The organism is Stenotrophomonas sp. 62841_Sma, assembly GCF_056482945.1.
The window spans coordinates 1993595-2108937 of sequence record NZ_CM151224.1 but is presented as its reverse complement, the minus strand read 5'-3'; the positions used below and the strand labels follow the sequence as shown (position 1 = coordinate 2108937).

Genomic DNA, 115343 nt, shown 5'->3' with positions numbered 1-115343 from the left:
GCTTCCAGGTCGGCCTTCGGGTCTTTGGCGGCAATCTCGGGGCGGGCTTTCACGGGGTCGTTTCCATGCATCAATGTACTAGCGCGTTAGTACATTAGCGCATTCTTGCGCAGTGCGTCAAATCGAGGGTTGAGGGGGCGGCAGGGCTGCTGCCCTGCACCCGCAGAGGCAAGAGCCAGAGCAACGGCAAAAGCTGGTTTCCCGAGGGTTGGCGGGATGGATCCGGTTGAGGGGGGCGCTGCAAGTACGTCCATGTAAGCTCGGTCGCCGCATCCATGCGGCTCACGCCCCCTCAACCGGACCCACCCCGCCTTCGACAGTTGGCCGCGATCTGCTGGATCTCGCTGGGAAACTGATCGGAACCGGCTTTTGTAGAGTCGAGCCATGCTCGACTGCTCCTCCCCACAAACGCAAAACGCCCACCAAGGGGCGGGCGTTCTGCTTTCAAATCAACAACCTGGCCCGACTCAGGGCAGACAGCGCACCTCGGCCTGCAGCGCGCCGCGCCGCAGGCATTCGCCGAACAGGCTGCCCTGCCGGCTCGGCAGGGACTGGATGTTTTCCAACGCCCCCGCACCTGCCGTGCACTTCTGCGAGGCCAAAGCCTGCAGGTCACTCTCCAGCTGCGCTCTGTCGATCACATGGCAACGATCAACCTGCAACCGGTACTGGTCCAGACCGATCCGCGTGCTGTGCAGCGCCGGGTCGCTCTGGCAGCCCGCCAGCAGGAGCACGCACAGCGCCCCTGCGGCGGCCCGCATCACGCCATTGCCTTGGACTGCTCCAGCTCCACCTGCAGGGTGCTGGCCAGCTCGTCGCGGGAGACTTCGAACTGCTGTTCGCGCAGCAGGTCCTTCACTGCCACCACGCCGCGCGCCAGCTCATCCTCACCCGCCAGCACCACGAAGCGGATGCCGGCCTTGGCCGCATACTGGAACTGCTTGCCGATCTTCTTCGGCTCCATCTGCACTTCGGTGTTGATGCCACCGGCACGCAGGCGGCGCGCAATGTCCAGCGACTGCGGCATGCCCTGCTCGTCCATCAGCGCCACCAGCGCCTGCACGCTGCTGGCTTCGATGCCGTCGATCAGGCCGGCCTCGCGCAGCTGCCAGAACAGGCGCGACAGGCCGATGGAGATACCGACGCCCGGCAGCTTCGACTTGCTGTAGTGGCTGGCCAGGTCTTCGTAGCGGCCGCCCGAGCAGATCGAGCCGATCTGCGGGTGGTCGGTCAGCGTGGTCTCGTACACGGTACCGGTGTAGTAATCCAGGCCGCGCGCGATGGAGAAGTTCAGGCAGTACGCGGTCTCCGGCACGCCCAGCGCCTGCACCAGCTGCAGCACTTCGCGCAGTTCGGCCACGCCGGCACGCAGGGTTTCCGACGATTCCGCCGCCGCTTCCAGCGCGGCCAGCTGCGCCAGCGCATCGTCGTGGCCCTTCGAACGCACGGCGACGAAGGCCAGGATCTTCTCGACCTGTTCGGCCGGAATCCCGAAGCCCTCGCCAACCAGCGTCTCGCGCACGTAGTCGGCGCCGCGCTTGTCCAGCTTGTCCACTTCGCGCAGCACCGCCAGCTGGCGTTCGCCTTCGGCCACGCCCAGGCTCTCGAAGTAACCACGCAGCAGATTGCGGTTGTTCAGCTGGATGCTGAAATCACCGATGCGCAGCTCCGAGAACACCGCATGGATGACCGCCAGCACTTCGGCGTCGTAACGCACGCTCAGGCTGTCCTTGCCGATCACATCGATGTCGCACTGGTAGAACTCGCGGAAACGACCGCGCTGGGCTCGCTCGCCGCGGTAGACGCGCTGCATCTGGTAACGGCGGAACGGGAAGGTCAGTTCGTGTTCGTGCTCGGCCACGTAGCGTGCCAGCGGCACGGTCAGGTCGAAGCGCAGCGCCATTTCCGGCAGCGAGCGGTCACCCGATTCGGCCGCGTTCGCCAGCGCGCCGGTGGACTGCACGAAGTACACCTGGCGCTCGGTCTCGCCACCGGACTTGGTCAGCAGCACGTCGGACAGCTCGAACACCGGCGTCTCCACCGGCAGGAACCCGAAGCGCTCGTAGTTGCGGCGGATGACGTCCAGCATGCGCTGGAACGCAATCTGCTCGCGCGGCAGCAGTTCAAGGGTGCCGGGCGGGGTACGGGGCTTGATCACGGGCGGAACTCCTGCTGGAACGGGACGTGGGAGGGGGCGACATTCTAGCGCCCCCGCCACGGGCAGGGTCGAACGGCCGCTTGAAGTATCATAAGGCCCTCCCCGCCCGCGATACGCCCACCGCAACATGTCACGGCCTTCCGGCGCTCCGCCCGCCACCAACGATCCCGCCTCGCCGTCCTGCGCCACGCTGGACTGCCTGCACTGCTCGGTTCGCCACCTTGCGGTGTGCTCGGCGCTGTCGCCCGATGAAGTGCAGGCGCTGGAGCAGGTCACCGTTTCGCAGCAGGTGACGATGGGCAGCACCCTGGCCCGCACCGGCGAGGAACGCCAGCATGTCTATACATTGACCGGCGGCGCACTGCGCCTGGTGCGCACCCTGGCCGACGGCCGCCGCCAGATCAACGGCTTCGTGCTGCCGGGCGACTACCTGGGCCTGAGTGGCAGCGACCACCATCGCTACGACATCGAGGCCATTGCCGACAGCCGCGTCTGCCGCGTCGCGCTGCCACAGATGAAGGCCCTGCGCAGCCGTTTCCCGCACCTGGAGCGCAAGCTGCTGCAGCGCGCCTGCCAGGAGCTGGATGCCGCACAGGATGCCGCGCTGGCACTGGCGCGCCTGCAGCCGGCCGAGAAGCTGGCCGATTTCCTGCTGCGCCTGGCCGCGCGCGAGGCCAAGCTGGGCGGCGACGGCCTGCGCGTATCGCTGCCGATGGGCCGCGGCGATATCGCCGACCATCTGGGCCTGACCATGGAAACGGTCAGCCGTACCTTCACCAAGCTGCGCCAGCAGGGGCTGATCGCCCTGCCCCACCTGAACGTGGTGGAGATCCTCGACGAGGACGGGCTGCGCACGTTGGCCGGTGAAGGATTGATCTGACCGCATCGCGGTCCGTGGGGTTGCCGGCCAGCGGCCTGCACTACCCGAATGCATTTCCCTGGTAGTGCCGGCCGCTGGCCGGCAACCGCGTCCCTCTCCGATCAGCGCAGCAGTACCTCACGCAACGCCGCGTAATCGGCCGCCAATGGCTCGGCGTGCGCCGGCCGCTGCAGCAACGCATCCAGCGCAGGCGGCACCGCCACCGTTTCGCCGATCAGCGGCTCGACCACGGCCTCGAACTTGGCCGGGTGCGCCGTGGCCACCACTGCCCAGTCGCCCTTGGCACCGCGCGCACGCAGGTCCTGCAGCACCTTCACCGCCGTCGCGGCATGCGGGCAGAACAGCTCGCCGCGGCTGGCATGCGCTGCCGCAATCGTCGCGCGGATGGTCACGTCATCCACCGCGAACGCACGGAACGCAGCACGCAGTTCCGCGTCGTCGCCGTGGTAGAGCCAGCGCAGTCGCTCGAAGTTGCTCGGCGCACCCACGTCCATTGCATTGGCCACCGTCGCCACACTGGCCTGCGGCTGGTACTCGCCGCCATTGAAGTACGCCGGCAGCACCGCATTGGCATTGGTGGCCAGCACGATCTGCCCGATCGGCACGCCCAGCGCGCGCGCCAGCACGGCCGCCATCGCATTGCCCAGGTTGCCGGTCGGCACCACCAGATTGAGCCGGCGACGATGCGCCGCGTAGTGGCTCAACGCCGCATGCGCGTAATAGCTCATCTGCGGTAGCAGTCGGCCCAGGCTGATGCTGTTGGCCGAGCTCAACGGCACCTGCGCCTGCAGTTCGCGGTCAGCCAGTGCCTGCTTGACCATCGCCTGGCAATCGTCGAACGCACCCGCCACACGCAGGGCCTGGATGTTGTCGCCGAAACAACCGAGCTGATGCGCCTGGCGCGGAGATACGCGGCCATCCGGATACAGCACCACCACGCGCACGCCCGGCTGGCGATGGAAGGCCGCTGCCACCGCAGCCCCCGTGTCGCCGGAGGTGGCGACGACAATCGTCAGATCGCGGTCCTTGCCGGCCTGCAACTGCGACAGCGTACCGGCCAGGAAGCGCGCGCCGATATCCTTGAACGCCGCCGTTGGCCCATGGAACAGCTCCAGCACATGGTCACCGTCGCCCAGCGGGCGCAGCGGTACCGGAAAGTCGAACGCCTCGCGGCAGATCGATGGCAGTGCAGACTCCAGCGCGTCGCCAGCAAAGAACGGCATCAGCAGATCGGCGGCGGTATCGGCCAGCGTCGCGCCGGCCTGCAGCTCACGTGGCGCCGGCAGCATCTGCGGAACGTACAGCCCACCATCAGGCGCCAATCCGGCGGCAATCGCCGCGCTGAGGCCAACGGCCGGAGACTGGCCGCGGGTCGAAACAAATTGCATGGGTTCGGTATCCAGTAAAGGGGAAGGATTCAGCACAAGCGGGCTCCCGGTGCATCCAGCGGCGACACCCAGGCATCGCTGTCGAAACCGGCGGCGGCAAATGCCGCCTGCACCGGTGCGGCAGCGGTGCGGGCCTGGTCGGCATCCTCGAACCAGGCGAACACGCTGGGTCCGGCACCGGAGATGCCCGCACCCATTGCATGGGCCGACAGCGCCGCATCGCGGGCTGCTTCGAAACCTGCAATCAGGCCGGCCCGCCGTGGTTCGACCAGCACATCGCGCAATCCAGCCCGCACCAGCGCCGCATCACTACGATGGCAACCGCTGAGCACCAGCGCGAGGTTCGCGCTCTGCGCCACGAACTCGCCCAGCGCATAGCTGCCCTGCAGCGCCTGGCGTGCGCGGCGCGTTTCCAGCACCGCGTGCGGATGCACCAACAGGCTGTGCCAGGTAGCCGGCACTGGAATCGGCAGCAGCCGATCGGCCGTGCACAGCGCAAGACCACCCAGCAGCAGCGGCCCCACGTTGTCACCGTGGCGGCCACCACTGGCCACCGCCTCGCCATCCAGCGCAAACGGATACAACGCCTCGCGCGACAGCGGCACATCCAGCAGCGCGTTGGCGGCGACCAGCGCCGCAACACTCGACGCTGCCGAACCGCCCATGCCGGAACCGAACGGAATGCCCTTGTCGATCTCCACCACGAAACCGAAGTCCAGGCCCAGCCCTGCGCGCAGCGACATCAACGCTGCACCCGCAGTGTTTCCAGCCGCATCCAGCGGCAACTCAATGGCACTGCCGCGGATCGCATCGATGCGCACCACGGGCTCATCGATGCGGCGCACGCTCACGGTATCGCCAATGCCGGCAATGGCATGGCCGAGAATATCGAAGCCCACCGCCACGTTGGCCACCGAGGCAGGCGCGAACGCACGTGCGATCACAGGCGCGCTCCTTCACCGGCCGCGACCCGCAGCAGGTCGGCAAACACACCGGCCGCGGTGACTTCCGGGCCGGCGCCCGGCCCCTGCACCACCAGCGGGTTGTCGCAGTAACGGCGGGTACGGAACTGGACCACGTTGTCGGTCAGCCGCAGGTTGGCGAAGGCATGATCGGCCGGCAGTTCCTGCAGGCCGACCGAGGCGCCGTCGGCACCCAGCCGTGCCACATAGCGCAGCACCGCCCCCCGCGCCCGCGCATCCTGCAGGCGTTGCAGCAGGCTGGCGTCGGACTCGCCCAGCCGCGCCATGAAGTCATCCACGCTGCCCTCGCGCAGCAGCGCCGGCACAAGGCTTTCCACTTCAACCTGCTCAAGGCTGAGCGCGTGGCCGGCTTCACGGGCGAGGATCACCAGCTTGCGCGCCACATCCACGCCTGAAAGATCATCGCGCGGGTCCGGCTCGGTGTAGCCCATCGACCGCGCCTGCGCGACCAACTGCGAGAACGGCTGGCTGCCATCGAAACGGTTGAACAGCCAGGCCAGCGTGCCGGAGAAGATGCCTTCAATCGCCAGCACCTCGTCACCGGTATCGACCAGATCGCGCAGCGTGGTGATCACCGGCAGGCCTGCGCCGACCGTGGCCTCGTAGCGGAAGCGCGCGCCACTGGCCGCCGCTGCAGCACGGATGCGCTGGTAACGCGGCAGCGGCCCGGCACCGGCCTGTTTGTTGGGGGTGACCACATGGATGCCGGCCGCCAGCCAGCCCTCATAACGCTCGGCCACCTCAGCACTGCCACTGCAGTCGATCACCACCGCATGCGGCAGGTGGGCGGCCAGCAGGTGCTCGGTGAAACGATCCAGATCGCTGGACTCACCTGCTTCCTGCAAGGCCTCCCGCCAGTCGGCGTGCAGGCCATCCACTTCCAGGCGCATGCGCGAACGCGAGGCCAGCGCGCGCAGGCGCAGATCCACATTGGCCTTGGCCAGCAGCTGCGGGCGTGCGGCAAGCAACTGGTCCAGCAGTGCGGCACCGACGTTGCCCGGCCCGATCACACCGACCGCAAAGGTCTGCGGCGACAGCCAGAAGCCGGCATGTGCAGCGCGCAAGGCACGGGTGGCATCGGCACTGTCCACCGCCACCGAAATGTTGCGTTCGGACGAGCCCTGCGCGATCGCCAGGATGTTCACCTGCGCACGGCCCAGCGCCTCGAACAGACGTGCGGCCACACCGGGCTGGCCGGCCATGCCGTCACCGACCGCGGCCAGCACGCTGAAGCCTTCGCTGACCTGCACGCGCTGCACCTGGCCCACCGACAGCTCATGCGCGAACGCATGCAGCAGCGCTTCGCGGCCACGGCCGGCTTCAGCAGCACGCACCACACAGCAGATCGAATGTTCCGACGACCCCTGCGAGATCATCACCACCGACACCTGCGCCTGGCGCAGGGCGGCGAACACGCGCTCTGCCGTACCCGGCACGCCGATCAGACCGGTGCCTTCCAGGTTCAGCAGGGCCAAGCCGGGGCTCAGGGTCAGGCCCTTCACCGGCCCACGCGGCGAGCGCTCGGCACTGATGCGCTTCCCCGGATGCGCCGGCTGGAACGTATTGCGGATGAAGATCGGCAGGCCAAGGCGGATCGCCGGCGACATCGTCTGCGGGTGCACCACCTTGGCGCCGAAATAAGCCAGCTCGCAGGCCTCGTCGTAGCTCAGCGACTCCAGCTGCACCGCCTCGGGCACCAGCCGCGGGTCGGCCGACAGCACGCCGTCGACATCGGTCCAGATGTGCAGTTCATCGGCGTTGAACAGCGCGGCGAAGATCGCGCCGGAGTAATCGCTGCCGTTGCGGCCGAGCGTGGTGATGCGGTCATGACGGTCACGGGCGACGAAGCCGGTGGCGACCAGGCGTGGCTGCGGATGCTGCAGGCGCCACTTGGCGAGGCGGTCGGCACTGGCTTCCCAGTCGACATCCACGCCCAGTTCGCCATGCCCCACCACCAGTACGTCGCGCGCATCCAGCACTGCACAGTCTGCGCCCAGCGCCTGCAGGTGCGTGCCGAGCAGCTGCGCGGAAAACACTTCACCCAGGCCCTGCACGCGGTCGAGTACTTCGCGTGGCAGCTCGCCGATCACCGCCAACGCCGCCAGCACGTCGGCCAGTTGATCGAAGCGGGCGTCGATCCATTCGACGGTCTCGCCCACCTGCTCGCCCAGCAGCGCCACAGCGGCGCCACGGTGGCGCGCGCGCAGCGCATGCCAGGCCTCGCGCCAGCCTTCATCGCCCTTGGCGGCCAGCTGCGCCAGTTCGATCAACGCGTCGGTGACCCCCTTCATCGCGGAGACGACAGTGACCTGCAGCGATTCGGGGCGGGCCAGCAGCAGGCCGGCAACATGGCGATAGCGTTCGGCATCGGCCACCGAGGTGCCGCCGAACTTGTGCACGACAGTGGACGGCGCAGCCAGATCGGCCGGGGCAACGGGATGGGCGGGGGCGTGGGAAGACATGCAGACCTCGGTAGGAGGCCCCGTCGCATGCAGGTGTCGAGTTTCCCCGCCACCTGGATGGTGCGGGGCCGTGGTTTTCGGGAGTTACACGAAGACGACGGGCCGCACCAGGGCAGTGGTGACGGTGGTGGTGGTAATGGTGGTGGTGGCGACCGGCGCAGTCGAACGGCCCGCGGTGGCGGGGGCGATCAGGCTGGCGTGGGCGGCATCAAGAACCATGACGCACAGAAAACACCGTGCGCCGGGCCGCTGTCAAGTGCTGCGATGCAAAAAATCGTTGCCGCGATCATCGGCCAACGTGCCGGCATTTGGTTGCATCTGAGACCAAGCGGCCATCAGTACGCTTGACGGCCGCATTCAGCCGGCATGTTCGGCGATCGCCCGTGGCGTGCGATGCGCATGCGCGCACAGCATCACGCCGGCCACCAGGAACACGATCGCCAGCGCTTCCAGCAGCGAGGGCCACCGCCGCTGCCAGGCAAAGGCATACAGCAGCGCGAACAGGGTTTCGAACACGATCATCTGCCCGGTCAGGGTCAACGGCAGCAGGCGGCTGGCACGGTTCCAGAACGCATTGCCAAGGATCGAGGCGACCACCGCTACACCCGCACTGATCGCCCAGAAACCACTCCACTGCGTCGCCGTGTGCCCGCCGGCGTGGCCGATGAAGGCCATCGGCACCAACAGCAGAGCCAGGCCGCCGGTGGTGACGCCCGTCAGCAGCGACCAGTCGTGGCTGGACAGGTCCGGTCGGCGCGCCAGCCAGCGGCTGTTGCCGATCGAGTACAACGCCCACGAGAACAGCGCGCCGAATGCGCACAGCAGGCCGATCAGGCGCTGCCGCCACGGGGTTGCCAGATGCTCGGACATCAGTGCTTCCCAGCCAACCAGTGCCACGCCCAGCACGCACAGCCCCAGTGCCGGCAGCAGCTGCTTCAGCGGTACAGCGCCCTGCTCGCGCACACCGACCAGGGTCACCACTACCGGAATCAAGCCGACGATCAAGGACGCCGCCGCACCGCCGGCCCACTGCACCGCCGTCGCCAGCAGCAGGAAATACACCAGGTTCCCGGCCAGGCTCAGCCACAGCAGGCCGATCCACTCGGCGCGGCCGAGCCGTGGCGCCAACCGCTTCCAGCGTGGCAGCAGCAGGGCTACGGCGATCAGGCCGTAGACCAGATAGCGACCGGCGGACAGTTGCAGGGCATTGAACGACTGCAGTACGGCGGGCGCGAGGAAAACCACGCCCCACAGTGCGCCAGCGGCAACGCCATTGGCGATGCCCAGGGCCATCGGGTTGTTGCGCATTCGGGTTCTTCGGGGGAGAGAACAGGCCGCGCAGTGTAAGCGCTGGCCGCTGGGCGCTCTTGACCGAGGCTACTGCCCTCCCGCCTTTGTAGCGTCGAGCCATGCTCGACTGCCGTTCGCGAGGTGGCCGGTGCAGAAGCCGTCGAGCATGGCTCGACGCTACAGTCCGGCGTTCCTGCGCCACGCGGCGGGGGTCTGCCCACACTCACGGCGCAGCGCGCGGGTCAGTGCGCTCTGCTCGGAATAGCCTGCGGCCAGCGCGATATCACTGATCGGCGCCGTGCTGGTGCGCAGCTGGTGCTTGGCCCAGCGCAACCGGCATGTACTGAGCCATGCCTGCGGGCTGAGCCCGAACTCACGCTGGAACAGCGCGTGCAACCGGCTCTCGCTGACCCCGACAGACGCGGCCATGCGCGCCACCGGCCACGCCTGGCCCGGATCGGCCTGCACTGCCGCACACAGTCCCTGCATGCGCGCGCCACTGCCGGCCGGTGCAAACACCTGCAGCAGCTGCGGCAGCAGGGCCGGCATCGGCTGCCCGTCCTGCACGCACGCCAGGCGTTGTCGCAGCGCATGCGGCAGGTGCAGCCAGCGCTGCCGGCACAGATGCTCCTGCGTGCCGTCATCAAGCACGCCGGGAGGACAATCGACGATCACGAAACCGTTCGGGCCGTCGGCCATCTGGTCATGCGCTTCGCCGGCCGCGACGAAAACCCCCTGCAGCAGGTCGAGGCGACCGCCGCGGCCTTCCATCTCGAAGTGCAGTTCGCCCTGCAGCGGCAGCACCCACTGCGCGTAGTCATGGCGGTCCAGGCCGGTGGCCTGGCCGTAGTGCCGCAGGTGGAAGATGGCGCCCATCCGCGCAGTGTGCGCGTGTAACAACGGCCGTGCAAACCGCTGCTATAGTCGATCCGTCATCCAACGCAGGGAGTGCAGGACATGACCCATCGGCAGGTGTCACTGGTGCTCGCCAGCAGCCTCGGCCTGGTGCTCGCAGCTTCGGTCTCCGCACAGGAGCGTACGCCCCCGGCCCCGCACTGCATGGACGCGGTCGGCGTGCAGGAAGTGGAGCAGGCATCACCGCGCTCGATCGCACTGCGCGCCGCCTCCGGACAGGCCTATCGCATCGACTTCAGCGAGGATTGCCCCGGCGTCCGTGGCGCTACCTCGCTGAAGCTGGAAGCACCTGCCGGCTGGGCCTGTGGTCGTCCCAGCGAACGCGTCGTGGTCGACGGCCGCCACTGCGGCATCACCGCGGTCACCCCGCTGCAGGATCGCGACTACGCCAGCGTCGCCCGCGACAGCGACCGCCTGCGCACGGCTACCCTGCCCGCCGTGACCATCCGCGAGCGCAGGGAAATCCGCCGCAGCTTCGGCGGCTCACCGTCGTACTGCTTTGCCACCCGCAACGTGCGTGCCTGGTCATCCGACCCGCAGGGCGTGCTGGTGGAGACCAATCCGCGCCGCAATGGCGGCCACCGCTACTACCGGGTCGAACTCGGCAGCCACTGCCGCCAGCTCGACCGTGCGCCGCAGCTGAGCTTCCACTCGGGCCTGCAGAACGGCCTGATCTGTGGCAATCCCGGCGATCGGATCATGACTGCCGAGTTCGAGACAGACGATCTGCGCGGTGAAAGCATCGCCCCGCTGCCGCAGTACACCCGCGGCAGCTGCGCGATCCAGGCGGTCTACCCGGCCTCCAGCCAGGCGTCGAACTAACCGTCGACGCCGAGGAAGGTGAACGGTGCGCTGGGCACGAACTGGCCCAGTGCATCGCCGGCAAAGGTATTGCGCTGGTCCTTGCCAAGATCGAGCTTGAGCACCTGGCCGCCGAAATCGACCTTGTTCAGATCGACCCAGAAGGTGTTCGGGGTCAACGCCGACTCGAAGAAGTACAGCCGCCGCTTGTGATCAGCCACCGTGCGCCAGCGCGTGGATGAGATGTTCGGCTCACCCGGCGTGGTGATGCCATACGGCACCGACGCATTGCGGATCACGCTGAACACACTGGCCAGGGCCTCCACCGGATCTTCGGCCTTGGGTATGGCGTTGATGTAGAACGAGGCGCGCGCGAAACGATCGGCGGAGCGGTTGGTGCCCGGCAGCATCACCGTGCCACCGATCTGCTGCCAGTAACTGTTGAGGGCCAGCTGCTGCTCGAAGATCGGCGAGTTGGTCATCACCTGATAGCGCCGGTCATGGTGAATCACCTGGCGACCGCCGATGTACTCGACGATGGCGCTGTCGCCGGTGGCATCGGACAGCGACAAGTGCAGCGTCGCCTGGCGGTCTTCGCCCGGCACCTTGTCGGTGACGATCGAGTACGGCTCACGCTTGAGCGCCGCGACCGCCTCGTCCACGGTGGCGAAATTGTCCAGCACATACTGCGCCCACAGCGAGATCGCCAGTCCCGGCTTGTTGCCACGCTGCTGCGGATACTCCGATTCCACCAGCCACAGCAGGTTGGCCACCAGCCCCTTCTCGTTCATGCCATCGGTGGTCGACACGTCGTAGCCGGTGGCCACCACGCTGCCGTAGCGCGCAGTCCAGGCCAGCGATTTCGGACCGGCCAGGCCGGTGCGTGCGATGCCACGCGGCAACACGTAGAGGTTGGTCGCCACATCGACCTTCCAGTCCATCGAGCGCGCAGTGATCACATCGCCGTTGTCGCCCCGATACACCGCACGCGTGCAGGCCAGTGCCGGCGTGATCGCAGATGCCAGCGCCATGGCCAGCATTGCCTTTCCCTTCCACTTCATCCGTGCCATGTCGTTACGCTCCTTTCCCCGTGGTCCGTCGATCTGACCCGATCCATGGTGACACAGGGGTGAAGCCTCAGCGCACGAAGCGATCCTGCAGCCAGAAGCCCACCACCATGGCAGGCACGAACCACAGTGCTTCACGCGATGCGACAGCCAGCCCGGCGATGGCCGGTCCGGGGCAGTAACCAGCCCATCCCCAGCCGATACCGAACAGTGCAGCACCCAGCAGCAGGCGAGCATCGACATCACGTGCACTGGGTAGCTGGAAGCGCAGCGCGAACCACGGCTGCGCGCGTCGCAGTACCCAGCGCTGCCCGACGGCACTGACCAGCAGTGCCGAGCCCAGCACCCACATCAACGTCGGATCAAAATCACCGGCCACATCGAGGAAGCCGAGCACGCGACGCGCGTCGGTCATCCCGGAAAGCGCCAGCCCAGCGCCAAACAGCGCACCCGCCGTAGCGGCGGCCCATACCCCGCGGCTCATGCCAGGCCTCCGCCGTGACGGACCAGGAACGTGGTCAGCATCGCGCAGGCCATGAACACCAGCACTGCCAGCAGCGAGCGCTTCGAGCCGCGGGCCATGCCACAGACGCCATGACCACTGGTACAACCACTCCCCAGGCGCGTGCCGAAGCCCACCAGCAGGCCGGCGCCGATCAACTGCCAGGCGGGCAAGGCATCGCGCAGCAGCACACGTGGCGAGGCCTCGGGCAGCGACTGCCACCACAGCACCAGCCCCGCTGCTGCGAGCAGCCCCAGCAGGAATGCCCAGCGCCAGCCACGCTCGCCTTCCGCTGCGCGCAGGCTGCCCGCAGCGATCCCGCTGATACCCGCCACGCGCCCCACAGTGGCGAGCAGCAACACCGCGGCGGCGCCGATCAGCGCTCCGCCAGCCACCGCAGTCCATGGCAGGTTCATGCCCTGCCCTCTTTCACGCCGCTCATGGGATTGCCCTTTGATTTAGATTTATCTAAATTAGATACTTCTAAACAAAAAGGTCAACCATGGCCCGCACCCCGCTCGACAGCGCCGCCATGGCCGAACACGCCGCCGAGGCTGCAGCCCTGCTCAAAAGCCTGGCCCATCCTGCGCGGCTGCGCGTGCTGTGCCGCCTGGTCGAAGGTGAGGCACCAGTACCGGAACTGCAGGCATTGACCGGCCTCAGCGCATCGGCGCTGTCACAGCATCTGGCGGTGTTGCGCGAACTGGATATCGTCGCGACGCGTCGCGAAGCGCAGGCCATCCACTACCGCGTGATTGAAGGGCCCGCACTGGGCGTGCTGCAGGCGCTGCATGCCGCCTACTGCGGCGGCACTTCGCGTTGACGCTCAGCCGGCGTGCAGGGCGGGCTGCACGACGTTGTCGAGCAGATCCACCGGGGTCGGCGCCGAACGATCACCTTCCAGCGCCCGGCTGAAACCCGACCAGTCGCTGGCCGACAGCTGGCGCAGCAGCGCCGCATCCACCGGCAACGCGCGCATCGACCAGTACGGAAACTGACGCTGGCCCAGGCGGCCGCGCGCCAGCTCGATGATGTCGACATGGCTGCCGGCCTGCAGGATGCGCTCGTACACCGAATCGATACCGTCCGGCGGCCCCTCGATGTACTGCAGGAATCGCCCGCCGTCATGCAGCAGCACACCGGTCACGCCCGCCATCTTGTTGAAGCGGGCGGCATCGTCGACCAGCGCCTGCAACCGTTCAGCGGAAAGATCCGGCAACGCCTGGCTGACGTAGGCGATGGCACGCAGTGGCATGGTGCTTCCTTGACAAGATGTACACCCACGGTAGCAGTTGCGGACGAGTCCGTCTCAGTGCACGTGATTGTTTCCTGAAGAATTCAGTTTGCCGCTGCAGGCAGCCCTTCTGCGCGTCTCGGCAGCAGGGCTTCGAACACCACCTGCCCGGCCTCGTTGCGCGCTGCGATGCGCCCTCCGTGCGCGCGCACGAACTGATCGACGATATACAGGCCCAGCCCCAGGCCCTTGCTCTGGTGGAAGCTGGCCTTGAACGGTTCGAACAGCCGCGGCAGCAGCGCGTCGTCGATCCGGCCGGCATTGCTGACCCGCAGCAGCACGTTGCGCGGATCGCGCCCGTCCACCTCCACCCTCGCCTCGCTGCCATGGGTGAGCGCGTTGCCGACCAGATTGGCGGCAACCTGGCCGAGACGGTCCAGATCGCCCTGCAGCCGCGTATCGCCGTGCATGTCCAGATGGATCCGGTCCGCGCCATGCGCGCTGCCCGCTTCGGCCACCACCGCGCGGGTCACGTCGGCCAGATCGCAGGCACTGGCCTGCAGACGCAGGCCACCGCTGCGGATCCGCGAGAAGTCCAGCAGCTGTTCGACCATGCGTGCCATGCGCAGAGTGCTTGCCTCCAGGTACTGCAGGGTCTGCTGCGCGCCCGCATTGTCCTGCGGGATCTCCAGCGCCAGCTTGTCACTGCACAGCAGGATCGCCGACAGCGGCGTGCGCAGATCGTGGGTCAGCACCGCCGCCATTGTTTCGTTGAGCTTGAGCGCGCGTTCCAGCGCCTCGTTGCGCGCCTTCAGCAGCTGCCGCTGCTGGTACAGCTCAATGAAGACGTTGACCTTGCTCAGGATCACCTGCGGCGCCACCGGCTTGTGCAGGAAATCGACCGCACCGCTCTCGTAGCCCTTGAACACGCGCAGGGGATCATCCGGGGAGGCGGTCAGGAAGATGATCGGCACGTCGCGGCTGCGATGCGAACCGCGCATCAGTTCGGCCAGGGTGAAGCCATCGATCTCCGGCATGTGCACGTCCAGCAGGGCCAGTGCCACCTCGTGCTCGAGCAGCAGCTCCAACGCCTGCGCGCCGGAGCCGGCCAGCAGCAGATTCACGCCTTCGCGCTGCAGCAGCGCCTGCATGGCCACCAGGTTCTGCGGCACGTCATCGACGATCAGCAGGTTGACCGGGGACTGCGACTGCGCAGGGTCCGGTGGCAGCAGGTTCATGCAAACAACTCCTTCAGGCGACGACACATCAGTTCAAGGGGCAGCACGGCATCGGCGCCGGCGTACTGCAGGGCGGAGGCCGGCATCATCGACGCCTCGGCTTCCTCGGGACATTGCAGCCAGGCACGGCCACCGGCACGGCGCACGGCGGCAACGCCCTCGCTTCCATCACTGCTGGCACCGGTCAGCAGCAGGGCCAATACCCGCCTGCCGAACACCGCAGCAGCGGAGTCGAACAGCGGATCGATGGCCGGACGGGAGAACAGCACCGGCGCATCCACCGACAACGCCACTGCCCCCTCGTCCTCCACCAGCAGGTGGTAATCCGGCGGCGCGAACGTCACCGTGCCCGGCCGCAGCGGTTGCTTGTCCTCGGCTTCACGCACCGGCAGCGCGCAGTACGGCGCCAGCACCTCGGCGATGCGGCTGGTGCGGTCACGCGGCAGGTGCAGCACGGCCAGTACCGGCACCTGCAGCGTCGCCGGCAGCGCACCGAGTACCGCCTGCAGGGCCGCCACGCCACCGGCAGACGCGCCGATCACCAGCACGGCAGGACGCGCCGGCAGGGCCATCAGGCCACCTTCCGGTACAGGCGGTGCTCGCGCGAACAGACCTCGAAGGCGTCATGGTGGCATCCGAACTGCAGCGATTCCTTGCTGCCAAGACCGAGGAAGCCCCGGTGCACCAGCGCTTCGCGGAACAGACCGACAGCGCGGTCCTGCAGGTCGCGGTTGAAATAGATCAGCACGTTGCGGCACGACACCAGGTGTACTTCGGAGAACACGGTATCGGTGGCCAGGCTGTGGTCGGCGAACACCACGTTGCGACGCAACTGGCGGTCGAACACCGCGCCGTCGTAGGCCGTGGCGTAGTAGTCGGACAGCGACGCCGTGCCACCGGCCGCCAGGTAGTTGCGGCTGAACTGGGCCATCCGGTCGATGCCATAGGCGCCCGCCTCGGCGGTGGCCAACGCGGCCGGATTGATGTCAGTGGCATAGACGATGCTGCGATCAAGCAGGCCTTCCTCATGCAGGAGGATCGCCAGCGACCACACTTCCTCACCGGTGCTGCAACCGGCCACCCACAGCTTCACCGAGGGATAGGTGCGCAGTACCGGCACCACCTGCTCGCGCAGTTCACGGAAGTACGCGGGATCACGGAACATCTCCGAGACCTGCACGGTGAAGAACTGCATGGCCTGGGCGAACAGCTCCGGCTCGTGCAGCAGCCGGTACTGCAGGTCGACCAGCCGTTCGCACTCATAGCGCTGCATCGCCTGGCGCATGCGCCGGCGCAGCGACGACACCGCATAGCTGCGGAAATCGTAGTGGTAGCGCTGGTACAGCGCCTCCAGAAGGACCTTCAGTTCCAGGTCGAACAATGCCTGTTCGTTCATTGCCGCGAGCACCAGACCCGGCACAGCGACACCAGCTTGTCGACGTCGATGGGCTTGGCGATGTAGTCGTTGGCACCGGCCTGCAGGCAACGCTCGCGGTCATCGGGCATGGCCTTGGCGGTCAGCGCGATGATCGGCAGGTCCTGCAGGTGACGTTGCGCGCGGATCTCGCGCATCGCGGCCAGGCCGTCCTTCTCCGGCATCATGATGTCCATCAGCACCAGGTCGACCTCGCGCTCGGCCAGGCGATCCACCGCTTCCTGGCCGTTGCGCGCGATCTCCAGCGTCACGCCCAGCGGCTCAAGCACGCTGGACAGCGCGAAGATGTTGCGCACGTCATCCTCGGCCAGCAAAACAGTACGGCCATCGAGCACGGTGTCGCGACGGCGGGCCTCGCGCAACAGGCGCTGCTGGTCGGTGGGCAGGCTGGCTTCCACGCTGTGCAGGAACAGGGTGACCTCATCCAGCAGGCGTTCGGGCGAACGCGCGCCCTTGATGATGATGCTCTTCGAATAGCGGCGCAGGCGCTGCTCTTCCTCGCGGCCGAGCGCGCGACCGGTATAGACGATCACCGGCGGGAAGCCGACATCATCATTGCCGGCCATGTGCTCGAGCAGGTCGTAGCCGCTGCCGTCGGGCAGCGACAGGTCCATCACCATGCAGTCGAAGGTGACCGTGCTGAGCTGCTCCAGCGCGCCGGCCAGCGTTCCCACTGCAACGATCTGCAGCTGATCACGGCCCAGCAACAGTTCCAGGTTGTGGCGCAGCTCGCTGTCGTCCTCGACGATCAGCAGGCGCCGCACGTCGCGCTGGCTGGTCTGTTCCAGCTGTTCGATGGCCGTCACCAGCCGCTCGCGCGTGGTCGGCTTGATCGCGAAACCAATCGCACCCAGCTCGCGCGCCACCTGGCTGCGGTCCATCGCCGAAACCACGTGCACCGGGATATGCCGGGTATCGGGGTTGCGCTTCAGGCGCTCCAGCACACTCAGGCCGGACACGTCCGGCAGGCCGATATCGAGCAGGATGCCGTTGGGGCGCAGTTCGCTGGCCAGGGTCAGTGCCTCTTCGGCAGTCCCGGCCACCACGCAGTCGAAGTCCAGTTCATGGGCCAGGGCCACCAGCGCTTCGGCGAAGGTGGCGTCGTCCTCGACGGCCAGGATCAAGCGGCCGGCGCGTTGGCGACGGCCGCGGTCATCGGCCACGCTGGCGGTGACGGGCGCCACGGATGCAACGGTCGGTGCGACAGCGGTGCGCGCAGCGATCGGCGGCGCAGGCTGCGGCGCAGGCGCTGTTGAGGCGGCGGCAGGCACTTCGCCCGGTTCCGAAACCGGCGCGCCCTGCAACGGCAGTTCCAGGATGAAGCAGCTGCCACGACCCGGTTCACTGTCGACCTGGATGCTGCCACCCATGCGCTCGGCCAGATCGCGCGAGATCGACAGGCCCAGGCCGGTGCCACCGTAACGGCGGCGGGTGCTGCCATCGGCCTGGCGGAAGGCTTCGAAGATGACCTGCAGCTGCTCGCGGGCAATGCCGATACCGCTGTCGCAGACCTCGAAACGGATGCGTCCTTGACCGCCCGCACGCACGTGCAGGCTGACCTTGCCATGCTCGGTGAACTTCACCGCATTGGCCAGCAGGTTCTTCAGGATCTGCTGCAGGCGCTGGCTGTCGACCACCAGCTGGCTGGGGGCCAGCGCATCGGCCTCGATCTGCAGGGCCAGGCCCTTCTGGCGCGCCATCGGTTCGAACGTCTCACGCAGGCGCTGCAGTACGCTGCCCGTCACCACCACTTCATCGGCCAGCTCGACGTGGCCGGCCTCGATGCGCGACAGGTCCAGGATGTCATTGATCAGCGCAAGCAGATCGTTGTTGGACGACAGGATCGCGCGCGCATACTTCACCTGTTCTTCGGTGAGCGTGCCGTCCTTGTTGTCGGCCAGCAGCTTGGCCAGGATCAGCGAGCTGTTCAGCGGCGTGCGCAGTTCATGCGACATGTTGGCCAGGAACTCGGACTTGTAGCGCGAGGTGGCGGCCAGTTCGTTGCTGTTGCGCACCAGCTGGCTCTGCGCGACCAGCAGCGCCTGCTTCTGCGCCTCCAGCTCGTGGGTGCGCTCCTCCAGCTGGACGTTGCTCTGTTCCAGCTCGGCCTGCTGCTCTTCCAGATGGGTCTGCGAGTGCTGCAGGCTGCGGCTCTGCTCTTCCAGTTCCTCATTGGCCACGCGCAGCTCTTCCTGCTGGGCCTGCAGTTCCTCACCCTGGCGCTGGGATTCCTCCAGCAGTACCACCAGTTGTGCGCGCAACAGCGAGGCACGCAGCGCCATGCCGATGGTCTCGGCACAGCGCTCCAGCAGCTCGATATCGAGTCGATCCTGTTCGCCGGCGCGGGTGCGTCCCAGTTCAATGATGCCCACCACCGCACCATCGCTGCTGATCGGCGCCAGGATGCGCTCGCGCACCGGCAACCGCCCCAGGCTGGTCTGCAGCTCAAGCACCGCATCATCTCCCCCATGCAGGTGGCGGATGCGTTCGTCCCGTGCCACCTGCCCGGCCACGCCCTCCTGCAATGCCAGCGACGCCGGCATACCGGACGGCAACGCCAGACCGCCGGTCAGCTGCAGTCTTCCCCCTTCCAGACGGTAGACGGCGGCGACGTCGGCCTGCAGCTGGGCCCCCAGGCTGGTTGCCGCCGCCTCGGCGATCTGCTCCGGACCCAGATCACCGCGCAGGCTCATCGCCACCGCGTTCTCGGCCTCCTGCAGCCACAGCGCGCGCATCGCGTCGCGCCGCGCCTGGATGGCGCGGGAGACGATCAGCGCGATCATCAGGAACGCACACCCGCCAATGCTGCGGTTGACGAACGAGAACGCCGAGTTGGAGCTGGCCGGGGCAACGTTGTAGCCGATGATCAACAGGATGCAGGCGACGACGGCCACGATGAACGGCGCACGTGCACTGCGCTGGAACAGCGTGACGCCGACAGCGAGGAAATACGCCAGCCAGACGGCATAGCCCAGCGGAACCACCAGTTCCAACGCAATGGTCGCTGCCAGCAGTACGGCGGAGGTCATCCAGATCCAGCGGTCACGCGTAGTCGCACCAGGACGCATGCAGGTCGGTTCCAGAGCACAAAGGGTGGGTGATGGTACTCCGTGTCGTATTCAGCCGCACAGGACCATTGGCACGTGCCGCGCCTGCACGCACTCTTCACACTGCACTGCCTAGCTTCACGTCCCTCCCAGGGGTAATGCTCATTTCCACGTGGACGCAGCTGCTTCTACGACGTCCGTGCTGACGGACCCTTCCCGCCAACTGCGACTGCTGATCGACAGCGTGCGCGACCATGCGCTGTACCTGCTTGATCCTGATGGCATCGTCTGCAGCTGGAACCCGGGCGCGGAGCGCATCAAGGGCTATTCAGCCGGTGAAGTGGTCGGCACGCACTTTGGCCGTTTCTATCTGGCTGCCGATCGCGAAGCCGGGGAACCGCAGCGCCTGCTCCGCCTCGCAGCGCAGCACGGTCACGTCGCCAGTGAAGGCTGGCGGGTGCGCCGCGATGGCTCGTCTTTCCGTGCCAGCGTGGTCATCGAGCCGGTCGTCGAAGCAGGCGAGCTGCTCGGCTTCGTCAAGATCACCCGCGACATCACCGAGCAGTGGCAGGCACAGCGGCTGCTGCGTGATGCCCAGCGTGCGCTGCGCAATACCCAACAATTCGAGACCGTCGGCCGCCTCAGCCGCGGGCTGTCGCACGAGTTCAACAATCTGTTGACCACCATCGGCAACGCCCTGGACCTGCTGTCCCTGCGCGTGAACGGTGACGATGCACGCGCCGCCGAGCTGCTTGATGCGGCGCAGACCGCGACCGATCGTGGTGCGCTGCTGACCCGCCAGCTGCTGGCCTTCAGCACCGGCCAGACCCTGATCCGCGAACCACTGGAAATCAATGCGCTGATACGGCAGTGGCTGCCGGACCTGCAACGCGCCTGCCCGCCCACGGTGGTGCTGGATGCCCAGCTGGCGCCCGGCCTGCCTGCGATCAACACCGATGCGCTGCAGCTGCAGACGGCGCTGGCCAATCTGGTCGCCAATGCCGCGGATGCTACCCTTGAAGGCGGCCGCATCCTGATCGGCACCGCGCTGGAGCATCGCCTCGATCCGGATGCGGACTCCACGCTGCAACGTGGCTATGTCACCCTCAGCGTCTGCGATGAGGGCCACGGGATGGCGGCCGACATCGCCGAACGGGCGACCGAGCCGTTCTTCACCACCAAGGACATCGGCAAAGGCAGCGGCCTGGGCCTGAGCCAGGTGTTCGGATTTACTACCCAGAGCGGCGGCTTCGTCGACGTGTCCACCACGCCCGGTGTCGGCACCACGGTCAGCCTGCTGCTCCCCGCAATGGAGGACCCTGCCGATGACCGATGACCCGATCCGCGTGTTGATGGTGGAAGACCAGACCGATCTGCGTGAAATGATCGGCCTGGCCCTGCGCGACCTCGGCATCGACGTGGCCACGACCGCCGATGCGCATGAGGCCGCCGCCCTGCTGAAGGGCGAAGCGCGTTTCGACGTGGTGTTCAGTGACGTCAGCATGCCCAACGGCATGTCCGGCATCGAACTGAGCGAGCATGTGGCGCGCGAACAGCCGCAGGCGCGGATGATCCTGTCGTCCGGTTATGCGCGCTCGCAGCTGCCGCCCCTGCCGGAGCAGGTGGAATTCCTGCCCAAGCCGTATCGGCTGCGCCAGTTGGTGCAGTTGTTGAAGCAGGCGTAAGGCACGGTGCCCCGGCAGCAGGGCCCTGCGGTCAACCCGTCATCGCCCCCCGCTGGAACGAAGCCAGCAGCGTAGAGGCTGCCGCTGCCGGCGCCAGCCGACCGCGCGCCAGTGACCAGGTGATGCCGTAGAAGCAGGTCCAGTAGAAGTCCGCGAGCCACACTGCGGTGAAACCAACGTTGAACTCTCCGGCCGCCTGACCACGCAGGAAGAAGGCCTCGAAGCGCTCGCCGATCGGCGCCCAGCGCTCCGGCAGCAGATGCAGGTCACCCTGGCGCTGCTGCTCTTCCATCATCCGCGCGAACAGCAGCGTTACCAGCTCCCAGTCCGCCAGCAGCGTGGCGGTGACCTGCTCCAGCACGTGGCGCGCATCACCGCCCTCATCGAACCAGACCGCCGCCGCTTCCACGCGCTCGAAGCCGGCCGCGAACAGTGCCTCGTCGATCGCCTCCCGGGTGGGCGCAAACCGGTACAGAGTCGCGCGGCTGATACCGGCCCCGCGCGCGAGTTCGCTGAGGGTGCAGCGTGGATGGCTGACCAGGGTGGCCGCCAGCGCGTGGGGCAGGTCGCGGCGGGTGCGTGCTGCAGCAGGTCGCATGAAAGCGCTGAGGTGTGGGTTCGCCCTCACGCTAGCATGAATCACCAATTAATAAACTGAATCACAGATGATTCATTCGGATCACCGATGCGCTAAAACAGGGATGCGTCCGGTGCACCCGGGTCGGTGCACGGCAGGGAACGCGTCACAGGCATCGAAGGAGACAACGCCATGCTGCATCCACTACGCGATATCGCTGTGTTGTTCGACGCCAGCGACACCGGGGACCGCGTTCTCAACATCGCCGCCCATCTGGCGCAGGCACAGCAGGCCCATCTGGTCGCGGTCTCCACCGCCCAGCATCCCACCGACATCGCCAACGGCTTCGCGCGCGGTGCCGGCATCGCCGCCGCGCTCGACCATGAGGCGCGTGCGGATGCCGCCTGCACCGCGCAGCTGATGCAGAACCTGCGTGCCGTGTCCGAGCCGCTGCAGATCAGCACCGAACTGCGCATCGTCTCGGACTATCTGGGCGGCGCCGACCTGGCCCTGCAGTCGCTGTACTGCGACCTGATCATCGCCGGCTATCCGCGTACTCCCGGCGCCCCTTCTGGCTGGCACCCGCTGGGAACGCTGCGCCAGACCGGCGTGCCGATGCTGCTGGTGCCACCGCATTGGCATGGCGACCAGGTCGGCCATCGCATCGTGGTGGCCTGGAATGCCAGCAAGCAGGCACGTCGTGCGGTAGCCGATGCGTTGCCGCTGCTCGCACGTGCGAAAGCGGTGCACCTGCTGATGGTCGACACGCCCAAGGCCGAGGCCACACCTGGCGCCGAGATGGCCCAGCACCTGGCGCGGCACGGCGTCGAAGTAGAGATCCAGGCGATCAGTTCAAGCCAGGGCGGCGTTGCCGCGACCATCCGCCAGCACGTGCTCGATGCCGACGCCGACCTGCTGGTGCTGGGCCCCTACAGCCGCAGCCGGGTGGTCGAGCGTGTGCTCGGCGGGGTCACCGAGGATCTGCTGGCCGAAGTACCGGCGCCCTTGTTCGTGTCGCACTAGTACCGCCCTGCCCTGCCCGGCGATAGCCGGTCAGCGACTGCCCGGTGTGCCGCCGGAAGTAGCGGCACAGGTAGGATGCATCCTCGAAGCACAGTCGCTCGGCGATGCGACCGATCGGCAATTCGCTGTAGGTCAGCAGCGCCTTGATTTCCAGCACCACCTGGCGATCAATCAACGCCTTTGGCGTTTCGTCGAAGCACTCGCGGGTCAGCTGCGAAAGATAGAACGGGGTGATGCACAGCGCGTCGGCATAGGACTGCACGTCGCGCTGGCGCGTGCTGCGCTCACCGACCAGTTCCCAGAAATTCCAGGCCAAGCGCTCGCGTCGGCTGACCTGCGCCACGGCCACACTGCGCGCCGGCAACAGCGTTGCGAATTTGAGGAAGAACGTCTGCAGCAGGTTGCGCAGCATCACGTGACGATAGCGGCCGCCATTGTGCTGTGCATCCATCAACTGCTGCAGCCAGCCCTGCAGCAGCGGCACGTCCAGCGGCGACGGCACGCAGTGGGGCTGATCGTGCAGGAACTTGAACAGTGCATTGGGAAGCACATAGGCCACCTCCGATGCCAGCGCCTTGGGCATCAGGCAGACCACCGCCAGAAAGCCGCGTGAGCGCTGCCGCAGCAGCGCCAGCGTGTCCTCTGCCAGCACCAGCACATCGTGCCGCTGCACCGCTACCTCGCGGAAGTTCAGTGCAAAGCGTGCGCGCCCCGATACGCATACCAGCAGCGCCAGATAAGCGTGGCCGAACGACAACGGGACGCCCTGCCCTTCGGCCAGCGTACTGACCTCCAAGCGCATGGATTCGTCCTGGTCCAGGAGCTGGGGTACGCGATCCATGGGCCGATCCGGCTGTATTCCGGGCCCCAGCATACCCGGGCTCGGCCACCCGTTGTGAAAAGTACCGAAACCATCAAGGTCCCGCTCTGGGCCGATCGCGCCTGGCGACCTAGCCTGTGCACTCTCTTTGTTCCCGTGGAATTGACATGCAGCTGCACACCGAACGCTTGATCCTTCGCCCCTGGCGCGACACCGACGCTGCCGATCTGTACGAGTACGCCCGCGACCCGCGCGTGGGCCCCATCGCCGGCTGGCCGGTGCACACCAGCGTTGAGGAAAGTACCGAAATCATCCGCACCGTCTTCAACCGGCCAGAGGTCTACGCGCTGCAGAGCCGCGAGGACGGCCACGCGATCGGCTGTGTCGGCATCCTGATCGGCACCGACAGCAACTTCGAGATCAGCGATCGAGAGGGTGAGATCGCCTACTGGATCGGCGTTCCGTACTGGGGCCACGGACTGGTGCCCGAAGCGGTGCGCGAAGTGATGCGGCACGCCTTCATGCAACTGGAACTGGACGCACTGTGGTGCGGCTACTTCGCTGACAACCTGCAATCGCTCAGCGCACAGAGCAAATGCGGTTTCCAGCATCACCATACCGAAGTGAACAAGTTCAACAGCTTCCTCGGCGACTACCGCACAGAGCACATCAGCCGCATCACCCGCGAGCAATGGTTTGCCCTGCAGGCCACCTTGCCAGCATGAGCGAAGTTCAGGCCGACGTGCGCTGCATGAACAGAAGTTCCGGCGTCGAGGACGCGTCAACCTGCTGGAAGCCGAGGTCGCGATACAGGGCCACGGCAGCTGCGTTGTCACGATAGACGCGCAACGTGAGGCGCTGCACACCGGCTTCGCGCATGGCCTGTGCACTCAAGGCCTGCATGAGCAGCCGGCCAAGGCCGCGCCCGCGTGCCAGCGGGGAAACAATGATGCGGCCCAGGTGCGCGGTACCGGCGTCGGTCATCCAGTACTGGCCAAAGCCCAGGCACTGGCCCTGCTCGTCAAGCAGCGCCCAGCCCGGCCGCAGCCCGAGTTCGAGCACCTGCGCGAACCGTTCCTGCGGCAAGGGAAACGGCACGCCGGGGCCCGCCCAGCGCTGGGTGGCCTCGGCGGAATCAAGCCAATCGGCAATGGTGGCGTAGTGGGAAGGCAGGACGGCGCAAAGGCTTGGTTTCATGACCCGCATGGTGCGTCATTCGTGGCGGTTAGACACGCTGCATGGCGACACTTGAGTTTTGTCATAGGACAATAAACAATTCCAGGTGTCCAGCCCATTCCCCCTTCGGGAGATCCCATGTTCAAAGGCCTCAGGGCGTTTCCACTGACCCCGCTCTCTGAAGCCGGCATCGACTTTCGTGCGTTTGCCGGACTGGTCGAGCGCCTGGCCGATTCCGATGTTGATTCGATGGGCGTGCTTGGCTCCACTGGCAGCTACGCCTATCTGGAGAAGCACGAGCGCAAGCGCGTGCTGCGCGAAGCACTCGCGCACGCCGGGGGTGTTCCGGTGATCGCCGGCATCGGTGCATTGCGTACCCGCGATGTGCTGGAACTGGCCCTGGACGCCGAGGATGCAGGTGCTGCAGGCCTGCTGCTCGCCCCCGTGTCTTACCAGCCCCTGAAGGACCATGAGGTGCAAGTACTGTTCGAAACAGTATGCGCAGCGGTCCGCACGCCTATCTGCGTCTACGACAATCCGGGCACCACCCACTTTCGCTTCACCGATGCACTGCATGGCCGGATCGCCGCGCTGCCCAACATCGCTTCGATCAAGATTCCGCGCCTTGCTGATGATCCGGTTGAGGCTGCCACACGTGTCGCGGCATTGCGCGCCAGCGTCCCTTCGCATGTGACGCTGGGCGTCAGTGGCGACGCCTCGGCGGTGCGTGGTCTGCTGGCGGGATGTGATGGCTGGTACTCGGTGACAGCAGGGCTGTTCCCAGAGGTTGCGCTGCAGATCGTGCGGGCCGTGGGAAACGGCGATGAGGAGGGTGCGATTGCCCTGTCCGTACGACTGGCGCCGCTGTGGTCGCTGTATGACCGCTTTGGCGGGATTCGCGTCATGGCCTGCGCGGCGGCCCTGCTGGGGTTGTGCGGCGAGGACTGCCTGCCGTTGCCGTTGCAGGGGCTGCATGGTGGCGAGCGCGAGGAGCTGGAGGCGGTGCTGGGTGGGCTGGGGTTGTTGTAGAAGCCCGGAGTGCGGCTGCCATGCGGCTGCAGAAGATGGTGACCCCGGCCCGATTCGAACGGGCGACCTTCCCCTTAGGAGGGGGACGCTCTATCCAGCTGAGCTACGGGGCCATTGGCAGCGGGAAAGGATACCTCGTCTGGCTGAATGGACCAAGCGCGGGGCGTTCTGCAGGGCCCTCGGAGTAGATATGCTGGCCCGCCGCGACCCGTTGTGAACTGGATGTCCGACGTCTGGCGAACCCTCTCCGCCCTCGGCGACAGCCGCTGGCTGCTGCCGATGGCCCTGGCGCTACTGATCACCCTGCCCCGTGCAGACGCACGCCTGAAATGGCGATGGCTGCTGGCCATCGCCGTCACCGCCGGTGTCACGCTTGCTTCAAAGCTGGCCTTCATGGGCTGGGGGATTGGCATCAAGAGCGTGCACTTCACCGGTTTCTCCGGGCATGCCGCAATGTCCAGTGTCGTCTATCCGGTCGTTGGTGTACTGCTTGCCGGCCCCGGCAAGCGCGTACGGGCGATCGGCCTGGTAATCGGCGTGCTGTTGGCCACCGCTATTGCCTGGTCACGAATCCCGCTGCATGCGCACAGCCTCTCGGAGGTAATTGCCGGGCTGGCACTTGGACTGAGCTGCAGCACATGGGCACTGCACGCCGCATCACCCGTCGGTCGTGCCCGTGCGATGGCTGTTGTCGCTGCCGTACTCGCGGGAATGGTCCTACCCCTCGCCTTGCCGGACGTCCATACGCACCGACTCGTCATTGCACTAGCAAAGCTCATCTCCGGCAGGGCTGAGATCTTCCAACACTTCTGAGAATCGCCAGAGCCACTCCACATTTCCTTCACGATCCTTGACAGGGCAAATGAATAGCAGCCAACATAGCGGTGGAAAAATTTCCCTCACGGAGTAGGAGACCCCGTAGATGAAGAAGATGATTGCCGCTCTGGCCCTGCTGGGCCTGTCCTCGCCGGTGTTCGCTCAGGAAGCTCCTGTCGCCGCCGAAACCAGCGCTGAAGTTGCTGGCGCTGAAGCTGCTGGCGCTGCCGCCACCGGCACCCTGACCACCGTCGCCACCGTGGGCCTGGGCGTTGCCGCTGCTGGCGTGCTGTACAGCGTTGCTGCGGACAGCAGCAAGGATGACGCGGGCAACAACAATGGTGGCGGCACCACCAACCCGCCGACCGGCACCACGGGCACCACCGGCACGACCGGCACCACCCGCTGATCGACACGCCGACGTAGCACCCCGCCCTCGCCGGGCGTCAGTTCGGCGAGGGTTTTTTCATGCCCGATCGGGCCAGGAACAGATTTCGATGGACTGCAAGCGTTTCGTAGCCACAATGACGGTGGCACTCACCCTGACCGGCTGCATGTGGGCGCCAGGCCAGCATCTTCGCTCGAGCACCTTCGCTCGCGATGATCAGCCCATTGGCAACGACCAGATCGAACTGATTCCGATCACGCCCAAGCTGATCGCCATGGAGCGCGCAACCCGCGATGTCGCAGCGCTGCCCGCCGCTCTGACCCAGTATCAGCCGGGCCCCTACCGCATCGGTGCCGGCGACATTCTCTACATCACCGTCTGGGATCACCCCGAACTGACCGTGCCGGCAGGCCCGCAGCAGCAGCTGAACGCCGCAGGCCGCCTTGTGCAGTCCGACGGAACGCTCTTCTATCCCTATATCGGCAAGATCACCGCCACAGGCAAGACGCCCGGCGAACTGCGCGAAGAGATCTCCACCAAGCTGGCCCGCTATATCGAAGCGCCGCAGGTGGACGTCTCCATGCTGACCTATGCCAGCCAGCGCGTCTGGGTTACCGGCGCCTCGCGTCAGGCCGCCACTGTTCCGCTGACAGTAACGCCACTGACGATGGGCGACGCCATCAGCCAGGCGGGCCTTGATCCGGCACAGGCCGACCTGTCCGGCATTCGCCTGACACGTGATGGCACCACCTACACCATCGACCTCGACCGACTGGGTCGCAGCGGCGGCGGCGACACCAATGTGTTCCTCAAGTCCGGCGATCACATCTACGTGCCCTATCTCGACCACAAGGAAGTATTCGTGGTCGGCGAAGTCAATCAGCCGGGTGCAATGAACTTCAAGACCGGCGAGATTTCCCTGAGCCAGGCACTTGGCCGTGCGCGCGGCCTGTTGCAGACCACCTCCAACGGCAACGCTGTCTACGTGATCCGCGGTTCGAATGACCTGCAGAGCACTCCGTCGCAGGTGTTCCACCTGGAAGCCAAGTCACCGACCGCATTTGCCGTGGCCAGCCAGTTCGACCTGCAGCCCGGCGATGTCGTGTTTGTCGGTGCCGCTGGCGTGACCCGCTGGAGCCGGTTCGTGAACCAGCTGCTGCCGTTCACCTCCATCATCAGCAACGCCGCCAGCGCGCGCAGCGACCTGGACAAGTAAGGTGGCCCGCACCATGAGCAGGATCGCTCAGGCTGCCACCCGACACGCGAATCGCCAGCGCCCCGTGGCGCTGGCCTTGCTTGTACTCATCGCCGCAACCAGTTGCGGCGTTGTGGGCAAGACCAGCGTCAAGTCGGTGCAGATGGCGCTGCAGGGCAAGCCCAACGTGGAACCCACGGCCACCGAGGTGGCCGCCAATCGATTCCCGCAGATCAAGGTCACCGGTCCAGCGGGTGGCGCCGTTCTGGTACTTGGCAACATCGACTCCGGGCGCCAGGCCTGGTACAGCTCCGAGCGAAGCATCGTCTTTCTTAGGAATGGCATCGTCGTCGGAATCCACGGCAGCAGCCCGGAGCTTCAGGACATGACGCTCGAAGGGGACTCTCCCTTCCACGCGCTGCACCGGATAGCGGATGGCACGACCGTGCAGCGCCGTTACGACGTCATGCCTGATTACCGGTATGGAATGAGCGTCACCGGCACCCTGACCACCCTGGGCAAGGAGAAGGTCCATATCCTGGAGAGCGAGCGCGAGCTGTTGCACGTTCGGGAGCGGCTTCAGGGCGACGGCTGGAAGCGCGACAACCACTACTGGGTCGATCCTGCCAACGGATTCATCTGGAAGAGCATCCAGGCCATCGCACCCGACACCAGCCTTGAAGTTGTCCAGCTCAAGCCCTACTCGCAGGACCTGCAGAACCGATGACACTGCGACCGATCATCCTTGGGCTGGCACTGGCGCTGGCCTGCCATGCGCACGCCTCATCGCCGATCAATGTCGAAGCGGCCGGTCATGTTCGCAATCCCGGCATGCACACGCTTCCCGCCGAGGCCCGCCTCAGCGCAGCCGCACTTGCTGCAGCGCCGGAAGAAGAAGCCTATATGCTGGGCGCCGCCCTTCTTCGGCAACGTGCACTGACGCCACAGACCCGCCTCAAAGCGGGCCTGCTCTTCGATCTTGAAACACTCGCCTCCCAGCAGGATGCTCCGGAGCTTGCCGACGCGGCCGCGCAGCTGGCGCGCGAGCTCGGTGACCTGCCAGTGACCGGGCGCGAACCGCAGCTCCTTGATCCGCGCCGCCTGGAAGCCAGTGCCGCGGAAAATCGACCCGCGCTGGCGGGCGACCGCGTCGTCTATCCCGGCCGACCCGAAACCGTGCAGGTTGTTGGCGCGGTCGTACAGCCGTGCAAGCTGCAGCATCAAGCCACACTCGACGCACGAAGCTACCGCAACGCGTGTGCCTTGCTGCCGGTGGCGAGCCCTGATGATCTCTACGTCATCCAACCCGACGGCAAGGTGCAGCAGCTCGGCGTGGCGCTGTGGAACAGCAGCACGCCCGTGCACCTTGCTCCTGGCGCGGTGATCTACGTGCCGCTGGACACCGCGAAGATCCGCACGATTGCCCCCGATGTCAACGAGGATGCCGCGCGCTTCCTTGCCACCCAGGTGCTGGATGCACCCGGAGTTTCATACTGATGCGCCATCGCTCCATCCCACTGGCACGCGCCAGTGTTGCCCTTCTCAGCCTGGGCGTCAGCGCTGCATTGCACGCACAGACAGCCCCTGCCCCCACCGCCAGCGATTGGGGCGGCGTCGGCCTGCTGCAGACCCCCACCGCACGTATGGCCGACGACGGCGAAGTGAGCTTCACCGCTAGCCACACCTCGCCCTACAGCCGCTACAACGTGGTGATGCAGCCTCTTCCGTGGGTCGAAGGTGCGTTCCGCTATGTTTCGGTCGCAAACCGACGCTATGGCCCCGAATGGCTGAGCGGCAAGCAGAACTACAAGGACAAGTCGATCGACCTCAAGGTCAGGCTGTGGCAGGAAAGCCGATGGGCCCCCGAGGTGTCCGCAGGCTTCCGCGATATCGGTGGTACCGGCCTGTTCTCCAGCGAGTACCTGGTTGCAAGCAAGCGGTTCGGACCGATCGATGCAAGCCTTGGTCTTGCCACCGGCTACATCGGCAATCGAGGAGACTTCTCGAATCCGCTTCGGGTGATCAGCGATCGCTTTGAAGAGCGTCCGCGCGCGCAGGGCACTGGCAACTTCAACAGCAAGGGCATGTTCCGCGGTCCCGTCGGCATCTTCGGCGGCATCGCCTACCAGACACCCTGGGAACCCCTGCAGCTGAAGCTTGAGTATGACGGCAACGACTACAAGCGCGAACCACAGAACAACAATCAGGCTCAAAAGAGCCCGATCAACCTTGGCGCAAGCTATGCCGTGAATCCCAACGTGCAACTGCATCTTGGCTGGGAACGGGGCGACACAGCCATGTTCGGCATTACCTTGCGCGGCAATGTGGCGCGGGCGAAGTCCACACCCAAGCTGCTGGATCCGCCTCCGATTGCGCGAGCATCCGCGGCACCCTCTGCGCAGTCGTTGGGTGACATCGACTGGCCCGCCTTGAGCCGGACCCTGGAAGAGAACGCCGGCCTTCGTGTCACGGGCATCAGCCGACGTGGATCGGAAGTCATCGTCAGCGGTGAACAGCGTCGGTTCTACTACCCCGCGCAGGGTGTTGGCCGTGCGGCGCGCATCCTGGATTCCGAACTGCCATCCGATACCACCTGGTTCACAATCCAGAACACTCGCCTCGGCATCCCTGTCGTGGAGAGCAGCATTGAGCGCAGCGCCTTCAACCGCTACCTCGACAATCGCATCCCACTAAGCGAGCTGGCGGGCCACATCGAGCAGGCAGCGCCTGCGCAGCAGCGCCGCGAGAGCCTGTACACAGCGCCGCTTCAGCGCTTTGACGGCGCGTTCAATATTGGATACCAGCAGCAGCTGGGTGGACCGGATGGCTTCTTCCTGTTCCAGGTCGCAGGCACCTACTCGGCCAATCTTCACTTCACGCGGAACACCTGGCTGAGTGGAACGGTCAGCTACAACGCGTACAACAACTACAACCGCTTCCGCTACGACGCGCCAAGCAACCTGCCCCGGGTCCGCACGAACATCCGTAGGTACCTGACTACGGAAGACCTGACCCTGACCAACCTCCAGTTCACCAGCAATCATCAGCTGGGCAATGATCTGTATGGCTCGGCATACGCCGGCCTGTTCGAGGCCATGTACGGCGGTGTGGGCGGAGAGATCCTCTACCGCCCCCTCAACGAGCGCTGGGCCTTAGGTGCCGAGCTGAACTGGGTGAAGCAGCGCGATTTCGACCAGCGCTTCAGCTTCCGCGACTACAGCACCACCACCGGCCACGCCAGCTTCTATTATCAGTGGGGCGATGAGCACAAGATCACCAGCATGATCAGCGCCGGCCGCTACCTGGCGAAGGACTGGGGCGCCACAATCTCGGTTGCGCGCGCCTTCGACAATGGCGTCAACATGGGCGCATACGCCACCAAGACCGACGTTTCGTCCAAGGACTTTGGCGAAGGCAGTTTCGACAAGGGCATCTTCATTTCGATTCCCTTCGACTTCCTGCTGCCTCGTTCGACTCGCGCCCGTGCGACGTTCGCCTGGAATCCACTATATCGAGACGGTGGCGCGCGATTGAGTCGAAGCTACTCGCTTTACCAATTGACGTCGGAGCGGGACCCGGACTTCTTCTTCGACAATCTCGAAAACATCGCAAAGTAAGCCCATGGAAATCGAGCCATCTCGATTCCACCCAATTGAACAGGCAACATCGAAGTCTGCAAGGAAGAACAACATGCGTGTAGCAATCATCCACGACTGGCTTACAGTCAATGCAGGTGCCGAGAAGGTACTGAAGCAGATGCTACTGCTGTACCCCCAGGCAGAGATATTCACTCTGGTGGACTTCCTCCCTGAGGAAGATCGCTCTTTCCTTGGCAGCCACAAGGTTCACACCAGTTTCATCCAGAAAATGCCACGTGCACGCAAAAGCTATCGGAGTTATCTTCCGCTCATGCCGCTTGCCATCGAGCAGTTTGATCTCAGCGGCTTCGACCTTGTTCTATCAAGCAGCTACGCCGTAGCCAAAGGCGTGCTCACTGGCCCAGATCAAGTCCATGTGTGCTACTGCCACTCCCCGATTCGCTATGCTTGGGACCTTCAGCCGCAGTATCTGCGCGAATCCGGGCTGGACCGGGGCCTGAAGAGTGCCATCGCACGGATCATTCTCTCCTATATTCGCATGTGGGACGTTCGGACCGCCAACGGTGTGGACCATTTCATCGCCAACTCGACGTTCATTGCTCGGCGTATTCGCAAGGTCTACGGGCGCGAATCTGTTGTGATCCCGCCACCAGTTGATATCCCGGAGACTCTCCCCAGCTCTATCCGCCAAGACTACTACGTCACCGCTTCCCGGCTGGTGCCCTACAAGCGCATCGACCTGATCATCGAAGCGTTCAATCAAATGCCTGATCGCAAGCTTGTTGTTATTGGCAGCGGACCGATGCTGGAACAGATGCAGCGGCTCGCCAAGCACAACGTGAGCGTTCTCGGGTACCAGCCCCAGGAAGTGCTCGAGAAGCATCTTGCCGAGGCACGCGCCTTCGTATTTGCGGCTGAAGAGGACTTTGGTATTGCGCCGGTGGAAGCGCAAGCGTTTGGAACGCCGGTGATCGCCTACGGGAAAGGAGGCATCCTCGACAGCGTCAAAGAAGGAGAAACAGGATCTTTCTTTTCCGAGCAATCTTCGTTGTCAATCCAAAACGCCATCAGATCATTCGAGCTGCGCTGCGCACCTTGGAATCACACCCAGATTTCCAAGCACGCCAACAAATTCAGTCCTGATGAGTTCCGCAATAGGCTGGCGAAAGAAGTTCAGCTTGCACACCAGAACCATCAACGACAGAAAAATCATGCCATTGATTAAACGCAGCTGCATAATACTGCACTCGAGCAAAGGGCCTTTCAGTTGAGATCGCGGGCGGACCTCGCACTGCAAAGGATACAAAACGAATCTGACGCCTCAGCTCCTCTCGTAAGCCCCAAAATTCAAGACCGAGAATAATTATTTAGAGGTCCCTACACCAGCCAAGGAGAGGGACCATCTGAGAAACGGCCTCAGGCTTGCAAATCGAACATCCCTGATTTTCGTTGCTTGGATAGGCGCCCAATGTCATTCAACATTGCGACTGTTCGTGACTCATAAGTGTGACGCCTTGCCTCAATCTGACCTCGCTCCTTGGCCACTGAATCATCCATAAGGCTTGCCTCAATCTCGCTGACAAACTCATCCGCACCCGAAGCAAATCTACACACATGTGCAAACTCCCTCAGAGAATCAAGGCGCACACTTACAACGGGCAAGCCAGCAGCAAGATACTCAAAGAACTTCATTGGAAACATGCCAAGAGTGTAGTCATTGAGAATATTGGGCATAATGGCAACATTCATACCCTTGAGATAAGCAGGCAAATCAGCATAAGGCCGCGGCCCTAAGAGGTGCACATTGGGAGCGGTACTGAGCAATTCAGCACAGGTCCAAGGATCACCCTCCCCCACCTTCCCGACAAGTACAATATTCCAGTCAGGGCGGCGCCGGGCGATTCCAACAATTAGTTCAAAATCTATTTTATAAGAACTAATCGCTCCAACAAATCCAATCACCGGCCCTTTGAGCGTCGCAATGTCCGAAGGAACCTGGACACCCGACGAACCCGCTGACGAAAAGTGCACGTAGTCAGCCACATTTGGGTAGTAAATAGTATTTGGATTAATATCGCGACGCCCCTCAAGAAGAGGCTCCGCAGTAACGAATATCACATCCGACTCTCGTACCAGCTCTTTTTCACGTGAATCAATTGCCTCAAACGGCATGCCCGGCTGCGCCTTTACATCATCCACGCAGTGATATACCACCGTCGCGAAACGATCCAAATCCACCAACTGCGTTGTAATTGGATTATAAGTCCAGAGGACGGATGGCTTAAGGCCAACAATACGACTCCAGACCGCGAAAGAGAATCCGAGCAAGGATCTGTTTACCCTCCCAACCACGCTATTTCCATGAAACGGTAGCAGCATGGGCGAAACAACCCATACTCCATCCCTAACCCTTCTGGGCAAGGCGAAGGCCTTTCGGATCCTTCCAATTATCCGTTTCATATCACTTGCAGAAGCAGAAGGCCTTCGGAGACCCACCGAATCAACATACAAGACTCGATATCCAAGCCTACTCAGTTCACATGCAACATGCTGCTTATTGGTCCAGAATGGATTATCCCAATCCGCCGTGGAAAGCAAAATAACATCCCTATTTGTCATAAATCTTCCCCAGCGATCGGCGAATCAAACCAAAAGCAACTGTGCGCGACCGTCTCCAAAGAAGAAGCGCCAGGACCCAATACCCACAGAATACTCCAGCAACACCAAGCTCCCCAACACCTGGATGAGGGAGCGTCATAACTGCTGCCACGTGCCCCCCCCCAATCATGAGCATGGGGAATAGCCATTTCGAGAAATCACCAAGAACACCCAAATTCCAGCAACACATAAAAGTCAAGAGCACCGAGGCTGCCGCGGCCGCGCAACCCAATGCCACTCCACCAATCTTCTTGTAGAGAAGAAAGCTAATTAGAATTTGTACAGCAACCGATATCATCGTAAAAGCCACGACCATACCGTTGCGCATCCGAGCACTCATGGCCTTAACCAGAAAGTAGCTTACAACCTGCGCCCAGAGCCCTACAGACATAGATGAAAGAATAGAAACGGTCGAAGCGGTTGAACTCTCACCAAATTCCCCGTGCTGAAATAGGAGTCGCACAAGCGTCTCTCCGTGCAGCAGCAGAATGAACGAGATCGGAACCGTGACAATCAGAAGTGCTGAAACAACCTTCACAAGCACTGACCTGAACTCAACTGCCGTCATTGACCCCATTGTGGCCAAACCGGCGAGGCCCAAGGGCATCGCAAGAAGAAGCACTCCAGTCTCAGTAATCAACTTTGCATACCCAAGCGCAGCCACGGTTGAGTCAGAGATCAATGAAGCAATCGCGCGCTCCGCCACTACCCCTGCTTGAAGCACGACCGGCAGAAGGAGCAAGGGTCGTATTGCGCGAAGAAATCTAAACATCGAATCAAAGTAGTATTCGCGCCTTAGCATTGAGACAGGGGCCCAGCTCCCAACACAAGCAGCCCGAACACCCAATGCAGAATACAGTGCATAGGAACACAGGAACGCCCACGCAATCAAGGAAAAATCCGAGAAGCACCATGCAAGCGCAATTCCAAGAATCATGCCGACATTCTGTATTGTGGCGCGCATCGAAGCCAACGAGAACTCACCATTGGCCATCGCCAGATATGAAAGCAAATTCCCAGCCACATAAAATGGAACGCCCAACGCAGACACCTTAAGAAGTTCTATCGTTAGGCCCCTGGCCTCCGGACCGAACCCCGGAGCCACTACAGAAACCCAGGATTCCGCCAAAACCAGCAGCATCAACAGAATGCCAAAGGAGATCGGAACCATGATAGAAAGAACTGCCCAGAATAAACCTATAACTCTCTCTCTGCCCTCTCTTTCAATGGAAGAGTATAAAGGCAGAAATCCCGCTGACAGCGCGTTAGCGGCGAAGAACTCTACAGGAACTAGCGTAGCCGTTTGGGATGCACGCGCCGCCGATGCTACCGCACCGGTTCCAAAAGCTGTAGCAAGTAAAATCTCCCTAAGTACTCCCGACAGTTTCCCAATGACAGAGCCTGTTGCGAGCTTCAAGGCCGCGCGTATCATTGCACTTCGCCCTTCGATCTACTGGCACCAGAAAACAAATTCAAATAACTCAGTGCAGCATACTGCAATGAATAGCGCTCCGGCAGCAAGCTAGTACGATCCATTCTTGGTTGAATCACTTTAACAGCTCGTGCAACGCTCGCAGGATCGTGGGGATCCACCTCCTCTATAGCTTCCGACGGCCGCTCTTGCTGGACGACATGACGCGAAACAATACAAGGAAGACCACACGCCAATGCCTCGAGAATATTCATTGGCAAACCCTCGACCCGAACTGTCGTAAACAGCATTACGTCAGCGGCCGAAAGGTAATCCACCATTTCATCTCGCGAAACCGCCCCCGCAAAATGCACAAAGTCCTCCAAACCCAGCTCACGCACCTTGCTCTGAAGACGAACCCGTTCTGGTCCATCACCAACAATGAGGTACCGAACAGAACAATCATCCCTCAAAGCAACGGCAATGCCATCCAGCGCTTGGTAGATCCCCTTCTGCCCGTCTAAGCGCGCCGCTGTAACTACTACCTTCGAGTTCCACCAGCCCATTGACTCTCGAAGACGGAGAGCTCGCTCAGAATCATACCGAAATGTTTCTTCTGAAACCCCATTGCTAATCAGACAAGCCCCTCTTTCTCCACTCAATACGAGTGCAATGGGGAAACGCCCAAATTCAGTTACAACGGCTTGACCGATTGCAACAACAGAAGCATATCGTGGATAATCACGCAAATCTTTGATTAGATTGACTAGATTTTTCAGAGACTTAATCAATTCAATCGCGCGACGAGATCTCCATTTTGAAACCAGCTCGCCAAATGATGTCCCATGCGCCTGCATATGGATGCGTTTCCGAACATCATGCCCCAAATCGAGGAAGGGACTGGCGGCTGAACTGACGCCGAGAATCGCATCAAAGGACAGCAGATATTCCCTGGGGCAGGCATCCAGAAGTCCTCGCCTCCATCGCGCACCGTATCGCCGCCATGCAACACCTTTCATGCCGCGAATTTCTACGCCACTGTCCCAGAATGTATCTGGCCGATCGCTAATCTCCGCAGTGATAATGGCCACCTCGTGACCTAGGCGAGCAAACTCTCTTGCCAAATCCCAGGCAACTGCCTGCATTCCACCAATGGAATGATGAGGCAGAACACGAGTAACGATGAGAAGCCTCACAGAAGCCCCTCATAGAGTCGACCCAATACAGCCGACTGCACTTTCACATTGAACGAATCCTCGACTATCTCGCGAGCTTGAGCAGATACCCTTGAAGCGAAAGCCGGGCTGATAATGTAGTGACACATAGCCTCAGCTATAGCTCCAACATTCCCCTCCTCAACCAAGAGACCATTCACTTCCTGCTTTATAAGCTCTGGAATTCCCGCATGAAAAGTTGAAACTATGGGAGTGCCTGTAGCTGCCGCCTCCATGAGAACGATCGGAAGACCTTCAGTATCACCATTTGCCGCCGTTCTACTTGGCTGACACAGCATTAATGCATTCTCCATCAGCTTTCGGGCTTGCTCTCTAGGGACCCCCCCCAGCAAATCCACATGAGACGAAAGGCCCGACGAATCCACGAGATCCCTTATACGTCTCTCCATCGGTCCCGCACCAACAATTACAAGGCGAACATCAGGGTGCCCACGATGGATCAGGCGAAATGCATTGATGAGGTCTATGCACCCTTTCTTCTCCACCAGCCTTCCTACATGGAGAATGTAATTTCCCGATCGTTCCGCTACGGGCTTATATGCGAAGGCATCGACGTCCACCCCCATGTAGTGCGTTACAACGCGCCCCTCAGGAAAGCCACTTTCAAGAACCATTCTTTCAATATGGCGAGAAACACAGACAAACAGGTTCCCCCTGCGTTTTAGACCAGATTTAAATAGAACGTAGTTAATCCATGCCGGCTTCATCGAGCGCAATAGCTCGGAAGATTTGAGCGTTACATCATAGCCATGAAAGGTCGTCACTAAGGGAACGTCCATTTCTTTAGCCAAGCCTTCGGCATAGACCCCCTCCACGCCGAAGTGTGCATGAATCAACTCTACACTGGCATCACGCAGTGGCTCAATGTATCCCTTACTGGACCTGAGAATCGACTGGCATCCTTTAGAAAAGGCCCCCATTCTCGTATCATCCCAGAGTGCAAACGAATTGACATCCGGATGTGCAGAACGCGTGCGGCCAGTATAAAACGGCGTCCAGCCAGGGACGGAGTCGGCTTGCTCCCTAATGAATGGTTCGGATTGTTTGAAGAGCTCATGCCTAAAGACGGCATACGATTTAGGCTTTTTCATCAAACGTCTCCTAATAACTTTCTAATATGCAGGCAATAATCAAATCCGCACGCGGATGGCATGCGCTCTATTGCCCGCCAACGGCCGCATGATTGCTGCACCCAAGAAAATTGCAGCTACCGAGCTCTCTGCCGGGACTTGCGTAATACCGTAGATGACCATAAAAAAGAGAACAGTGCCCCCACAAGCGAGGAACAACTCTCGACTCGCAAGCGTCAACTTCAAAACTGCTGTAAAGATCATTGCAATCAAAGCAACCCCATAGATTCCACCCACAAAGATCATATAAAGGTAGAGGTTATCGACGAAGGCATACGCAAATCCGCCGCCACCGAGCTGCATTGATGCCCCCAACCCCCCAACCCCGAGGCCAAATAACATGCCAGAATTGGCAATGCCATACTGAATAACTGCCGGCCAGACCACGGTGAACCTATCGTGCAAGCTTGCATATCCCCCGCCCCCAGGGATTGCCGCGCCCTTTGAATACATATAGAACGGCAGTAATAGGCCGACGATCAACCCAGCAACAATGAATGACCCAAGAGCGCGCCTAACCACCCTGCGATTCAAAAGGATCGGAATCGAGGAAATTGCAAATGCGAGTGCAGCTGTCTTCATTGTGCTGAGATAAATGGAAATAAAGACGAACAGCACGATAAGGACGCGCATCAAAGATCGACGCTCCGTGCTGGCCACGAGCAAACCCAAGACTGCGATGAGCAAAGAAGACTCGATAGACGAGCTGGATAAGCCAGCCAAACGCCGAACACCGCCATCAGACCACTCCCGCCCGACCAGCGATGAAATTCCGCCAATTTCGATCGTAAGCCCTTCCCACGGAAAGACAATAAAATAATTTATCAGCTGAAATGTAATTGCCGCACCCAACAGAATCCTGATCTTCCGCAACATCCAGTGACTGAGAACAGACTGATAAAAAATCATCCCAAAAAAGAATGGAAGAAGAACCCAGAACCCCATCATCACCTGCGCAATTCCATTCAGCAGAAGTGAACTAGCAAGGCACAAGAAAATAACCGAGACTACAGCAAGCTGCCCCGTCCGCAACCTAAACAGGGCAAGCGGGACCAGCGCAACAGAAAGAAGAAGGATTTTTGAAGCAAGATGAAAGTATGGCAAACCAACAAGGAAACCGAGATACTTCAGCAATCCCGCACAGGCAGTCGTCCACAAATGGAACAGTACAGCCCACTGAAGAAAATCCCCTTTTTCTGCAACGACCTGAGACGGCAAAAATCTCAATTCCTCGCCATTAGAAATTTCCACTAGCAGATCTCGTTAGTTGCCCCAAAAGGGCGTTCCCCGCGCAGATTGGGCGCCGCGATTAGAAAGCACGCCGCAGCTACATCCAGCAGCGGACTAAAGCAAGTCCCGCCTCACGTCACAGATTTGTACTCGTAGTATCCATAACTGTAGTAACCAGCGGAACGCCGCTGAACGGCGTTAAAGATCGCACCCTTGATGCGTACGTTGTTCTGCTCAAAGCGGCGCTTGGCGAGCGCCAGCTCCTTCGCTTGGTTGAGGCCAAAGCGCGCCACCATCAGGCAGGTACCGGCATGATGGGCAATGATCGCAGCATCGGTAACTGCCAGGATCGGCGGCGTATCGACAATGACCAAGTCGTACTGCGGTGCCAGCTCCTCCAGCAACGTGGTGAAGTTGGCATGCATCAGCAGTTCCGACGGGTTCGGCGGAACGTCACCACGCGCGATGAAGCTCAGATTGTCCAGGCCTGGCAGACTTCGCACCACCTGCGAACGGTCAACCTTGCCGACCAAAAGATCCGACAGACCAGGCGTCTGCGCAGCTCCCAATGCCCTGTGCAGGGTCCCTTTGCGCATGTCGGCGTCGATGATCAGCACACGTTGCCCGGCCTGCGCGATCACCGCCGCGAGGTTGGAAGACACGAATGTCTTGCCGGCGTTGGGGCTCGCACCAGAGATCAACACGATGTTGTTCTTGGCTTCCAGACGCGCGAAGTGAAGGCTGGTACGCAGGCTACGCACCGCTTCGATGGCCAGGTCGGCCGGGTCTTTCACCGCAAGCAGATGCAACTTGCCGTCAGCGCGGAACTTACCGCGCACCGAATCGGTCTGCTGCTGCGTACTAACCGGAATCGAGGCATATACCGGGAGACCCAGCTCTTCGATCTGCGAGGGGTCTTCCACGCCGCGATTGAGCAGTTGCTTCAGCAGTACCAGCGCCACCGACAGGAACGCGCCCAGAACGGTACCGATCAGCACCACCACCGCCTTGCGCGGCTTGACCGGCGTAGTGGCATCGACCTCGGCAGCGTCGACGATACGCACATTGCCAACGGTGCCGGCACGGGCCACGTCCAACTGCTGAGCCTGGTTCAACATACCGGTGTACATCTCATTGCTGACCTGCAGGTCGCGGGTCAGGCGCAGCAGCTCCTGCTGGGCTTCCGGAAGCTGCTTGACCTGGCCCTGGAAGCTGCTCTTACGACCTTCCAGCTCGCCAATCTGGCGCATCAGCGCCTGATAGGCTGGATGGTCACGGGTGAACTTGCGATCCATCTCCGCCTGCTGCAGGCGAAGCTGCTGGATGCTGGTTTCCACGGCCACTTCCTGATCCAGCAGCCCCTTGGTCTGCAGGGTCAGATCCACGGAGTTCGCACGCGTCTGGTAGGCACTCAGCGCCTTCTGCGCCGCATCCACCTGGTTGCGGACATTCGGCAGCTGCTCCTTGACGAAGGTCAGCTGCGCAGAGGCTTCGGCCGAATTGCGCTCGACATTTTGGCGGACGTAAGCCTGCGCCACCTGCTGCAGGAAGTTCTGCGCCAGGACCGGGTCGGCACTCTCATAGGCCAAGGTTAGGATCCCAGAATCCTTGCCGGACTCGCTCACGGCAATGTCCTTCTGCAGATCGTTGATGACCGTCAGATGGCGCTGGCGCGACACTTCAAAGTGCATACCCGGATGCGCGCGCATCTCGGCAACCTGCGCGGTCACCCCCTTCCCGCTCGCGACCTTGCCGACCTGCCCTTTCAATAGAAGATTGTCATCCTCGTCAAACAGTTCATAGCTGTTGTTCTCGCCGACGACCAACGTCATCGGTCGCGCCTGCAGCGCGCGCGGCACGTCCAGCTGGAAGATCTCCAGCTTCTCGCCACCCCAGCCGAAACGGCTCATGCCAAAGCGCACATCAGCCAGAGCTTCCGAATCTGCGCGCTCGGCCTTGCGCGCAACGTAGCCGCCCAGCAGCGGGAAGCGGTTGGGCTCGATGGTGATATCCAGCTTCAACGCATCGACCGCACTACCGACCACCGAACGCGAAGTAATCAGTGCGATCTCGGTGGTTGCCTCTGCAGATCCAGTGCCCATACCCAACGACTGGCTGATATCCGACAGGCCTGGCAACGAAGGCACCTTCGATTCAACCTGGACGATTGCGTCCGCACGATAGATCGGCGTGGCCAGCAACGCATAGGCCACCGCAACCACGAAAAAGAGCCCGGTAATGCCGACGATCCACCACTTGTAGTCGATCAAGGTTCCAAGCAGCTGGCGCAGATCGATCTCGTCGCTGTCTTCCGGTGCGGAGGTACGGGCTTCAGTGGTCATGAATTGGGGGTCTTCAATGCGGGGAAAGGGCTACAGGACTGGAATACGCAGCGGGACTTCAGAGGTGCCGCGCCCAGCTCTCCACACCCTCGGCCATCAACTTGTAAACATGCTCGAACGCCGGACGCTGTTGGCGGTACGGATCGGGAATCTCCCGATCCTGCTGCCACTTGCCCAGCAGAAAGGTTTTCCCGGATGCCTGCGGAGCGATCTCGGAGATCCGGCGCACGTGTTTGCGCTCCATGGTCAGCACCAGATCAGCAGCTCCTAGGATCGCGTCATCAATCTGGCGCGCGCGATGGGCCAGGCCATCCATGCCCTGCTCCACCAGCAACTCCTGCGCCGTGGCATCAATGCTATGCCCAACCAGCGCACCGAGACCCGCGGAGGACACCTGGATCCCCTTGCCCTGGACCGCCTGGCGCAGCATCACCTCTGCGGAGGGACTGCGGCAGATGTTGCCGACACATACAAAAAGAACGTTATTGAACACTGGCCTGGATCCTGTGGCATTCCTTGCGGCGCACGCGACCAGAACACCCAAGGCCGGCGGCAGCCGCACAGCATACCTTACAAGTGCATTACAGGCGATGAAATCGCCAACATATTCATGGGATTACGTCGCAGTTCCAGAAATCGCCCTCTAGTACGCCGACTTCTGCCCAAGAACTTTCAGCGCCGTCAGCACGATGATCCGCACGTCTAGCGTCGGGCTCCAGCGCCGGATGTAATCGATGTCGTACTGGACACGCTTCTTCATCGAACGAAGCTCCGGCGTCTCGCCCCGCAACCCATGGACCTGCGCCCAGCCGGTAATCCCGGGCTTGACGTAGTGACGATGCATGTAGCGCTCGATCACCCGTTCATAGTGGTCATTGTGCTGGATCGCGTGCGGCCGCGGCCCCACCACCGACATGTTCCCACCCAGAACATTGAAGAACTGCGGGAGCTCATCTAGGCTGCTGCGGCGCAGGAAGGCACCGAATCGGGTCACGCGAGGATCCCCCCGCGTCGCTTGAGTGATCTGCCCTGCGCCCTCCGCATGCACGCGCATGGAGCGAAACTTGAGCATCCAGAATTCCTTACCGCCCAACCCGTGGCGCTTCTGGCGGAACAACACCGGCCCCGGCGAACTCAGCTTCACGCCGAGGGCCAATAAAGCAAACAACGGCGCCAACAAGATCACCGCCAGTCCCGCCACAACGATGTCCTCGATCCGCTTGAACAGGCGGAATCGATGGTCCGACAGGCCCTGGCGCACGCCAATCATCGGCACATCGCCCACCTGATGCACCCCAGGATTGAGCGCCCCCAGGCCGGTCGTGTCAGGAATCAGGCGCACCGGCACGGGAAAACGCTCGATCTGCTTGAGCATATCCTTGATTGCTGCCGCGTGCCCCATGGGCATTGACACCCATACCTGATCGAATTCACCCCTATGCTGATCCATGTACAGCGGAACCTCGGCTAACGCACCAAGCCTACGTGGCGCGTCTCCACCACGCCGGGTCGCAATGTCACCGGTGCTAGCAAAGTAGCCAACAACTTCCTTGCCCAGTTCCGGCTTGCCGCGCAGAAGGCGATGCAATTTCAATGCCGGCGCGCGCAGCCCGACCAGCAGGATGCGCTCTCGATCCATCCCACGCGAGCGCAAGCGGTGCAACTGCACCCTCAGCAACACACGCAACAAGGCCATTGCAGCAAGCCCGAACGCATACCACCCTACCAGCCAACTGGATGGAACAGCGTCGGCCACCCCAACGATGACCACATAGATCGAGAACAGAGCAAAGGTGGACGACCAGGCCAGCAGCAGCAACCAGAGATCCGCCAGGAGGCCCCTAACACGCCAGTTGCGATAGACCGGCGCTACCGAAAAGCAGACGATGGCACTGAGGATCACCGCACCGAACACGATTCGCTGGGACGAATCCGGCGCGCCTGCGCCATAGAGCAGGATGTGAGAAAGCACCGCCATTCCTGGCAGCAGCAATAGATCACCCAGGCGCAGCCCAAGCTCGAGGGCTGCTCGGGCCTCGACACGACGACGGCCAGCGCGGGCCCGCTCCGCAGGAAGGTCTTCTACTGATCCATGTAGCAAAGCACTTCTCCAGTATCCGCTCGACACGACTCCGAAGGATTCGGCGTCACGTGCATGGGCTCCCCAGCCAGCACGCTGTTGTCCGGACAACGTCAATTAAATGTGGAGGAATTGTGAATGAAGCGAAGGGCAAAAGATAGGAACCTCAAGTCGGGAGAACCCCCACGGCACCGTCGGAAAACCACCTAAGTGCTTATAATTATTACGAATTACAAATGTATCAAAATGCGTCCAAATGCGTCATTTTATGTCATAGCTGCCACTGATCGACTCCTATTGAGGGCGTCGAACTCATCAGCACTGCTAGACTCCCACGAATTTTTTCGCAACAAGGAAGATGCGTGTCGCAAATCCTCATCTGCGGCGGCGCCGGCTACATCGGCAGCCACATGGCCCAGTACCTGGCCGAGGCCGGCCACTCCGTAACCGTGCTCGACAACCTGTCCACGGGCCACCCCGACGCGGTCCGTTGGGGCGAACTGCTGGAAGCCGACCTGCTGAATCCCGAAGCGCTCGAACGCGCTCTCCATGGTCGCCAGTTCGATGCCGTGATGCACTTCGCTGCCCGCTCGCTGGTCGGTGAGTCCGTTGCGGATCCTTATGCCTACTACGACAACAACGTCACTGGCACACTGAACCTGCTGGCCGCCATGCGCCGCCACAACATCGATCGCATCGTGTTCTCCTCCACCGCTGCGGTATTCGGCAATCCACAGTCGGATGTGATCGATGAGGACCACCCCAAGGCGCCCATCAACCCCTATGGCGCCAGCAAGCTGATGGCAGAGCGGATCCTCGCTGACGCAGCCACAGCCTACGGCCTGCGTTCAACCTGCCTGCGCTACTTCAATGCCGCAGGCGCCCTGCCCGACCACGGCATCGGCGAGGCCCATGCCTGCGAAACCCACCTGATCCCCAATGTCCTGCGTGCCGCATTGGGCATCGGCAACGCCATGAAAGTGTTCGGCAATGACTACGCAACACCCGATGGCACCTGCGTGCGTGACTACGTGCACGTGCAGGATCTGGCCCAAGCCCACGCGCTGGCACTTGAGTACATGGAGCACACGCCCGGTGCGCACGCCTTCAATCTGGGCAATGGGCAGGGTTTCTCCGTCCATGAGGTGATTGCAGCCGCGGCAGCGGTCAGCGGACGCGAAATTCCGTTTGAGATGGCGGAACGACGCCCGGGCGATCCGGCCAGCCTGGTAGCGTCTTCTGCCCGCGCTCGCGAGATTCTGGGTTGGCAGCCGCGCTGGACCGAGTTGGCACCAATCATCGCCAGTGCCTGGCAGTGGCATCGCAATCCTCCCGCATGGTCGCCACAGCCGGCCATTCCTGACACCGCGAGCAGCTTGGACGAAGCCCTGCCTGCCTGAACAGGCACCCCTAATAGGGGTGGCCTATCGGTGCGGTTTCACCCCGCACCGCACCAAAGCCCAGCAACCTCCCTCTGCTACCATCGGCGGTTCTGTTCATCGCGTCCCCCACCTGCCCGCGATGGCGCCAAACAACGTAACGAAACACAGGAGTCTGCATGTCTTCCGAGCTGCTCAAGTCCCTTGGCCTGGACGCGATCAACGCTGGCACGTACCTGGGCAACGGGGAGTGGTCGAGCGCGACCAGCGGTGAGCTGATCACCCCGGTCAACCCGACCACCGGCGAGCCGATCGCGCAGGTCCGCGCGACCACCGAGGCCGAGTACGAGACCGTCGTCGCCCGCGCCCAGGAAGCCTTCAAGATCTGGCGCACCACGCCGGCTCCGCGCCGCGGTGAAGCCGTGCGCCTTTGCGGCGAAGCACTGCGCAAGCACAAGGACGCCCTGGGCTCGCTGGTTGCGCTGGAAATGGGCAAGAGCAAGCCCGAAGGTGACGGCGAAGTGCAGGAGATGATCGACATCGCCGATTTCGCCGTGGGTCAGAGCCGCATGCTGTACGGCTACACCATGCATTCCGAGCGCCCCGGCCACCGCATGTACGAGCAGTACCACCCGCTGGGCCTGGTCGGCATCATCTCGGCCTTCAACTTCCCGGTCGCGGTGTGGAGCTGGAATTCGTTCCTGGCCGCCATCTGCGGCGACGTGTGCATCTGGAAGCCGTCCAACAAGACGCCGCTGACCGCCATCGCCTCGCTGAAGATCTGCAACGACGCCCTGCGTGAAGCCGGCTTCCCGGACATCTTCTTCCTGATCAACGATGCCGGCACCACGCTGTCGGAGAAGATGGTCGATGACCGCCGCGTGCCGCTGATCAGCTTCACCGGCTCGACCCAGGTTGGCCGCACCGTCAACGAGAAGGTCGCGCGCCGCCTCGGCCGCTGCCTGCTGGAGCTGGGTGGCAACAACGCCATCATCCTGGACGAAACCGCCGACCTGAAGCTGGCCGTGCCGGGCATCGTGTTCGGCGCGGTCGGTACCGCCGGCCAGCGCTGCACCACCACCCGCCGCCTGATCGTGCACCGCTCGATCTATGCCGACGTGCTGGCCACGCTGGTCAAGGCCTACAAGCAGGTGGAAGGCAAGATCGGCGACCCGACCGATGCCGCCAACCTGATGGGCCCGCTGAACAGCGATGGCGCCGTGCAGCAGTTCCTCGATGCCATCGCCCAGGCCAAGGCGGCCGGCGGCACCATCGAAACCGGCGGCACCCGCATCGACCGCGCTGGCAACTTCGTGCTGCCGGCGATCGTCTCGGGCCTGAAAAACAGCGACGCCGTGGTCCAGCACGAAACCTTCGCGCCGATCCTGTACGTGATGCCGTACGACAGCATCGACGAAGCCATCGACATGCAGAACGGCGTGCCGCAGGGCCTGTCGTCCTCGATCTTCACCCAGAACCTGAAGACCGCCGAGAAGTTCCTGTCGGCGGCCGGCAGCGACTGCGGCATCGCCAACATCAACATCGGCACGTCCGGTGCTGAGATCGGTGGTGCCTTCGGTGGCGAGAAGGACACCGGCGGTGGCCGCGAGTCCGGCTCGGATGCGTGGAAGGTCTACATGCGCCGCCAGACCAACACCATCAACTATTCGGATTCGCTGCCGCTGGCCCAGGGCATCAAGTTCGACCTGTAACGCTATCTGTAGTGCCGGGCCATGCTCGGCAGGATGCGCCATGAACACCGCAGGAAATGCAGCCGAGCATGGCTCGGCTCTTCAGGCTGGCAAGCCGGTGATTGATTTCACCGGCCGCCGCGTGTTGATCGCCGGCGGCAGCAAGGGCATTGGCCGTGAAATGGCGCTGGCGTTTGCCGGCGCCGGTGCGCAGGTCTCGGCCTGCGCCCGCGGCCAGGCCGGCTTGGATGGCCTGCGCGCCGATGCACGGGCGCAGGGCTTCGAACTGCACACATTTTCCGCCGATCTGGCCGATCCCGGCCAGATCCAGGCGTGGCTGCAGGCCGCCGCCGACGCGCTCGGCGGCATCGATGTGCTGGTCAACAACGCCACCGGCTACGGCATGGCCGACGACGAGGACGGCTGGGCCGCCAGCCTGCAGATCGACCTGATGGCGGCCGTGCGTGCATCGCGCCTGGCCCTGCCTTGGCTGCGCGCGTCCAGTGACGCCTGCATTCTCAATCTGTCTTCGATCGCCGCGCAGCAGCCACGCCCCGGTGGCGCCCCCTACGCCGCCGCCAAGGCCGCGCTTTCGCACTACACCACTTCGCAGGCACTGGCGCTGGCCAAGGACCGGATCCGGGTCAATGCGATCGCACCGGGCTCGATCGAGTTCGATGACGGCCTCTGGGACCGCCGCCGCACCGAAGACCCGGCGCTGTACCACGGCACGCTGGCGAAGATTCCGTTCGGCCGCTTCGGCCACCCGCGCGAGATCGCCGATGCAGCCCTGTTCCTGTGCTCGCCGCTGGCGCGCTGGATCACCGGCCATGTGCTCAACGTGGATGGTGGCCAGGTGTTGATGGGCTGACACCGGCACTCCGGTAGTTGCCAACCTTGGTTGGCATGCCTTTCGTCGACCAAGGTCGACGCCTACCACGGCTGGCATGCCTTTCGTCGACCAAGGTCGACGTCTACCACAGCTGGAATGCCTTTCGTCGACCAAGGTCGACGCCCACCATCGCATCCGCCGGGCATGGGATTGCCCGGGCAGAGGCACTATCATGTGCACACTGCCAAGGAGGACCCCGATGAGCGTGGCACCCCGACAGACAAGCGCCCTGGCCGTGGTCAGCCTGGTCATGGGCATCGCCAGCTGGACCGTCCTGCCCTTCGTGGCCAGCATCGTGGCCATCATCACCGGCCACATGGCCCGCGCCGAGATCCGCCGCCGCCCGCATGAACTGGAAGGCGATGGCCTGGCCGTCACCGGTCTGGTACTGGGCTGGGTGATGGTCGGCGCGGTGATCGCCGCCATCCTGGTCTTCATCCTGTTCTTCGGCGGCCTGGCCTGGCTCGCCGCGATGTCGAACTGACTGCCATGACCGCCTCCGACAGCACTGAACGCTTCAGCAGCCGCGTCGCCGATTACGTCCGCTACCGGCCCGATTATCCACCCGCGCTGCTGGAATGGCTGCACGGCCCGATGGGCGTCAGCCGCGAGGCGCTGGTCGCCGACATCGGCGCCGGGACCGGTATTTCCAGCCGCCAGTTCCTGGCCAGCGGCCATCCGGTAGTCGCTGTTGAACCCAACGCCGCCATGCGCGCCGCCGCAGAACAGTGGCTGGCACCGCAGTACCCGCAGTTCCGCGCGGTCGACGGCCGCGCCGAGGCCACCACACTGGACGACGCCAGCATCGATCTGGTCAGTGTCGCGCAGGCCTTCCACTGGTTCGACACCGTGGCGGTGCGCGCCGAGTGGCAGCGCATCCTGCGCCCGGGTGGCCTGGCATTGATCTACTGGAATTCGCGCCTGCTCGATGCCAGTCCGTTCCTGGTCGGCTACGAACAGCTGCTGCTGGATTACGGCACCGACTACTCCGCCGTGGCCGAGCGCTACCAGGACGATGCCACCATGCAGGCCTGGTTCGGCCCCGGCCTGCGCGGCATGGTCGAGCTGCCAAACGTACAGCATCTGGACTTCGATGCCCTGCGCGGGCGCCTGCTGTCCTCCTCCTATGCCCCGCAAGCCGGTCATCCGCGCCACGCGCCGATGATCGACGCTTTGCAGGACCTGTTCGCCACCCACGCGGTCGACGGCCAGGTTGCTTTTGAATATCGAACCCGAGCCTTCCTCGGCACGCTGGACTGAACCGACGCATGTATTCGCTTGCCCGCCCCTTCCTGTTCTCGCTCGACGCCGAGCGCGCCCACGGCCTTGGCCTGTCCGCACTGGACCTGGCCTACCGCACCGGCACCACGCCGCTGCTGGCCGCACGCATCGCGCCGATGCCCAGCACGGTGTTCGGGTTGACCTTCCCCAATCCGGTCGGCCTGGCCGCCGGCCTGGACAAGAATGGCGAGCACATTGATGCGCTGTTCGCGCTGGGTTTCGGCTTCGTCGAAATCGGCACCATCACCCCGCGCCCGCAGGCCGGCAATCCGCAGCCGCGCCTGTTCCGCCTGCCGGAACACAACGCGATCATCAACCGCATGGGCTTCAACAATGCGGGCGTGGACGCGCTGGTGCGCAACGTCGAGCGCGCGCGCAACCGCCGCGGCCTGCTCGGCATCAACATCGGCAAGAACAAGGACACCCCGAACGAACAGGCCGTGGACGATTACATCGCCTGCCTGGACAAGGTGTACCCGCTGGCCGACTACATCACCGTCAACATCTCCTCGCCCAACACCGCCGGCCTGCGTGAACTGCAGGAAGAAACCGCGCTGCGCCAGCTGGTCAGCCAGTTGCGCGACCGCCAGGAAGATCTCGCGGCCCGCCACGGTCGCCGCGTGCCGATGCTGGTCAAGGTGGCGCCCGACCTCAGCGAGCGCGACATCGATGCCGCTGCCCGCGTGCTGGGCGAACTGCAGGTGGACGGCGTGATCGCCACCAACACCACCATCGACCACAGCAAGGTAGCCGGCGACCCGCTGGCCAACGAGGCCGGTGGCCTGTCCGGTGCGCCGGTGCTGGAGCAGTCCACTCTGGTACTGCGCCGCCTGCGTTCGCGCCTGCCCGAGTCGGTGCCACTGATCGGGGTCGGCGGCATCCTGTCCGGTGCCGACGCCGTGGCCAAGATGGCTGCTGGTGCGGCCCTGGTGCAGTGCTACAGCGGCCTGATCTTCCGCGGCCCGGCCCTCGTCTCCGAATGCGTGGAGGCGATCCGTCGCCGCCGCGAAGCGCCGAGCCGCGGCGCGGTGGCGCCGCTGTGAGCGCGCCCATGGACACCATCGACGGCAACGCCCCGCTGCGCTGGACGCTCACCCGCAATGCGCCGCTGCAGGCGCTGAACACCTTCCATGTGCAGGCCAGCGCCGCTCAGCTGCTGGAACTGCACGATGCCGCGCTGCTGCCGGAAGTGCTGGCACTGCCCGAGGTGGCCAACGGCCCGCTGCTGGTACTGGGTGCCGGCAGCAACGTGCTGATCGCCGAGGATCTGCCGGGCACCGTGCTGGTGTTCGGCAACCGTGACATCAGCTTCCTCGAGCATCGCGCCGACCATGCCGTGATCCGCGCCGGTGCCGGTGTGCCGTGGCACGGCCTGGTGATGTGGTCGCTGCAGGAAGGCCTGTCCGGCCTGGAAAACCTCGCCCTGATTCCCGGCACCGCCGGTGCCGCGCCGATCCAGAACATCGGCGCCTACGGCGCGCAGGTCGGCGAGTTCATCCAGGCCGTCGAAGCCTGGGACTGCCAGGAGCAGGCCTGGGTGCGGCTGGACAACGAACAGTGTGGCTTCGCCTACCGCGACAGCGTGTTCAAGCAGCAGATGGACCGCTACCTGATCACCGCCATCGAACTGAAGCTGCCACTGCTGCATGACCTGCGCATGGACTACGCCGGCATCCGCGAGGAACTGCAGGCACAGGGTGTGGAATTGCCCAGTGCGGTGGACGTGGCCAATGCGGTGATCGCGATCCGCCGCCGCAAGCTGCCCGACCCGGATGTACTGGGCAACGCCGGCAGCTTCTTCAAGAACCCGGTGCTGCCGCTGGAACAGGTCGACGTACTGCTGCAGCACTTCCCCGAGCTGCCGGTGTTCCCGTCCGACCAGGACGGCAAGCGCAAGGTCTCGGCGGCATGGATGATCGAGTCCTGCGGCTGGAAGGGCTTCCGCGAAGGCGATGCTGGCGTGGCGCCGAGCCACGCACTGGTGCTGGTCAACCACGGCAACGCCACCGGCGCTGAACTGCTGGCGCTGGCGCGACGCATCTCTGCTTCCGTGCTGGAGAAGTTCGGCGTGCCAATCGAACCGGAGCCCCGCCTGCTCGGCGCACAGTGGTGAACACCCCCGCCCTCTCCCCCAGCGCCACCCCGATGCGGGCGGCGCTGCTGATGCTCGGCAGCACGATGGCCTTCGGCCTGATGGCCGTGGCGATCCGCTATGCCACGCGCTACGTGCCCACCCAGGAAGTGGCGTTCTTCCGCAACGCCTTCGGCCTGCTGGCGTTGCTGCCGATGCTGCTGCGGCCAGGCCACGCGCCGCTGAAGACCCAACAGCTGCCGCGCTACTTCGTGCGCAGTGCGATCGGCCTGGGTTCGATGCTGTGCGCATTCTGGGCACTGGGCCACCTGCCACTGGCGCAGGCGGTGTCGCTCTCCTACTCCACGCCCCTGTTCGTCACCATCGCCGCCGTGCTGTGGCTGGGCGAGACCGTGCGCGTGCGCCGCTGGGCCGCCGTCGTCGTCGGCTTCATCGGTGTACTGGTGATCGTGCGTCCCGGCACCGCCGGATTCACCGCTGGCAGTCTGGTCGCGGTGGCCGCCGCCGTGCTGAGTTCGCTGGTGGCGATCCAGATCAAGCAGCTGACCCGCATCGACAGCGCCGACACCGTGGTGCTTTATACCTACGTGTTCTGGGTGCCGCTGTCGCTGATCCCGGCAGTGTTCGTCTGGGTCTGGCCGACCGGCGTGGCGTGGCTGTGGCTGCTGGCCACCGGCGTGCTCGGCACCATCGGCCAGCTGCTGTGGACGCGTGCGCTGCGCCTGGGTGAAGTCTCGGCACTGACCCCGATCAGCTTCCTGCAGCTGCCGCTGGTCACGTTGTGCGGCTGGCTGCTGTTCAACGAAACGGTGGACCGCTGGACGATCATCGGTGCCGGCATCATCCTCGCCGCCAACGCCTACATCGCCCATCGCGAGGCCGTGCTGTCGCGCCGCGCCGCAAGCGCAGCGGCCTCGGCGGCAGCCAAGCCCGCCGAGTAGATCCGCGCCATGCGCGGATGATTCCTGTCCGCCCGATCAACGATGGCGGCACAAAGAGCTGCCGAGCGTAACTGTAGAGTCGAGCCATGCTCGACTCATCGCGCGAAGCGCGACGGTTCACCCATGGCAGGTGACGTGCATTTACAACGCGCGATACACCCGCTCCGCCGCATCGAACACATTGCCCGGCGCGAACTGCTCGCCCAGGTAATGCAGCGACTGCCGGCGCAGTTGCGGCGAACGCTCCTCACCATCGCTGCCCAGCAGCACCTGCTGGAACTCGATCAGATCCTGCAGGATGCGCCAGTGCCGGTACCAGGCGATCCAGCGCGGATCGCCGCGGTCGCTGCCGTAGCCGTCCTCGAAGCCCAGCGGATTCTCGCGCCCCCAGCGCCCGCCAACCGCCGCACCGATGAACATCAGGTCGCGCTCGCGCGGTGCCAGCGACAGGCCATCCCAATCGATCAGGTGCAGCCCACCGTCATTGCCCATCAGCAGGTTGCCGGCATGCAGATCGGTGTGGCACAGATGCAGGTCTACCGGCACGTCCTGCAAGGCCGCGAGCAGTTCCTGTGCCTGCGCATGCAGCGCCGCGATGCGCGCATGCTGCTGGTCCCATACCGAAACGAATGCGCGGCCCAGCCCGTCCTTCGCGGCCGCCAGGCCCTCGCCGGCCAACCACTGCCCGACGGTCTCCAGCGCCGCGGTTTCCAGCCGCACGATCGGCAGCGCCTGCTGCAGTTCCGCCGGCAGCTGCGCACCGTGCAGGCGCCGCAGCACCTCACCCAGCCGTTTCCACTGGGTGCGGCTCAACGCTGCCTCGAACCCGGACTGGCCTTCCACATAAGGGAACAGGGTGAACTGCAATCCCCAACGTTGCACCGACGCACCACCGGTCAGTGCCGGCCACGGCGCGACGATCTCATCGATACCCAACGTGCCGCGCATCCAGTGCAGGCTGTCCCACACCGATGGGTCGACCTGGTAGGTGCGGCATTTCAACCACCACTGCCCGTGCCGCGCATCGACGCGATACACGCTGGCATTGGCGTCGGCGCCCACCGGGCGTGGCACCACGGCGGTCGGGGTGATGCCATAGGATTGTTGCAGGACTTCGCCGAGATGCTGCGCCGAAGCGAATGACATGGATGCAAGCGGAAAGTGTTACCTGCCGCCACTATCGCAGATGCGCTCGCCACGACACAGACATGTCCGTCACAACATCGCCTCGGCACGACCAAAGAACTAGCCTGCAATACGGCGCATCACCGCCTCCAGTGGACCGCGCGCGAACTGCCATGACCACAGCCACGCCGCAGCGGTCGCCAGCATCAGGAACAGCAGCGCCCACAACAGCACCGACGCGAGCGAGGCACTGCCATCAAGCAGGCCCAGGCTTTCCAGCGTGCCCATGCCCAGCAGGATGTGACCCACATACAGGGTCAGGGTCATGCGCCCGGCCGCGGTGAACGGCTCCAGCCAGTCGCCCGGTCGCACGCGCGTCAGCCACAGGCAGGCGGCGATGACACTGCAGGCCGCGCCCGCACCGGTAAGCACGTAGGCGGGTCCCGGCGGCATCGGCTGCGTTCCCAGCCACGCCTGCCAGAGCGTTCCCTGTGCGAGCTGCTGCACGCCATGTCCAGCCGCGATCAGCAACAGCCCCAGCACCAGCAACGCATGCTGCACCCGCGGCTGCGACAACTGAAGGCGCGCCAGCAGCATGCCCAGCAGGAAGAAGCACAGCCACGGCATCAACGGGTGGAAGCCATTGAACAGCAGGTTGCGGGCCGCGCCCGGCCATTGCCACAGACCGGCGTATTCCAGCGTCTGCCAGTTCCATCCCTGGCTGTAATCCCAATGCAGCAACGCCCAGAACGAACAGGCCGCCAGGCCCACGATGCTGGCCAGCAACACCCGCGGCGAGGCACGCAGCCACAGCACTGCCAACGCGAAATACACCGCGTAGTAGTGCAGGATATCGGCCGGGAACAGGGTCAGGTTGAGCAGGCCCAGCACCATCAGGAACAGCGCGCGCCTCCAGGTCTGCACGCTGGCCGGCCACCACCCTTGCCGCTGCGTGGCCAACACCAGGCCCAAGCCAGCCAGCGTAACGAACGTCGCCGAAGCCTTGCCTTCCAGCAGATGGAAGAACCCTGCCAGCCAACCCTCACCCTCTGCCGGCACGGCCATCGCCAGACGGAAATTCACCAGCACCATGCCGGCCAGTGCCAGGTAACGGGCCAGGTCCAGGCCGTGCAGCCGCCGGTCCACGGCGCTCATGCACGCGCCCCCAGCAGCAGCGCGAGCAGGCCAAGATCCAGCGATGCTTCATCGGTGCCCTCGGCTTCGCCCAGCCCCCGACGCAGCGCATCGCTTTCGATGGCATCCAGCAGCACCTGCGCCTGCAGTGCCGGCGCCAGTACGGGACGCCGACGTTCGCGCTGTGCCATCTGCCGCAGGGCTTCGGCCAGCGTCGCCTGCAATTGCCTGCGATTGGCCGCGAAGGCCTCGGCCACGGCCGGATTGCGTGCGCTCTCGGCCAGCACCTCCACCGCAAGTGTTGCCCATTCCGGCTGCCGGCACAGCGCATGGAAGTCCTGCAGGAAGGCCATCACCTGTGTGCGTTCGCCATCGGACGCGGCCAGTCGCTGCAGCAACGGTGCCAGTTCTTCGCTCTCGGCCACCGCCACCGCAAGGATGATCGCTTCCTTGCCCGGGAAGTGGTTGTAGAGATTGCCCAGGCTGACGCCGGCCGCCTGCGCGATGTCACGCATGCTGGTCTGGTGGAATCCCTTCACGAGGAAGCACTGCAGGGCGGCCTGCAGGATCTGCGCGATGCGTTGCTCGTTGCGGTCGGCTCGGTTCATGGCGCAAATAGTGAACGAACGTTCGTCCAATTAGAAGCTGGCAATCCAGCAAAGGCCGGGCTCCGTTCAGCCAGCCTTGACCTCAACTGCGGTTGAGGCCCGATGCTGCGCGGCCTGTCCCACGCTCAAGCCGGAGTTCCTGCATGCCACGGATGATCACCACCCTGCTCGACAGCCGCGTGCTGTGGCTCCTCGCGCGGCTGTTGCTGGCCGTGGTGTTCCTGTCCTCGGGCCTGGCCAAGCTGCTGGCGTGGGACAACAGCGTGGCCGAAATGCAGGCGGCCGGATTGCAACCGTCTGTGCTGTTCAACATCGCCAGCGCCGTGGTGCTGCTGGGCGGCGCACTGTGCCTGCTGCTTGATCGCCTGCTCTGGCTGGGCAGCGGCGCGCTGGCGGTGTTCATGCTGCTGACCATCGTCATCGTGCATACCTTCTGGAACAAGCACGGCGCCGAACAGCAGCTGGCCCTGTTCTTCGCGCTGGAACACCTGAGCGTGGTCGGTGGCCTGATCTGCGCGGCCATCGCCAGCCGTGCGCGGGCTCAGAAGAACTCGTCGAGCAACCGGTAGAACGCCAGCCGGCGCTCGTCGGCCACCGCGCCGTAGCGTTGGAACAACGGCGCGACCCAACGCGTGTCGCCGAAGTTGTGGACCAGGCTGCGCGCGGCCAGCGCCAGATCCTGGTAGCGGTCGGCCACACCCAGCCGGCCACAGTCGATGAAACCACTGAAGCGGCCCTCGGCCACCATCAGATTCGGCAGGCACGCATCGCCATGGCTGACCACCAGGTCTTCATGGTCGGGCCGGGTGCTGCACAGTTCGGCGAAGACCTGCTGCGGACTCTGGCCCAGGCGTTCGTCATCGAAATCATCGGCATCCACCAGGCCCGCTTCAATGCGGGCCTGCGCAACCTGCACGCGCGACGCCAGTCGCTGGTCGAACGGACAGGCTGCCACCGGCAACGCATGCAGCCCGCGTAGCGCGTCGGCCAGCAGTTCCACCAGCTGCTGCGGCGCGAGCTCGGGCGACGAGGCCAGGTCGCGGCCAGGCAGCGCGCTCATCAGCAACCAGCGCCGGCCCGCCTCTTCGGCAGTGGCAATCACCGTTGGCACCGGTTGTCCCTGTGCCTGCAGCCAACGCAGGCGTGCGATCTCATCGCCCAGCTCACTGAAGGCGTCGATCACTTCCGACTTCAGGAAAGCATCGGCCTGGCCCGGCCGATGCACGCGGGCAACATCCGCACGCGACACACCGATCGATTGCCGCTCGATGCGCGCATCGGCCAATGCGTCCTGCCACGCCCACGGCAGCGGCATGTCATCAGTGATGGATTCGGGTGCTTCCATGCCGAGGTGTTCCTGTTGCCGGTGACCCCACGGATTCTCGCTCATCCTGCATGGACCGCAGCCAACAACAACGCGGAAAGGTACATGCCCAGGCCGAACACACTGTGCGCCACCAGGCTGCGCAGGCGCGCCTTGCCCGGCGCCGGGGTCTTTGAAGCGGCAATGCCCGCGCCCATGCCCGGCTGCAGGATGAGGAACGGTGCGGCGACGCTGAGGATGCCGAAGGCCAGCGCCGGCCACAGTGTCGGCGCCTGCACCCAACCGTTCCCCACCACGGCCAGCAGCAACGCGGCGAAGATCACACCGATCATGTAATGCGCGGTCCAACCCAGCGCGCGCTCGCCACTGACCACCGCCGAGCGGCCGATGCCATCGTGGCGGAAGCGCCCGCGCGGCAGATGCCCCAGCCAGCGGCCTACCATCGCGAAATCCAGCGAGGGAATGCCGAGCAGCCGCCGCTGCACCAGCGCCCACAGGTCCATCACTGCGGTCGCTCCCACGCCGACTACCACCGAATCCATCAAGAATGTCGCCAGGCCAGCCATATCGCGCACCTTCAATTATTTGCTTGAATGATAGAGCGATGCTAGCGTGCGCCGCATGAACGCTGCAACAGAGCCACCGCTCTCACCGCTGGAAGCCTTGGCCGAAATCGCCCGCACGCTCGGCCATGCCCATCGCCTGGCCCTGCTGGAGCACATCGCCCAGGGCGAACGCGCAGTGGAGCGCCTGGCCGAACTGACCGGGTTGTCTGTGGCCAATACCTCCCAGCATCTGCAGCAGCTGCGCCGTGCCGGCCTGGTTCAGACCCGACGCGATGGCAAGCGCATCCTCTACCGCAGTGGTGAGGGTCCGCTGGGCAACCTGCTGGCCGCGCTGCGCGACTATGCCGACCACCAGCGCAGCGAGATGCACGGCGTGATCCACGACAGCCTGCAGCGCCGCGATGCTCTGGAAGGCCTGACTGTCGAGCAGTTGCTGGAACAACGCAGCAGCGTGGTGCTGCTGGATGTGCGGCCGCGTGAGGAATTCGATCTGGGCCACTTGCCCGGCGCGCTGAACATTCCCGTTACGGAACTGCGTGCACGGATGGACGAACTGCCGCGTGCCGTCCACATTGTCGCGTACTGCCGCGGTCCCTACTGCGTGCTGTCCAACGATGCGGTGGCGATGCTGCGCGAGGCCGGACTGACCGCGCAGCGGCTCGCCGCCGGTTACCCCGAATGGAAGGCCGCCGGCCTGCAGGTGGACCTGCCCCGGCACTGAGCGAGACACCGGTCATGGATGATGTGTTTGCCCCGTTGATCGATGCGACCTGGCGCAGCGTGTTCTCCGGGCAGCGCATGCTGCAGGATGATCCACTGCTGCAGTTGGCGTGCAGCGATGATTTCGATGAGGGCGAGGATGGCATGCTGCTGCAGCTGGTCGCGGGCCCCGCGCGCGCACTGCTGCGCCCGGCCCTGGCCGCTCGCCTGCAACTGCACGCGCAGCCGCACTGGACGCTCCCGCAGCTGCAACTGCGCCTGCAGCAGCTCGGCCAGCGCACGCATGGCGCGGATCGCGTCTTCTACTTCCCCGCCGCAGAACTTGCGGCCCTGGCCGAGCGCCCTGCACCGCCACATATCCGCCGTCTTGGCCCGGCCGACGCAGCCGCGTTCGACGGGTTCCAGGCCAGCGCGATCGAGGAGGATCTGGATGCCGCCTGGGTCGAGCTGGACCACTGGCAGGTGTTCGGCGCCTTCGATGGCGAACGGCTGGTTACCGCGGGAAGCATGTACCCGTGGAGCCTGGATCCGGCCCTGGCCGACATGGGCGTGCTGACCCTTCCCGAAGCCCGCGGTCGCGGGCACGCGCGCCAGCTGGTACGCGCCATGGCCGTGTCCGCGCGGGCGGCCGGGCTGCAGCCGCAGTACCGTTGCCAGCTCGACAACACCGCCTCGATCATTACCGCCGAACGCAGCGGCCTGCGTGCGTTCGCCGATTGGGACACCGTTCTGGCGGTCGACTGAGGCCGCCGCAGTACAACAAGGAAGCAACATGAAATTGATGGTCATTGGCGCCAGCAGGGGCCTCGGTCGGGCGTTCGTGGAAGGCCTGTGCAGTGCAGGCGACACCGTCATCGGCGTTTCACGCAACCGACCGCGCGATATTGAATGCCCCGAGGGCGTCACCCTGCACTGGATCGAAGCCGATCTGTCCCAGCCGACCGTGGCTGCCGACCACATCGCAGCACAGGCACCTGCCGATCTGGATGTGCTGATCCACAACCTGGGCATCTGGGAACAGACCGCCTTCAGCGACGAGTACGCCTTCCTCGACGAAACCGATGCCGCGCTCACCCAACTGGTCGACGTCAACATCACCGCGACCCTGGTGCTGCTGCAGCGCCTGCTGCCGCGGGTGCTGGGCGCACCACGCCCGCAGCTGGTGCTGACCGGCTCGACCTCGGCACTGCCACGCAGCGGCCGCCCGGAAGTGGCGTTCGGCGCATCCAAGTTCGCGCTCAACGGCATCGCCGATGCACTGCGCGAGGGCTTCCGCGATCGCCGCCTGGCGGTGACCAGCCTGCAGCTGGGCTACCTCAACACCGACGATGCACTGTCGGTGCCGGTGGCGGAGGCCGCAGCGCGCGGCGACGGCGAGCTGGTGCCGGTGCACGACGTCGTTGCGGTGGTGCGCGCGTTGCTGCAACTGTCACCGTCCGGCTTCGTGCGCGAACTGGTGCTGCCGGCCATCGCCGACCCGCGCTACTGACCGCGCCTGCACAGGCCAGGCTCGACCTCTTCGCGCAACAGGTACCCGAGCACGATGGCGGTCAGCACGGTCGCCATCGCCAGGACAAACAGCTGGCCACGGACGGACTCCATGTATGCCTGGGCCAGCGCCGTTCTCGAAACGCCGGGCAATGCCTCCACCGCTCCGCCAAGGTCGCCCATGGACAGCCGGTGCACGGCGGCACGGGCCACGACGCTGGCCTCAAGCACCATATTCCCGCCAATCCGGGCTGAGAGCATGATGCCGACAAGCGCGAGGGCAATGGAGTCACCTGCCAGTCGCATTGCGTTGAAGATGCCCGCGGCCATGCCTGCCTGCTCTTTGCCAACCACGCTGACCGCCAGGCCATCCATGATCCCCCAAGGCAGACCGATGCCGATCCCGATGACCAGCATCGGCATCCAGCGCACCGAAGGTAGCTGGAACACCTGGGCCAGCCATGCCAGCCCAAGCGCGCCGATCAACAGGCCCGCACAGCACAGCGTCCGCGCCGGAATCCAGCGCAGCAGGTAACCGGCAACCAGGGGCACAACCAGCAATGGCGCAGACAGTGCTGCCATCGCCAGTCCAGCCTCGGTGGGCCGCAGCCCTTCAACACCGATGAACCCCGCCGGCAGCACCACCAGAAGAACGACGTACGAGAACGCGGGGGCAGCGGCGAGAATCTGCACGCCGACAAAGCGCCGGTTGCGGAACAGCCCGAGATCCAGCAGCGGTGTTCGATGGGAGCGCTCGACGGCAATGAACGCAGCCAGCAACACCATCGAGAGCGCCAGCAGTACCAGCGTCTGCGGATGCAACAGGCCGCGTTCCGGCAGCACGATCATGGCGTAGGTGAGTGACCCCAGCGCCAGCATGAAGGTGACGGCGCCCAGCCAATCCAGGCGTGGCGAACCGGTGCTCTTCGATTCGACGGATGACAGGGCGACCAACGGTACGGTCAGGGCGGCCAGCAACGCAGGCAGGAAGAACACCCATTCCCAGCCCAGCGCATCGATCAATCCGCCTGCCAGCAGCGGACCGCCTGCGGCTCCTGCACCAAAGGTAGTGCCGATCAGGCTGAACACCCTTGCCCGCGCCTGGCCGTCGAACACCTGCGCCAGCGACGCCATCGCACCGGCAAACGCAGCCGACGCCGCCATCCCCTGAAGCAGTCGCAGTGCATTGATCCACGCCACACCGGGCATCAAGGGGATCAGGCCTGTGACGAGCGCAAACGACGCGCCGCCCAGAAGCCAGATCCGGCGCCTGCCATGCAGATCGGCCAGCCCACCGGCCACCAGCGTGGTGCAGCCGTAGGTCAACAGATAAGCGTTGATGATCCAGGACAACGCCGCAGGCGAACCGCCCAGCGCGTCCCGGATGGCGGGAATGCCAACGGCGGGGCTGGCAATGCTCAAGGGAATGGTGAGCGCCGTCAGGCAGCCCGCCAGCACCACTCCAAAGCGTGATGATCCGGCCGTCTCAGCAGAGGCAACAGACATGTCGATGAAGCTCCAGCGTGGCCAGGCGCCACCCCATTGATGCTATCGACGACGCTATCGCCTAAGAATCCATCGTTGTGTCCGTGCTTTAATGACATGAACGTCATCAATGGCCACGTCATGGACAGCTTTGCCGGTCTCAGCCTCTTCGTTCTGGTCGCCGAGGCACGCAGCTTCGCGGCCGCAGCACGACAGCGTGGCATCACCCCTTCGGCGGCAAGCAAGACCATCGCCCGGCTGGAAGAGCGCCTGGGTGCCCGCCTGCTGAATCGCAATACCCGCAGCGTCAGCCTGACTGCCGAAGGCGAGCAGTTCCTTGAACGCTGCCGTCGCATCATGACCGAGGTCGCCGCAGCGGAGCGCGAGCTGACCGACGCCCAGGCCGCGCCCAGCGGTCGTCTGAAGGTCGGTCTTCCACTCGCCAGCGGACTGATGCTGCCGGTGCTATCGGCCTTTGCGCATCGCTTTCCCGCCATCGAACTCGACCTGCACTTCAGCGACCGTCTTGTCGATGTCATCGAGGAGGGCTTCGACGCCGTTGTCCGCACGGGCAACCCCGCCGACTCCAGGCTGCACGGCCGCAACCTCGGCAGTGCCCGCCTGCTCTGCGTGGGCGCCCCTGCGTACTTCGCCAAGCGCGGCACGCCACAGCACCCGGATGATCTGAGCGGCCACGCATGCCTCCTCCATCGCTTTCCCGGCACCGGCCTGATCGAACGTTGGCCGCTGCCCACGCATGAGGGAGGCACTGAGCCACGGCTGACTGCCGCAATGACCGCCAATCATCTTGAGACGATCCTGCACATGGCCATTGATGGCCATGGCATTGCGTGCCTGCCCGACTTCGCCACGCGTGATGCGCTGGACCGCGGTGAACTCGTCAGCGTCCTGGACCCATGGAGCACCGAGCGCAGCACCTTCTGGGCCCTCTGGCCAAGCCATCGCCATCAGCAGCCGCGTGTACGCGCGTTTGTCGATTTCATGGCCGACCACCTCCTGCCCGAACCCAGCCAGTGCAATTGAACCTGCGCCCTGCTGCGACTACGCTGCTCGTCACTGGCCGTCGGTCACAGGCGGGAACCTGCTATGGATGCGCTTTCACGGGTCTCGGCCCAGGTCCTGGACAGCGCCCTGCCCAGCCTGCCGCTGTACCTGCTGCAGGCCACGGCGGTGATCGGCATGATCGGCGTGCTGCTGATCGCCACCCGCCGCGCCGGGCACGCCATTGAAGGCCGTCGCCTGTATGTCGGCGTGGCGCTGGGCCTGATCTACCTGTTCAATTCCTGGTTCGTGGCCCGTTACACCCAGGGAGTGGTCAAGCTGCACCTCGGCTTCGACATCCTGCTGGTCAGTGGCCTGCTGGGCGGTTGGCGCGGCGGCCTGACCTGCCTGGCCGCCAGCCTGCTGGCGCACTACCAGTTTGCCGGCACCCAGTATTTCCTGCCGGCCGGCCTCGAGGCCACGCTGCAGATGCTGGCCGGCGTCTGGCTGCGCAGGCGCCTGCACCCGCGCATGCTCAATGAGCTCTCGCTGCGCGTGATCCTGCAGGCCTGGAGCGTGCGTATCGCCGTCACTGCGTTGGGCCTGGCACTGGGCGTCGCAATCATCGGCGCCAATCAGCTGCCCGTGGAGGAGTTGGCAATCCAGCGGCTGCTGGCACTGCCACTATCGCTGCTGATGCTCGGCGCGGTGTTCGCGCTGGTCTACAACGATGCGCAGATCGATGCACAGCGTCAGCGCGAACAGGCCTGGCTGCGCATCGATCCGATCAGTGGCCTGCCCAACATGCGTGCACTTGGCGAACGCCTGCAACATTACTGGCGCGACAACGACGGCATCGGCAAGGCCTGCCTGATCGTGGCCGAGATGGGCAACCTGCGCGATCTGCGCCTGCGCTACGGGCCGCTGCAGGACAACGGCCTGTGGCAGCGCGACAGCACCGACGAGGTGCATCGGCTGCTGCCCTCGCTGCCAGCCGGGCAGCTGGAGATCTACCAGTTCGGCGATGCCGCGCTGGCGATCCTGGTGCGCGACCTGACCTTGTTCGAACTGCGCACGCAGCCGCAGATCACCGAGCTGGCCAGCAACCTGGCCGATCGGGTCGGCCGCGATTGGCCCGGCTTCCGGCCGCTGTTCCGCTGTGCGGTGGTCGAATTGAAGCCCCCCGCCGATGCCGACGAAGGACATCTTCCGTTCCGCGCGATCACCGTGGCGCTGAGTGCGATCGAATCCGGCGTTGTGTTCTTCGACGATCCGATCCAGCGCGACAGCGAGATCGACGCCCTGATCGAAGTCGCCCTCGAACGCTGGTTGCAGCAGGGAGATGCCCCCTTGTGCTACCAGCCCAAGCATCGCCTGCAGGATCGCCAGCTGGTCGGCGCCGAAGCACTGCTGCGCATGCGCGACGGCGAGGGCCGGCTGATCGCGCCGATGCGGGTGATCTCGCTGCTGCGCCGGCAGGGGCGGTTGGCTGAACTGGAATGGGCCACGCTGCAATCGGCCATCCACTTCCTGCAGCAGTGCCGACGCGATGGCTCGCAGCTGAAGATCGCCGTGAACGTTTCGGCCGAGTCACTGCGCCTGCCCGACTTCGGCCTGCGCCTGCAGGAATTGCTGGCACTGCACGATGTGCCCGGCGTGATGCTGCGCCTGGAGATCGTCGAATGGACCGAGATCGTCGAGCGCGACGTGGTCGATGCCAACATCGCACAGCTGCTGGCGGCGGAGGTCACGCTGTCACTGGATGATTTCGGTGCCGGCTATTCAACCCTGATCCTGCTCTCGCAGCTGGCCATTGCCGAGGTCAAGATAGAGCAGGCGTTGATTGCCACCCTGTCCGACGCCAAGTCGCAGTCGATCGTGCGTTTCATCGTCGAAGTCGCGCACCGCTGCGGCGCGATCGTGGTGGCCGAGGGTACCGAAACCCTGGCACAGGAACAGCAACTGCGCGCACTGGGCGTGGATGTCGGCCAGGGCTATCTGTACTCGGCGGCGCTGCCGGCCGACGAGTTCCGCCGCTTCGCCGCCAGCTAGACCGCGTAGTAACCCAGGAACATCGCCACCGCCGATTCGGCCACGCGTGCGCGCTCCTGTTCGTTCAACGGCGCCTGCCCCATCGTCACCTGCGGCCAGAATGCAAAGCTCTTCACCAAGCCGTGCAGCTGGTGGCCGGCGAACTCCGGATCGACCTGGCGCAGCCGGCCATCGGCGATTGCCGCACGGATCCACGCACTCTCACCGCTTTCCTTCTCGCCCATGCGGCAGACGATGGCCTGCGCACGTTCCGGCGAATGGATGATCTCGGCCATCGCCACCCGTGCCAGGTCGATGAAGTTGGCATCGCTGAGCAGTTCCAGCTTCTGCCCCAGCAGCTGCATCAGCTGCGCCTGCAGCGGCTGATCGGCGCGGTACGGCAGTGTGTCGCTGGCCACGCTGCGCTCCCACAGCTCCTCCAGGATCATCGAGAACAACGCTTCCTTGCTCGGGAAGTGGTTGTAGACGGTGCGCTTGGAGACCCCCGCCACCTCGGCGATGCGGTCCATGCTGGTCGCCTCGTAGCCCGATGCACGGAACTCCTCCACCGCCGCACGCACGATGGCTTCGCGTTTGCGGTCGGTCAGGCGTTGCGGGGCACGGGACATGGCGGAAACCGGATAGCTGAACGGACGCCACCATTTTACACCCGGCAGTGTACTTTTGAAAAACACGAAACTACACTGTGCAGTGTACCCAGCGGACGTCACCCATGAAGCGCCTGCTCCTTGTCCTTTTGCTTGGAATCCTCGCCGTGACCGCCTACACCTTCTGCAAGTCCTGGTCCCTCCCCGACTTCCCCGATTCGCCGCAGTACCGCGACGGCAAGTTCCGCAATGCCCTGCCGCGTCCGGCGATGGGCCTGCGCGATGGCGCGGAGATCTGGTGGACGTTCCTGTTCAACAAGCCCAAGGGCACCGTGCCCGCCCACCCCATTCCGGTGCTGCCGCTGGACCGTGCAACCCTGGACGCCGCGCCTGATCGCAGCCTGTTCCGGCTCGGGCATTCCACGATCCTGCTGAAGCTGCGCGGCCAGTACTGGCTGACCGATCCGGTGTTCTCCGAGCGCGCTTCGCCGGTACAGTGGCTGGGCCCGGCGCGCTTCCACGCACCGCCGATCAGCATCGACGAACTGCCGCCGATCGCCGGCGTGATCCTCTCGCACAACCATTACGACCACCTGGACCATGCCGCAGTGATGCAGCTGGCCGGCAAGACCGCGCGCTTCATCGCACCGCTGGGTGTGGGCGACCAGCTGATTGCGTGGGGCGTGGACGCCAGCAAGGTCGAACAGCTGGACTGGTGGCAATCGACCGAGGCCAGCGGCCTGCGCCTGATCGCCACCCCGGGCCAGCATTTCTCCGGCCGCGGGCTGGGCGACAGCGATCGCAGCCTGTGGGCGTCATGGGTGATCCAGGACGGCGACTTCCGCATCTTCTTCAGCGGCGACACCGGCTACTTCGACGGCTTCAAGGCCATCGGTGAGAAGTACGGCCCGTTCGACCTGACCATGATCGAAACCGGTGCCTACGACCCGCGCTGGGCCTTCGTGCACATGCAGCCCGAGCAGACCCTGCAGGCGCACCTGGACCTGCGCGGCAAGTGGCTGCTGCCGATCCACAACGGCACCTTCGATCTGGCGCTGCACGCCTGGCAGCAACCGTTCGAGCGCATCACTGCATTGGCTGGCGCAAAGAACGTGCCGGTGGCCACGCCGATGATGGGCGAAGCACTGGACATGCAGGCGCCGCAGGCGGGTACGCGCTGGTGGGAGACGGTGGAGCTGTAATGGGGGATGCCGCTTGACCTGCCGGAAGCCATGTAGAGCCGAGCCATGCTCGGCTGCTTCCGAGAAATGCGCCGTGGACGTCAAACAAGCTCAGCTTTGGAGGCACCGAAATTGGAGACGCCGGCAGCATTGCTGACATCGACATGCACGGTTATCAATTCGGCTTCCGGTAGCGCACTCTGAACCTGCACGCATGCGGCACGCGCGACATCGTCTGCGGCTGTGCCTTCTCGCTGGAATCGCAACGCCAACACGCCCGGCGAACCACTGCCCAGCAGCGCATCGTCGCACCCCACCTCTGCAAGACCTCGCTCAAATGCACTGAGATCTTTTCCGGTATCAGGCACTCGGTACATCAGCGTGAAACTGAATTCCATCATCAATCCATTTCAGATCGGTGGTCGCTGCCAGTCAGGATAGGGGCAAGCCGGCAGCCGTCCAGAGCCACATCCGTCAGCGCTCCCGCGATGGCAGCGCCAGCGCCCGGCGGCGCTGCAGTGCGTCATGTAACCGATTACATCCCTTGCTAGCGTAGCGCTCGCCCGATTCCGGTCGAACCTGCGAGGCTGTCCGTAATGACGTTGCGCGCCGAACGCTCCAAGGTCTCCCGCCCACCTGCCCCATGGCGACCTGCCGCCACTCTGATGCTCGCCGTCCTGGCATCCTCCGCGCAGGCACAGACATTGCCACCACGCAGCCAATGGCAGGCCAGCGCCTCCTCGCAGCAGGTTCCGGCGATGGCGATCAGCCATCTGATCGACGGCGACCCCAAGACGGTGACCGGCGGTGCCTTCAGTCCGGGCCACTGGTTCCAGATCGACCTCGGCGCGCCAACAATGCTGGCCGGCGCACGCCTCACCTGGGATGTCTCCAACCCGGAAGGCTATTCGCTGCAGACCTCGCTGGACGGCACGCAGTGGCAGACCGCCTACACCATGGCCGATTCGCTGGGCGACGTGGAAACGCTGTACTTCGCGCCACGCCAGGCGCGCTACCTGCGGTTGGCCAGCCCGCAGCGCACGTCCGACTGGGGCGTGTCGATTTTCGAGATGGAGCCGCTGGACAGCACGCTCAGCGCACGCATCAGCGGTGTCGATGCAACGCAGGCGGCGGCGCTCTGGCAAGGCGGTGGCACCGTCGCGGTTCCAGCCGGAAAAGGTGGATCCCATACGCTCGAGATCATGCTGCCTCGCGCCCAGCCCACGGCCGGTCTCGCGGTCGACTGGGCCGATGGCGGGCGCGGCGCCGCCCGCTTGCAGGCGCAGGACGCACAGGGCCGATGGCAGGACCTCGCACACGATGCACAGGCGGCCAGCCATCGGCAGAGTTGGCTGGCTGCTGACACGGCACACCCTCTACGTGCATTCCGCCTCACCGTGGACGGCGCTGCCCCGCAGATCGCGCGCCTGCGCCTGCTTGGCCCGAAAGCGGTGATGACGCCGATGAAGCGCTACCAGATCGCGGCCAGCGGCGCGCAGCGTGCGTTGTTCCCGGCGTCGCTGCAGATGCAGCAGACCTACTGGACCGCCGTGGGTGTGCACGCGGGTCGGCAGAAATCCATCTTCGACGAATACGGCAACCTGGAAGCGTTCAAGGGTGCGCCGCTGGTGCAGCCGATCTGGCGAAGCGCCGACGGGCGTGCTGCAGGTGCCGCCGGTCAGCCCGTACAGCACGCCCTGCGCGATGGCTGGAAGCCTATGCCTTCGGCCACCTGGTCGCCGCAGCCTGGGCTGGAGCTGCGCAGTGAGGTGTTCGCCATCGAGCGCGATGGCCAGCCGGTGACCTTCCTCCGCCATCGACTGCACAACACCGGCAGCACCGCGATCGACGGCACGCTGACCCTGGCGGTACGACCGATGCAGATGAACCCGCCATGGCAGAACGGTGGGCTGTCGCCGATCCGCGAGGTCGCCGTCGAAGCCAACACGGTGCGCGTGAACGGCCGCACGCTGCTGCGCTCGCTCACGCCGGTGGCTGCGTCCGGCGTTGCGCCGTTCGGAAAGGACGGCACAACGGAGATCACCGCGGACATCGCTGCCGGCGAACTGCCTTCCTCGCAGCAGGCACGTGACGAGCAAGGACTGGCCGCAGCCGCATTGAGCTACCGGATCCGCCTCGCGCCCGGTGCCAGCGATGCGGTGGTCGTGGCGTTCCCACTCGGTACCGCCGCTGCCGATGCCAATGGCGTGCTGCCCGAGGCGCCTGCGCTTGACCTGTCCACGCTGCCCCGTGATGCCAATGCGGCGTTCGAGACGCTGGCCACGCAGGCGTCCGCAGATTGGCAGGCGCGGCTGGGCCAGGTCGGCCTGCGCCTGCCCGATCCCTCGCTGGTCGACATGCTGCGCGCGCAGGCTGCCTACATGCTGATCAACCAGACCGGCCCGGCCATGCAGCCCGGCCCGCGCAACTACAACCGCTCCTTCATCCGCGATGGCATGGCCACCTCGGCGGTGCTGCTGCGCATGGGCGAAGCCAAGGTCGCGCGCGACTACCTGGCGTGGTACAGCCAGCACGGCGTGCACGGCAGCGGACTGGTCTCGCCGATCCTCAACGACGATGGCAGCGTCAACACCGGCTTTGGTTCGGACATCGAGTACGACAGCCAGGGCCAGTATGTGGCACTGGTCGCCGATGTCGCCCGCCTCGATGGCGGTGCGGAGTCGGTGCGCGCGTACCTGCCGAAAGTGAAGGCGGCGCTGCGCTTCCTGCAGCAGCTGCGCGAGCGCACGCTGGTAGCGGGTTACATGGCTGACCAGCCAGCGCCGGAGCGCTTCGCGGGCATTCTTGCGCCGTCGATCAGCCACGAGGGCTACCCTTCGCCCACCCACAGCTATTGGGATGACTACTGGGGACTGAAGGGCTGGCACGACGGCGCGTGGCTGGCAGAGGCACTTGGCGACCATGAAACCGCCCGTTGGGCGCGCGAACAGTACAAGCTGCTGTACGACGCACTGCATGCCTCGATCCGGGCGACGATGGCGTGGAAGGGCATCGACTTCATTCCGTCCTCGGCGGATCTGGGCGATGGTGATCCCACCGGCGTTTCGATTGCATTGGACCCCACCGGTGCGCAGAGCGTGCTGCCGGCAGATGCATTGCGGACCACCTTCGCCCGCTATCTGGAGGACGTTCGCAAGCGCAGCCAGCCCGGGGCGCTGTATGCCTACACCCCGTACGAGATCCGCAATGTATTGAGCTACGTGCATCTAGGCCAGCCCGAGGCCGCCGACGAACTGCTGCAGGGGCTGCTGCATGATCGGCGCCCGCTTGAGTGGCAGGTGCTGGCCGAGGTCGTGCATTCGCGGCTGCGCTTCCCGCGCTATCTGGGCGACATGCCGCACACCTGGATCGGCGCCGAGTACGGCCGCACGCTGTTCGGCATGTTGATGCGCGAGGACGATGACGCGTTGTCATTGCTGCCGGGCACACCGCCTTCGTGGGTGGCGGGCGATGGATTGGCGGTGGAGCGCCTGCCGACCGCGTATGGCACGTTGCAGATGCAGGCGCGGCAGCGCGACGGCACGCTGACGGTCACGCTTGGCAAAGGGCTGCGCAGCGGGACGGCGGTGAAGGTCTGGTGGCCGGCGCGGACGATGCCGAAGACGGTGCGTGTGGATGGACGCGAGGTTACCGCGTTCGATGCGGAAGGCGTGAGCGTGGCGAAGCCGTTCAAGACGCTGGAGGCGCGTTGGTAGAGTCGAGCTTGCTCGACTGCATTTCGCCGATCACCATGCGCCAGTCGAGCAAGCTCGACTCTACAGGGGCGCGCCGGGCCATGCCCGGCGTCAGAGCGTCGGCAACCCCGGCGGGTTGGTCTTCGACTGCAGCACAGCTTCCTCGGTCACATTCCATCGCTTCAGCGCCTGCGCATAGGTGCCGCTGCCGATCTGGGTGTTCAGCGCCTGCGTCACCGCATCAGCCAGGCCGCTGCCCTTGCGCGTGGTCACCGAAATCGCCGCGGCGTTCGGCCAGCCACCGGGGAACAGGCCCACACGCCGCACCTTGCCGTCGCGTGCCGAGTAAGCGCCGGTGGCATTCGGTTCGAACGACACATCGGCGCGCCCGGTGATCACTGCCAGCCGCCCAACCACGGCGTCATCGAAGTACTGGTACTCCACCGGCTTCAAGCCAGCGGCGATGTTCTGCTGGTCCCACTGCCGCAGGATCTGGTCCTGGTTGGTGCTGGCGCCGACCACCACCTTCAGCCCGGCCACGTCGGCCGGCTTTTCGATCTTCTGGATCGGCCCATCAGTGCGCGTGTAAATTCCCAGCAGATCGTAGCGGTAGCTGGAGAAGTCGAACTTCTTCTTGCGCTCCTCGGTCACCGTCACATTGGACAGCACCGCATCGTACTTGCCTGATTCCAACCCCAACGGCCAGTCGGCCCACGCCACCGGCACGATCACCAGCTTCAGGCCCAGCCCATCGGCGATCAGCCGTGCGATGTCCGGCTCGATGCCGACCACGTCCTTGCTGTCGGCGCCGTAGTCGGCCAGCGGCAGCTGCCCCGGATGGGTGGCCACGGTGAACGTACCGGGCGTGACAAAGCGATAGTCGGCCGGGATCAACGCCTGCGCCTTCGGATCGAGCGTGCCCTTCAGGATTGCGGTGTTCGCACCCGCCAGGCTGGTTGCGGCCACGGTGCCGGCATCCGGTGCCTGACGCACGCGCGAATAGACGATGCCGGCGATGCCGATGACCAGCACGCCCACGATCAACAGGGTGCTGCGTGAGGGGCGACGCGGTGCTGCAGGGCTCATGGTCTTCCTTCCGGGGTTACAGGGTCTTGGCCAGGAAATCGGCGGTGCGTTGCTGGCGCGGGCGCTCGAACAGCGCCTCGGGCGTGCCCTGCTCGATCACCCGGCCCTGGTCCATCATCACCACGTGGTCAGCCACGCGGCGGGCGAAGCTCAGTTCGTGGGTGACAATCACCAGCGTGGTGCCGGAGCTTGCCAGCTCCTCGATCACGCTGAGCACTTCGGCCACCAGCTCCGGGTCCAGTGCCGAGGTCGGTTCGTCGAACAGCAGCACCTTCGGTTGCAGGGCCAGCGCACGAGCAATCGCGATGCGCTGCTGCTGGCCGCCGGACAGCTGGCGCGGGAAGGCATCGGCCTTGTCGGCCAGGCCGACCCGCTCCAGCAGGGTGCGCGCCTGCTGCTCGGCCTGCGCGCGCGACACACCACGCACTGCGATCGGTGCCTCGATGATGTTCTCCAGCGCGGTCAGGTGCGGGAACAGATTGAAGCCCTGGAACACCATGCCCACCTCCGCACGACGGCGGCGGATCTCGCGTTCTGGCAGTTCGAACAGGGTGTCGCCATCGCGGCGGTAGCCGATCAGCTGCCCGCCGACGGTCACGTAACCGCTGTCGGCACGTTCCAGGTGGTTGATCAGCCGCAGTAACGTGGACTTGCCAGCGCCGGACGGGCCGATCAGCACCGTCACGCTGCCAGCGCGCAGGTCCAGGTTCACGTCTTCCAGCACCGGCTGGTCGCCGAACACCTTGCCTACGCCATGCAGCGACACCGATGCCCCCTCGCCCGCCTCAACCTGCGCGGCAATGCGCGGGCGATTGACCACGCGCGGTGCAGCCTCACCTGTGGCGCGCGTCGGTGACGAGACACGCGATACCGAACGCTCGCGCTGCAGTTGGCCGCGCGCAAAGCGCTGCTCCACGCGCCGCTGCAGCAGCGACAACACGGTCAGGATCACCAGGTACCAGACCGTGGCCACCATCAGCAGCGGCACCACTTCCAGGTTGCGCCGGTAGATCACCTGCACGGTGTAGAACAGCTCCGGCAGCGCCAGCACGTAGACCACCGAGGTGCTCTTGGCCAGGCCGATCACATCGTTGAACGCGGCCGGCAGGATCGAACGCATCGCCTGCGGCAGGATGATGCGGCGCACCTGGCGACCACGCGGCAGGCCGAGCGCGGCCGCAGCCTCGTACTGGCCATGGTCGACCGACAGAATGCCGCCACGGATCACCTCGGCCGAGAACGCGGCCTGGTTCAAGGTGAGACCCAGCACTGCGGCGGTGAACACACCGATCAGCTGCGTGGTCGGGTACGAGAACAGGCTGATACCGGTGAAGGGAACCCCCAGTTCGATGGTGCTGTACAGGTAGCCCAGGTTGTTCAGCAGCAGCAACAGGACCAGCAGCGGGATCGAACGGAACAGCCACACATAGCCCCACGACACCGCCGACAGCAGTGGCGAGCCGGACACGCGGGCCAACGCCAGCAAGGTACCCAGCGCGAATCCCAGTCCGGTACCCAGTGCGGTCAGCAGCAGTGTGCGACCCAGGCCTTCCAGCACCGGGCGTGCGAAGAACCACTCAGCGAAGGTGCCCCAGCCCCAGCGCGGATTGCCCAACACCGATTGCAGCCCGATCAGGATCAGCGCCAACGCGAGGAGGGTTCCGACCACCTGCAGCGGATGCCGGGCCGGCACGATCTTCAACGCCGGGGTGGGCGCCGGGCGTGTGGCAATGCCATCCAGCGCAGTCGAAGGCGTGCTCATGCGTGGGCTCCGTGCAGCTCGGTCTGTGATGGCACGGCGGCTGGCGCCGATACGCCCAGGTGCTTCTCGAACGGCAAGTGGGCGATGGATTCCGGATCGGCCTCCAGATCGAACAGCGCGGTGTAGCCGTGGCTGAGGTACAGGCCGACGGCTTCAGGCTGGCGGAAGCCGGTGGTCAGGAACACCCGTCGGTAACCCTGGCGCGCCGCCTGGTCCTCCAGTTCCTGCAGTACACGCCGCGCGATGCCCTGGCGGCGCAGGCCCGGCAGCGTCCAGATGCGCTTGAACTCGGCGGTGTCCGGATCGCGGTGCGGCATGAAGGCACCGCCGGAGATCGCCACACCATCGCGCAGCAGCAGCACGAACGCACCAACCGGTGCCGCGAACGCCTGTGCCGGGTAGCGCTGCAGTTCCTCGCGGGCGCTGCCGCCGATGCGTCGACGCACGTCGGCGTAGCGGCTGTCGTACTCCTGCTCCAGGCCATCGAACAGCGGCCGCGCCAGTGGATCATCCACCGAGGTGTAGAGGAAGCGTTCGTTGCTGCTCATGCCACGTCCTTCACCAGATAGTCTTCAGCCAGCCGCGCCCACAGGCTGGCAGCGGGCGCGATGGCGGCGTCGTTGAATACATAGCGCGGGCTGTGCAGCGGTGCGCTGTCGCCGTTGCCGACGAACACGAAGCTGCCGGGCCGCGCCTGCAGCAGGAAGGCGAAATCCTCGCTGGCCGTGCGTGGCGCGAATTCGGGCACCACGTGTTCGCTGCCGAAGCCCTGCACGGCCACGTCGCGGATGTAGGCGGTCTGCTGCGGGTGGTTGATCACGCTCGGGAAGCCACGCGGGAACTCGATCTCGGCGCGCGCGCCGAACGCGGCGGCGGTCTGCTCGGCGACCTCGGTAACACGGCGCCGCAGGGTGTCACGTACCTCGGGCAGGTAGGCGCGCACGGTCAGCTTCAGCTCCACTACGTCCGGGATCACATTGGCGGCCAGCCCGCCGTGGATCGAACCGACGGTGACCACGCCCATCTGCCGTGGATCCACATTGCGCGAGACAACGCTTTGCAGCGCCGTGACGATATGCGCTGCCGCCAGGATCGGGTCAACGCTACCCTGAGGCTCGGCACCGTGACCGCCCTTGCCGATCACTTTCAGCCGCGCCCAGTCCACCGATGCCATCGCCGGACCGTCGACGAAGCCGAAGTGCCCCACCGGCACACCCGGCCAGTTGTGCAGGCCATAGATCGCATCCACCGGGAAGCGTTCGAACAGGCCGTCGGCAATCATCTTCGAGGCCCCCGAACCGGTTTCCTCGGCCGGCTGGAACACCAGCTGCAGGGTGCCGTCGATGCGGCCGTGATGGGCCAGGTAGTGCGCCGCAGACAGCAGGATGGCGGTATGCCCATCGTGGCCGCAGGCATGCATCAACCCTTCGTTCTGGCTGGCGTAGGCCAGGCCGGAATCCTCATGGATCGGCAGTGCATCGATGTCGGCACGCAGGCCGAGGCGTCGGCTGCCCTGCCCGCGCTGTAGCGTGCCGACCACGCCGGTGCCACCGAGACCGGTGGTGACCTCATAGCCCCACTGCTGCAGCAGCTCGGCCACGCGTGCGCTGGTGCGGTGTTCCTCGAAGGCCAGCTCCGGGTACCGGTGCAGGTCATGGCGGATCGCGATGGCCACCTCCGCGCGTGCCGCGATTTCCGGCAGCACGCCAGTCGTTGGGGAATTCCGCTGGGCATGGCCCGGTGCTGCCGCGCTTTCTCCGCTCATCGCCTTACCCTGCCTTCCGCGCCGGCTCGGCGTCGATCGAATGACGGCTGGTCTTGTACGGCAGGCCCAGATGCGCGCGCAGGGTCTGCCCTTCCAGTTCACGCTGGTGGTAGCCGCGTGCCTGCAGGATCGGCAGCACCTGGGTCACGAAATCGTCCAGCCCTTCGCGCTGTGCCGCGAAACCAAGGATGAAGCCGTCGCTGGCACCGGCGTCGAACCAACGGATCAGCTCGTCGGCCACATGTTCCGGCGTACCGATGAAATTCGGTCGCGGGCTCACCGCTTCCAACGCCACCTGGCGCAGGCTCAGGCCCTTCTCACGTGCATCCTGCTTGATGCGGTCGGTGGTGGAACGGAACGAATTGCTGCCGATGTCACCCAGCTCGGGGAACGGCGCGTCCGGATCGTACTGGCTGAAATCGTGGTGGTCGAAGAAGCGCCCCAGGTACGCCAGTGCATCCTCCAGCGTGGCCAGCGCAGCAATCGCCTGGTACTTGGCTTCAGCCTCCTCCGCGGTGCGGCCGACGATGGGGCCGATGCCCGGGAAGATCTTCACGTCATTGCCGCTGCGGCCGTGGGCGATCGCCGAGTTCTTCACCTTCTGGGTGAACGCGCGGGTCTCCTCCAGCGATGGCGAATGGGTGAACACCGCATCGGCGTACTTTCCGGCCAGCGCGATGCCATCGTCGGACGACCCGGCCTGGAAGATCACCGGCTGCCCCTGTGGCGAACGCTGGATGTTGAGCGGCCCTTCCACCTGGAAAAAGCGGCCCTTGTGGTCGAGGCGGCGGAACTTGTCCGGCGCGAAGAACGTGCCGCTGTCGCGCTCACGCACGAAGGCATCGTCGTCCCAGGAATCCCACAGCCCTTGCACTACGTCCAGGTACTCGTCGGCGATCTGGTAGCGCAGCGCGTGCTCCGGGTGCGGGCGACCGTAGTTGCGCCCCGAACCCTCCAGCGGCGACGTCACCACGTTCCACCCCGCACGACCGCCGCTGAGCAGGTCCAGCGAAGCGAACTGCCGGGCCACGGTAAACGGGTCGCTGTAGGAGGTCGACAGCGTGCCCGCCAGGCCGATCTTCTTCGTCGCCGTGGCCAGCGCCGACAGCAGCGAGATCGGCTCGAAGCGATTGAGGAAGTGCGGGATCGACTTCTCGTTGATGTACAGGCCGTCGGCTACGAAGCCGAAGGCGATGCCGTTGTCCTCGGCGGTACGCGCGATGTCGATGTAGAACTGCAGGTTGACGCTGGCATCGGCCGGATTGGAGGGATGCTTCCAGGCATGCATGTGGCTGCCAGGACCCTGCAGCATGATGCCAAACGGAATGTGGCGCGGGGTCGTGCTCATGGGAATCGCTCCTGCAGGTCAGGCCACCACCGCGCGCGGCGCGGGCGACAGCAGTTCAAGGGATGTAAGACGCGCGTCGAGGTCGGCCACCGGCGCATCGAGAACGAACTCGCCCACACCGAAACGCCGGTGCAGTGCGTCCAGTTCGTCACGCACGTGCTGCGCATCACCGGACAACACGCTTGGGCGCGTTTCCTCGATGCGGAAGTCGGCCACGCCCACCTGCCGCGCATACTCGGCAGCTGCTTCGGGGCTGGGCAGGTTCACCGTCTGCCCGGGACCGAGGTGCAGCTTGTAGACGCGCAGCGCACCGATATGACGCGCTGCGGCTTCGGCAGTTGGGGCGGCGAACGCCACCGTGGCCAGCAGCGGCGGCTGCGTAGAAACGGTGCGGTAGGCATCGAACGCGGCCTCGATATGCTTCGGGTCACCATCGAAGTGCGCGGCGTAGACGAAGCGCCAGCCGAGCTCGGCCGCCTGCTGCGCGCTCTGCGGGCTGGCCCCGAGCAGGAAGCGCTCCGGTGCCTGCTGCGGAACCGGCCGAGCCTGTGCCCCGGTGTCGGCGCCGGACAGATAACCTTCCAGGTCGCGCAGTTGCTGGTCGAAGTCGGCGAACGCCGGACGCCCGGCCGCCAGCGCCGCGGTCGAGGCCGGCAGGCCACCGGGGGCCTTGCCCACACCCAGATCCACACGCCCGGGCGCCAGCGCCGACAGCAGGTTGAAGTTCTCCGCCACCTTGTACGGCGCGTAGTGGCGCAGCATCACCCCACCACTGCCGATGCGGATGCGCCGGGTCTGCGCCAGCACCCACGCAGCCAGCACTTCCGGTGCAGGGCTGGCCAGCGTCGGCGCAGCGTGGTGCTCGGCAAACCAGTAGCGGTGGTAGCCTAGCTGCTCGGCGCGCTGCGCCAGCTGCAGGCTGTTGCGCAGCGCCTGCTCCGGCGAGGCACCTTCGGCCACCGGGCTCTTGTCCAGCACGCTGATCTGATAGCTCATGGTCACGTCCTCGCTCAGGGGTGGGCCACGGGAATGCCGAGCAAGCCGTTCAACGCGGCCAGGATCGGCTCTGCACCGGAGATGTACTGGCGGTCCTGGTGCGCGCCACTGGCCAGTTCGCTGCGCACGCCCTGCGGCAACACCAGCTTCGGCAGCGACTGGTCCTGCTCGCCGATCTCGGCAATCACCTCGCGGCGCGGCCGCGCGAAACCGATGCGGCGCACGTCCAGCTGCGCGTCCAGGCCATCGATGCTCGATAGCGCGCCCTCCAGCAACAGGCTGTGCCGGCAGAAAAAGCGCTGGCCGGGAATCTGGCCGTCCTCGAATTCACGGTCGAGCAGGAACAGGATGGGTTTGCTAGCTGCGTCGAAAGTCACAGGGGTCGTCCTCATCGGGGCCGGCAATGCGATGCCGCTTCGATATCGATGCTAGAGATGCCAGCAGCCGCAGCAGCGACGGCTGGCGACAATCGGCGGTCAGATCCGGCCACGCAGATGCGGCGTAGCCATAAGCAAAGCGCCGCCGGTTATGGCGTCAGGCAATACGTCGCAGCGGCGCCGCTACCGTCAGCGCCTGCGCCTGCGTGGCCAAGTGCCCGGCCGCACGCTCGGTCGCCAGTTCGATGCGCGCCTGCAGGGCCGCGCTGCTGATGTGCTCGCCTTCGAAGTCGGCGGACGTGGCATACACCCCGATCGGCAGCGTGTGCGCCTGCAGGAAACTGAACAACGGCCGCAGCTGGTGGTCGATCACCAGCGCATGGCGCTCGCTGCCGCCGGTCGCTGCCAGCAGTACCGGCACATCCACCAGCGCCTCCAGCCCGATGAAGTCGACCAGGTGCTTGAACAACCCGGGATACGAGCCGCGATACACCGGCGCGGCCACCACCAGCAGCTCCGCCGCTTCGATGGTCTGCAGTGCCCGTTCCACCGTCGGCTCCGCATCGCCACGCGACAGCGACTGGCCCAGCGAACGCGCGATCGGCGCCAGCTCCACCAGTTCAACGCTGGCGTGCACCCGCTGCTGCAGCGAGTCCAGCAGATGCCGCGCCAGCAACAACGTGCGCGACGTCGCCGAGCTGGTCGGCGACCCCACCAATGCAACCACCCTCAATGCAGAAGACATGAAACGCTCCCGTGTAGAGCCGAGCCATGCTCGGCTGCCCTTCGCTTTTGTAGAGTCGAGCCATGCTCGACTGCTTCCCACCTCAGAACCGGTAACTGACCCGGCCAAACCAATACGCACCCACATTGCTCAGCACATCGCCGCTGTCCCACGTGGTCTCGATACTCGCCACATCGGTGGCACTACGCGCGTACTCCGGCACCTTGCGGGTGCGCTTGTCGAACACGTTGTTGATGCCCAGCGCCGCACTCCAGCCCGCGCCCAGCTCCACGCCACCGGAAAGATTGGTCACCAGCACCGGCGGCTGCCTGTACTCCACGCCGTTGTTCAGGCGCTTGATCGGGCCGTAGTAGGTGAAGTCCAGATTCGAGCGCCAGCGCCCGTTCTGCCAGCCCAGCCCCGCCACCTGCGTGTAGCTGGGCGTGCGGAAGCGCAGCGCATACTCGCTGGATCTGGTCAGCAGGTTGATGTTCGGCAGGCCCTGCAGCGCCGCCGGAATGCCACTGACTTTCTGGATGGTGGTGCGGCCGACGTTGGCCGCGTAACTCCAGCGCAGCTTGCCCCACTCGGTTTCCTGGTTCGCCTCCAGGGTCATCTCCACACCGCGTGTACGGGTATTACCCACGTTGGTGAAGTAGCTGGCGTAGAACGCATCACCCGGCAGGATGCTGATGCCGGCCGAACCCAGCAGCGCATCGATGGTGTTCTTCTGCGCCGCGCTCAGCACCGTGCCGCTGTTGTCGGTGACGCGCGCCGGATCCTGCGCGTTGTAGCCGATCTGGCTGGACTGGCCGAGCTGGCCGCGGATGTCGATCTGATAGGCATCCACCGCCAGATGGAACGCCGGGCTCGGGTCCCAGGTCACGCCCAGGCTGTAGTTGGTGGCCTTTTCCGGCTTCAGCGGTGTGGCACCCAACGCAATCGCCGCGGGCGAAGACACCTGCGCCACCAGCGTGGTCCCGCACGGGCAACTGCCGGTGGCCTGGTAGAACTGCGCACCCAGACTGGGCGCGTGGAAGCCATTGCTGACCGTGGCGCGCACACCCAGCGCGTCGGTGAAGTCGAAGCGCGTGGTCAGGCGGCCGGTAGAGACACTGCCGAAATCGGAATGGTCTTCCCAGCGCGCGGCCGCATCCAGGTACCAGCGTGAGGTGATATTGGTGGCCGCACCCACGTACACCGCCTTGCTGTTGCGGGTCGCCTTCACCGCGTCGGCGGTGGAATAGCCGACGAAGGCTGCAGCGCCGAAGCCGGTGTAAGACTCCCACTGCCCCGCGCCACGCTCATACTGTTCATGCTGGTATTCGGCGCCTGCGCTCACTTCCAGCGGCGAAGCGAATGCCGCCACCTCGAAGCCACGGCGCAGGTCCAGATTGGCGATGCCCTGCTGGTAGTCCAGCTTGCCGTCATAGAAATCAGTGGGCGAACCGGGATACGGCAGCGAGTAGTTCACCGAGTTGCGCGTATAGGTACGTACCGTGCTGCGGTTGCCGGTCAAGCTGGCGTCGTAATCCCAGCCCGCGATCTGGCCTTTTACCCCGGCCGTACCGGTGTACTGCTTCTCCTTGGTTTCCAGCACCGGCAGGAAGCCGTCAGGAAACACGCTCAGCACGCCGGGAGCCCTGTAAGTGGTGAAGATGGTCGCCGGCAGACGGAAATTCTGGATCGCCTGTGCGGTGCGGTCACTGGCCGTAGCATTGGCATAAAACTGCGCGCTCTCACCCAGGCCATGGCCCACGTTCACCGCGAAGGCCTTCAACGCATACGACGGCGAGCTGAGGATGGTGTTGGCCTCGGCATCGCGGTTGGCCTCGGCCGGGTTCGGCGCAGCACCCGCTGGCAAACGATTATTCGGCCGCAGCGCCACCAGATTGCCGCTGCCATCCACGGCGGGGTAGCTCAGGTAGCCGTCGATGTAGCGACGGGTACGGATCGCATGATGCTGGCGGGTGGTCTCGCCGGACAGGTTGATGAAGCCATCCTGGCCCCAAGGCAGGCCGACGTTGGCGCGCACGCTGGTTCGCGAACCATCACCATCGGTGCTCTGCCCGCTCTCCACCGACACATCACCACCGTGCGCCTGCGACTTCAGGATCACGTTGACCACGCCGGTGATCGCGTCCGAGCCGTAGATGGCGGAGGCACCATCACGCAGCACTTCCACATGGTCGATGGCCGAGACCGGAATCAACGCCAGGTCCGCCCACGCATGTCCGGGGAAGCCGCCCCCATTGGCACCGCTCACATAGGCACTGGCATTGCGGCGCTTGCCGTTGACCAGCACCAGGGTGTAACCCGGCGACAGATTGCGCAGCTGGTAGCCGCGGATCAGGCTTTCCTGGTCGCTCTGGTAGCCGCCGATCTGGCTCAGCGACGGCAGGCTGCGCTGCAGCGCTTCCAGCAGGTTGCCCTGCCCGGTAGCAGCGAGGTCCTCGGCGGAAATCACATCGATGGGCGTGGAGCTGTTCTTCACCGTGCGCGTGCTGGTGCGTGAGCCGGTGACCACCACCGCATCCAGCGTGGAGGCTGCCACGTTGGCAGTGGCTGCAGTGGCTGCAGTGGTGGCAGGGTCCGCATCTGCTTCCGCCGCATGGCTGGGCGAAGCAGCGAGGACGGCGGCGATCAGGACAGCTAGAGTGCTCAGGACTGGGGCGTAGGCGGCAGGCATGGGGGCTCGTGGGGGTGGGCCGGAAACACGCTTCCATTCAAGGGCCTGTTCACCCACCGCGACAGGCGGGATCGCGTCACCCAGCCGTAACATCCGGCCACCCACATGACCGCTGGTAATGACGTTAGGCAGCAGCGCCGGTGCGCTGCTCTCTGTAGAGCCAAGCCCATGCTTGGCTCAATGCCAGACGAAGCCCATTCAATTGAGCCACAAAGAGCAGCCGAGCATGGCGCGGCTCTACATGCTCCACCGGCATCACCTCATGCCCGCGCACCACTCTGCGCCACGCACCACCACCCGTAGCATCAGGCCATGCACAGCCCTTCCGCCGATCCCGCCGCACCACTCGTCGCCATCGTCGCCTGCCACGGCCAGGGGCTGTTCGAGTTCGGCTGTGCGGTCGGCCTGTTCGCACCGATACGGCCTGAACTGGGCGTGGCCTGGTACCGCACCCAGCTGTGCGCGGGCGAACCCGGAGCGCTGCGCATGCTCGGCAGCACCCAGGTGCAGATGCCCTACGATCTAAGGAGCGTCGATGACGCCGACATCATCGTCATCCCCGGTTGGCGCGAGCCCAGCGAACGTCCGCCGCAGGCCCTGCTCGATGCACTGATCCGTGCCCACGCACGCGGCGCACGCATCGCGTCGATCTGCTCCGGTGCGTTCGTGCTGGCCTGGGCCGGGCTGCTCGATGGCCGCGAGGCCACCACTCACTGGCGCCTCACCGAAGCGCTGGCACGCGAGTTCCCACGCATCGATGTGCGCGAGGATGTGCTGTACGTGGACACCGGCAGCATCATCACCTCGGCCGGATCGGCCACCGGCATGGACATGATGCTGCACATGGTGCGCAAGGATTACGGCGCGCGCGTGGCTAATCTGGTGGCCGAGCGATTGGTGTTGGCACCTTGGCGTGATGCCGGGCGCAGCCAGCGCGTCAGCCGGGCCATCCCCAACGGCGAGCCCACGCGGTTGGCGAAGCTGATGGAGTGGATGCGCCGTAACCTGCGCGAGCCGCACTCGCTAGGCAGCCTCGCCGAGCAGGCCGCGCTCAGCCAACGCACCCTGCAGCGGCAGTTCCTGGAAGCCACCGGCCTGTCGCCCATCGATTGGCTGATCCGCGAGCGCGTGACCTTCGCGCGTGAGCTGCTGGAAACCACCGACCGGCCACTGCAGTGGATTGCCGAGCAGGCCGGCTTTGGTTCACAGGAGTCGTTCCGTCGGCACTTCCGTGGCCAGGTCGATGCCAGCCCCACCGAGTACCGCAGCCAGCATCGCAACGGCATCAGTGCGGACCGCCTGGTCGGCTGCTGAGCCCCGGCCCCCCTGTCCCCGCTCCCGGCCTTTCCACGCAGGCACCTGCGCTGCAAGATAGGGGCATGCCCCGCACTGCCGACGGACCGGTGATGACCGACAGCCCCTACAGGACCTACCGCGTCGGAATCGGCGTATCGCTGCTGTTGGCGGCACTGATCGCCACGCTCTCGTTGATTGCCGTGGCCACCCCCAACCTGGGTTGGGGCGTCGTGGCGCTGGCCACCATCGCGATCTGGGTCGCCGTCCCGTTGCTGCTGGTGCTCGTGCTGGCCTGGCTGCGCTACATGGTGCGCCAGCGCGGGCAGGTACCGGGCCGCATACACCTGCTGATGTTCGTGCCAACCGCCGCCGCCATGCTCATCATTCCACTGTGGCACGTCCTGCAAGGCAGTGTGGACAGCCTGGCCGGCGGCTCACGTGCGTCCATCGCCGAGCTGCACGTCAACCTCAGCGGGCAACCCCTTTGGCTGGACACCTCGCCGTATGCATCCACCGGTTCTGGCGCTGGCCCGGACCTGCCCATGCAGGACGACCTGCCCGAGCGGTTCATGGCCTTCCACCGCTACCCCAACCCGCAGTCCGATGCAGACAGGGGGTTCCCATATGAAGATGCGCGCCTGAAGCCCTCCGTCGACCACTACCGCTACACCACACCGTCTGGAGATCGCGCCGTCACCGATGTGCCGCTGGTCCGTCGGCCGTACCCCGAGCTTGCGTCATTCAATGCGGCCTGGCGACGCGCGGGTACACCCGAGCTCGTGCATATCTACTACCACTACAGCGATCACGTAGAGGTCGCGCCCGCACTCGCACGCCTCAGTGGCTTCACCACCGATGATCTGGAGCGTAGCCGCTTCGAAGGCCTGACGCTGTTCAAGATCCACAACTACAGCAGTGCGCCCATCCTTCGGGTGGAAATCAATGGCCTCACACTGGACATCGGCGACGGGGCCATCGCGAACATCCCGGAAGCGCCCCGGGATTGCACGGCCTACGGCTACCCGGTCAGCGCCGCGCTGTTGCCACTCAACCTGCCCCTGCAGGTACGCTGGCAGACTGCAGACGCGCCGACGCGGTGGCACAGCGCGCGCGTGCAGGTGCCCGCGTTCCGGCAGCCGCAGCCACTGCAGGGGCAATCCACATTGCAGCGCGTCCTGCTGTACATGCTGCCCGATGACGCGCTGGCCGCCGAACGCTACGCCGAAGTGTTTGACGGCGATTCGCGGCGCGGCATCAAGGCCACTGGCCTGCCAGCCAGCGCTGCCACCTACGCGGTGTGTGGCAGCGCCAGGGCAACCTATGGCGAAGGAGCGGGTACCGTGCTGGCCGACTGATCCGCGGCGTTGCCGGCGCGCTCCCCTCCACGCTGACGCGCGCTCAGTCCTCCTGCACCAGCTTGAACTCGCGCAGCAGGCCACCGATCTGGGTCTTGTCCAGCTTGTTCATCAGCAGGTTGCGCAGGAACGCAGGCCCGGGAATATCCAGCTCCTTGCCATCGCGCAGGCGACCGGTGGCGGCCAGCAGCGAGCGCACGTCATAGGTGGAATTGAACACCTCGGGCACACCGCGCTCGATCCCAAGCAGTGTGTACACCGCTTCCATCGGTGTGCGCACCGAATACTCGGTGGTGAAGATACAGTCGCGCTGCTTCGATTCGGCGAACTGTCCGATGAAGGCGAAGTTCACCGCACCCTCCGGCACCACGTCCGGGCGATCACCGGCCTGGCGTGGCATGAAGAACGCGGTGATGTACGGCATCATCACCGGCACCGTTTTCGCGCCGGTCGCGGCCAATTCGTCGATTTCTTCCACCGGCACGCCCAGGTGGTACAGCCACTCACGGGTGATCTCCTCGCCGGTGCAATCCTGCATCGGCTTCTTTACGTAATCGCCGGGCGTATCCACGAACAGCGAGTACACCCAGACCACGATCTGGTCCTTGGGCTGGTTCTTGAAATGCGGCTGGCGGTTCACGGTCCAGCTCATCAACCAGCGCGAATCGCGCACACTGACGATGCCGCCGGTCACCACCTTGCCACTGAACGGGTCACGCTTGGCGATCTTCTGGATGTAGGCCGGGATGCGTGCGTCCAGCGTCGTCACCGTCGCCGACTCCCACTTGGTCTGCGGGATATGCGCGCCGAACACGTCCGGACGCCCGAACGCAGGATCCCTGGCGGCAATGCGTCGCCACAGGTCCCAGGCAGGCGCCGACCCCTCATTCAAACGCGCAGCCGTGTGGTGGTCGCCGTTGTCCGAGTTCTCGGTCAACGAACCGATCGTCATGAAAACAAGGTCATCCGCGCTCAGATCCACGCCACCGGCCACGCCCTCGCGCGTCCAGTGGATGCGCGTGGCCTGCTTGCGGCCGGCCGCCAGATCGAAGTCGACGTCGGTCACCTCGGTGCCGTACTGGAACACCACGCCGTGGTCCTGCAGCCACTTCACCAGCGGCAGCACCAGCGATTCGTACTGGTTGTACTTGGTGAACTTCAGCGCCGAGAAATCCGGCAGGCCGCCAATGTGGTGGATGAAGCGGTGCAGGTACAGCTTCATCTCCAGCGCCGAATGCCATTCCTCGAAGGCGAACATGGTGCGCCAGTACAGCCAGAAGTTGCTGTCCAGGAAGTCGCGGCCCAGCACCTCGTCGATGCGCTTGTTCTCCATCTCCTGCCGGGTGGCCAGGAACAGCGCGATGATGTCCTTCTGCGCTTGCTCGCTCAGCGTGAACAGGCCGTCGGTGTGCGCATCTTCGCCGCGATTGATCGTGGCACGCTGCAGCGAATAGTTCGGATCATCCTTGTTCAACCAGTAGAACTCGTCCAGCACACTGGCATCTTCAATCTCCAGCGACGGAATCGAGCGGAACAGATCCCACAGGCACTCGAAGTGGTCTTCCATCTCGCGGCCGCCGCGGATCACGAAGCCCTTCTCCGGCACCTTCAGGCCATCCAGCGCGCCGCCGGGAATCTGCTGCTGCTCGAGAATGGTGATGCGCTCACCGGCCATGCGGCCATCGCGCACCAGGAACGCGGCGCCGGCCAGCGAGGCCAGGCCCGAACCGACGAACCAAGCCCGCTTGCCATCGACACCGGCGGGCTTGCGCGGGCGCGCGAAGGCTTCGTAGTTGCCACTGCTGTAGTACATGCGTTGCTCCTTCCTGGAGGGGGTCATCAGGAACCCGCAGTGGAATGACACAGCCATTCCATGCAGGTCATGCCCCTACTCTAGCGCCGAACCGATGTACCGTTTCCTGCACACAGGCTGCGACCCAGTGACGCAGCCACGTCAGAGCTGTCGCCCCAGCAGCATGCCCGGCCAGCCATCCACAGTGAACGGCGCGATGCGCGTGTAGCCGCAGGACTCATAGAAGCGCACCAGATCACCGTTGCCACCGCCGTAGCAGTCCACACGCAGATGGTCGAGCCCGGCAACGCGCGCCTGCTCATCGGCAAAGGCCATCAGGCGCCGGCCGATACCACGCACGCGGGCGTCACGCGATGCCACCAGTACCCGCACATACAGTTCCGAGCCAGTGGGCGCAGGCACGTAGGGCATCGACTCGCCCAGCGCAAGGAACGCGCGCACCACGCCGTGCTCGTTATGGGCAACCCATGCACCGGGCAGCGCGCAGGCATCGGTCACCTGGGTGATCCGGCGCGGCATCGTCGACCATGGCTCACTGCCCCATTGCTGCAGGTTGCCGATCGACACGAACCATTCGATGACTTCGTCGAAGAGCATCAGCACCGCAGGGGCATCGTCTACGTTGGCGCGGCGGATGTTCAAGATCTCCTTTCCAGCTTCAGTCATGCCTGCACTCCTTGACGTCCCGTAGATCCAGTAGTGCCAGGCCATGCCTGGCAGGTGCCCAGTGTATTGATCCAGCCCCCCGTCCACCGGATTTGACATGCAGGCATTTGCCTGCCTATAGTCCACCCAAGGACGGCGCCTGTCCGCCCACGCGAGGAACCTGCAATGGTCGATATCGCACACAGGGTCGGCATCAAGGCCCCTGCAAGCCAGGTGTACCAGGCTCTGGCCACCCCCGAAGGCGTCGCCGCCTGGTGGGCTGAAGACACCCATGGCGACCGCGTGGCCGGCGGGACGGTCAAGGTTCGCTTCACGAACAACGGCCAGGAAATCGGCGCCATGGAAATGAAACTTGAGCAGCTTGTTCCAGGCGAGCTCGTGCTTTGGCGGTTCCTCGCCGGCCCAGCCGAATGGATCGGCACCCACGCGCGCTTTGTGCTGAAACAGGAAGATGTCTACTGCATCGTGCTGTTCACCCATGAAGGCTGGAAAGAGCGCGTCGAGTTCACCTCCCACTGCAGCACCAAGTGGGCGGTGTTCCTGATGAGCCTGAAGGCGCTGCTGGAAACCGGCAAGGGCCAGCCCAACCCACACGACGTCAGGATCGATAACTGGAATTGAAGACATTCCCATGGCGGTAGACAACGCGCGCAACACAGACAAGGTCTTCAAGGCACTGGCCGACCCCACGCGCAGGACGCTGCTGGATCTGCTCTGCGAAGACAACGGGCAGACGCTCGGCCAGCTGTGCGAGCACCTGGACATGGCCCGGCAATCGGTCACCCAGCACCTGGGCCTGCTGGAAGACGCCAACCTGATCAGCACCGTGCGCCGTGGCCGCGAGAAGCTGCACTTCATCAACCCGGTGCCCCTGCACGAGGTCTACGAGCGCTGGGTACGCAAGTTCGAGCAGCAGCGCCTGAGCCTGCTGCATGACCTGAAACGAGAACTGGAAGGAGAATGACGATGTCCGCAGAGTCCACCCGCTTCATCCACGTGATCTACATCGCCTCCACCCCGCAGAAGGTGTTCGAGGCCATCACCCGCCCCGAGATCGCCAGCCGCTACTGGGGCCACGAAAACGTCTCGGACTGGAAGCCCGGCTCGCGCTGGCAGCATGTACGTGCCAACGAAACGCGCTCGGTAGAACTGGTTGGCGAAGTGGTGGAAAGCACCCCACCCTCGCGACTGGTCATCACCTGGGTCGCCGCCTCGCAGGCCGAAAACCCGGATGCCTACAGCCGCGTCACCTTCGATATCGTGCCCTACCAGGACATGGTGCGACTGACCGTCACCCATGACGAACTGGAACCGGGCAGCGGCATGGATACCGGCATCCGCCAGGGCTGGCCGATCGTGCTGTCGAGCCTGAAGTCGTTGTTGGAGACCGGCAAGGGATTGGATGTGTTTGCGAAGCCGCAGTAAACGGCTGCGCCGGGACGACGCCGCAGGCGCCTTGGCTGCTGCGGCGTCGGCAATGCGGCCGATGCGGGTCCGCTAGCGTGCGGTCCAGCCACCATCGACCGGCAACGCCGTGCCGGTGATCTGCGCCGCCGCGTCCGAGGCCAGGAACACCACCACCTCGCCCAGCTGCTCGGGCGTCACGAACTGCAACGACGGCTGTTTTTCAGCCAGCAGCGCACGCGCAGCGGTCTCCTGATCCGTGCCCTCGCGCTCGGCCAACGCGGTGATCTGCTGCTCGACCAGCGCCGTCCGCACCCAGCCCGGGCAGATCGCATTGGCGGTGATGCCGGTGCCCGCGTTCTCCAGCGCGGTCACCTTGGTGAATCCAACCACGCCGTGCTTGGCCGCCACGTAGGCCGACTTGTTCACCGAGCCCACCAACCCGTGCACCGACGCAATGTTGATGATGCGGCCGGCGCCCTGCTGCTTCATGTGGGGCACGGCCGCCGCCGTGGCATGAAACACCGCCGACAAATTCAGCGCGATGATCGCATCCCACTTCTCTATGGGGAATTCCTCGATCGACGCGGTGTGCTGGATGCCTGCGTTATTCACCAGGATGTCGATGCGCCCCATCGTCGCAACGGCGTGGGCGATCATTCCGCGCACCGCCTCGCCACGGGACAGGTCGGCACCGTCATGCGCCACGCGAACACCGAACTCGGTTTCCAGGTTGGTACGGATGCGTTCGATCTCCGCCGCATCGCCAAAGCCATTCAGCACGATATCGGCGCCTTGCCGCGCCAGCGCCGTAGCGATGCCAAGACCAATACCGCTGGTGGAGCCGGTAACCACCGCAACCTTTCCAGAGAACATGGGTGAGCTTCCAAGGGGCGTAAGTAGGCAGTGTAGCCCTCTGGATCCACCGCACGCTTGGATCAGTAGATCCACGCCATGCGTGGATGCTGCCCCTCGGCAAAAATCCACATCCCCCCTATATTCACCCCAATCCACCCATGGATGGCCCGATGAACCTCTGCAAGGCCCTGCTGCCCGCCGTTGTTGCCGCGCTGCTCGTCCCCGCCACCAGCCTGGCCGCGCTGCCGGCACAAACGGCCACATCGCTCACCACCGGTAGCGTGCGGCTGGACATTGCCAGCGGCCGCGTCGAAGGCGATGTCTGCGTGTCCAACCGCCCTGCCGAATCGATGGGCTCGTTCGTGCTCAACGCCGGCCTGAATGTCGCACGGGTCACCGATGGCGATGGCGCGCCGCTGGACTTCGAAGGCTGGTACGACCCCGGCGTGGATGGCGAGGCGCGCGTGTACACCGTGGCCAAGCCACCCACCACGCTCTGCGTGCAGTATGTGGGCGCCTTCCCGGTCTACGCCCGGCACGATGCCCCAACCGACTTCAAAGGCCTGATGGCCTTCAACGGCGACAGCGCCCGCTTCACCGAACAGTCCGCGTGGCTGCCGCAGGCGTTCGAACCCAAGGCCCGCGTGCGCAGCAGCGAAAGCCGCTACGACCTGCAGGTGGACTGCAGCGGCTGCCGGTTCCTGTATCTCAACGGCAGCCCGGCCATTGAAGACGCGCAGGGGCGATTCCGCAGCGACAGCGCGCGGCCGATCCTGCTGTTCGGCGGCAGCGGCCCGATCACACGCACCGCGCAGGTCACGATCCTCAATGAGACCCTGCCCCCGGCCAAGGTCGATGCACTGTCCAGCACGGTGCAGAAGATAGCCGACGTGCACAGCCGCTACATGGGCGTACCGCTGGCCGACCGCCCCACCTTCCTGCGCATGGTCACGCTCGACCAGATCGAGCGCGACCGCGAAGGCAGCGAATGGGGCTTTGCCACCTGGCCGACCATCGCCATGAGCGGCAGCATCGGCAACGCGGCTGATTCACTGCTGGCCGGTGGCGAGAAGGCCGAGCGGCGCGTGCAGTACATCGCGCACGAAATGGGCCATTACTATTTCGGCACACTGAACCATCCGCAGGGGCCGTATTTCTGGGTGCTGCTGGAGTCCAGCGCCGAGTTCCTGTCGATCAAGGCGCTGCGTGAGATCAGTGGCGATGCCGCGGCCGATCGCTATATTGCGCGACTGCAATCGGCCATCGACACGCAGGACAAGCCGCTGCCAGCATTCGATGCCATCGACAGCAACTCCGATCTGGGCGAGATGTATCGCTACGTCTATGCCCCCTTGCTGTTGCTCTCGCTGGAGAAACAGGTGGGCGAAGCGAAGATGCAGGCCTTCATGCGCGGGCTGCTGGCCGCGCCGTCGCCGAGGAACTGGGCCGAGCTGCAGACCATCGCACTGAAGGCCGGCATCGACGCCAAGGCCTGGGAGCGTTGGCGGGCCAGCTGTGTGGCAGGTGGCACACCGAGGTGCCGGTAGATCCACGCCACGCGTGGATTCACTCCCTCAACGCCCGCACAACTGAATCGCCCAGCTCCGTGTCCAAGGCAACCCGCCCCCTGGCCCCTCCATTTGCCAATCAGCGCCGCTGATGTCCCCGCGCAATCAGAAGAACAGACCCGCCTGATCCACAGTCGCCAGTGGATTGGCCTTCCGCACCGCCTCCAGGAACAGCAGGAAGTCGCGGTTGAACAGCGTCAGGTTGTTGGTAAACGTCACGCACTTTCTGCCCGATGCCTTGCTGAAGCACACCTGCCAGACATAGCGCCCGTAGATCTTGTCGGACGTTCGTGTGACTGAGGTGATCTGCGAAAGCGGAACCGCCGTGGGCACCGGCCCACGTCGCAGGTAGAAGGATTCTGTATCAAAGAAATAGTGCTCGCGATCCTCTTTGCCATCCACCATCACCAAGGTCATGGACTTGCCAGAAATCCGGCGAGGGGGATCCAAACGCAGCCCTGATCCCAATGCAGAACGCGCGGTCGCTGACATTCGCCGAATGGGTGAACCAGAGGATCACCAACGGAAGTGCCGCGAGGACAATGAAGCCTACGGTCTTCAAAACAGTTTCCAGCGTGCTGGGCACACAGATCTCCAGGATGAACTTTCAGGCGATGCCCAAGTAGATCCACGCCACGCGTGGATGACTCTCCCTCAACGCCCCATCACTTCCAATGATCCGGCCCCAGGAACGGCAGGCTCAACACAAACACCGGAACCGCCACAGGCACCAACGCCGCGCCCAGCACCTTCCCAACCGCCGTCCCAACACCCGGCTTGTCCTCCCGCTCCGGCAGGATCCGCTGCGCCCGCGCACTGATCGGCTGCGCCAGCTTCCCCTTCTCCACCAGCGCAGCGGCATCCGGCAACTTCACCCGCTCGCCATCGCCCTCGAACAGCGCGCTGTAATAGCTGCCGCCCTTCTTTGAAAGATTGCAGGCCCGATCAAACGCCAGCGCATAACGGCTCCGGTCCTGCGGCAGGTAGTAGCGCGCCCGCTCATCCACATACTTCGCCTCGCGCGGTAGTACTTCAATCCGCTCCAGCTTGAACTGCATGGCCTGTTCCGCCGTCACCTGCTCCGGCCGCAGCAGCAGCGCATAGCTACCGTGCACCTTGGCCTTGTTGGCCGGGTCGCGCCAGTCTTCATGGAAGTACATCTGCGCGCAGGCCACCGCCTCGCGCAGCGGGCTGTCCATCAGCGCCCGGTACTCGCGGAACGGCGCGGCATTGAAACGCATCGGCTCTTCAAAGCGCGGCAGCAGGTACAGCTGGCCGTCGTCGGCCACGAACGCACCCGTGATCTCGCGGCTTGAGGCGTGCTCCTCCGGGCCACTGGCGCAGCCAGACAGCAGGCCAAAGCACAGGGCGGAGAGAATGAAAAAAGACGTTCGCATGTCGTGTTCGAGGGCTTCCCTGGGAAAACGGCTCCGCCCGGAAGGACGAGGCCAGCCCATCATGGTGCCACGGCACCGCATGCGATGCAGAGCCCGCCCTACTTCAACCGCTCCACCAACCGCTGCCCCACCTCCAACGCCGAAGCCGGGTTCTGCCCGGTAATCAGCTCGCGGTCCACCACCACATGTCCGTTCCACGGCGTGGTATTGCTGCTGAACTTCGCCCCCGCCCGCTGCAACGCGGTCTGCGGGTAGAACTTCATCTCACCGCCGCCCAGCAGCGGCTTGGCCTGCTCTTCTTCCTGGTTGCTGATCACCGTCATCTGGTAGCCGCTGTAGATCCACTTCGGCGTGGCCGGTATCGCACCCGCGTCCAGCTTAGCCACGAAACCCGCAGCATCCGGCAGCGTAGACAGCAGAGCGATCGGCCCGTGGCAGACCAGCGCGGTGGTCTTGTTGCGCTGGTGGAAGTCGGCCAGCAGCCGGCCCAGCGCCGGGCTCTTCAGCAGGTCCTGCATCGGCGCGTGCCCGCCGGGAATGTAGACCGCATCAAACCGCGCGTAGCCCTGCTGCTCCGCGCGCGCCAGGCTGACCACCGGCGAGGCCGTCGGCGAGGTCAGTGCCAGCTTCTCCAGCAGGTCCTTGTGCAGCGTCAGCCGCGCGGCATCGTTGCCGAAGTACGCCGGCGTCACCGAGGACGCATCCACCGTCGGCGCCCGCCCCTGCGGCGTGGCGAAGGTCACCTCGTGGCCCGCGTCCAGCAGCAGCTTGACCGGCTGCATCAGCTCGTTGAGATAGAAGCCGGTGGACAGCACCTTGCCGTCCTTCAGGTCCAGGTGGTTTTCGTCGGACAGCACCACCAGCACGTTGGCGGCATGCGCGCCGCTGGCGGCCAGGGTCAGGACCAGCGCTGCGGCCAGCCGGGTCATCAGGTTCATGGGGAACTCCTATCGGGGAATGGCGGCCACTTTATTCATCGCCCCAGCGGCGATAAATTGGCACCATCGCAAAACATCTGTTCCCAGGAGAGCCAAATGAGCCGTAAGTTCGACTACCTGGGCGATGTGGAGGTGTTCCTGGCGGTGGTCGAGCACGGCTCGTTCACGGCCGGCGCGGTGGCGCTGTCCACCACGCCCTCGGTGCTGAGCCGCGCGGTCACCCGCCTGGAAGCGCGACTGGGCCGGCAGCTGCTGCAGCGGACCACCCGCCGCGTGGGCCTGACCGACGCCGGGCGGCTCTATCTGGAACAGGTGCGCACCGCCTTCGGCCTGCTGGACGACGCCGAGCGCGACGTACTGGCCCAGGACGGTGCGCTGGCCGGCCGCGTGCGCCTGAGCGTGCCCACCACCTATGGCCACTACCGGCTGCCGCCCGTGCTGGCGCGCTTTGCGCAACAGTACCCGCAGGTGCAGGTGGAACTGAACATCACCAACCGCAACGTGGACCTGGTGGCCGAGGGCTTCGATCTGGCCATCCGCCTGGGCCAGCTGCCGGACAGCGGTCTGGTCGCGCGAAAGCTGGAAGACGCCCCACTGCTGCTGGTTGCCGCGCCGGACTACCTCCAGCGCCGCGGCACGCCGCAGACGCTGGACGACCTGCAGCAGCACCTGTGCTTGCCGTTTGTGATGCCGCGCACCGGACGGCTGGCGCCGTGGGCGTTCCGCCACGACGGGCGCGACGTGGACTGGCTGCCGCGTTCGTCCATCGAGACCTCCGACGATGTGCTGGGCGTGGTGTCGCTGGCCGAACAGGGCATCGGCATCTGCCAGAGCTATGCGTTCATCGTGCGCGAGCGATTGCAGCGTGGGGAGCTGGTGGAAGTGCTGCCCCAGCTGCGGGGACGGTCGCGGCCGTTCTCGGTGATCTATGCGCCGCATCGGCGGCAGTCGGCGGCGGCGCGGGCGATGATTGAGTTGTTGGTGGGGAATGCGGGGCCTACTGAGGATGGCGTCGGTTGAGGTCGCGAGGTTCGCTGGCGGTGTCGGCTTTGAACCGCTTTTCGGGATGTGCGGCTGATCGCTCGCCGTTGCTTGGCGCGGCGGACTAAGAACTGTTGCAAAGAAGGCTGTCGCGCTATTCGCTTGTGGCATGGGCGATTGCGCCAGTTTGATTCGCTATCAGCAGAGCATCTGCACGAATGCGTCTGATGGCGTCGCGTGCTGCACGAATGGTGCGTGCAACAATAGCTATCCGCTCTCGGATTCCGCGATTCCTTCGCGAATTTCTATTGGCATTCGAAGCGGCTGCGTAAACACCATGGCGCGCCACCGACAACGGGTGGCCGGGCCTGCAAACCCGAACTGTTAGTTGTTTACGCTTACCCGTCGGCACCGTCCTTAACCGGTGCCGGCGGGTAATCCGTCGGCCTTTCTGGCGGGCGGTGCGTGGGGGTCTTCGGGCCCGCCGGGTACTGACAACTGACGTCCGGTTTGCAGCCACGCACCGTCCGCCACCCGCTTACGCGGTGGCGCTGTTAAGCACAGCCACGGAAGCCGACGCCATGAACGAATCCGACACCTTCTCTTCGTACACCGTTGTTGAGCCCATCAACGATGAGACTCCCCTGCCCGACCTGAACTCCCTCCTCGGCATCCTCAAGCGCATGCGCGGCTGCGAAGGTGCAGATGGGCACCCCTGGCCGGAGAACGACGTATCACCCGGCCGCCGCGTGAGCCTGTCGAGGACCGAGCGGGCATTGGTGGGACTGCTGACAGTGCTGGAGGTGCTGCACTCGGCGGACCGCTGTCGGGTGGCAGCGGAGCCGGAGCGGCATCTGGACGAGGGTGTGGTTGATGGATTGTTTTTGGCTTGCCGGGGGTTGGTTGAGTGGGCGTGCCACGAGGTTAGGCCGGAGTGATGTCTCTGCGCTCCCGCAGAACGTCATCACCTCATTCAGAATTTTTGCCCTCATTTCCGGAAAACGTTGTCTCTGTGCCAAGCCAGGTATGGGAGATGTCCAGGATTCAGGAATCTCAATTTCTGTCCATTCGAAATTGAAAAATATCTCAATACTTCAGTATCTAGAGCTGATGAACACAAAATCCCCCCTTCCTGCGAGAAGCTGATCAGGCCCGCGTCAAACATTGCGTCAAGATGAACGGAAAGAAGTAGCCCGTTAAACGGGTCCAAGCGTTCACTATCACAGGCCAGGGACCATGGCTTAGCATGGCTTGCGCGAAGCAACTGCGAAGGAAAGGCGATGCCACTGACGGCGCAGCGCCCTTCCCACAAGTCGATTAGTGCCTCACGGAAGACTTCCTGGCCAACTCGCTGCCGAACTTCACGGGTGCGCTCAGTCTCGGGAATCGCCGCCAGCCGCGACTCAACTCGCGCCGAAAGCACCGGTGTTGGATGCTCTTGAAGCGAATGCAACACACGCAGTGCATCGTACAATTGCATCGCACTGCGCGCGAGACCGACACCCATCATGCTTGGAGGAGTCGTTGCGGCAGTAGCCTCTAGACCAATCCGCTGCGCCATGGCGGGGTCGGTCATTGCCAGTAACACACCATCGCCGGAAGCTCGAACCAGAACCTGACCTAAGCCTCCGCTCACAGTGGCAGCGACCCATTCATTGTCGACTGATTTCAGGAGATCATAGCCGGCATCCGCTAAAGCCTTAGAAACCAAGGTGGGAAGCGAGAGAATTTTATCCGATTGCCTTGGAGGCGGAGCTCCAGCTCGAATCGCCATAAATTTGACTTCTGGAGAGGCACCCCAACCATGGATGGCGTTGTGATGAAAGCGATACAGGCCCCTTCGTTTCGCGTTATCAAGCAACCAGACGCTGCGCCCACGCGAGAATACATCGACAACCAGGTCGGCCATCGTCACAACTGGTATGGCGCCCTCGATCAGGTTTGATCCACCGGACACCCAGAAAGCAGTGCTCCCGTGATGCTGGGAATAGCGCACCCACGGATACAAGCGCCCTCCATCCTTGTGGATGAACCACAAAGAGTCGTCAATCAAACTGCGTTCCACCAATTTCTCCGCCATTGGCTAAGCCCTCGCCTTCTCACACAACTGGTCAACCATCCATACAGCTCTGGCAAGCTTGGCCATGCCTTCCTGCCTAGCCTCAATCCTTTCAGCACTCCAAGCTGACGGCGTCCCTAATGTCGGGCATTCAGAGGCACTAGTTGCGGTAGTGACCAAGCCGATGGCACGTTGCAGCGAGGTATTCTTACCGAACAAGTTTGGGTTCCCAATGACCCGCGTGATCACAATCTTGGAATCGCGGTAGGCCTCAAGCTTCTTGTCAAAGCAGGCATTGCATACTGCGGCGTTGAGTGGCTTTTCCAATAGGGTCAGATTTCCAAGTCTCTGGACACAGCTGCCAGTAACCTCGGGATCATTAAATCCACCCCACGCTCCCAGCTCTGCTTTTTGCGGAAGGACATGCTCAATCTCGATTTTTCCGTCCAAGTAGTGGTCGAGTTGCTGGACGCTTTGAGCTCCTTGCCAGGCAATATGGTCAACGTGCTGCGCCAGCTTGGCTAGCACGTACTTGAGTCGATACTTGGGAACCGTCGTTGCCCCTAGCTCGTTCATCGCAAAGTCAAAGGCTCGAGACTTGCCCTCCACCTCAGGTGCGATTCGCGAATTTATAATCCTCTTAACATCTTCCAGGCTATTAGCAGTACGCAGGCTCTCAGACCAGTCAGCAAACTTCGTTTCGAAATTCTTGGTCGGCTCACGGACAATCACGAACACAAAGAACAGGTTCTCCAACTGCCGCGCCAGCTCAACCAATCCATCCGCCGGAAGATGTCTCGATGCCAGCATCAGAATAAAGTGCTGGCGAGCCTTACCGCTCAGGTGCTGAATGTTCTGCAGACCCGGTATCGCAGTCTTTCCATCTGGCGTACGGCCACCGGCAAACTGCCGGTAGTCGCGCGCCGCCAGCACAAGATCCTTCGCAAAATCCAACGGTTTGGCGTCAATCCCAATTTCTTCAGCATGCTTACCGAACCACTCGTATAGTTCATCCTCGCGCACTGGCTTGCCGGTGGATGCGCTACGATACTCCTTGTAGTTGGCCATTACGTAGTAACGCAGGAAGCGTAGCGGCTTCTCCCTACACATCTCTAGGTGCAAGGTCAGTTCCTTCCATAGCGACTGAAGCTTGGGATAATCGGCCGGCGTGGTACGCATAAACAGCAGATTTTTGAGCAGGTCCATCGCAGTCAGTCCCACACCGCGGTCGTTTACCGTCTCGAACACCTTCAGCGCGTGGGTCAGGTCCGGCGTTACGATACGGATCAGCTTTACCCGACGGATGAATGCGACGAAGAACTGCTTGATCTCGTCGGAGCTGTCGTCAAACTGAGCCGTCAAGAAGCTGCGCAGCGTTTCATAGGCCTCAATGATGCAAACCATCGACCTGGTGTCATCGCGACTGGACGTCAACGACTCGCCCTGTGCGATCCGGATCAGCACATCGCGGCTGTCCTCGTACTGCAGCAGCAAGCGGTAATCCTGGACATCGTTGCCGTCATCGCCAGTACGGGTGTCGCAGATCATCGCCTCTAGCGATTTGCTTGGCGCCTCCCCAAGCGTCAGTAGTGCATCTCGGATCGCGCACAAGAACAGGAAAATCGTGGTCATGCGCTGCTGACCATCAATGAGGTCGTAGGGGCCGTGGGCCGTGCGGCACACCACTACGCTGCCGATGAAGTACTCGCGGTGCGCCACCAGCTCGCCTTTAGCACCGTAGAACTCGTTGTAGATATCGTCGGCGAAGGCTTGCACATCCACATCCGGCCACACGTACTCGCGCTGATACGGGGGCACAATGTAGAAGTCCTTGTACATCTGCTCGATGGACAGGTCGGCGGATTCAATCTTGGGTGATGTACTCATTTAGTCCTAACTCCTATCCGCCCCAACGATCGCAAAAGGAAGGCCGTAGAGCCTCAAGTCGTTCCGGCAGTCGGCCTGCACATACCATCCCGAGGTAAGTTGCAGCGCGAGTAGCACCGACATAAAGGTAGCGATCAAATAGGTCTGGCTTAAGCTCCGCCAATCGATCCACATCCACAAAGAACACGGCCTCGAACTCAAGGCCTTTGATGTGCCGGATTTCGAACACACGCACATCAGTGCCTTCGCCCAAGGTCCGCTCATCGCAAGCAACAGCCCTAAGACTGATGTCCTCAAGGTATTTGGTCAGCTGCCTTGCCATGGGTTCGACGTCTTCCCGCCGAGTCACCAGGACCGCAACGGTGGGCATCTCCTTGACCGTTCCTTCGACCTCCTTGATCCGATCAGCAATCCACGACGCGCTACCGGCATCCGCGTGCTCAAGCAAAGCCGGCGGCACTCCATCATGCGTACTATCGGCCGGAAGCTCGCCATGAGCCCCCATATCTCCCCCCATGAGTTGCAGAAGCTCTCCGGCAAACGCGTTAAGCGACCGGCTCTGCCGGTAGACCAAGTTGATCGCTACTGGCGCAATGGAGCTGGACACCCACGTGAGCTGGTCACGCGACCGCAGACCGGATGTGGTGATGCGCTGATTGAAGTCCCCGCAGGCGAAGAAGGACCTCCCGGGCAGCGCTGCCAGTCCTTCCATGCACGCAAGCTCCAGAGCAGAAAAGTCCGTTGCCTCGTCCACCATGATCTGAGTGCGAAACAGACTCGATACCCGTTTGACGACCTCGAAACGCTGCATATCAACATTTCGCGCCACGAAGGACTGCTCCAGAAGCGCTCTGCAGTTGCGAAGCATCAGCAGGATCATAGCGTCCAGCTCAATGGCAGAGATGTGCAAGCCACTAATCGGAGCCGAGTAGTAGCGATCGTCGCTGGCGTACTCACGACGGAAAGCTCGGTAGCTGCTAGGTACATCCGAGATGTAGCGCCTGAACGCGTTTAAGAATCGACGCAAGCCGTTCTGGAAACTGATGCGTTGGCCGATCTCTAAAAGAACTGTGTCATCCGGAAGCGAAGGGCCAAGCCACGCGATGATGCGAGCCGCGCGTGTTTCTTTCTTCAACGTTCGCTTCTGGTAGCGACTCCTTGACAAGGCCCGCACCGATGCCAGATAGGCGTTCACCGCAACCTGTATGTCATTCGAAGACGCGCCCGCCTGATCAGTTGTTTCGCGCTCGTCGTCGTCAAACTCGGAGTCTTCGTCGTCCTGATCGTCATCCTGCTGCAGACCAGACAGGAACTGTCCCAGTAGTGTGAAAACGTCCCTGTCGTTGTTGAAGAGCCGGTTACGCTCCCCCTTCATCAAGCCCTCTGTTACCCCTCGCGATTCGTCCAGCGCAGCACGAATCGCCGTATCATTCGCTTCCAGATCGCGGTAGACGTCCATCCATGAGCGACTGCCCAGCGAGGTTGCCAGCTCCTTCAAGCCGATGACAAGTTGTTCCGCGGATGTGGGCGCCGTGGCCGCCGCCATGTCCGCACCATCTTCCAACTGCTTGCGTAGCCTTTGATCATGGAAACCTTGGAATGCCTCGAACCAGGTCATCGGGTCCGTAAACAGCCGCGCAGCCAGATGCTCCTGGTCAGACCTCAAGTTGAATCGCCCGCCGTTTGTGGATCGAAGGATGCCCAGCGTGTTGCGTGCGATGGTGATGCGGTAAGCATCCCATGTTTGTATGCGTGCGTCCGTCGCCGGCACCTGTTCCCGATTGAAGGCTTCCTTCAAGTAGTGCTTGAGCAGCTCGGATGGGGTGAACATCATCCAGTTAGAATCATGCGGAACCACACTGCTGGAGTTGATCACGATCCTGCGTTCGCGTTCATCCAAAGCATCGAGGTCAAGTTTTTGTCCCAGTCGTTTGATCAGCGTTGTCGTCTTACCGGTTCCAGGTGGGCCCAGAATGATAAGTTGACTGTCCAGCGCACGACGGAATATCTCCCCTTGGAACTTGTCGAGGATGGGCTGGTCGCGCAACCCCATTGCGATGCGCACCTGATGACTGATACCAGCCTTAACACCATCGGCCAGCGCTGCCTGTTCAAGAAGGCGATCCAAGTCATCGCCAACATCTACGCCAAATGACTGCAAGAGCTCACGTAGTGAGCGAATGGAGAAAGCACCGCCATCAAGGATGAGATGCAGGTTGCCTGTCGAATCCCAGCCCGCTTCCTGCATTTTCGGGTGTAGGGTAGTCTTCTCGAGGAGGGTGAAGGTCTGTGCGGCGTCCGCCAGCGGCACTGTCGCTTCGTCACCAACATCCAACTCGGCGAGCCGTCCCAGCACCGTGTCGTAATTAGCAACTTGCATTCCGGACGGCAGGACAGCTCCAGTCTTGCGCGCGATGTACAGCACACGTCGCGCCCCTGATGTGTCCTCAATAACCAAGCGCGAGATAGCAGGCTCCCGGACCAACGTCGCCCAGCCCTCGCGTGTCTTTCGGGAACTCTCGCTCAGGTTTCGGAATGCTTCCGGGTTGGTGAATGCATTGCCCCCTGCCAATCCACCTCCTGGTTTGGTAGCAGCATCCAGCTTACCTCTTGCCAAGGCGGCCGCTTCAGCAAAGGTTTCCAGTACATCGCTGGCAAGTACGGAAAAGTCTGGTTTGCTCATCGATTTCCCTATCGTTCAAAGGGGTTGTTATCAAAAAAACCACTGCATTTCACAAACAAAATTGCGTGAAAAATCTCTATTCATCTGGCTACCATGTAACCAGCAGCAAATCACACCCTGAATCCACCCGGGCATATTCACCCCAAATCACAACCTTCAAAGAATTTGCGCTTGACTATCGCCTAAACGCCTGCGCAACAAAAGTCCGCCTTCTCTATCAGATGCCAGGTCAAGACGAACAAATGAACCGAGCGCCTCATCTGGCAGGGTCGAGGTTGTTACAACATACTGGAATGACAATTGTACTTGTGACGCGACGTGCCTCAATAATGCCCAAAACAAGGCCTCGCTCATTTCAGCTTCTCGAGGTGAATCGTGAAGCAAAAATCCAGGATGAAAGCTTTGGTCTGAAGAGCTGTCGAGCATGCACGCTATATCTCCGGCCAGTATTTCTAGAACGCCGAAGGTAGTCGAATGCATTGGGCCCATCTGGAACGGACGATTGCGGTGGCCCTCGCCATCATTGAATACACCCCAGTTAAACGCTGGCAGCGACAGGGTCACCGATTGCATTGCGTCACTGATGACCTTGCGCCTTTCGCAGGTCGTTTCGCGCTCTTCTTCGGATTTCAGGCGCAGTCGCGCATGGCGCTTTTGGGTAGCATCCAGCTTGCGTTCCGCTTCCGCGATAGCTGCCCACTGAGTCTTTCCTGATACAACGCTTTCGTAGTGATCGTAGTCGTCGATGGCATCGCTAAGAAGTTGACACGCAGACAAGGATTGCGCGTACCGCGTGTCTAGCTTAGAAGCTGATTTGTCAATCTCCGCCAACTGCAAATCGATTGGTCTCAACTCCGCATCAAGCTCGTTCAATCGGCTCCTAAGCACGGCCATATCGTGCTCCAACGACTGCTTCGAGCGCTGATGCTGGGTGATCCGTTGTGTACGATCGATCTGGATCTGCTCAATGCGCTCAATAACGTACTGGCAGTCTTGGAGCAGGCGGTTTCCCGCATCGCATTTCGTCGGAAGGCTTTGCTGAAGGGATGAGGCTTCATTGCGGAGTTCTTCTACGCGCTGACGGTCCCCGGCAATCAGAGCATCATGCTGAGCTATTTCATTCGTGATCAAGTCAATCCTGCTCCTCAGGGGGGCACGTTTCTCTACGCATGACTGACGCTCAACCGCGAATCGTTGTCGTTCTACATCGATCGCTTGCTGCTCTTGCCGATAAGCCTCGTGTCGCTGCCGGGCAATGGCAATCAAGTTGGGATGGTCAAAGAGTCCGTCCTGCCGGAATGGAATGGCGTCAGAAGTACCCAGCTGTCGATTGAGCTGGCGGCGAACGTGCTTCAAGAGGCGCTCAGGTTCCTCACGCAGTCCTTGAAGCCTTGTCTTCAGCTCCTCGGCCTCTCTTGCCGACCTTTCAAGGTCGCGCAGCGTGTCAGCGTCATGCAACAGACCCAGCACAATCTGCATCAGCGCGACAGGAGACTTTGCTGGCTGGCTGAAACCGACACCTTCGGCCCGCCACTGGAAGTAGCTTTGATAGCGAGCATTCTGATCGCGCGAGCACCAGGCTAGGATCTGGTGCCACTCGATCTCCTGCTTCGACCCGGGCAAGGTCTGCACCGGCAGAATTTGTACCAGATTCCTGCTCAGTGCCTTCTGATAAGCACTGAATTCGTTTTCGACCTCCCCAGCAGACAGCTGCCGCCAGTTGGCGGTTCTCGAGGCACGGTAGAGTTTTTGGTGTCGCCACGGCTTCAATACGGTCCAAATCTCACCGCCGATATGCACACGTGCCGCAACCGCGCCTTCCTTTAACTCTCGGTCCTGGAGCAACTCGTCGCGTAGCGTCGAACCTTCAGACCACAGGGGATCATCCAGCGCGAAGCGCAGCAACTGGCAGAACGCCGTTTTGCCCACACCATGCCCTGGACTATCCGGTCCGGGAGGCGAGACGATCAAATTGAGCCCCAGACTCAGCGGAATTTCACGCAGTGGCTGTTCGGCCGTCAGTGAATCCAGCAACCACAACATTTCCACCCACAACCTTGGCCGGATGTCATTCGATAGCTGATTTCTGACATTGCTCATGGTCCGCTATCCACTTTTCCGATATTGGTCAGACTCCGTCGCCGGAGCGGCGGCCTCCATGACCTCGTTCACTTCGATGTCGCGCTGACGACGAGCCTCGATCACTGCGCGTGCCAGTGACTCAGTGCGATGGTCTCCGATCACCTCGGACAGTGCCTTTGGATCCCGGATGGAAAGCGGCGCCGTTATGGGGACACCAAGCAGCGTACGAAGCCAACCTAGGATTTGTGGAAGGCGTCCAGCTCCGATGGGTATCAGCCATTCGGCCAGTACGTCCGCATACTGGGTATCCGCAGGCAACTGCATGGTGACGATCTGTCGCAACCGAGTATCGTCTTGCGCTCCCGCCTGCAGAAGCACATCGCAGAGCAGACCTGCCAGCCATTCTTCGGCCACCGACGCGGGAGTCGCATCCTTGGCATAAGCATGTCGCGGGGAAACTCGCCGAGCAGTTTCCGGCGTCCCAGCCGCAACTGGCTGCTTATCCTCCAGCGCATCCCACGCCTCCAGCACCAGGCGGCGGGTGCGGTACTCGCCGAACTCGCGGACCTCGTTGTTCTTGAGCACGCGGAAGGTTTCACTCGGGTAGTCGGCGCCCATGATGTCGGCGGGGTCGAGTATGTAGCGCAGCTCGTCGCGGGTGAGGCCGTAAAGGCGCGCGTAGTAGGCGTCCAGCTCGGCGCGGAGGATGGCGCGGCGGTCCGGGTCAAAGGTAAACGGTGGGCCGTCGTAGCCGAGATCGCGCGCCCATGGGGCGAGGTCGTGGGCGGTGTAAGTCAGTTCCAGTACGCGCGGGAAGATGAATACGAGATCGGACTCGGAGTAACGCGTCGGCGGGAGTACCGGAAGCTGCTTGTAGATGAAATAGTTCATATGAGTGCCGCCGGCTTTATGACGTGCCACAAAGTCGAAGGCCAACGCACAGAGATTACCAAGCAATGCGGCCCACTGTCGGCCGTCATTTTTCGCGGAGAACAACATCAGCGGCATCTGATTTCCGACACCAGAAACCGGCACCAAGCTGGCAATCACGGTGCGTTCGTCCGTGGAGCGGCAGATATCGCGCCACCCCATCAGCCACTGCCGCTCCCAGCTCCTGTCGACAAGTCGCTGGGTAACCTCGGTTCCATCCACCCAATACCGCGGCATCACCACGAAGGTCGAATCTGACTTCTCGGCCAGTGTAACGTCACGGCTATTACCGTCCTCACCATACGTTGCCCAGCGATGGTCGAACTGGTGGATCAGCTTGGCTTCGTACAATGGCAGCCGGCCGGCGCCCGGCGCATCTGCGAACAGATGGCTGTCGTTGGACATGTGGAACATCGTCATGAAGCGGATGTCCCATGGGTTGCCGTTCGACCGCCCTTCATCGATCAGAACCGGTGCGGCGCGGTAGAGCTTCTTGGTCAGCTCCGCATCACGCTCGCTGCGGAACACCGGACAGGTGAGCGTGTTGGGGTTGATCAGGCGGAACTCGTCGGGCGTCAGGGTGAAGCAGCGCTGCGGGTCGTGGAGTTGCGCCACTTGGGTGGCGAAGCACACGAACTGCGCGCGCTCGGCCGCGCCCAGCGTCAGCAGGCAGAACTTCATGCGGCTGTCGACTGCCGGAAATAGCTTCTCGCGGTTTTCCAGGTCGTACAGGCTAACCAGCTGCCCACGCTGGGTGATATCGCCGAAGTAGGCTTTGGTGCTGTCGTCGGTGGCAATGCCGGTGGGCACGATGAAGCCCGAGCGCCCGGAATCCGCCATGACCTGACTGATGGTCTCGGCAAACAGCGCATAGGTGTTCACGTCGCCGACGCCGGTGAGCGGATAGCGACCGCTGTCGTCGCGCTTGACGTGGGCAAACGCACTGGCGGCCTCGGCGCTGCGGCGTGCGCTCAGGAACTCGCGATACAGGCGCCGCTCGGCCAGTACCTGCACCTCAATGCACCCGGCTTCGGGCTGCAGTTGCGCAGCCAGCATGCCCTCGCTCAGCCACTGGATGCGCTGGCTGCGCTCGGCCTTGTTCTTCGCTTCGGCCACGTCCGTGTTGCGACTGGCGAAGAACTCCTCCTCCTGCAGTTTGATCCGCTCCCAGGGCGGGTTGCCGAGCACGCAGGCGAAGCCGCCGGCCGCGTGCACCAGCGGGAAGGCAAGCGGCCAGTGCAACACGCGGGCTTCCGTGCAGGCTTCGCGGGTTGAGGCGCGCTTGCCGGCATGGCCGGGGGCGGCGTGCTCGCCCAGCAGTTCCAGCACTACGGTGGCGGTGGTGGGTACAGTGTCCTGAGTAGCGTTGGACTTGGGCAGAAGGAAGGCTGCCAGCAGCATATCTGCGGCGTGGCGCAGGGGGCTGTCGGTGGATTCTTCGGCGAAGCTCCGCCAAGCAGCCTGCTTTGTAGCGATTTGCTCAAGCGTGGCATCCGGCAGTGCTTCCAACGCCTGCAGACGATCCAACCCGCCTACCTGCAGACCCTGCAGGTCGCGCTGGCCGAAGCTCTGCGCAGTGCGCTTGCGCGCAAGATCCTTGAGTTCGGCGGCGTTGCGCTTTGTCAGCTCCTTGCAGACTTCCTTGTCGTCGCCGGACAGAGCCTTGTAGGCATCCTTGGGGATGCCCTGCTCCAGTGCGGTCAAGTCGGTCAGACCCAGCAAGGCATCGCCACACTGCAGGTGGTGGTCAAGGAAGCCGAGCGGCTTGTCAGGCGTCATTGCTTCCAGCCACAGCGACATGCGCGCCAGCTCGATAGCCATGGGGTTGCGGTCCACACCGAAGATGCAGTGAGTGACCACATCACGCATCGCATGGCGGAAGTCTTCACCACTAGGCGTGCCCTGCACACGGAGCTGGGCCAGACGCGTGGCCAGACGGCGCGCCGCACCGAGCAGGAAGTGGCCGCTGCCGCAAGCCGGGTCACAGACGGTAATGGACAGTAGCGCGGCTTCGGGATCTGCAGCACCTGCGGTGCGCTGGGCGATCACCGGATCCAGCGCAGAATTCAGCAGCTCCTGCACCAGCGCGTCTGGCGTGTAGTAGCTGCCGCTCGTCTTGCGCGCATTGCCCTTGGACGCATCCGCATTGGCAAAGCGGAACATGCGACCATCGGCACTGATGTCGGGCACCAATTCCAACAGGCTTTCGTAGACGCTGCCCAACTCTTCCGGGCCCATGTCGCGCCAGTTGATGCGGGTGAGGCTGCGGCCGTCGCGCATCCAGCCGAGTTTGGACACAGCTTCGAGCAGGGCGGCATTACCCAAGGTGCTGCCGTCCAAGTGCGGACACTGGTCTTCGGCAAACAGGCCGCCAAGCGCCGGCAGGGCCAACAGCGGCTGCCCATGGGCCAAGCCGTTAAAAACTGGGTTTAATCCGTCCCATAGGTCAGCATAGCGGTCGAAGGCACGGCGGGTGCGGGCACGTTCGCGCAGACGACGCAGGCTGTAGCCGTCGGTATAGAGCTTGATCGCATCCAGGTTAGCATCAGCCGGGTGCAGCAGTCCGCGTTCCTCAATGGTTAGCAGGAAGATCAACCTGTAGACCAAGCGCAGCAGTTGCTGGAAGTAAGCGTCGCGGTCCAGCGTGCCGTTAGCCAACACATCGCGCAGCGGCTGGTTGGCAGCTTCGGACAGGAAGCCCTGCCCTAGCGCGAGCAGTGCTTCTTCCACACCTTGGCGGAGCTTATCGCGAGCGCGCGTCCCCTGCTCCTTGCTGGCCTCGCGCCAGGCCTCGAGCGGGCACTGCGCCACGGCCGTATCCGCGTTGCCGAAGCGACTGGCGTGGATCAGCAGCCACAGCAGGGAGAAGTCGGCATAGCGCTCTTCGCTGAAGATGCGTTCCAGGTCGGCCTCGATCCAAGCAGGGCGGGTGAGGCTGGCGTTGTCGCGCGCCAGGCGCAGCACGCGGCCGTTGCTGGCGATGCCCCACAGGGCCGCATCGCTGGCATTGAGGTAGTCCTGTAGCAGGCCGAAGGCACTACGCTGGCGACCGCTGTCGCCGAAGCGGCGGTCGCGTTCGTCCAATCGTTGGCCGGCAGCGGCGATGACCAATGGTAGTCGGCCTTCGCGGGCGGTTGCAGTGAGGGGATACAGGCGTTCGCCGATCTCAACCGGTGCGCCGTGCGCTTGCAGGTCGGTCGCGCCGAAGACTTCGCGCATAAGCGCCTGCGCGAAGCGGCTGGCCAGGGCGTGAGGATTTTCGGCCTGGGCGCGGGCGTTGGCGAACTCGCTCCAGTGGGCCTGGGCGATGCGCCAGTAGCGGCCAGCTTCGTCACGTAAGTTCAGGCCCTTCGGGATGCCGTAGTCGGTAGGCGACTGGTGGACGGCCTTGAGAGCGGCGATGTTGGCGAGCCATTCGGCGGGCAGGAGGCCGCCTTCGATATGGATCGCGTCAAATTCCAAGGTGGTGTCGCGACGGCTCATACGGCAGCCCCGGGCATCAGCACGAAGACGCCGATGACATCCACGGGCATGAGCGCACGCACCTCGTAACGGCCACGCGCATCGGCAGCCTGGCGGACGCGGCGGTGGTCGGCCAGCAGGCGCTCGGCCTGGGCATCGGCGATGGCATTCAGAGCATCGCCGCGTTCGTCGAGTAAGGCCAGCACGTTCTGCATCTCGCGCTGGCGCACGGGCTCGGGCAAGTTGCCGCTGGCCGGAGCCTGCAGCCAGGCGAGCAGCTGGTCGCCCTGCACTTCGGTCGGGTTGGCGCGGCCCTGCCAGGCCACCGGCAGGGCTTCTTCCACCAGCAGCACGCTGCTGCGGCCGGAGCGTGTGGTAGTGATCTGGTGGCGCAGGCGCAGCAGCAGCACGGTGGTGACGCTGTTCACGGCAGGGCTGCGCCAGACGCCGATGCGACCGAGAGTGGCAAGCTGCTGATTGTCCCGGGTTTCGCCGCTGACGGCGCGCTCCAGCAGCTCATTAGCCAGAGTGCTGACCAACGGGTGGCTGCGGCTGATGTAGCGGCAGCGGGCCGCAGGCGGGTGAGTGAAGTCGATACCGATGTCGCCTTCCAGGCCAGCGGCCTCCAGGCGTTCACGCAACACGCGCGGCAGGGCGGTGAGCGGGGCGTTGGCGCCGCGCCTGTGGCCGAAAGTCAGGCCGGCACCAAGCCGGGACATGGCCTCGGACGTGAAGCGCCTGACGTCGTCACTGTCACCGAGTATGGCCTTCATGCGCTCCCATTCGGGCAGCACATCGGCGGGCCGCAGACGACGCTGGGCGAAGACTGTGCGGTTGCGCTTGGCCTTCTCGGCGAGATCGGTCCAACGCAGCTCCAGTTCGCGGCCTTCTTCGTAGCTTCCGAAATCGAAGTTCTGCTGGGGGCCACCAGCGCGCTCGCTGCGCAGCATCACCGCCTTCATCAGTGCCTGGGTAAGCGTGTGGTCATCGTCGGGTAGTGGCACCGGCACGCCAAGTTCCTGCTTGATCTTTTCGGCCTTACGCAGGATCACCTGCAGCACCGCACCATCGACCGGGTTGTTGGCGCCGTACATCAAGGTGGCGCGTACTCTCGGGCTGATCTGGCCGAAGCGATCTACGCGACCTTCGCGCTGTTCGTGGCGAGTCGGGTTCCAGGAGAGGTCGTAGTGGACCACTGCGTCTAGATGCTGCTGAAGGTTGACGCCTTCGGACAGGCAGTCGGTTGCGATAAGCAGGCGGCGTTCGGCTTCACCCAAGGCCTCGACACGGCGCTCGCGCTCCTCGGACGGGAACTCGCCTGTGACCACGTCCACGGTGACGCCGCGGAACTTACCGTCCAAGTGATCGCGCAAGTAGTTGGCGGTGGCGATATAGCGGCAGAACACCACAGGGTTGAAGCCATCTGCGATGAGTTGCCTGAGGTGCTCGCGCAGCAGGCACAGCTTGGGGTCGTCTTCCTCGCCAACAAATGCGCGTGCCTGGGCCAGCAACGCATACAGGGCCGGGTCCCCCGTATCTGCGGCAGGGGCCACATCATCCTGCTCCAGGGCATCTTCGCTGCCATCGAACAGCGCCTGCAGTACTTCCTCCGGGGCATTGTCGATCTGCTCGGCCAACAGCCGGGTTCGCAGGGCTTGCACCGCGGCGGCCGGACTGGAGGCCACACAGCGCGTCAGCGCCAAGGTGCCCCAGAAGCTCAGGCGCTGGCGACGGGCATCGTCGCCAGCGCGCTGGGTGACGTCGCGGCAGTAGTCGAGCACTTCCTGGAAGAACCGGTCCCACTGGCCGGTTAGCCTGTAGGTGATTTCGGTGACGTCGCGCTTGGGAAACACACTGCCGTCCTGCCACTCGTCGATGTCCGGGCGGCGGCGCTGGACGAAGTGTTGGGCAAGCTGTTCGCGCAGCGATTCCTTGTTCGCCCCACTGACCGTCGCGAACTGGGCGAACTCGCGCTTGAGCAGGGCCAGCAGGCTATAGAAAGCTTCCTGGTCTCCACTGTGCGGGGTGGCGGTGAGCAGGACCAGGTGGCGTTCAGTGTCAGAGGAGATTGCTCGCAGCAGCTCAAAACGCTGCTGGCGGGCCTGGCCGGCGCTGACGCAGGTATGAGCCTCATCGACGATGACGAAATCGGGGCAGGCGCGGATGAAATCATGGCGATGCCGGTCGGACTTGATGTAATCCAGGCTAACCACAGTAAAGGGGTGAGCCTGGAAGATCGAGTCGCCGATCGGCAAGCCGCGCTCTAGGCGCGCGGCATTGCTGGAGGTGACGGCTACGGCGGCGATGTGGAAGCGCTCGTTGAGCTCACGCACCCATTGCTCGACCAGATGCGGCGGGCACAGCACGGCCATGCGCTGAATTTCACCACGGTCGTACAGCTCACGTGCGATCAACGCGGCCTCGATGGTCTTACCGATACCGACATCGTCGGCGATAAGCAAACGCACCGGATCCAGCCGCAGGGCCATCAAGAGGGGCACGAGCTGGTAGGTGCGCGGCTCAACTGAGATATTGCCGAAGCAGCGGAATGGGCCGGCACCGCGACGCAACGCCATGCGCAACGCATCGGCGAGCAGGATGGCGTCATGCTGGCTGCCTTCCTGGTTGGGATCGGGCACGGGGAAGTGAGCGGAGCCGATATTCGGCTCCAATACGGCGTGGATCACAGCGCCTTCGTCCTCGCTGCCGGACAGCGGGCGCAAATGCAACAATGGGGCAACGCTGCCCGGTTGGACAATCCATTCACGGCCGCGGGCGCGGACCAGGGAGCCGGGGGGGAATTGCAGAGCGGATGTGTTCATCAAGGACGCAATCAGATGCCAAGCAGCCGGCCCAAGCGCTGGAACAGCGGCGGCCAGGCGGCGGTGTCGGCTGGGAAACGGATGAAACTGTAGCCGCGGTCTTCCCAAGCGGCTTGCAGTTCGCGGGGCGTGTCGGGCAAAGCGGCTGCGGCGTAGTGGTGGGGCCAATACAGCACCACTTGGCCATCGGCTTCGGCGCTGGCCGGCGGAGGTAGTTCGGGGGCGTGTTCGCCGCACGATGCCTGCCATTGGCCGGCCCAGCCGAGCATCGCCGGTGCAGGCGGGAGCTGCACTGGCGTATCGGGCTGCCGCTGCAGTGAAGTGGTGACCTGCGCCAAGCGCCAGAGCAGGCGCAGGGCGCCGCTGTCGCGCCGGTCGATCAGCTCGTGATCGGGCTGATTGTAATAGGACAGTAGACAACGGTAGCAGCCAGCGACGCACTTCACGTCCGGCAGATCCCGCAGCTCTTCCGGCACCGGCAGCGGCCCGTCGTTCAGGATGTCGTAATGCATCACCCGAAGGGCCTGGCGAGCGACCTGGCCCAATGCTTCGGGATCGCTGGCCAGTCGGGTCAGTACGCCTGCGCCGCCTTCAGTGGCCTCGTAAAACAGCACGCCCTGGCGCTCGCCCGCACTGGGAAGTGGCTCGGCCAGCAGCTCGGCTTCCTCCAGCTGGAACACGGCCTCAATACCGCGCTTGAGCGCATGCTGCAGGGTCGCCAGCGTGCGTGGTTGGCACTCGCCGTGCGGCTGCATCAGCAGCGCGTTCTTGTTGTCTTGTACGAAAGGCACGATGCGCTGCGGCGGGAGCTTGTCGTCGTGCCCGCCGTTGTCGTCTTCGTCCGCGTCCTCTTTCACCCACCAGCCGGTGCGGGGGTTGATGAAGAATCCGAACTGGTTAGGGTTCTTACGGCGACGCAGGCCTTTGTTGACCCGAGTGATAGTGGCCCCGGAGCCGTAGCGCAGGGTCAGGATGTCGCCGTCCCCGTCCTGCGCCAGCACCGTGCTCACGTCAACGCGGCCATGTCGGATACCCCACTCGTAGACCGTCTGCAGTTCAAAGGCTTGGCGCTGGCGCTCCTCGTCGTTGGCGGTGATGCGTTCGGCCGGCTGGGTATCGACGTTCTCGATGCGGTACAAGCCGTTGATGTTGTGCGCATCAGCCAGCGGCATGCCGCAGGAGTGGCAGTCGTTCCAGTGCGTGGCGAAGTGTGCGGCGCCGCAGTGCGCGCAGATCCGCGCGGCCAGGGTGGACAACATACCGCCAGCAGTGGCCTGCTCGGCACTGGACAGGGCGATGCGGGCACTTACTACGCGGTAGGCGCGGCCCTCGTGATAGACCAGGCTGCGGGGACCGAACTCGGACAGGGCCAGAAACCGCGGCCGCTGCAGGAACACGTTGCCACTGCGCACGTCCGCACGCCCCGGCACATAGGCCATCAATGGCAACCGCGGGAAGTTGTAGCCGGGCAGGAAACCTTCGGTGGCAAGGTAGCGATAGGTGTAGAAGTCACTCGAGAACGAATCCTTGCCGTGCAGCAGCAGGCTGATCTGGTCGTTGGCCTGGCGGTCACGGCGCTGGGCGTCCTCGCGCTCGCGTCGATCGTTGATGGCGAGGTTGTTCAGCGTGTTCTGCGCGAGCTGCTTCTGGCGCTGGGCCGAGCTGAGCAGGTCACGCCAGCGGTTGAAAGCGGCATTGAACTGCGTGGGTGCTGACGTTGCGACTTCCTGGGCGAAGGCGCTGGCACCCGGATACCACGGCGCGTGGGTGGCATCGAGGTGGTCCGCCATCGCCAACAGGATTCGCTCCGCACGTCCGGTTGCCAGCTTTGTGACTTCTTCCGTTCGCATGGCGGCGGTCAGCGCATCGCGCACGGAGACCTTGGGCAAGCCGGGATCCACCACGTTGGCGATGGATTTGTCCAGTGCTTGCCCCGTACTTGCAAGCCATTCGGCCTGCAGGTGGCTACGGATCAGGGATTCGTTGGCGAGATCCAGCAGCGGCGGCTTGACCACGCCATGCACCATGCCCGATGGATCGCGGAAGAAGTACTGGTCGTGCGGGCTGCGCGCGGCGCAGTAGGTCACCACCAGCGCTGCTTGGCCGCTGCGCCCGGCACGACCGGCGCGTTGCACGTAGTTGGCCGGCGTGGGCGGCACGTTGCGCAAGTACACCGCGTTGAGCGCCGAGATGTCCACGCCCAGCTCCATTGTGGGCGAGCAGAACATCACCGGCAGGAAGCGGTTAGGCTCGCCCTGCTCCCTGAAGGCGGCCTTGAGCTCCCCGGCCAGCCTGGTCTGCTCGGCCGGGCCGAAGCGGAAGCGGACCTCGCGCAGGGCACGCAACTCGGCGGACACCTGCGCGGTGTGCTCACGGGCCTCCAGCGCGAACAGGGCGCGGTCCTGCTGGGCGAGCACATCGGCCACCGTCTCGTACTGGGCCTGGAAGAAATCGTTGTTTCGCTTGCCGCCGCCCTCACCCGCCAGGAAGCGCATGCGGCCGGCATTGAGCCTGTAGCCGGGCACGTTGAACAGGGTGTGCTCGTCCTTGCGGATGAAGCCGCCTGCCTGGGCAATACGGATCATCGCCTCGAACAGAGCCTGATAGTCCTTCCGGTTCAGAGAAGCGGCGTGCGGATCGGACCACAAGGCCGAATTACGCAACGTCTTGCCAAGGCGTGTCTGCAGGCCGCCTCGCAGAATCAGCTCCTCATCCTTGCCACGCAGCGAGCGGCCGGACGGCGGCTGAAGGAACAGCCAACGCGCGCCGACCGGACGCTCCTCGCGTCCCAAACCCCACGGGTCGCGCAGCAACCGAAGCGATTCATCGCGGCGCTGGTCGAGCGATTGCTTGTCCAGCGCCGCAGCATCGACCGCCAGCCCTGTTCGCATGTAGTCGAACAATTCGCGGAACACGTTTTCGCGCGTGCTGGCCGACGCGTTGCGCAGCAACGACGGTGCGTCGGCGAAGCGGTTGGCGTCCGCACACATCTCTGCAAGATCCTGGTAGCCCACACGCAGCAGGCCGAGCTCTTCCAGGTTGGGATTGGTGTAGCGCCAGCCGCGGCGCTGGTCGTACCAGGTGCGGTAAGCCAGGATGAAGCGCAGACTTTCCAGTGCTTCCGCAAGGTCACGACCGATTGCCTCAGCATCCTGCAGCCATTCACGGCGGTGGCTCTCTCCCGGATCCTCACCGCGTGCAAGTTCGCGATCGAACCCAAGCGCCGCACGGACCGCCGCGCCGAGACCACTATCCGACAGGCCTGCATTGCCAGCCTCGCGCAGGGCACGGAAGATCGCACCGCGCAGCAAGGTGACGAAGGTAAAGTCGTTGAAGTGCCCGGCCTGAAGGGCGGCATCCTGGCGATTGTCGGTGAAGCCCAGCAGCTTGCGCTTGTCGATGTCGATGCCGTTCGCGGTACTACCATGCATCCAGCGGAGGACGCTGGTGGTCAACAAAGTGGTTGCGGAACTGCGGCCTTCGGCGGACAACGCGGCCAGCCGGTTGACGTCCTTGCCCTGGGCGCCGTGGACATCGCGACACTGCAGACAGAAGCGGAACTTGCCCGGAAGAAACCAGTACGCGCGCCCCGTGCCGACGTGGCCGTCGGGCTGAACCAGAATCTGTCGCGCTTCCAGATGCCGATGTGTGCGCTTCAGGCGAGGCTCACCGCTGGCCGGTGTCTCGATCCAGGCCTCAGGGTAGTCCTCGATCCGGCCGCTGAACTCCAGATCGCCTGGTTTGGGGTCCCCCAGCAGGAATCCTAGGCGCTCGCCCTGTGCATCATCGTTGGCATCGGAGTCTTCTTCGTCCCTGTCTCCCTTGTGTGGCATGTCGTCGATGTCGCGGGCCAGCAGCATCTGGCCACCATCTACCTTGCGCAGGCGCACGGGGTGGTAGTCTTGACCACAACTGCGACAGAAGTAGGTGGAATACAGGCGCTTGCCCGGATCTGCCGGCAGGAACTGCTGCCCTTCAAGTTCGACAGGACGGCTTCCGTGAGAGTCAAGTGCGGTGTACACCACGCCCGCGCCGCTGATGAACTGGTGCAGACGGAAGGCGAAGAACGCGCGGTCGTTGCCGTCTGCGTTCGCTCGCCGCTCATTCTCGGGGATGGCCGCGATCAGCAGCAGGTCGCGGAGGGCACGACCGGCGCGTTCCTCGTCGGTGCCGGCCTCGGCGGCGAGCAGTTCCGTTGCCTTGGCCACGGTGATCGGCTGTGCGCGGACCCATTTATGCCCCTGGTCACGCGTGATGCCTAAGCGCGTCTCCACCCAGATCGCGAGCGGATTGTCACGGAGGTCGGCGTCGCTGATGTCTGGCCGGATACCCGCGTTGATTGCGGCCGCAAGTTCACCAGCCACCGACTCGGCCGTTCTGGCCGGGTTGGTGGCGCGGTCAAGATCCTCGGTCACGATATTGAAGGCCGGGATACGGGTCGCAAACAACGTGGACGCGACCTCAGCTACCTGCCGGTTCTGGTCCTCGCGCGTTCCGCCGGAGGCCATCGTGGCTGACGTGCCAATGCACTGCAGTTGCTCGGATGCCATGCGCTCGCGCACGCGGCGGACCAGCATGGCCACGTCCGCGCCCTGCCGGCCACGGTAGGTGTGCAACTCGTCCAGGACCAAGAACTGCAGGCCTTCGCAGTTGCGGATGACCTGGGTATCCAGGTCCGACTGCCGGGTCATGAGCATTTCCAGCATCATGAAGTTCGTCAGCAGAATGTCCGGTGGGTGGTTCTTTATCCGCTCGCGTTCGTCTTGATCTTCTTGACCCGTGTAACGTGCGAAGGTGACTGGCCCATTCTCGCCAAGGTACTTGATCAGTTCCTCACGCTGACTATTTGCTAACGCGTTCATCGGATAGATGACGATGGCACGAGTACGAGGTGTTGAATCCTGCTCCTTTGCGCGCAGAACTGCATCAATGATTGGCAGGAAGAAACACAGCGATTTTCCGGAGCCGGTACCGGTTGTAACGACAAAGCTCTCTCCCTGCCTCGCGAAAGCAATAGCCTGCTCTTGGTGGCAATAGAGCCCGATCGGAAAATGCTTAGCAATCGCGGGGTGCAGTTCCGCTGTTGTGACAAGATCTGATGTATTCCGGCCAGGGCTGTACCTAGGGTTGATTTGAATCAGAGGCTCAGGCCAAAAGCGTCCACTGCTGTAAATCTCATCTACACCTTGGCGCAGATCCGTGGCGCGAATTGACGTGAATGAACGCGCAAACTGACTGTAGTCCCTAATCAGATGCTTACGAAGCGAAAAAACGTCCATTCAGCCCCTCTTTTGCCCTTTAACATTTTCGCCGATGCCCATCGGCCCCAATTCAGCTTACTGACATCAGTCTACCAACTTGCGACAGTGAGAGTTGGGCCGAGCCTCCTCACGCAGAATCTCGCCTCCTCTGACATGAATGGTGCTCCAGTCCAATCCGAGGACGGTCGTCCCTCGACCAACAAGGGCGCCTCTCGGCGCCCTCGTTCTTTCAACTCACTCCCACTCAATAGTCGCCGGCGGCTTCCCCGAGATGTCATAGACAACCCGCGAAACCCCCCGCAACTCATTTATGATCCGGTTGCTCACCGTACCCAGGAACTCATACGGCAGATGCGCCCAATGCGCCGTCATGAAGTCAATCGTCTCCACCGCCCTTAGCGCAATCACCCACTCATAAGCGCGCGCGTCACCCACCACGCCCACCGACTTCACCGGCAGGAACACGGCAAACGCCTGGCTGGTCTTGTCGTACAGGTCGGCCTTGCGCAGCTCATCAATGAAGATGGCATCGGCCTTGGCCAGCAGCTCGGCGTATTCGCGCTTCACTTCGCCCAGGATACGCACGCCCAGGCCCGGGCCCGGGAACGGGTGGCGGTAGACCATGGTGCGCGGCAGGCCCAGTTCAACGCCGAGGCGACGCACTTCGTCCTTGAACAGCTCGCGCAGCGGCTCCACCAGGCCCAGCTTCATGTGCTCCGGCAGGCCGCCCACGTTGTGGTGGCTCTTGATCACATGCGCCTTGCCGGTCTTGCTGCCGGCCGACTCGATCACGTCCGGGTAGATGGTGCCCTGCGCCAGCCACTTGGCGTTCTTCAGCTTGTTCGATTCTTCGTCGAAGATCTCAACGAACAGATTGCCGATGATCTTGCGCTTGGCTTCCGGGTCGCTCACGCCTTCCAGCGCGGCGAAGTAACGGTCGGCGGCATTCACGCGCACCACCTTCACGCCCATGTGCTCGGCAAACATCGCCATCACCTGGTCGCCTTCCTGCCAGCGCAGCAGGCCGGTATCCACGAACACGCAGGTCAGCTTCTCGCCGATGGCCTTGTGCAGCAGCGCAGCCACCACGGACGAATCGACGCCGCCGGACAGGCCCAGGATCACTTCGTCATCGCCCACCTGTTCGCGCACACGGGCGATCTGGTCGTCGATGATGTTGGCGGCGGTCCACAGGGTCTGGCAGCCGCACACGTCCACCACGAAGCGGCGCAGCAGCGCCTGGCCCTGCAGGGTGTGGGTCACTTCCGGGTGGAACTGCACGCCGTACCAGCGCTTTTCTTCGTTGGCCATGGCGGCCACCGGAATGCGGTCGGTGGTGGCGGTGATGGTGAAGCCCGGCGGCGCGACGGAGACGTGGTCGCCGTGGCTCATCCAGACATTCAGCTTCGGCTCGCCGCCGTGGTCGCTCAGGCCCTTGAACAGTGCATCGGGATTGATGACGTTCACTTCGGCGTGGCCGAATTCGCGCTGGTCAGCGGCTTCGGTGGCACCGCCCAGCTGGGCAGCCAGGGTCTGCATGCCGTAGCAGATGCCGAAGATCGGCAGGCCGCTATCGAACACTTCCTGCGGCGCGGCCGGGGCACCCGGCAGCGTGGTCGATTCCGGGCCACCGGACAGGATGATGCCCTTGGCGCCGAACGCGGCGATGTCGGCCGGGTTGTGGTCCCACGCCCAGATTTCGCAGTAGACGCCCAGCTCGCGGATGCGGCGGGCGATCAGCTGCGTGTACTGCGCGCCGAAATCGAGGATGAGGATCTTGTCGTTATGGATGTTGGTCATGGTGCCGTTCCAGTGGTGTTTTTCGCAGCGCCCGGCGCTTCAAGGCTCTGCGTCAGCGTGGCGATGAACGCCTCGCGTTGTTGAATATGTGAGGTGTCTTCCTCGTCCCAGCGCAGCATCAGCAGGCCGTGCGGTGCGTTGGGGTTGGAGCGGTCAGCGCGCGGCAGCTCGGCGATTTCCTGCACGTCGGTGCCGGGTACGGTGCGCCGTTGCAGCGCCGCCATCGAGACGCCCGAATCCGCAGCGCCCCAGGACGCCCAGCGCACGCTCATCCGTGCGGGCTCCAGCGCGCCCAGT

99 protein-coding genes and 1 tRNA gene (2 of these 100 running past the window's edge) are annotated in these 115343 nt (G+C 64.0%); 39 read left to right on the top strand and 61 right to left on the bottom strand.

Translation table 11 applies throughout. The features are described 5' to 3' along the window. From ACZK5G_RS09915 to hisS, 3 genes are all read right to left on the bottom strand, one after another. Window positions 1–53: the 5' portion of a YerC/YecD family TrpR-related protein gene (locus ACZK5G_RS09915; protein WP_180844071.1), read on the bottom strand. Its footprint begins 256 nt before the window's first position; only the first 53 of its 309 coding nucleotides appear in the window; it begins with the start codon at window positions 51–53; its stop codon lies beyond the left edge, outside the window. A gap of 414 nt (window positions 54–467) precedes the next feature. Continuing rightward, the gene (locus ACZK5G_RS09910) at window positions 468–761 is read right to left on the bottom strand and encodes a hypothetical protein (RefSeq protein WP_478466238.1); all 294 of its coding nucleotides are present in this window, start codon (window positions 759–761) and stop codon (window positions 468–470) included. Beyond that, window positions 761–2158, bottom strand: a complete 1398-nt coding sequence (hisS, locus tag ACZK5G_RS09905; protein ID WP_478466236.1) for a histidine--tRNA ligase — start codon at window positions 2156–2158, stop codon at window positions 761–763. Before hisS ends, ACZK5G_RS09910 begins: the two co-directional genes overlap by 1 nt. Before the next feature lie 127 nt (window positions 2159–2285). Here hisS and ACZK5G_RS09900 point away from each other — a divergent pair, with 127 nt between their 5' ends. Continuing rightward, window positions 2286–3038 carry a Crp/Fnr family transcriptional regulator gene (locus ACZK5G_RS09900; RefSeq protein WP_478466234.1) on the top strand — a complete coding sequence of 251 codons (753 nt, stop codon included), beginning with the start codon at window positions 2286–2288 and terminating at the stop codon, window positions 3036–3038. A 101-nt stretch (window positions 3039–3139) separates the two neighbouring features. Here ACZK5G_RS09900 and thrC read toward each other — a convergent pair whose 3' ends face one another. The 6 genes from thrC to ACZK5G_RS09870 all read right to left on the bottom strand — a co-directional run bounded on the left by thrC (window position 3140) and on the right by ACZK5G_RS09870 (window position 10037). Further along, a complete protein-coding gene (gene thrC, locus ACZK5G_RS09895; RefSeq protein ID WP_478466232.1) occupies window positions 3140–4426 on the bottom strand; it encodes a threonine synthase in 1287 nt (428 codons plus the stop codon). A 29-nt stretch (window positions 4427–4455) separates the two neighbouring features. After that, entirely contained in the window at window positions 4456–5370 is a 915-nt protein-coding gene (locus tag ACZK5G_RS09890; protein WP_478466230.1) for a homoserine kinase, read from the bottom strand. Further along, complete coding sequence (gene thrA, locus ACZK5G_RS09885) at window positions 5367–7871, bottom strand: bifunctional aspartate kinase/homoserine dehydrogenase I (RefSeq protein ID WP_478466229.1); 2505 nt, start codon at window positions 7869–7871, stop codon at window positions 5367–5369. The genes ACZK5G_RS09890 and thrA overlap by 4 nt, the downstream gene beginning before the upstream one ends. Before the next feature lie 84 nt (window positions 7872–7955). Then, window positions 7956–8090: a hypothetical protein gene (locus ACZK5G_RS09880; RefSeq protein WP_005413160.1), complete on the bottom strand. Its 135-nt coding sequence runs from the start codon at window positions 8088–8090 to the stop codon at window positions 7956–7958. 138 nt (window positions 8091–8228) lie between these two features. After that, on the bottom strand, window positions 8229–9179 hold the full coding sequence (locus tag ACZK5G_RS09875) for a DMT family transporter (protein WP_478466227.1): 951 nt from the start codon (window positions 9177–9179) through the stop codon (window positions 8229–8231). 159 nt (window positions 9180–9338) lie between these two features. After that, window positions 9339–10037 (bottom strand): helix-turn-helix domain-containing protein, encoded by a 699-nt coding sequence (locus ACZK5G_RS09870; protein WP_478466225.1) that lies wholly within the window; start codon window positions 10035–10037, stop codon window positions 9339–9341. Between the two features lie 81 nt (window positions 10038–10118). Here ACZK5G_RS09870 and ACZK5G_RS09865 point away from each other — a divergent pair, with 81 nt between their 5' ends. Further along, window positions 10119–10898: a DUF6491 family protein gene (locus tag ACZK5G_RS09865; RefSeq protein ID WP_478466224.1), complete on the top strand. Its 780-nt coding sequence runs from the start codon at window positions 10119–10121 to the stop codon at window positions 10896–10898. Here the strand turns inward: ACZK5G_RS09865 and ACZK5G_RS09860 are convergent. From ACZK5G_RS09860 to ACZK5G_RS09850, 3 genes are all read right to left on the bottom strand, one after another. Next, window positions 10895–11947, bottom strand: coding sequence for a linear amide C-N hydrolase (locus ACZK5G_RS09860; RefSeq protein WP_032127421.1), 1053 nt, complete (start codon window positions 11945–11947; stop codon window positions 10895–10897). The genes ACZK5G_RS09865 and ACZK5G_RS09860 overlap by 4 nt on opposite strands. A 67-nt stretch (window positions 11948–12014) precedes the next feature. Next, complete coding sequence (locus tag ACZK5G_RS09855) at window positions 12015–12428, bottom strand: DUF6691 family protein (protein WP_478466222.1); 414 nt, start codon at window positions 12426–12428, stop codon at window positions 12015–12017. Then, window positions 12425–12862: a YeeE/YedE family protein gene (locus ACZK5G_RS09850; RefSeq protein WP_032127423.1), complete on the bottom strand. Its 438-nt coding sequence runs from the start codon at window positions 12860–12862 to the stop codon at window positions 12425–12427. Before ACZK5G_RS09850 ends, ACZK5G_RS09855 begins: the two co-directional genes overlap by 4 nt. Window positions 12863–12948: 86 nt before the next feature. Between ACZK5G_RS09850 and ACZK5G_RS09845 the strand changes: the two genes are divergently transcribed. Further along, window positions 12949–13269, top strand: coding sequence for an ArsR/SmtB family transcription factor (locus tag ACZK5G_RS09845; RefSeq protein WP_049398524.1), 321 nt, complete (start codon window positions 12949–12951; stop codon window positions 13267–13269). Window positions 13270–13272: 3 nt separating this feature from the next. Here ACZK5G_RS09845 and ACZK5G_RS09840 read toward each other — a convergent pair whose 3' ends face one another. The 5 genes from ACZK5G_RS09840 to ACZK5G_RS09820 form a co-directional block, all read right to left on the bottom strand. Then, window positions 13273–13701 (bottom strand): BLUF domain-containing protein, encoded by a 429-nt coding sequence (locus ACZK5G_RS09840; RefSeq protein ID WP_032127425.1) that lies wholly within the window; start codon window positions 13699–13701, stop codon window positions 13273–13275. 83 nt (window positions 13702–13784) lie between these two features. Further along, the gene (locus ACZK5G_RS09835) at window positions 13785–14918 is read right to left on the bottom strand and encodes a hybrid sensor histidine kinase/response regulator (protein WP_279912091.1); all 1134 of its coding nucleotides are present in this window, start codon (window positions 14916–14918) and stop codon (window positions 13785–13787) included. Next, window positions 14915–15490 (bottom strand): chemotaxis protein CheB, encoded by a 576-nt coding sequence (locus ACZK5G_RS09830; protein WP_049398526.1) that lies wholly within the window; start codon window positions 15488–15490, stop codon window positions 14915–14917. Before ACZK5G_RS09830 ends, ACZK5G_RS09835 begins: the two co-directional genes overlap by 4 nt. Further along, complete coding sequence (locus ACZK5G_RS09825; RefSeq protein WP_032127427.1) at window positions 15490–16314, bottom strand: CheR family methyltransferase; 825 nt, start codon at window positions 16312–16314, stop codon at window positions 15490–15492. The genes ACZK5G_RS09830 and ACZK5G_RS09825 overlap by 1 nt, the downstream gene beginning before the upstream one ends. Then, window positions 16311–19421: a response regulator gene (locus ACZK5G_RS09820; protein ID WP_478466220.1), complete on the bottom strand. Its 3111-nt coding sequence runs from the start codon at window positions 19419–19421 to the stop codon at window positions 16311–16313. The genes ACZK5G_RS09825 and ACZK5G_RS09820 overlap by 4 nt, the downstream gene beginning before the upstream one ends. 151 nt (window positions 19422–19572) lie before the next feature. Here ACZK5G_RS09820 and ACZK5G_RS09815 point away from each other — a divergent pair, with 151 nt between their 5' ends. Beyond that, on the top strand, window positions 19573–20736 hold the full coding sequence (locus ACZK5G_RS09815; RefSeq protein ID WP_478466219.1) for a two-component system sensor histidine kinase NtrB: 1164 nt from the start codon (window positions 19573–19575) through the stop codon (window positions 20734–20736). Then, complete coding sequence (locus tag ACZK5G_RS09810; RefSeq protein WP_010482617.1) at window positions 20726–21085, top strand: response regulator; 360 nt, start codon at window positions 20726–20728, stop codon at window positions 21083–21085. Before ACZK5G_RS09815 ends, ACZK5G_RS09810 begins: the two co-directional genes overlap by 11 nt. Before the next feature lie 31 nt (window positions 21086–21116). Here the strand turns inward: ACZK5G_RS09810 and ACZK5G_RS09805 are convergent, their stop codons facing one another. Beyond that, window positions 21117–21683: a TetR/AcrR family transcriptional regulator gene (locus ACZK5G_RS09805; RefSeq protein ID WP_071228897.1), complete on the bottom strand. Its 567-nt coding sequence runs from the start codon at window positions 21681–21683 to the stop codon at window positions 21117–21119. A 171-nt stretch (window positions 21684–21854) separates the two neighbouring features. On the opposite strand from ACZK5G_RS09805, the gene ACZK5G_RS09800 reads away from it, so the two are divergent. Continuing rightward, a complete protein-coding gene (locus tag ACZK5G_RS09800; protein WP_032127431.1) occupies window positions 21855–22685 on the top strand; it encodes a universal stress protein in 831 nt (276 codons plus the stop codon). Here the strand turns inward: ACZK5G_RS09800 and ACZK5G_RS09795 are convergent. Next, window positions 22633–23526, bottom strand: a complete 894-nt coding sequence (locus ACZK5G_RS09795) for a helix-turn-helix domain-containing protein (protein WP_293794812.1) — start codon at window positions 23524–23526, stop codon at window positions 22633–22635. The two genes, ACZK5G_RS09800 and ACZK5G_RS09795, sit on opposite strands and share 53 nt — an antisense overlap. Window positions 23527–23672: 146 nt before the next feature. On the opposite strand from ACZK5G_RS09795, the gene ACZK5G_RS09790 reads away from it, so the two are divergent. Next, on the top strand, window positions 23673–24230 hold the full coding sequence (locus ACZK5G_RS09790) for a GNAT family N-acetyltransferase (protein ID WP_049421336.1): 558 nt from the start codon (window positions 23673–23675) through the stop codon (window positions 24228–24230). A 7-nt stretch (window positions 24231–24237) separates the two neighbouring features. Here the strand turns inward: ACZK5G_RS09790 and ACZK5G_RS09785 are convergent, their stop codons facing one another. Further along, complete coding sequence (locus tag ACZK5G_RS09785; RefSeq protein ID WP_478466217.1) at window positions 24238–24711, bottom strand: GNAT family N-acetyltransferase; 474 nt, start codon at window positions 24709–24711, stop codon at window positions 24238–24240. A 108-nt stretch (window positions 24712–24819) separates the two neighbouring features. Here ACZK5G_RS09785 and ACZK5G_RS09780 point away from each other — a divergent pair, with 108 nt between their 5' ends. After that, entirely contained in the window at window positions 24820–25710 is an 891-nt protein-coding gene (locus ACZK5G_RS09780; RefSeq protein WP_478466216.1) for a dihydrodipicolinate synthase family protein, read from the top strand. 36 nt (window positions 25711–25746) lie between these two features. Here ACZK5G_RS09780 and ACZK5G_RS09775 read toward each other — a convergent pair. Beyond that, a tRNA-Arg gene (locus ACZK5G_RS09775) sits at window positions 25747–25823 on the bottom strand. Window positions 25824–25932: 109 nt separating this feature from the next. Between ACZK5G_RS09775 and ACZK5G_RS09770 the strand changes: the two genes are divergently transcribed. From ACZK5G_RS09770 to ACZK5G_RS09740, 7 genes are all read left to right on the top strand, one after another. Then, window positions 25933–26523 carry a phosphatase PAP2 family protein gene (locus tag ACZK5G_RS09770; RefSeq protein ID WP_478466214.1) on the top strand — a complete coding sequence of 197 codons (591 nt, stop codon included), beginning with the start codon at window positions 25933–25935 and terminating at the stop codon, window positions 26521–26523. A 109-nt stretch (window positions 26524–26632) separates the two neighbouring features. Next, a complete protein-coding gene (locus ACZK5G_RS09765) occupies window positions 26633–26935 on the top strand; it encodes a hypothetical protein (RefSeq protein ID WP_132809993.1) in 303 nt (100 codons plus the stop codon). 88 nt (window positions 26936–27023) lie between these two features. Continuing rightward, window positions 27024–28130, top strand: coding sequence for a polysaccharide biosynthesis/export family protein (locus ACZK5G_RS09760; RefSeq protein WP_010484747.1), 1107 nt, complete (start codon window positions 27024–27026; stop codon window positions 28128–28130). Window positions 28131–28143: 13 nt separating this feature from the next. After that, entirely contained in the window at window positions 28144–28836 is a 693-nt protein-coding gene (locus ACZK5G_RS09755; protein WP_478466212.1) for a YjbF family lipoprotein, read from the top strand. A 104-nt stretch (window positions 28837–28940) separates the two neighbouring features. Then, window positions 28941–29606, top strand: coding sequence for a capsule biosynthesis GfcC family protein (locus tag ACZK5G_RS09750; protein WP_478466210.1), 666 nt, complete (start codon window positions 28941–28943; stop codon window positions 29604–29606). Next, window positions 29606–31726: a YjbH domain-containing protein gene (locus tag ACZK5G_RS09745; protein ID WP_478466208.1), complete on the top strand. Its 2121-nt coding sequence runs from the start codon at window positions 29606–29608 to the stop codon at window positions 31724–31726. Before ACZK5G_RS09750 ends, ACZK5G_RS09745 begins: the two co-directional genes overlap by 1 nt. Window positions 31727–31799: 73 nt before the next feature. After that, window positions 31800–32933 (top strand): glycosyltransferase family 4 protein, encoded by a 1134-nt coding sequence (locus tag ACZK5G_RS09740; RefSeq protein WP_478466206.1) that lies wholly within the window; start codon window positions 31800–31802, stop codon window positions 32931–32933. A gap of 191 nt (window positions 32934–33124) precedes the next feature. Here the strand turns inward: ACZK5G_RS09740 and ACZK5G_RS09735 are convergent, their stop codons facing one another. From ACZK5G_RS09735 to ACZK5G_RS09700, 8 genes are all read right to left on the bottom strand, one after another. Next, window positions 33125–33907 carry a glycosyltransferase gene (locus ACZK5G_RS09735; RefSeq protein WP_478466204.1) on the bottom strand — a complete coding sequence of 261 codons (783 nt, stop codon included), beginning with the start codon at window positions 33905–33907 and terminating at the stop codon, window positions 33125–33127. Window positions 33908–34316: 409 nt separating this feature from the next. Further along, window positions 34317–35783 carry a lipid II flippase MurJ gene (locus ACZK5G_RS09730; RefSeq protein WP_478466202.1) on the bottom strand — a complete coding sequence of 489 codons (1467 nt, stop codon included), beginning with the start codon at window positions 35781–35783 and terminating at the stop codon, window positions 34317–34319. Window positions 35784–35794: 11 nt separating this feature from the next. Next, window positions 35795–36973: a glycosyltransferase family 4 protein gene (locus tag ACZK5G_RS09725; protein ID WP_277779051.1), complete on the bottom strand. Its 1179-nt coding sequence runs from the start codon at window positions 36971–36973 to the stop codon at window positions 35795–35797. Continuing rightward, window positions 36970–38103, bottom strand: a complete 1134-nt coding sequence (locus ACZK5G_RS09720; RefSeq protein WP_478466200.1) for a glycosyltransferase — start codon at window positions 38101–38103, stop codon at window positions 36970–36972. The genes ACZK5G_RS09725 and ACZK5G_RS09720 overlap by 4 nt, the downstream gene beginning before the upstream one ends. Before the next feature lie 39 nt (window positions 38104–38142). Further along, window positions 38143–39393, bottom strand: coding sequence for a hypothetical protein (locus ACZK5G_RS09715; protein ID WP_478466199.1), 1251 nt, complete (start codon window positions 39391–39393; stop codon window positions 38143–38145). Between the two features lie 110 nt (window positions 39394–39503). Continuing rightward, window positions 39504–41714, bottom strand: coding sequence for a polysaccharide biosynthesis tyrosine autokinase (locus ACZK5G_RS09710; protein ID WP_277779054.1), 2211 nt, complete (start codon window positions 41712–41714; stop codon window positions 39504–39506). Between the two features lie 58 nt (window positions 41715–41772). After that, entirely contained in the window at window positions 41773–42207 is a 435-nt protein-coding gene (locus ACZK5G_RS09705) for a low molecular weight protein-tyrosine-phosphatase (protein WP_277779055.1), read from the bottom strand. Window positions 42208–42357: 150 nt separating this feature from the next. Then, a complete protein-coding gene (locus tag ACZK5G_RS09700) occupies window positions 42358–43692 on the bottom strand; it encodes an undecaprenyl-phosphate glucose phosphotransferase (protein WP_478466198.1) in 1335 nt (444 codons plus the stop codon). A 464-nt stretch (window positions 43693–44156) separates the two neighbouring features. On the opposite strand from ACZK5G_RS09700, the gene galE reads away from it, so the two are divergent. From galE to ACZK5G_RS09660, 8 genes are all read left to right on the top strand, one after another. Further along, window positions 44157–45194: a UDP-glucose 4-epimerase GalE gene (galE, locus tag ACZK5G_RS09695; RefSeq protein ID WP_478466196.1), complete on the top strand. Its 1038-nt coding sequence runs from the start codon at window positions 44157–44159 to the stop codon at window positions 45192–45194. 158 nt (window positions 45195–45352) lie between these two features. Then, the gene (gene amaB, locus ACZK5G_RS09690) at window positions 45353–46885 is read left to right on the top strand and encodes an L-piperidine-6-carboxylate dehydrogenase (RefSeq protein ID WP_478466195.1); all 1533 of its coding nucleotides are present in this window, start codon (window positions 45353–45355) and stop codon (window positions 46883–46885) included. Between the two features lie 40 nt (window positions 46886–46925). Further along, window positions 46926–47735, top strand: a complete 810-nt coding sequence (locus ACZK5G_RS09685; RefSeq protein ID WP_478466193.1) for an SDR family NAD(P)-dependent oxidoreductase — start codon at window positions 46926–46928, stop codon at window positions 47733–47735. Between the two features lie 220 nt (window positions 47736–47955). Continuing rightward, window positions 47956–48240 (top strand): DUF4190 domain-containing protein, encoded by a 285-nt coding sequence (locus ACZK5G_RS09680; RefSeq protein ID WP_010484694.1) that lies wholly within the window; start codon window positions 47956–47958, stop codon window positions 48238–48240. A 5-nt stretch (window positions 48241–48245) separates the two neighbouring features. Beyond that, window positions 48246–49016: a class I SAM-dependent methyltransferase gene (locus ACZK5G_RS09675; RefSeq protein ID WP_478466192.1), complete on the top strand. Its 771-nt coding sequence runs from the start codon at window positions 48246–48248 to the stop codon at window positions 49014–49016. Between the two features lie 8 nt (window positions 49017–49024). Further along, the gene (locus tag ACZK5G_RS09670) at window positions 49025–50080 is read left to right on the top strand and encodes a quinone-dependent dihydroorotate dehydrogenase (RefSeq protein ID WP_032127499.1); all 1056 of its coding nucleotides are present in this window, start codon (window positions 49025–49027) and stop codon (window positions 50078–50080) included. Window positions 50081–50088: 8 nt separating this feature from the next. After that, window positions 50089–51150: a UDP-N-acetylmuramate dehydrogenase gene (gene murB, locus ACZK5G_RS09665; RefSeq protein WP_478466190.1), complete on the top strand. Its 1062-nt coding sequence runs from the start codon at window positions 50089–50091 to the stop codon at window positions 51148–51150. A 32-nt stretch (window positions 51151–51182) separates the two neighbouring features. Then, a complete protein-coding gene (locus tag ACZK5G_RS09660; RefSeq protein WP_478466510.1) occupies window positions 51183–52070 on the top strand; it encodes a DMT family transporter in 888 nt (295 codons plus the stop codon). Window positions 52071–52211: 141 nt separating this feature from the next. On the opposite strand, the gene ACZK5G_RS09655 is transcribed toward ACZK5G_RS09660, so the two are convergent. The 3 genes from ACZK5G_RS09655 to ACZK5G_RS09645 all read right to left on the bottom strand — a co-directional run bounded on the left by ACZK5G_RS09655 (window position 52212) and on the right by ACZK5G_RS09645 (window position 54937). Further along, the gene (locus tag ACZK5G_RS09655; protein ID WP_478466188.1) at window positions 52212–53216 is read right to left on the bottom strand and encodes a phosphotransferase; all 1005 of its coding nucleotides are present in this window, start codon (window positions 53214–53216) and stop codon (window positions 52212–52214) included. 99 nt (window positions 53217–53315) lie between these two features. Beyond that, on the bottom strand, window positions 53316–54350 hold the full coding sequence (locus tag ACZK5G_RS09650; RefSeq protein ID WP_478466186.1) for a DUF418 domain-containing protein: 1035 nt from the start codon (window positions 54348–54350) through the stop codon (window positions 53316–53318). After that, window positions 54347–54937 carry a TetR/AcrR family transcriptional regulator gene (locus ACZK5G_RS09645; protein ID WP_478466185.1) on the bottom strand — a complete coding sequence of 197 codons (591 nt, stop codon included), beginning with the start codon at window positions 54935–54937 and terminating at the stop codon, window positions 54347–54349. The genes ACZK5G_RS09650 and ACZK5G_RS09645 overlap by 4 nt, the downstream gene beginning before the upstream one ends. A 143-nt stretch (window positions 54938–55080) precedes the next feature. Between ACZK5G_RS09645 and ACZK5G_RS09640 the strand changes: the two genes are divergently transcribed. After that, window positions 55081–55506, top strand: a complete 426-nt coding sequence (locus ACZK5G_RS09640; protein WP_478466183.1) for a DoxX family protein — start codon at window positions 55081–55083, stop codon at window positions 55504–55506. Here ACZK5G_RS09640 and ACZK5G_RS09635 read toward each other — a convergent pair. Continuing rightward, the gene (locus tag ACZK5G_RS09635) at window positions 55479–56282 is read right to left on the bottom strand and encodes an APH(3')-II family aminoglycoside O-phosphotransferase (RefSeq protein ID WP_478466182.1); all 804 of its coding nucleotides are present in this window, start codon (window positions 56280–56282) and stop codon (window positions 55479–55481) included. The two genes, ACZK5G_RS09640 and ACZK5G_RS09635, sit on opposite strands and share 28 nt — an antisense overlap. Window positions 56283–56323: 41 nt before the next feature. Beyond that, entirely contained in the window at window positions 56324–56827 is a 504-nt protein-coding gene (locus ACZK5G_RS09630; RefSeq protein ID WP_478466181.1) for a DUF2938 domain-containing protein, read from the bottom strand. Between the two features lie 55 nt (window positions 56828–56882). Between ACZK5G_RS09630 and ACZK5G_RS09625 the strand changes: the two genes are divergently transcribed. The 3 genes from ACZK5G_RS09625 to ACZK5G_RS09615 are packed head-to-tail and all read left to right on the top strand — an operon-like array spanning window position 56883 to window position 59036. Further along, window positions 56883–57548: an ArsR/SmtB family transcription factor gene (locus tag ACZK5G_RS09625; protein WP_032129739.1), complete on the top strand. Its 666-nt coding sequence runs from the start codon at window positions 56883–56885 to the stop codon at window positions 57546–57548. A 14-nt stretch (window positions 57549–57562) separates the two neighbouring features. Further along, complete coding sequence (locus ACZK5G_RS09620; protein WP_478466178.1) at window positions 57563–58291, top strand: GNAT family N-acetyltransferase; 729 nt, start codon at window positions 57563–57565, stop codon at window positions 58289–58291. Between the two features lie 28 nt (window positions 58292–58319). Beyond that, window positions 58320–59036: an SDR family NAD(P)-dependent oxidoreductase gene (locus ACZK5G_RS09615; RefSeq protein WP_478466176.1), complete on the top strand. Its 717-nt coding sequence runs from the start codon at window positions 58320–58322 to the stop codon at window positions 59034–59036. On the opposite strand, the gene ACZK5G_RS09610 is transcribed toward ACZK5G_RS09615, so the two are convergent. Then, window positions 59030–60541, bottom strand: a complete 1512-nt coding sequence (locus ACZK5G_RS09610) for an MFS transporter (RefSeq protein ID WP_478466175.1) — start codon at window positions 60539–60541, stop codon at window positions 59030–59032. The two genes, ACZK5G_RS09615 and ACZK5G_RS09610, sit on opposite strands and share 7 nt — an antisense overlap. Window positions 60542–60637: 96 nt before the next feature. Here ACZK5G_RS09610 and ACZK5G_RS09605 point away from each other — a divergent pair, with 96 nt between their 5' ends. Continuing rightward, the gene (locus ACZK5G_RS09605; RefSeq protein WP_478466173.1) at window positions 60638–61564 is read left to right on the top strand and encodes a LysR substrate-binding domain-containing protein; all 927 of its coding nucleotides are present in this window, start codon (window positions 60638–60640) and stop codon (window positions 61562–61564) included. Window positions 61565–61627: 63 nt separating this feature from the next. Continuing rightward, window positions 61628–63574: an EAL domain-containing protein gene (locus ACZK5G_RS09600; protein WP_478466171.1), complete on the top strand. Its 1947-nt coding sequence runs from the start codon at window positions 61628–61630 to the stop codon at window positions 63572–63574. Here the strand turns inward: ACZK5G_RS09600 and ACZK5G_RS09595 are convergent. Continuing rightward, window positions 63571–64182, bottom strand: a complete 612-nt coding sequence (locus ACZK5G_RS09595; RefSeq protein WP_478466169.1) for a TetR/AcrR family transcriptional regulator — start codon at window positions 64180–64182, stop codon at window positions 63571–63573. The two genes, ACZK5G_RS09600 and ACZK5G_RS09595, sit on opposite strands and share 4 nt — an antisense overlap. Before the next feature lie 104 nt (window positions 64183–64286). Between ACZK5G_RS09595 and ACZK5G_RS09590 the strand changes: the two genes are divergently transcribed. Beyond that, window positions 64287–65363, top strand: a complete 1077-nt coding sequence (locus tag ACZK5G_RS09590) for an MBL fold metallo-hydrolase (protein WP_121503106.1) — start codon at window positions 64287–64289, stop codon at window positions 65361–65363. 80 nt (window positions 65364–65443) lie between these two features. Here ACZK5G_RS09590 and ACZK5G_RS09585 read toward each other — a convergent pair whose 3' ends face one another. Then, window positions 65444–65740, bottom strand: coding sequence for a hypothetical protein (locus ACZK5G_RS09585; protein ID WP_049398559.1), 297 nt, complete (start codon window positions 65738–65740; stop codon window positions 65444–65446). 198 nt (window positions 65741–65938) lie between these two features. Between ACZK5G_RS09585 and ACZK5G_RS09580 the strand changes: the two genes are divergently transcribed. Then, the gene (locus ACZK5G_RS09580) at window positions 65939–69058 is read left to right on the top strand and encodes a galactose-binding domain-containing protein (protein WP_478466167.1); all 3120 of its coding nucleotides are present in this window, start codon (window positions 65939–65941) and stop codon (window positions 69056–69058) included. A 90-nt stretch (window positions 69059–69148) separates the two neighbouring features. Here the strand turns inward: ACZK5G_RS09580 and ACZK5G_RS09575 are convergent, their stop codons facing one another. The 9 genes from ACZK5G_RS09575 to ACZK5G_RS09535 all read right to left on the bottom strand — a co-directional run bounded on the left by ACZK5G_RS09575 (window position 69149) and on the right by ACZK5G_RS09535 (window position 79784). Next, window positions 69149–70123 carry an ABC transporter substrate-binding protein gene (locus ACZK5G_RS09575; protein WP_478466165.1) on the bottom strand — a complete coding sequence of 325 codons (975 nt, stop codon included), beginning with the start codon at window positions 70121–70123 and terminating at the stop codon, window positions 69149–69151. 16 nt (window positions 70124–70139) lie between these two features. Then, on the bottom strand, window positions 70140–71885 hold the full coding sequence (locus tag ACZK5G_RS09570) for an amino acid ABC transporter permease/ATP-binding protein (protein ID WP_478466163.1): 1746 nt from the start codon (window positions 71883–71885) through the stop codon (window positions 70140–70142). After that, complete coding sequence (locus tag ACZK5G_RS09565; protein WP_071228934.1) at window positions 71882–72433, bottom strand: GNAT family N-acetyltransferase; 552 nt, start codon at window positions 72431–72433, stop codon at window positions 71882–71884. The genes ACZK5G_RS09570 and ACZK5G_RS09565 overlap by 4 nt, the downstream gene beginning before the upstream one ends. Further along, window positions 72430–73650: a M20 aminoacylase family protein gene (locus ACZK5G_RS09560; protein ID WP_478466161.1), complete on the bottom strand. Its 1221-nt coding sequence runs from the start codon at window positions 73648–73650 to the stop codon at window positions 72430–72432. Before ACZK5G_RS09560 ends, ACZK5G_RS09565 begins: the two co-directional genes overlap by 4 nt. Before the next feature lie 4 nt (window positions 73651–73654). Beyond that, window positions 73655–74998 (bottom strand): LLM class flavin-dependent oxidoreductase, encoded by a 1344-nt coding sequence (locus ACZK5G_RS09555; protein ID WP_478466159.1) that lies wholly within the window; start codon window positions 74996–74998, stop codon window positions 73655–73657. An 18-nt stretch (window positions 74999–75016) separates the two neighbouring features. Continuing rightward, window positions 75017–75994 carry an MsnO8 family LLM class oxidoreductase gene (locus tag ACZK5G_RS09550; protein WP_478466157.1) on the bottom strand — a complete coding sequence of 326 codons (978 nt, stop codon included), beginning with the start codon at window positions 75992–75994 and terminating at the stop codon, window positions 75017–75019. 14 nt (window positions 75995–76008) lie between these two features. Then, a complete protein-coding gene (locus ACZK5G_RS09545; protein ID WP_219626372.1) occupies window positions 76009–76386 on the bottom strand; it encodes a DUF3088 family protein in 378 nt (125 codons plus the stop codon). Window positions 76387–76528: 142 nt separating this feature from the next. Further along, window positions 76529–77116 (bottom strand): FMN reductase, encoded by a 588-nt coding sequence (gene msuE, locus ACZK5G_RS09540; RefSeq protein WP_478466155.1) that lies wholly within the window; start codon window positions 77114–77116, stop codon window positions 76529–76531. Window positions 77117–77198: 82 nt separating this feature from the next. Next, a complete protein-coding gene (locus ACZK5G_RS09535; protein WP_478466154.1) occupies window positions 77199–79784 on the bottom strand; it encodes a TonB-dependent receptor plug domain-containing protein in 2586 nt (861 codons plus the stop codon). A 312-nt stretch (window positions 79785–80096) separates the two neighbouring features. Between ACZK5G_RS09535 and ftrA the strand changes: the two genes are divergently transcribed. After that, complete coding sequence (gene ftrA, locus ACZK5G_RS09530) at window positions 80097–81098, top strand: transcriptional regulator FtrA (protein ID WP_478466153.1); 1002 nt, start codon at window positions 80097–80099, stop codon at window positions 81096–81098. A 65-nt stretch (window positions 81099–81163) separates the two neighbouring features. Beyond that, window positions 81164–82435, top strand: a complete 1272-nt coding sequence (locus ACZK5G_RS09525) for a hypothetical protein (RefSeq protein WP_478466152.1) — start codon at window positions 81164–81166, stop codon at window positions 82433–82435. Window positions 82436–82478: 43 nt separating this feature from the next. Here the strand turns inward: ACZK5G_RS09525 and ACZK5G_RS09520 are convergent, their stop codons facing one another. Both ACZK5G_RS09520 and ACZK5G_RS09515 read right to left on the bottom strand, forming a co-directional pair. After that, entirely contained in the window at window positions 82479–84248 is a 1770-nt protein-coding gene (locus ACZK5G_RS09520) for an oleate hydratase (protein ID WP_478466151.1), read from the bottom strand. A 141-nt stretch (window positions 84249–84389) separates the two neighbouring features. Then, entirely contained in the window at window positions 84390–84914 is a 525-nt protein-coding gene (locus tag ACZK5G_RS09515) for a GNAT family N-acetyltransferase (protein WP_478466150.1), read from the bottom strand. 165 nt (window positions 84915–85079) lie between these two features. Between ACZK5G_RS09515 and ACZK5G_RS09510 the strand changes: the two genes are divergently transcribed. Genes ACZK5G_RS09510 through ACZK5G_RS09500 form a run of 3 tightly spaced genes read left to right on the top strand, consistent with a single transcriptional unit; the run spans window position 85080 to window position 86339 of the window. Further along, window positions 85080–85535, top strand: coding sequence for an SRPBCC family protein (locus ACZK5G_RS09510; protein WP_478466148.1), 456 nt, complete (start codon window positions 85080–85082; stop codon window positions 85533–85535). A 10-nt stretch (window positions 85536–85545) separates the two neighbouring features. Then, a complete protein-coding gene (locus ACZK5G_RS09505) occupies window positions 85546–85878 on the top strand; it encodes an ArsR/SmtB family transcription factor (RefSeq protein ID WP_049399064.1) in 333 nt (110 codons plus the stop codon). 2 nt (window positions 85879–85880) lie between these two features. Next, complete coding sequence (locus ACZK5G_RS09500) at window positions 85881–86339, top strand: SRPBCC family protein (RefSeq protein ID WP_478466146.1); 459 nt, start codon at window positions 85881–85883, stop codon at window positions 86337–86339. Window positions 86340–86411: 72 nt separating this feature from the next. Here ACZK5G_RS09500 and ACZK5G_RS09495 read toward each other — a convergent pair whose 3' ends face one another. After that, window positions 86412–87194, bottom strand: coding sequence for a 3-hydroxybutyrate dehydrogenase (locus ACZK5G_RS09495; protein WP_478466144.1), 783 nt, complete (start codon window positions 87192–87194; stop codon window positions 86412–86414). Between the two features lie 152 nt (window positions 87195–87346). Here ACZK5G_RS09495 and ACZK5G_RS09490 point away from each other — a divergent pair, with 152 nt between their 5' ends. Next, window positions 87347–88723 (top strand): M1 aminopeptidase family protein, encoded by a 1377-nt coding sequence (locus ACZK5G_RS09490; protein ID WP_478466143.1) that lies wholly within the window; start codon window positions 87347–87349, stop codon window positions 88721–88723. Between the two features lie 126 nt (window positions 88724–88849). Here the strand turns inward: ACZK5G_RS09490 and ACZK5G_RS09485 are convergent, their stop codons facing one another. The 3 genes from ACZK5G_RS09485 to ACZK5G_RS09475 all read right to left on the bottom strand — a co-directional run bounded on the left by ACZK5G_RS09485 (window position 88850) and on the right by ACZK5G_RS09475 (window position 91079). After that, window positions 88850–89161, bottom strand: coding sequence for a hypothetical protein (locus tag ACZK5G_RS09485; protein WP_478466141.1), 312 nt, complete (start codon window positions 89159–89161; stop codon window positions 88850–88852). A gap of 248 nt (window positions 89162–89409) precedes the next feature. Continuing rightward, on the bottom strand, window positions 89410–90141 hold the full coding sequence (locus tag ACZK5G_RS09480; RefSeq protein ID WP_478466140.1) for a hypothetical protein: 732 nt from the start codon (window positions 90139–90141) through the stop codon (window positions 89410–89412). Window positions 90142–90239: 98 nt separating this feature from the next. After that, a complete protein-coding gene (locus ACZK5G_RS09475) occupies window positions 90240–91079 on the bottom strand; it encodes a type 1 glutamine amidotransferase domain-containing protein (protein WP_478466139.1) in 840 nt (279 codons plus the stop codon). A gap of 96 nt (window positions 91080–91175) precedes the next feature. Here ACZK5G_RS09475 and ACZK5G_RS09470 point away from each other — a divergent pair, with 96 nt between their 5' ends. Next, the gene (locus ACZK5G_RS09470; protein WP_478466138.1) at window positions 91176–92099 is read left to right on the top strand and encodes a LysR family transcriptional regulator; all 924 of its coding nucleotides are present in this window, start codon (window positions 91176–91178) and stop codon (window positions 92097–92099) included. A 542-nt stretch (window positions 92100–92641) separates the two neighbouring features. Then, on the top strand, window positions 92642–92998 hold the full coding sequence (locus ACZK5G_RS09465) for a hypothetical protein (RefSeq protein ID WP_478466136.1): 357 nt from the start codon (window positions 92642–92644) through the stop codon (window positions 92996–92998). Window positions 92999–93048: 50 nt separating this feature from the next. On the opposite strand, the gene ACZK5G_RS09460 is transcribed toward ACZK5G_RS09465, so the two are convergent. From ACZK5G_RS09460 to ACZK5G_RS09420, 9 genes are all read right to left on the bottom strand, one after another. After that, a complete protein-coding gene (locus tag ACZK5G_RS09460) occupies window positions 93049–94125 on the bottom strand; it encodes an HNH endonuclease (RefSeq protein WP_478466134.1) in 1077 nt (358 codons plus the stop codon). 18 nt (window positions 94126–94143) lie between these two features. Beyond that, on the bottom strand, window positions 94144–96006 hold the full coding sequence (locus ACZK5G_RS09455; RefSeq protein ID WP_478466133.1) for a DUF262 domain-containing protein: 1863 nt from the start codon (window positions 96004–96006) through the stop codon (window positions 94144–94146). A 13-nt stretch (window positions 96007–96019) separates the two neighbouring features. After that, a complete protein-coding gene (locus ACZK5G_RS09450; protein WP_478466131.1) occupies window positions 96020–98689 on the bottom strand; it encodes an ATP-binding domain-containing protein in 2670 nt (889 codons plus the stop codon). Window positions 98690–98845: 156 nt separating this feature from the next. Beyond that, window positions 98846–100789: a hypothetical protein gene (locus ACZK5G_RS09445; protein WP_478466130.1), complete on the bottom strand. Its 1944-nt coding sequence runs from the start codon at window positions 100787–100789 to the stop codon at window positions 98846–98848. A 6-nt stretch (window positions 100790–100795) separates the two neighbouring features. Continuing rightward, window positions 100796–105184 (bottom strand): Eco57I restriction-modification methylase domain-containing protein, encoded by a 4389-nt coding sequence (locus ACZK5G_RS09440; protein ID WP_478466128.1) that lies wholly within the window; start codon window positions 105182–105184, stop codon window positions 100796–100798. Beyond that, on the bottom strand, window positions 105181–107985 hold the full coding sequence (locus tag ACZK5G_RS09435) for a helicase-related protein (RefSeq protein WP_478466126.1): 2805 nt from the start codon (window positions 107983–107985) through the stop codon (window positions 105181–105183). Before ACZK5G_RS09435 ends, ACZK5G_RS09440 begins: the two co-directional genes overlap by 4 nt. Window positions 107986–107996: 11 nt before the next feature. Further along, window positions 107997–113264 carry a DEAD/DEAH box helicase gene (locus ACZK5G_RS09430; protein ID WP_478466125.1) on the bottom strand — a complete coding sequence of 1756 codons (5268 nt, stop codon included), beginning with the start codon at window positions 113262–113264 and terminating at the stop codon, window positions 107997–107999. Between the two features lie 216 nt (window positions 113265–113480). After that, complete coding sequence (guaA, locus tag ACZK5G_RS09425) at window positions 113481–115046, bottom strand: glutamine-hydrolyzing GMP synthase (protein ID WP_005409309.1); 1566 nt, start codon at window positions 115044–115046, stop codon at window positions 113481–113483. Continuing rightward, a protein-coding gene (locus ACZK5G_RS09420) for a hypothetical protein (RefSeq protein ID WP_478466509.1) crosses the window boundary here: on the bottom strand, window positions 115043–115343 show its 3' portion. Its footprint extends 176 nt past the window's final position; the window shows 301 of its 477 coding nt (coding positions 177–477); its start codon lies off the right edge, out of view; it ends in the stop codon at window positions 115043–115045. The genes guaA and ACZK5G_RS09420 overlap by 4 nt, the downstream gene beginning before the upstream one ends.

What these genes read in the sequence shown, in the direction of transcription:
- ACZK5G_RS09755 (WP_478466212.1), top strand. Translation starts at nt 28,144, where the DNA reads ATGAGCAGGATCGCTCAGGCTGCCACCCGACACGCGAATCGCCAGCGC.
- ACZK5G_RS09745 (WP_478466208.1), top strand. Translation starts at nt 29,606, where the DNA reads ATGCGCCATCGCTCCATCCCACTGGCACGCGCCAGTGTTGCCCTTCTC.
- ACZK5G_RS09855 (WP_478466222.1), bottom strand. Translation starts at nt 12,428, where the DNA reads ATGAGCCGCGGGGTATGGGCCGCCGCTACGGCGGGTGCGCTGTTTGGC.
- ACZK5G_RS09490 (WP_478466143.1), top strand. Translation starts at nt 87,347, where the DNA reads ATGAACCTCTGCAAGGCCCTGCTGCCCGCCGTTGTTGCCGCGCTGCTC.
- ACZK5G_RS09820 (WP_478466220.1), bottom strand. Translation starts at nt 19,421, where the DNA reads ATGCGTCCTGGTGCGACTACGCGTGACCGCTGGATCTGGATGACCTCC.
- ACZK5G_RS09710 (WP_277779054.1), bottom strand. Translation starts at nt 41,714, where the DNA reads ATGACCACTGAAGCCCGTACCTCCGCACCGGAAGACAGCGACGAGATC.
- ACZK5G_RS09570 (WP_478466163.1), bottom strand. Translation starts at nt 71,885, where the DNA reads ATGAGCACGCCTTCGACTGCGCTGGATGGCATTGCCACACGCCCGGCG.
- ACZK5G_RS09740 (WP_478466206.1), top strand. Translation starts at nt 31,800, where the DNA reads ATGCGTGTAGCAATCATCCACGACTGGCTTACAGTCAATGCAGGTGCC.
- guaA (WP_005409309.1), bottom strand. Translation starts at nt 115,046, where the DNA reads ATGACCAACATCCATAACGACAAGATCCTCATCCTCGATTTCGGCGCG.
- ACZK5G_RS09760 (WP_010484747.1), top strand. Translation starts at nt 27,024, where the DNA reads ATGGACTGCAAGCGTTTCGTAGCCACAATGACGGTGGCACTCACCCTG.
- ACZK5G_RS09475 (WP_478466139.1), bottom strand. Translation starts at nt 91,079, where the DNA reads ATGAACCTGATGACCCGGCTGGCCGCAGCGCTGGTCCTGACCCTGGCC.
- ACZK5G_RS09765 (WP_132809993.1), top strand. Translation starts at nt 26,633, where the DNA reads ATGAAGAAGATGATTGCCGCTCTGGCCCTGCTGGGCCTGTCCTCGCCG.
- ACZK5G_RS09615 (WP_478466176.1), top strand. Translation starts at nt 58,320, where the DNA reads ATGAAATTGATGGTCATTGGCGCCAGCAGGGGCCTCGGTCGGGCGTTC.
- ACZK5G_RS09770 (WP_478466214.1), top strand. Translation starts at nt 25,933, where the DNA reads ATGTCCGACGTCTGGCGAACCCTCTCCGCCCTCGGCGACAGCCGCTGG.
- ACZK5G_RS09645 (WP_478466185.1), bottom strand. Translation starts at nt 54,937, where the DNA reads ATGAACCGAGCCGACCGCAACGAGCAACGCATCGCGCAGATCCTGCAG.
- ACZK5G_RS09845 (WP_049398524.1), top strand. Translation starts at nt 12,949, where the DNA reads ATGGCCCGCACCCCGCTCGACAGCGCCGCCATGGCCGAACACGCCGCC.
- ACZK5G_RS09590 (WP_121503106.1), top strand. Translation starts at nt 64,287, where the DNA reads ATGAAGCGCCTGCTCCTTGTCCTTTTGCTTGGAATCCTCGCCGTGACC.
- ACZK5G_RS09880 (WP_005413160.1), bottom strand. Translation starts at nt 8,090, where the DNA reads ATGGTTCTTGATGCCGCCCACGCCAGCCTGATCGCCCCCGCCACCGCG.
- ACZK5G_RS09445 (WP_478466130.1), bottom strand. Translation starts at nt 100,789, where the DNA reads ATGAGCAATGTCAGAAATCAGCTATCGAATGACATCCGGCCAAGGTTG.
- ACZK5G_RS09480 (WP_478466140.1), bottom strand. Translation starts at nt 90,141, where the DNA reads ATGCGAACGTCTTTTTTCATTCTCTCCGCCCTGTGCTTTGGCCTGCTG.
- ACZK5G_RS09565 (WP_071228934.1), bottom strand. Translation starts at nt 72,433, where the DNA reads ATGAGCAGCAACGAACGCTTCCTCTACACCTCGGTGGATGATCCACTG.
- ACZK5G_RS09595 (WP_478466169.1), bottom strand. Translation starts at nt 64,182, where the DNA reads ATGTCCCGTGCCCCGCAACGCCTGACCGACCGCAAACGCGAAGCCATC.
- ACZK5G_RS09655 (WP_478466188.1), bottom strand. Translation starts at nt 53,216, where the DNA reads ATGTCATTCGCTTCGGCGCAGCATCTCGGCGAAGTCCTGCAACAATCC.
- ACZK5G_RS09620 (WP_478466178.1), top strand. Translation starts at nt 57,563, where the DNA reads ATGGATGATGTGTTTGCCCCGTTGATCGATGCGACCTGGCGCAGCGTG.
- ACZK5G_RS09825 (WP_032127427.1), bottom strand. Translation starts at nt 16,314, where the DNA reads ATGAACGAACAGGCATTGTTCGACCTGGAACTGAAGGTCCTTCTGGAG.
- ACZK5G_RS09790 (WP_049421336.1), top strand. Translation starts at nt 23,673, where the DNA reads ATGCAGCTGCACACCGAACGCTTGATCCTTCGCCCCTGGCGCGACACC.
- ACZK5G_RS09485 (WP_478466141.1), bottom strand. Translation starts at nt 89,161, where the DNA reads ATGACCTTGGTGATGGTGGATGGCAAAGAGGATCGCGAGCACTATTTC.
- ACZK5G_RS09675 (WP_478466192.1), top strand. Translation starts at nt 48,246, where the DNA reads ATGACCGCCTCCGACAGCACTGAACGCTTCAGCAGCCGCGTCGCCGAT.
- ACZK5G_RS09600 (WP_478466171.1), top strand. Translation starts at nt 61,628, where the DNA reads ATGGATGCGCTTTCACGGGTCTCGGCCCAGGTCCTGGACAGCGCCCTG.
- ACZK5G_RS09910 (WP_478466238.1), bottom strand. Translation starts at nt 761, where the DNA reads ATGCGGGCCGCCGCAGGGGCGCTGTGCGTGCTCCTGCTGGCGGGCTGC.
- amaB (WP_478466195.1), top strand. Translation starts at nt 45,353, where the DNA reads ATGTCTTCCGAGCTGCTCAAGTCCCTTGGCCTGGACGCGATCAACGCT.
- ACZK5G_RS09495 (WP_478466144.1), bottom strand. Translation starts at nt 87,194, where the DNA reads ATGTTCTCTGGAAAGGTTGCGGTGGTTACCGGCTCCACCAGCGGTATT.
- ACZK5G_RS09650 (WP_478466186.1), bottom strand. Translation starts at nt 54,350, where the DNA reads ATGAGCGCCGTGGACCGGCGGCTGCACGGCCTGGACCTGGCCCGTTAC.
- ACZK5G_RS09455 (WP_478466133.1), bottom strand. Translation starts at nt 96,006, where the DNA reads ATGAGTACATCACCCAAGATTGAATCCGCCGACCTGTCCATCGAGCAG.
- ACZK5G_RS09800 (WP_032127431.1), top strand. Translation starts at nt 21,855, where the DNA reads ATGCTGCATCCACTACGCGATATCGCTGTGTTGTTCGACGCCAGCGAC.
- ACZK5G_RS09805 (WP_071228897.1), bottom strand. Translation starts at nt 21,683, where the DNA reads ATGCGACCTGCTGCAGCACGCACCCGCCGCGACCTGCCCCACGCGCTG.
- ACZK5G_RS09720 (WP_478466200.1), bottom strand. Translation starts at nt 38,103, where the DNA reads ATGAAAAAGCCTAAATCGTATGCCGTCTTTAGGCATGAGCTCTTCAAA.
- ACZK5G_RS09520 (WP_478466151.1), bottom strand. Translation starts at nt 84,248, where the DNA reads ATGTACTACAGCAGTGGCAACTACGAAGCCTTCGCGCGCCCGCGCAAG.
- murB (WP_478466190.1), top strand. Translation starts at nt 50,089, where the DNA reads ATGGACACCATCGACGGCAACGCCCCGCTGCGCTGGACGCTCACCCGC.
- ACZK5G_RS09640 (WP_478466183.1), top strand. Translation starts at nt 55,081, where the DNA reads ATGCCACGGATGATCACCACCCTGCTCGACAGCCGCGTGCTGTGGCTC.
- ACZK5G_RS09465 (WP_478466136.1), top strand. Translation starts at nt 92,642, where the DNA reads ATGAACGAATCCGACACCTTCTCTTCGTACACCGTTGTTGAGCCCATC.
- ACZK5G_RS09785 (WP_478466217.1), bottom strand. Translation starts at nt 24,711, where the DNA reads ATGCGGGTCATGAAACCAAGCCTTTGCGCCGTCCTGCCTTCCCACTAC.
- ACZK5G_RS09430 (WP_478466125.1), bottom strand. Translation starts at nt 113,264, where the DNA reads ATGGACGTTTTTTCGCTTCGTAAGCATCTGATTAGGGACTACAGTCAG.
- ACZK5G_RS09685 (WP_478466193.1), top strand. Translation starts at nt 46,926, where the DNA reads ATGAACACCGCAGGAAATGCAGCCGAGCATGGCTCGGCTCTTCAGGCT.
- ACZK5G_RS09550 (WP_478466157.1), bottom strand. Translation starts at nt 75,994, where the DNA reads ATGAGCTATCAGATCAGCGTGCTGGACAAGAGCCCGGTGGCCGAAGGT.
- ACZK5G_RS09510 (WP_478466148.1), top strand. Translation starts at nt 85,080, where the DNA reads ATGGTCGATATCGCACACAGGGTCGGCATCAAGGCCCCTGCAAGCCAG.
- ftrA (WP_478466153.1), top strand. Translation starts at nt 80,097, where the DNA reads ATGCACAGCCCTTCCGCCGATCCCGCCGCACCACTCGTCGCCATCGTC.
- ACZK5G_RS09860 (WP_032127421.1), bottom strand. Translation starts at nt 11,947, where the DNA reads ATGGCACGGATGAAGTGGAAGGGAAAGGCAATGCTGGCCATGGCGCTG.
- ACZK5G_RS09575 (WP_478466165.1), bottom strand. Translation starts at nt 70,123, where the DNA reads ATGAGCCCTGCAGCACCGCGTCGCCCCTCACGCAGCACCCTGTTGATC.
- ACZK5G_RS09450 (WP_478466131.1), bottom strand. Translation starts at nt 98,689, where the DNA reads ATGAGCAAACCAGACTTTTCCGTACTTGCCAGCGATGTACTGGAAACC.
- ACZK5G_RS09795 (WP_293794812.1), bottom strand. Translation starts at nt 23,526, where the DNA reads ATGGATCGCGTACCCCAGCTCCTGGACCAGGACGAATCCATGCGCTTG.
- ACZK5G_RS09440 (WP_478466128.1), bottom strand. Translation starts at nt 105,184, where the DNA reads ATGAGCCGTCGCGACACCACCTTGGAATTTGACGCGATCCATATCGAA.
- ACZK5G_RS09470 (WP_478466138.1), top strand. Translation starts at nt 91,176, where the DNA reads ATGAGCCGTAAGTTCGACTACCTGGGCGATGTGGAGGTGTTCCTGGCG.
- ACZK5G_RS09560 (WP_478466161.1), bottom strand. Translation starts at nt 73,650, where the DNA reads ATGAGCGGAGAAAGCGCGGCAGCACCGGGCCATGCCCAGCGGAATTCC.
- ACZK5G_RS09875 (WP_478466227.1), bottom strand. Translation starts at nt 9,179, where the DNA reads ATGCGCAACAACCCGATGGCCCTGGGCATCGCCAATGGCGTTGCCGCT.
- ACZK5G_RS09780 (WP_478466216.1), top strand. Translation starts at nt 24,820, where the DNA reads ATGTTCAAAGGCCTCAGGGCGTTTCCACTGACCCCGCTCTCTGAAGCC.
- thrC (WP_478466232.1), bottom strand. Translation starts at nt 4,426, where the DNA reads ATGCAATTTGTTTCGACCCGCGGCCAGTCTCCGGCCGTTGGCCTCAGC.
- ACZK5G_RS09535 (WP_478466154.1), bottom strand. Translation starts at nt 79,784, where the DNA reads ATGCCTGCCGCCTACGCCCCAGTCCTGAGCACTCTAGCTGTCCTGATC.
- ACZK5G_RS09810 (WP_010482617.1), top strand. Translation starts at nt 20,726, where the DNA reads ATGACCGATGACCCGATCCGCGTGTTGATGGTGGAAGACCAGACCGAT.
- ACZK5G_RS09865 (WP_478466224.1), top strand. Translation starts at nt 10,119, where the DNA reads ATGACCCATCGGCAGGTGTCACTGGTGCTCGCCAGCAGCCTCGGCCTG.
- ACZK5G_RS09505 (WP_049399064.1), top strand. Translation starts at nt 85,546, where the DNA reads ATGGCGGTAGACAACGCGCGCAACACAGACAAGGTCTTCAAGGCACTG.
- ACZK5G_RS09700 (WP_478466198.1), bottom strand. Translation starts at nt 43,692, where the DNA reads ATGGCGGTGCTTTCTCACATCCTGCTCTATGGCGCAGGCGCGCCGGAT.
- ACZK5G_RS09900 (WP_478466234.1), top strand. Translation starts at nt 2,286, where the DNA reads ATGTCACGGCCTTCCGGCGCTCCGCCCGCCACCAACGATCCCGCCTCG.
- ACZK5G_RS09435 (WP_478466126.1), bottom strand. Translation starts at nt 107,985, where the DNA reads ATGAACACATCCGCTCTGCAATTCCCCCCCGGCTCCCTGGTCCGCGCC.
- thrA (WP_478466229.1), bottom strand. Translation starts at nt 7,871, where the DNA reads ATGTCTTCCCACGCCCCCGCCCATCCCGTTGCCCCGGCCGATCTGGCT.
- ACZK5G_RS09580 (WP_478466167.1), top strand. Translation starts at nt 65,939, where the DNA reads ATGACGTTGCGCGCCGAACGCTCCAAGGTCTCCCGCCCACCTGCCCCA.
- ACZK5G_RS09680 (WP_010484694.1), top strand. Translation starts at nt 47,956, where the DNA reads ATGAGCGTGGCACCCCGACAGACAAGCGCCCTGGCCGTGGTCAGCCTG.
- ACZK5G_RS09500 (WP_478466146.1), top strand. Translation starts at nt 85,881, where the DNA reads ATGTCCGCAGAGTCCACCCGCTTCATCCACGTGATCTACATCGCCTCC.
- ACZK5G_RS09660 (WP_478466510.1), top strand. Translation starts at nt 51,183, where the DNA reads ATGCGGGCGGCGCTGCTGATGCTCGGCAGCACGATGGCCTTCGGCCTG.
- ACZK5G_RS09630 (WP_478466181.1), bottom strand. Translation starts at nt 56,827, where the DNA reads ATGGCTGGCCTGGCGACATTCTTGATGGATTCGGTGGTAGTCGGCGTG.
- ACZK5G_RS09610 (WP_478466175.1), bottom strand. Translation starts at nt 60,541, where the DNA reads ATGTCTGTTGCCTCTGCTGAGACGGCCGGATCATCACGCTTTGGAGTG.
- ACZK5G_RS09830 (WP_049398526.1), bottom strand. Translation starts at nt 15,490, where the DNA reads ATGGCCCTGCCGGCGCGTCCTGCCGTGCTGGTGATCGGCGCGTCTGCC.
- ACZK5G_RS09840 (WP_032127425.1), bottom strand. Translation starts at nt 13,701, where the DNA reads ATGCCACTGCGTGCCATCGCCTACGTCAGCCAGGCGTTGCCGGATCTT.
- msuE (WP_478466155.1), bottom strand. Translation starts at nt 77,116, where the DNA reads ATGTCTTCTGCATTGAGGGTGGTTGCATTGGTGGGGTCGCCGACCAGC.
- ACZK5G_RS09525 (WP_478466152.1), top strand. Translation starts at nt 81,164, where the DNA reads ATGCCCCGCACTGCCGACGGACCGGTGATGACCGACAGCCCCTACAGG.
- ACZK5G_RS09750 (WP_478466210.1), top strand. Translation starts at nt 28,941, where the DNA reads ATGCACACGCTTCCCGCCGAGGCCCGCCTCAGCGCAGCCGCACTTGCT.
- ACZK5G_RS09850 (WP_032127423.1), bottom strand. Translation starts at nt 12,862, where the DNA reads ATGAACCTGCCATGGACTGCGGTGGCTGGCGGAGCGCTGATCGGCGCC.
- ACZK5G_RS09835 (WP_279912091.1), bottom strand. Translation starts at nt 14,918, where the DNA reads ATGAACCTGCTGCCACCGGACCCTGCGCAGTCGCAGTCCCCGGTCAAC.
- ACZK5G_RS09625 (WP_032129739.1), top strand. Translation starts at nt 56,883, where the DNA reads ATGAACGCTGCAACAGAGCCACCGCTCTCACCGCTGGAAGCCTTGGCC.
- ACZK5G_RS09870 (WP_478466225.1), bottom strand. Translation starts at nt 10,037, where the DNA reads ATGGGCGCCATCTTCCACCTGCGGCACTACGGCCAGGCCACCGGCCTG.
- ACZK5G_RS09605 (WP_478466173.1), top strand. Translation starts at nt 60,638, where the DNA reads ATGAACGTCATCAATGGCCACGTCATGGACAGCTTTGCCGGTCTCAGC.
- ACZK5G_RS09545 (WP_219626372.1), bottom strand. Translation starts at nt 76,386, where the DNA reads ATGAGGACGACCCCTGTGACTTTCGACGCAGCTAGCAAACCCATCCTG.
- ACZK5G_RS09515 (WP_478466150.1), bottom strand. Translation starts at nt 84,914, where the DNA reads ATGACTGAAGCTGGAAAGGAGATCTTGAACATCCGCCGCGCCAACGTA.
- ACZK5G_RS09670 (WP_032127499.1), top strand. Translation starts at nt 49,025, where the DNA reads ATGTATTCGCTTGCCCGCCCCTTCCTGTTCTCGCTCGACGCCGAGCGC.
- ACZK5G_RS09585 (WP_049398559.1), bottom strand. Translation starts at nt 65,740, where the DNA reads ATGGAATTCAGTTTCACGCTGATGTACCGAGTGCCTGATACCGGAAAA.
- ACZK5G_RS09555 (WP_478466159.1), bottom strand. Translation starts at nt 74,998, where the DNA reads ATGAGCACGACCCCGCGCCACATTCCGTTTGGCATCATGCTGCAGGGT.
- ACZK5G_RS09635 (WP_478466182.1), bottom strand. Translation starts at nt 56,282, where the DNA reads ATGGAAGCACCCGAATCCATCACTGATGACATGCCGCTGCCGTGGGCG.